Raw genomic sequence first — 115,343 nt, forward strand, 5'->3', positions numbered from 1 at the left:
AAGGGTATCCAGCCAGGCTCTGATAGGTTTGAGGATTACGTAGGAAATTCTGAAAAACAAACATGGCAAATGCTGGTGCCTGATAATGAAATTCAACGGAACCTGCTCCATAAAGAATATCTTCAGTACAAAAAACAAAATGACATCGATTTTTCTAAAGCGCTGCGGAGCACTGTGCCGCAAGTACTAAGCACCTTAGACGAAGCCGATATCATGATGGGGCTGGCCTCCTCGTCGCCTAGAAAAGAGATTGATCAGATGTTATCGGATTGCCGCTTAGCGAAGCATTTTTCCTTTACCATCAGCGGTGAAGAAGTAAGGGAAAGCAAGCCGAATCCAGAAATATATTTGATCAGTCGAGCAGCGTTGACATGTGAAGATTACTTGGCTGTAGAGGATTCTACATTAGGAATTGCCGCCGCAAAAGCAGCAGGGATATACACTGTAGCGTTGAAGCAAGAGTTCTTTATGGATCAGAAGGCTGCAGACGTTATCATCACTGATCTGAACGAGCTGCTAACATTACCGAGATTAACTAAATAATAAGTCCAAAACTCTTCAATCAATATTTTTGAAGAGTTTTTTGTAATTCTTAGTTGCAAATAATTAGTATTTGTATTAGTATTACGTCAATCAATAAATATGCGTTGAAGAGAAGAGTAATTGATCGTGAAACGATTAAAGAGACCCTCGGCAGGTGAAAAGAGGGATCGTAGAAAATCAATGAAGATGAACTCTGAGCCTTTAGCTTGTTCACGCAAGCTGGACGGGAAGCGACCGTTATATCGCCGGGTATGTCTGTACCGTTGAGGTATTATCTGTGAAGATAATACGAATAAGGGTGGTAACGCGAAAATATTCGTCCCTTTATTTATCAGTGATCTGGTGGATAAAGGGATGGATATTTTTTTTATTTGTCAAAAAAATTTGGGAGTGTGTCTATTATGAAAAAAATCGGATTAGCAATATTAATTATAAGTTGTATTACATTTTTGGCTGCGTGTGGTTCGGGATCGGCTGAAAAAACGGATAAAATAAAAATTGGAGCATCCCCAACCCCGCATGCAGAAATTTTAGAGCACATAAAACCTGAGCTAAAAAAAAAGGGAATCGATTTGGAAATTGTTAAATTTGACGATTATGTTTTGCCGAATAAGGCGTTAGAAAATGGGGATATTGATGCAAATTACTTTTCTACTGTTCCATATTTCAATTTGCAAAAGAAAGAAAATAGGTACAAATTTTCAAATGTTGGAGCGATCCATCTTGAACCAATGGGTATCTATTCTCATAAAATAAAAAAAGTTAGCGACATACCCAATGGTGCTAAAGTCGTTGTTTCAAACGTACCTTCTGAATGGGGACGAGTGCTGAATATCTTTGTTAAAAACAATTTAATAAAAATTAAATCAGGTGTGCCCATCGATAAAGCTACCTTTGATGATATTACAGAAAATCCAAAAAATTTAGTATTTGATCATAGCGTCGATCCAACGCTGCTAACTTCGGCATACGAGAACAATGAAGGGGATCTTGTAGCAATCAACTCTAATTTCGCCTACGAAAAAGGTTTGAATCCTGTAAAAGATTCTTTAATGATCGAACAAAATGATTCGCCATATGTTAACATCGTGGCAACAAAAACAAGTAATAAGGATAACAAGGATATTAAGAAAATCGTTGAAGTACTACACGAATCAAAAGTTCAAAAATGGATTAAAGAAAAATGGGGCGGTTCAGTAGTGCCAGTTAATTAAAAAAATAGAAAGATAAGGTGGTAGCAATGGAACGAGCAATATTTGCAGGTGGTTGTTTTTGGTGTATGGTGAAACCATTTGATAGTCTACCTGGAATTGAATCAGTAATTTCTGGTTATACAGGCGGCGAAAAGGAAAATCCTACCTATTTAGAAGTAAAAAGTGGAACGACCGGACATACCGAAGCAGTTGAGATTATTTTTGATCCTGAGTTGATCTCTTATAGTGAGCTTGTAGAGATTTACTGGCAGCAAACAGATCCAACGGACGCATTTGGACAATTCGAAGATCGTGGAAGCAGTTATCGCCCGGTTATCTATTATTTTGATGAGCGACAAAAAGAAACTGCCGTAGATAGTCGAGCAGCTTTGCAAAATAGCGGACGCTTCGATCGGCCAATCGTCACTCAGATTGAATCCGCTGGAGTTTTCTATCCGGCTGAAGCGGAGCACCAAGAATATTATCAGAGAAACCCTGAAAATTATCAAAAAAATGCTGAAAAGAGAAAACAATTTATCACAGAGTTTTGGTAAGAAACTGCTGTGCAAAAGCTCTTAAATTTGTACAGGAGTTGAGAGGTCTATCTATAGGCATCCTTTATAATAGAAGAAAAGGGGATGTTCGATAATGACGACCACCCAAATTGAAGCGATATTTGACGTAGCAGTTGAACCAATCTGGGAAATTGTGACCTCGTTAAATGATGTAAAATGGCGCAGTGACCTTAGTAGAATTGAAGTACTTAAAGATCAGAACAATTTTATTGAGTACACAAAGCAAGGAATCGCAACACGTTTTACAATCACAGAGTTTAAACCATTAATGTTTTATGCATTTTCTATGGACAATGACAGTATAAGCGGAAAATGGACAGGAGAATTTTTCTCTTTAGGAAAATATAAGACTAGGATCATTTTTAAGGAAGAGGTTACTGAAAAAAAGATATACATGAAGCCCTTTGTAAAGGGGTACTTAATCAAACAGCAGAAGACTTATATTAGAGACCTGACAAATTATCTAAGTAGACTCTGATAATTCCCAATTTTTCATAACGTGATTGAATCAGAAAGAGTAGTGTTTGTATTGACAATTATCAAAATGTGACATATGTCCTAATTGCTTTTCTATTGTTTCACTAAACTGTGAATATAGGAGGTGGTAAGGATAAGGATGATGATCCTTATTTTATTCATTGTTTTTATTTCAGGGTTAGTGGTTTTTAAACAATAGAAGAACTATCAATCAAACTTAGCTTATTGGGAGCGAATCAATCAATATGAAGAACGGCGAAAAAAAGAAATTTTAACTATAGCTCTTAAAAATCAGCGGTTATGAAAAAGCAAATAGCCATTCGATTCCTTAATTTCTAGGAGTCGGATGGCTTCTTGCATTTCTGTTTAACAATAGTAAGCAGCTAAATATTTTTTTTAAAGTATTCGGCTTCAGAGGAACGCTTTTTAAGTTGATCTTTATTAAGTATTAGAAATTTTCTCTTTTCTCGTTTTAAAACATTATCCTCGCATAGTTTGTTTAATAATCGTAATAAATGTCGATAACTGACACCAATGGTTGCAGCTACATCAGTCAAATTATCGAAAAAATAATCCTTATATGAACCTTGTAGGATATAGGCACAAAGGCGCTGTTCACCTGAGTAAAGGGCATTGGATGTATAATTGTGAGAGCTATTAATTAGATTTTCTGATAGACCTTTGGCTAAAGTAGTCATAAAAGTAATGTTTTTGAAAATCGAATCATGATCATTTATAAAAGGGACAACGATGCATTCAAATGGAGAGAGTGTGATAACTGATGCTGTAGCGTAGCTAGTATTAGACATCAATTCTACATCACCAATCAAACCACTGGAAAGATAGTAGGCCAAAACTAAGTCTTTACCACTTGGAGCGCTGGTACAAACTTTAGCCTTACCTGAAACAACGATCATAATATATTTATATTCCGTACCTTGAGAGAAAATTGTTTCGCCAGATTTAAAACTTTTAATTTCACAAACATCTTGATGATCAAGTAACCCATACTTATCAAGTAGTTCAAGATGATAATCTTCAAAATTCTTATTCATAACTTCGCCTCGATTCCTTTTATCACAATATTCAAGTTATTCTTTTTATCCCCATTCTACTATTATTTGTTCTTTTTTTGGTGTGGAATAGTTCGATTAATCATAAAAAATTTATTGTTTCCGGCATTTTTTATTGAAATAGAAGTATGCTGTAACTTTAACAAGTTAATAATGAGAGGCTTTTATTAGTATATCTTGTTGTTTTTATCCCAATGTTATTTTTCAAATTAGCTTTTATGCAATATCGAAAGTTATTTTAAATGATTTGCATTTTCATAAAAGTCATTTGTGCAGTATGGTACAATAATAATTGTAATGTAAACGATTGCAAATAAAGGGAGGAAGATTGTATGACGAAGACAGTAATAGTAGGAACAAATCACGCGGGGATCGCAGCAGCAAACACACTTTTGGATAACTTTGATGATCAGGAGGTTGTAATGATTGATCGTAACAACAACCTAAGTTATCTGGGTTGTGGAACAGCCTTATGGGTAGGTCGTCAAATCGATTCATATGAAGGATTATTTTATACAAATCGTGAAGATTTCGAGGCCAAAGGGGCAAGAATTTCAATGGAAACGACGGTTGAACGAGTTGATTACGACAAAAAAGAAGTTCATTGCCTATCAAAAACCGGAGAAGCCTTCTTTGAAAACTATGACAAATTGATTTTGGCGACCGGATCAGTTCCCATCTCACCAAAGGTTCCTGGTCGTGATTTAGAAAACATCCATTTCTTGAAGCGTTTTCAGGATGGTCAAGCAGTTGATCAGATCCTAGGGTCCGAGAATATTGAAAATGTGGCAGTTATTGGTGCGGGCTATATTGGTGTAGAGATCGCTGAAGCAGCTAAAAGACGTGGAAAAAATGTGTTGTTGTTTGACGCTATGGAACGTTCACTGCCAAGTTATTATGACAAATGGTTTACAGATGATATGGATACTATTTTAAGTGAACATGGGATTGATCTACATTTTGGTGAATTAGCAAAGGAATACAAAGGTGATAAAAAGGTTGAATCGATCGTAACGGATAAAGGTGAATATAAAGTTGATCTAGTTATCAATGCAATTGGTTTCTTGCCAAATAATGAGTTAGGCAAGGAACATTTAGAATTATTCAAAAACGGCGCTTACTTAGTTGATCGTCACCAACAAACAAGTGACTCAAATGTTTATGCTGTTGGAGATTGTGCAACGATTTACTCAAATGCATTACAAGATACGACATATATTGCTTTAGCGACTAACGCTGTTCGGTCAGGAATAGTTGCGGGATACAATGTAGGTGGTGTTGCATTAGAATCTACTGGAGTACAGGGCTCTAACGGTATTTCAATTTTCGGTTTACACATGGTGTCAACTGGCTTATCTGTTGAAGCAGCGGCAAAAAATGGAATCGAAGTGAAATACACAGATTTTGAAGACTTACAGCGTCCTGGATTTATGAAACAAAATGCCAATGTTAAGATTCGGATCGTTTATGAAGAAAGCTCTCGCCGAGTAGTAGGAGCACAGTTATCATCAACGGAGGATATTTCTGGTGTGATCCATATGTTCTCACTAGCGATTGAAGAAAAAGTGACAATTGATAAACTGAAATTGCTGGATATCTTCTTTTTACCACATTTCAACCAGCCGTATAATTACATCACAATGGCTGCGTTAAGTGCAGAATAGTTAAATTGAATAGAAATCCCCCTAAAGAGTTGGACTTAATTCTAACTCTTTAGGGGGATTTAATTATCCAGAATAGAGATATCTAATCAGCATCTGCTAATATATCTAAAACCTTTTGATAATTTTGATTTTGATATATTTCGTAATTCAATTTTTTATATAGCTTAACTGCGTGGTGACTCCAAGTCTGAGTATTTAGATAAAGATCTTGATTTGGGTAATATTCGTGAAGCAATTCAGTAACACGGATTGTTAATGCTTTGGCCAATCCTTTTCTCTGTTCTTCGGGGATGACACCTAACCAATGAAGACGAGGAAAATTATCTTCTGTCCACCAAGCAGTAAAGGTTGCCACTTTTTCTCCTTGTTGATTCTCAACAAAAAGCATTCGCCGCTCTAATTCTTTCTTATAAGGTGCGAATGAACGCTGAAAGTAATCAGCTGCATCCTGCTCTGTATCAAATTCTAAAACAGCCGTTTCGATTCGGCACCAATCTTTTTCATCACCTGGTTGATAAAAGATCATACGATATCCTTCCGGTAATTGGAGTTTTGGCAATGAGGGTGCATTAGACGGGCGAAACATGGTGAAGGGAATAAACGGTACTGACTTATCCAACATAACAAGACCTCCAGTCCTTTTCTCAATAAAAGCGTATCATGTAGGAATGGTAAAAGCCAGCTAGTTTTTTGTAATTATAGAAATCAGCGAAACTCTTGTTCTCCATAAAAACTTCTATTATAAAGAAAATGGAGACATTGATATTGATAGGTATTATATAATGAAAAGAGAAATTGAATTGCAGATTTATTAGTAATTGTCAAGATGTTTATTTAGGATTTCATCGACAGTGGTAATCTGCTGCAGTTTCAATTTATGAGAAAAAGTTAGGAGGTAGTTCTTTAATGGCTAAGAGGGTTTTCTTTGGTTTTTATTATGAAAATGATCTATCGAGAGCGCTAGTTGTTAAAAATAATTGGGCTTTAAAGGAGAATGAAGAGTCTGGGTTTATCAACAAAGCGGAATTTGAACGAATGAAGCGAGACGGTGATGAAGCTATTGAGCGCTGGATTGACAAACAATTAGTTGGAACTTCAGTGACTGTCGTATTAATTGGCAATGAAACATTGGATTCAACATATGTTCAATATGGAATTAAAAAAAGCTATGAACAAGGCAACGCGATCATCGCGTTGAAAATTGGTAAAGTAAAAAATTTAAGTCAACAAACATCTATCAGCCAGTCGGTAGTAAAAATCGTTGGTAAAAAGGATGATGGCGAGTTGCTATGGTTTGATGAAATCATTGATGGGGAATATGATTATATCAAGAATGATGGCTATACAAATCTCGAAAAATGGATTGAAAACGTAGATAAAGTAAAAGAAAGATAATTCCAATATCTTTCATTTATCTTTGAAATTTTTTTTGAAAGGGAGCTCGCTGAATACTTTTTAAAAAGGGGACTATGAAAGCGAATGAAAAAAATAAAGGGGAAAAATGATACGGCAATGGTTAGAGAGAAAAATAGGACGAGAATTTGAACAGAAAAGTTCAATTCTCGTCCTTTTAATTATTTTGATAATGCTAATGCCAAGGCCTTTTGAACTGCCACAATATTTTTGTCTTTTCTAAATTGAATTGTTTCTGCTGGAAGTTCTGCACTTGAAATCCAAATCTTTAGTTCTGCATCTAAGTCAAAATGTCCGCTAGTTTCTACTGAAAAACGTGAAATTGAACGATAAGAGATTGATTTGTACTCAACCTTTTTTCCAGTCATTCCTTGCTTGTCAACTAAAATTAAACGGAAGTCAGTAAAAACAATTAAGTCACGAACCAGTTTAAAGGCTAGAGAGACTGTTTCTCCAATAACTAAGACGTCTTCTAATTTTTCTTCAACTGCTTTGTTATTGTGTTGACTGGCATTGCCCATTAAGCCATCAAAAATACTCATTTAAAAACCCTCTTTCTTTGATTGATTAAAATTATTTTAGCTGATAATTAGTAGAATAGCTACTTGACCACTACTTTTCTAAGGAGAAAAATTCAAAATAATAATCATACTTTCACAAAAAAAGTTTTTGTTCTTTTTAACAGAAATACTCTTGCTAAACGAATAGCGTTTCGATATACTCGGAAGGGAAAAGAGCCCGGTTAGAAAATTGGGAGGTAGGAGGTGTTCTCATGCTTAAAAACTATCAACGGTGACTGTGAAACCAATCATTACTTAGAGTTTCTAAGCTAGTAGAACAATCGACTTTCCTCCGACCAACTTTTTTTACGACCAGTTAAAAGGGCTATTAAGTACGTAAAAAAATGGATCAAAAGAGGGAGCATACTTAAGTAGTATGTTTTTTTGTTGTGCATAAAAAAGGTCTTTATCCCTACTGAAAACGTTTCAAGTGAACAAATAAACTTTAAAGGGAGTATTAAAATGAAAAAAATTTTTGCAGTAATCAGCTGTTTGTTGTTAACAGCGTTAGTAGTCTATTCAAAAACTGAAGAGGTTCACGCGGCCGACAAATCAAGTAAGGTTCAGCGCTTAGTAAAAAGTAAGGATATCAAGGACGAAGACTTCTTTGTAGATGCCAAATGGCTAAAAAAACAAATGAAGGATGACGATAAAACAGTTGTGATTGAGGCTTCATACGGCGAAGGAAAAGATTATAAGAAGGCTCACATCCCGGGTGCATTGCACATTGATACAATGGAGATTGAAACTGAAGAAAACAACTGGAATATCTTAAGTGCTGAAACCTGTAAAGAAGTATTCTTAAAACGCGGAGTGACTAAAACGACACCGGTAGTTGTTTACTCAAGCGATATCAATGCGGCGGCACGTGTTGCTTTTGTTGCTTATTGGCTAGGTGTTGATGAGGTTAAAATTCTAGATGGCGGCTTAAAAGCATGGGAAAAGGCTGACTATAAAGTTGAAAAAGGCAATGAAGAGGCTAAAGCTGCGACTGATTTTGGTGCAGATGTTCCCGGACGTCCTGAAAGCTTGATCTCAACTTCAGCAGACTTAGTAGCTGCAAAAGATAAAAATCCAGAGCTAGTTCTGGCAAGTATCCGTTCTTGGAAAGAGTTTACTGGTAAAACCAGTGGGTATGATTATATTGAAAATGCCGGCGAACCAGAAGGTGCAGTTTATGCAAAATTAAGTAAAACTAGCGCGGATGTAGCTCAATTGATGAATAATGATGGAACAGTGAAGGAACCGACTAAGATTTTTGCAGCTTGGAAAAAGTGGGGCATTACACCAGATAAGGAAGTAGCTTTCTATTGTGGAACTGGTTGGCGCGCAGCGACAGCATTCTTCATCACTAAACAAGAAGGCTGGAAAGATGTAAAATTATTTGATGGCGGCTGGTTTGATTGGGATAAAGCACATCAGAAGGACCCAAGTAAATATCCTGTTCAAATTGGGGATCCAAGAGATAAAGACAAAGTAGAAATCCTGAACTAATGAAAATTTTTCGTATTTTTTTACACTTCATTCAATTAGGCCTAGTCTACGTGATCTATTTAATGGATGATCTTTACAAGAACCATCTGGGCTTTATGCGAAATGTTTCTTATTATTCTCATAAAGTAGAAGCAAGTAAGTTCGGCAGCAAGTTGTTTTTGCTGCCGCTCTTGCTGGTAGTGTTCGCCATTATTTTAGTCGTGAGAAAGAGAACTGTCGAAAGTCTTATTTTGATTTTACTTGGTCTATTATTTTTGATTTGGCAAATGATCTTTTCGTTAGCCACTACACCAATTTATTACTTAGTGAGCGGTATACTATGCCTAGGGTTTCTACTACAAATGGTCATTGTTCTATTAAAAAGGGGTTAGCCGATTTGATGGATTACTCAAAAAAAACAATCGAAATGGCACAATTGATCGCAGAGACTTGTACAAGCTGCAAACGATGCATGAAGGATTGTCTCTTTTTGCAGCAATATTGTGAAGATCCGCAAAAATTATTTCAACAATTTTTGGAGGAAGGGCTTGATCCAATCGTTCCGTATTCTTGTATGTTGTGCGGTCATTGTACAGTAGTATGTCCTCTCCAGTTAAAATTGGACGAAGCATTTTTAGCGATGCGTCAAGATTTAATTAAGGATGGATTGCCATTAAAGCAACTGAAAAGTGTGGAAATGCACCAAAGGCTTTCAACGAGTAAATTTTTTTCGGCAGTGAATCGAGGGGATACAAAATGAAATACGGTTTTATGGCGGGATGTTCACTGAGTTCTAGCAGTCCGAAACAGGTCGCTCAAATGATCGACTATTTAAAAGGTTATTATCCAAATATGGCTGTTATCCAGGGTTGCTGTGGGAAACCCACTCGGATGATTGGCCAAGAACAATTGTTTCAAAAGCGTTTTGGTCAATTGACAGAGCAAGTTCAACAGGCGGAGATCGATGAATTGATCGTGGCCTGTCAAGGATGTATCAAAACGATGACGATTCAAAATCAATTTTCCACCTCATCTTTGTGGGTAAAAATGGCCGAACTGGGGTTGCCAAAAGAAGCGATAGGCAAAGGGAAAGATAGTGACGTTGTCTTTTCAATCCAGGATTCTTGTCCAACTAAAGAGGTTACCGAGATTCATCAGGCTGTTCGTTATTTGCTAGATCAATTAGGCTATCAGGTAAAACACAATCGTTTGTCAGGAGAAAATACGTTGTGTTGTGGGATGGGAGGAATGTGCGGTGTCTCCAATCCTAGTTTGGCTAAAACGTTTGCGGAAAAACGTGTTGAGGATTTTAAAACAGATCATATTGTTACTTATTGTGCCAGTTGTACTTCAGCGATGATCTTGGGAGGCGGAGACGCGTGGCATTTATTGGACTTGATATTTGGTGAGGTCATACATAAAGAAGACACGACGACAGCCCATCCTTTAGACAATCCAGTTCAAGCGTGGAAGAATAGGTACCAATCAAAAAAAATCGTAACAAAAGCATAGGAGAGAATAATGAAAAAATGGTTAATCAGTTTGTTGTCAGTAGGGATGCTTTTTTCCCTATCTGCTTGCAAAACCGATGATACGAAAGAAGCGAAGACAGAAGACTCGATCAGCAGTTTTTCTGACGCTGTAAAGCAGAGCAAAGGGGAGACCGTTACCTTTTATGGATTTGGCGGTGATGAAAAAGCCAATGCTTGGGTCGATGAAGTTGTGACACCAGCAATGAAGGAAAAATATGACATTACTGTAAAGCGCGTCCCAATGGATATTGATCAAATTTTGAATAAGCTGACGACTGAAAAGGAAGCGGGAACGAAAGCAGGAGACATTGATGTTATGTGGATCAATGGTGAAAACTTCTATACTGCAAAGCAGGCGAAGCTGCTTTATGGTCCGATTACTGAAAAGGTCGAAAGCTTTGAGAAATTAATGGACGTCGATGGGCATAACTCAAGATATGATTTTGGTGTTAAGATCGATGGTTACGAAGTTCCTTATGGAAGTGCCCAATTAGTGTTTGCTGGAGACAAGGAAAGATTTAAAGACGGATTTCCGACGGATACACAGGCTTTGTTAGAGTATGCTAAAGCAAATCCAGAGAAAATCACCTACACTGCTCCACCTGAATTTACTGGCAGCGCCTTTGTCCGCAATGTGATCTGTGACATTGTAGGTTACGATAAAGTTGAAGAAGCAAAAGCGAACAAAGAAGACTTGTATAAGGTGATCAAACCAGGTTTGGATTACTTAAATGAAATCAAGCCTTATTTATGGCAAGAAGGAAAAACATACCCAACGACCACTGCGGAGTTGGATCAAATGTTTTCAGCGGGACAAATCGATATGAGCTATAGCTATTCTCAGATGCATGTCGCGGAAAAACGCAGCGACAATGAGTTCAAAGCAACCACGGAGTCTTTCTTATTCGATAAAGGAACGATTGCGAATCAAAGTTATTTAGCTATTGCGAATACTTCGAAGGTCAAAGCTGGCGCATTGGTTTTGATCAATGAAATGACTAGTGAATCAGCTCAATTGAAAAAGGCAGAAGCCAAATACGGGTATAGCATTCCACCATTTGATTCTGAAAAATTATCGGATAAAACCAATCAAAAATTAACGGATCTATACAAAAATCAAGGTGTCCTTTCACTTGAAGAAATGCAGGGAAAACAAATTCCTGAGGTTCAGGCAGAAAAGATTCCGATGATCGAAGCATTATGGAAAGAGCATGTTTTACATGAATAAAAAAAAATTGTTCGCGGTCCCTTTTGTATTGATAAACAGCGTTGTGATTTTAGCAGCGCTGTTTAAAGGGCTGCAAATTAGTTTAGGCTACTATCCTTTGATTGGACTCAATCAACTTACTCTAGCAAATTATCGTCAAGTATTGAGTGATCCATATTTCCAAAAGTCGCTAGGTTACAGCTGCTACTTAGCACTGACCGCGACTTTTTTGTCGTTGCTTTTAGGAATCGGAATTGCTTTTCTTCTATTAAAAGTAAAAAGTTCTTGGTTACATAAAATAATTAGTCTGCCGATTTCTTTGCCGCATATTATTGTAGCATTAATGATCATGCAATTGATCGGTCAGTCTGGTATCATTTCACGAGTGTGTTTTCAGCTGGGCTTAATTAAAGAAATCGGTCATTTTCCTTTATTAATCCATGATTCTGGTGGATTTGGGATCATCATGGTTTTCCTTTACAAAGAGATACCCTATGTTGCTGTAACAACCCTTGCGATTTTGCAGCAGCTACAATTAGGATACATAGAGGTCGCTAAAAATTTAGGAGCTTCAACGCTTCGAATCTTTTTTACTGTGATTTTACCGATGTTCCAAAAAATACTGATCACCTTATTTATTATTTTGTTTTGCTTTACTTTTGCCTCATTTGAGGTCCCTTATTTATTAGGCAATCCGAGTAATCAGACGGTAGCTTTAACCGCCTATGATCTATTTACTCAAGCAGATTTGACTACGCGGCCCCAAGCTTTTGCTCTGAATCTCGTGATGTCAGGTATTTGCTTAGTAATAACTGTCGTCGCTCTGACGATTAGTCGGATCTTGCCGGGAGGGAGAAGAATATCATGAAATTTGCGTCAAAAAGAAACTATATTCTACTAATTATTGCAGCGCTGATGGTGCTCCTTCCATTAATTGTACTGATTTCATGGTCGGTCAGTACAGAGTGGATGTATCCGGCTATTTTTCCAAAGGCCTTAGCTACTAAAATATATAAGCAAATGCTTGCTGAACCGAATTTTTGGCCGGCAGTAATCAATAGCTTTGTGATTGCTTTTGCGACGACGATGGTAAGCATCGTAGCGGCGTTGCCTGTAGCGAGGTATTTTGCCTTTCAGAAAAATATGTCACAACGGTTTGTGGAGGTTTTGGTATATCTGCCATTAATTTTACCTGCTATAGCAATCATTACGTCGAGTCAGGTTTTATTCTTACAATTACGTTTGACAGGAACTTTTTTGGGGATCATCTTGATTCATACTTATTTCTGTCTGCCTTATGCCATGCAAATCTTATTGGAGAGCTATCGTCAGTTAGGTGAAGGATACAGTTTGACTGCTCAAAGTTTAGGAGCTAAACCGTGGTCCGTTTTTTGGCAGATTACTTGGCCGTTGTTGCGTCCAGGAATCATTGCTTCGGCGACGATGGTATTCATCGTATCATTCAGTCAATACCTGCCGACTTTTTTTATTGGCGGAGGAAAGATCGTTACTTTGCCACTGTTATTGCTTCCTTATGCAAATAATGGTCGGTTTGGTTTGGCATCTTCCTACAGTTTGCTTTTTTTAGGATGTACGATATTAGGCGTATTTATTTTGAAAACAGTTATTGGAGGAATTCAGCGTGGGACTAAGCGTTAAAAATCTGCAGCTGCATTATGGAAAAAATAAAATATTGAAGGATCTGTCATTTGATATTGGTGAAAGAGAGATCGTTGCGCTTTTTGGCCCGTCAGGAGTGGGCAAGACCAGTCTGCTTAAAATAATCGGAGGAATTCAACCGATAGATAAGGGTACGATTACATTTACTGAGGGATTTTCTCAAGCGGGAACAATTTTGGTTTTTCAGGATTTCTGGCTCTTTCCCCATATGACTGTGGTTGAAAATATCACCTTTGGGCTGAAGGCGCGAAAGTTTTCGAAAACCGTCATCACTCAGAAAGTCAGTAAGATTCTTGAAGTGTTTGATTTGGTCGGTTTGGAAAAGCACTTCCCAGATCAGCTGTCAGGGGGACAGAAACAACGAGTGGCTTTGGCTCGCGCAATTATTTTGGAGCCCAAATTATTATTGTTGGATGAGCCATTTGCCAACTTGGATAGTCATTTAAAGGATTCAATGCGGGAGTATTTACTCCGACTTCAAAAAGAGTACAGTTTTAGTGTTATTCTGGTTACGCATGACCGCGAGGAGGCTTTTCAGTTAGCTGATCGAATGATTATTTTGCTGAATGGTGAAATCCAACAAATCGGAGGTCCTAAGGAAATTTATTTCTATCCGGCAAATCAAAAGGTCGCTGAGGCAGTTGGAGAAAGCAATTTTATTCCCGGAATCGTCGAGAACAATTGCTTCCGAATCGCTGATACTGAACTGATGATTCAGAATCCAAAAAGACTTCAAGGGGAAGTCTTACTGTTTATTCCTTATGGGGCTGAAGCCGAAATCTGCGAGACAGGATTACCGGCATTAATTGAAGGCATTGAATGGTCGCCAAACGGGCAGCGAGCCTATGTGAAAATTGTCGAGACACATTGTACGTTGACCAATTTATCTCAAAAAATAGTAAATCAAGAACAACTTTTTTTGCAATTCAAGGAACCACTTCAGGTGATGTCTCGATGATTTCGATAATTATACCGGTATTAAATGAAGAAAAGACGATCGCTCGATTATTGCAACAGTTGAAGCAATTTGGTCATGAAATTCCATATGAGATTATTGTAGTAGATGGTGGGAGTAAGGACCAGACTGTTTCGATCGCTGAAAAATGGGCAATTGTTTATCAGTTGAAGAATGCGAATCGCGGAGCACAGCTAAACTATGGTGTCGAAAAAAGTTCAGGCGATTGTTTGTGGTTTTTGCACAGCGATAGCCGTTTAGGAGCTACAAAGAATCTTTTGGATGATATTCAAACAGTATTAGCTGACAAACGTTACAGCGCCGGCTTTTTTAAACTATCTTTTGATTCATCCGATTGTTTTTACCGCTATTTGGCAGAGACCTCAAATTTACGAGCACGTTATCTTGGATTGGTTTTTGGTGATCAGGGATTATTTACGACACGAAAATTCTATGATGAAGTTGGCGGTTTTGAATCCATCCCATTAATGGAGGATTGGCGTCTAAGCCGGAAATTACGAAAGCTAGGACGCTTCTATCAACTTCCAGTAGAGATTGTTACATCAAGTCGTCGTTTTCGGAAAGGCAAACTTCGTACCCATTTAAAAATGCACAAAATAAAATTGCTCTATTTAATGGGAATGTCGCCTGAAAAATTGGCACAACGATATTATAAATGAGAAGGAGTCATTCATGTTAGAAAAGATTCGAGAGTATTTGAAGGAACAACAGCTGGTAGAAAAATTACAGCTAAAGGAACCATTCACGATTGAATTTTTAGCACAAGGAGAATATAATCAAAATTTTCTGATTTCTGCTGGTCAAAAGAAATATGTTTTTCGCTTAAATTATGGAAGCCAGTTGAACCTAGAAAATCAGATTCGTTATGAATACCAAGCGTTGAAATGGTTAGAACGCACGAATCGAACGCCAAGAGTATTATATGTGGATGACAGTTGTCAGAAATTTTCTCAAGGGTTGCTGATCATGGAATTTTTAGCAGGTGAGCCTTTGAATTACCGAAACGACTTGAATGAAGCGGCAGTAATTTTTGGAGAAATCCATCAGCAACCGATTGACGAGGCAGCTGATACTCTCTTTGTTAAAGAAAAGGCGACCATTTTATCCGCTCGTGTCAATGAGTGTCAGCAATTGCTGGAACCAGTGTTGACCAGTGATTTCGTACCCATTTCGGCTCAAAAGCTGCTGGCAGCTGCGCTGGATCAATGTGCTAAAAATGTCAAACAGCAGCAGTTCTTCGTTGAGCTTGACCAATGGTGTGTCAACAATACAGAAGTGAATTCGCATAATTTTATCATTGGGAAAAAGGGCTTCTTGATTGATTGGGAAAAACCAGTAATCAGCCATCCCGTTCAGGATATATCACAATTTTTAGCCTCAACGACAACTCTTTGGCGCAGTAACTTAGTTTTGACTCAAACAGAAAAGCAGGCATTTTTCTCCAGTTATCTTCAGACAACTGGTTTTGATTCGCACAGTTTTTCTGAAGCGTTACGAATCTACCATCCTTACTTGATGCTGCGGGCTCTGTCTTGGTCGGCCATGGCGTATGATAGTTACCAAAAAAATACTAAAGAATTGAAAAACCAAGAAATCTTTGAAAAGGTTTCTAGTTATATGAATGAAGATTTTCTACGTCAGGCACTGAAGGAGGAAGTCTTTGAATAAACACGCATATATACTATTCACACGAGTTCCTATCCCTAATAAGGTTAAGACTCGCCTGCAAAGTTCACTAAGTGGAAAAGAGGCTTGCGAAGTCCAACTGCGGATGCTAAGAGACAGCTTTATAAAATTTGAGCAATTAAGCGAGCAGGGGATTGATCTTTATCTTGCATACTCAGATGAAGGAGATCCGACGCCACTTATCTCTGCTTTGCCTGAAAGCTTTAATTCGTTTTCACAAGAAGGACAAACGATTGGAGAACGTATGGATCATGCCATAAAACATGTGTTAGCTATTGGTTATGAAAAAGTCATACTGACTGGCAGCGACATCCCTAATTTAACTAATGAAATAATCCAAACAGCCTTTGAACAAATGCAGGAGATTGTACTTGGCCCCTCCTTGGATGGCGGATATTATTTAATTGGCTGCACTCGAGGGATCGATTTATCCGCGATATTTGAAACAAATATTTCATGGGGCAAAAGTGATGTATTGACAGCGACACTGAAGCGATTAACTGGTTTTGAGGTTTCTTTCGTTTCACCTTTGCAGGATATTGATTATCCTGTCGATTTAAAAAGGATTCATAACGAGTTAGTGGAGGGAAACTACTATTTATCGGATTGGTTAGAAAAGAATCGAGGGCTATTAGAATGAGAAAGGTTATTTTTGATTGCGACAATACATTTGGCTTGGGAAATAGAGACGTAGATGACGGATTAACCTTGTTCTATTTACTCGGTTCTCCGGTAATCGATTTGCTAGGTGTTACACTGACTTATGGAAATGATACGTTAGAAAAAGTTACTCAAATGACAAAAGAGCTTCAGCGGCGATTGGATTTATCCTTCAATTATTACGGGAACCATCAAGCAGAATTTCTGGCGGAACAAGTGAATTGCTATCCAAATGAAGTGACGATTTTAGCGACAGGTGCCTTGACAAATTTAGCAGAAGCAAAAAAGCTAGATCCACTTTTTTTTGAAAAGGTTAAAAAAATAATAGTGATGGGCGGTACAACCGAACCTTTAGTGGTTAATCATCATCCGGTCACAGAATTGAATTTTTCTTGTGATCCGTTAGCAGCCGAAACGGTTTTATTGAGTCAGGCGAAAGTTGTCATCATGAATGGGCATATGACATCAGAAGCATTTTTTTCGATAACCGAACTCGAACAGTTTCTTTCTCTAGCAAAAGAAGTCATTCCACAAGAAAGAGCCGAGTGGATCCGCAGCACGTTGGAAAAATGGATCGAATGGAATGAAGAGGTTTTTAATTTTAGTGGATTTTGCAATTGGGATATGACAACGGCTGTGTATTTAGAGCGGCCAGAGCTTTTCAGTAACGAGCGTTTTTATTTGGCAGAACAACAACCGACCATCGATAAAGGTCGGATTATCTTGACCGAAAAATCTATTTATTCGGTAAGAATGCCTAAAAAGCTTTTAACGGTCTCTGAGTTTAATCAACTGATCATCGATCGAATGGTTAAAGGCCTGCAATAAAGCAGTCGCGGAATTGATCAGAAAGATTATCACGATCTGAAAAATAGAAAGGAGAACGGGTGAAAAAAATAATTATATTTATTTTGTTATTACTGCTAGTAATTTTTATGGCTTATCAATTTGGGTTGGTTGGTTTTTTGACGGATATTAGCGGCCTAAGAGCCTATTTGGAAGGTCTTGGCTGGTGGGGATATGTAATCTTTATATTGCTTTCGGTGGTTGTAGCTGTTTTTCTTTTACCAGGACAATTCCTAGCAATCGTTGGCGGTCTTGCTTATGGCGGGTTTCTTGGCGGATTATTAACGATTATCGGCGCGTCTCTGGGTGCTAGTATTTCTTTTATCATTGGAAAATATGTAGCCAGAGAATATATTCTTACGCGCTTTGGCAGTGACCCAACTTTTCAAAAAATTGAAAGGGGAGTGAAGGAAAACGGCATTTCCTTTTTAGTTTTTACACGGTTAGTTCCGGTCTTTCCTTTCGCTATTCAAAGTTATGCCTATGCGATGACACCGATGAGCGTGAAAAAATTTAGTTTGATCTCCTTTTTGACTATGATGCCGGCTAGTTTTATTTACGCCTTTATGGCTTCTGAAATTGCTTCTAAGGGAGTATCAATGACGCTGTTAATAGAATTGACTATTGCTGGGATTTTGCTGGCACTTTTAGCTTATCTTCCCAAAAGGATCAGTAAAAAAATCAATCAATTGAATTCCGAATACAAAAAGGATTAATCGTTTTGAAAGATCAGAAAATATCTTCTGGTCTTTTTTTGTTGCGTGCAGGTTAACTTATTGACGCTAAAGTTAACAACAACTCCATTGTCTTCTGATATTAATCAATCTAAAATGATTATAAGGGGGATTAAACTATGGATATGAATATTGGACCTATTATCATGGAAAAACGCAAAGAAAAACAGGTAACGCAACAAGAACTGGCAAATTTTGTTGGAGTATCAAAAGCATCTGTATCTAAATGGGAGACCGGGCAGACTTATCCAGATATTACTTTGTTGCCTCTATTGGCCGCTTATTTTGATATTACCATTGATTCATTATTAACTTATGAGCCACAGTTAGACAATCATGAAATTCAACGAATTTATACTATGCTGAAGGAATCGTTGGAAACTAAATCAGCAGATGATGTCTTGGCGACCATCCGCAGTTTTGTTAGAAGGTATTATTCTTGCTATCCTTTTGTTTTACAGATGGGCATGTTTTTAGTAAATCATGCGGATATGCTGCCAGGAGAAGAGAAAATACAAACGTATAATAAAGAGGCTCAGGAGTTATTCATTCATGTTCGAACGCAAGCGAAAGATCCGGAGATGATTACTCAAGCTTTAAAGTATGAAGCCTATACATCCTTGACATTGCAAGATTTTGATCAAGTGTTGACGATTTTGGGAGATCAGGTGCCTGTATTGTTTCCAATAGAGAGTTTAATTGCAGCGGCGCAGCAGCAAAAAGGGGATGATCAAAGAGCAATCGGTACACTTCAGAGTGCGATCTACCAATATACAACCGTTTTTTTAAGTTTTTTCTCCAACTATTTACAGCTATTAATTCATGATCCTAAAAAATTCTCAGAAACTGTTTCACGAGGAAATGAATTTGCTGCTATTTTCAATTTTAAACAGTTGCATCCAGTAGCCTTAATGAATTTTCAATTATCTGCTGTTTTTGGCTATGCGCAAATGAACGATGAAGAGGGTGCATTGAGAGAGTTGAGTGCCTTTCTAACTATCATGAAACAAACTGATTTTCCCGTTGATCTCCATGGCGATGACTATTTTGATCAAGTAGAAGAGTGGTTGGAGCAATTAGAAATTGGGAATCAATTACCGAGAGATTCAAGAAAGGTCAAAGAAAGTCTCATTGATATCGTAGTAGATAACCCAACGTTCGTAAATTTCAAGAATCAAGAACAACTACAAATGATCTATATCGAATTGCGAACTGTTAGAGAAAGAGGTACGACAGAAAATGAATAATTTTGATTTTCTCAAAGAAAATATGCCAATCTTTTTACCATTGATTATTCTAGAACTCATTTTAATGCTCACAGCAGTCCGACATGTTTTAACGCATAAGAACTATCGCTTCGGAAATAGAGCGCTGTGGCTAGTAGTCGTAATTGTTATTCAAATCATTGGTCCGGTCATTTATTTTGTTTTTGGGAAGGCGGATGATTGATGACTATTTTAGAAGTAAAAAATGTGTCAAAAAAATTTGGCTCAAAAAATGTTATAGACAATTTAAATTTGACTGTCCCAACAGGATCTATATTTGGTTTTGTCGGGGAAAATGGCGCGGGTAAAACCACAACTATGAAGATGATTCTTGGTTTAGAAGAGAAAAATGGTGGAGAAATTTTGGTCAAGGGAAAACCAGTCATTTTTGGTGACAATCAAACCAATCATCTGACGGGCTATTTGCCTGATGTTCCAGAATTTTATGATTATATGTCTGGGCAAGAGTATTTAAAATTTTGCGGAGAAATTACAGGATTGACAAAAGAACAACTGGGGCACAAGATCCCTGAGATTTTATCACTTGTCGGTTTGAGTAAGGATAAAAAGAAAATCAAAGGATACTCAAGGGGAATGAAGCAACGTTTAGGGATTGCACAAGCGCTGCTAAATGACCCCGAACTATTGATTTGCGACGAACCGACATCTGCGTTGGATCCTAGTGGACGAAACGAATTTCTCAAGATGCTCTCAGCCTTAAAGGGGCGAACTACGATTTTATTTTCCACTCATATTTTGACGGATGTAGAACGAATTTGTGATTATGTCGGTGTGTTGGATCAGGGCAGATTAGTTATTAGCGGTTCATTGGATGAACTGAAACAAAAATATACCAAAGACCAAATGATGATTGAGTTTAATGAATCAACAGGACTTGCCCCCTTTACTAAAGCATTAGAAGGATTAGTGGCATCCAAAGTTATAAAGAGCTACTCTTTTGACTCACAAAAAAATACATTCATTGTAAAGTACACAGAGAATTATGAAAAAGTCGCGCCGTTGATTTTTCAATTATTTGAAACCTATCAGATCTATCCACGGATGATCAAAAAGAGCACTCCAACATTAGAATCGATTTTCTTGGAGGTGGTCCGATGAAAAATCTTTATTTTTTCACTAAAAAGGAGTTGTTTGAAGCTTGGCGAACCTCACGGGTTATGATCCTAATCATCATATTTTTGATTTTTGGTTTGATGAACCCATTATTGGCAAAGCTAACACCAGAAATAGTAAAAATGACGATTGGCGAAGCCTTAGCAAAAACAATTCCCGAACCAACCTCGTTAGATTCATGGACCCAATTTTATAAAAACCTGACACAAATGGGATTGATTGTTTTAGCGTTGATGTTCAGTGGAGTCGTCAGCAATGAGATCAGTAAAGGAACCTTGATCAATTTGGTTACGAAGGGACTTAGACGTTGGACGGTCATTGCAGGCAAGATGCTCAGCTTAGTTCTTCAATGGACGATGTGTTTGTTTCTGACTTTTTCAGTTACCTGGGTGTACACAGTCTATTATTTTCCAGATCATAAAAGTCCGCACCTTTTTCAGGCGGTTCTTCCTATGTGGATCTTTGGAATACTCTTGCTGGGATTAGTGATCTTTTCCTCGACGATTGCCCGAAATAATTATGAGGGACTACTCTTAACTGGCGGAGTGATTATTTTATTTGTGTTGGCAAATTTGTATGACAAGGCGAAGTACTACAATCCGATTTCATTAGTGACGCAGAACATGCGTTTTCTGCAAAAAGGATCGGTGCTTCAAGACTATTTCCCGGCAATCATTATCAGTACAGTTCTTTTTATACTTTTCATAGTTTTGAGCATACTCGTTTTTAATCGAAAAAAATTGTAATTCAACGAAGACCTAGCACACAGTGCAGGTCTTTTCTTATCTTCTTAATTCGAAATAGGCAGATAGCCAAATGTTGTATATAATTAACTAATAGAGAGTGAAAACGTACACATGTGGACTTGTAAGGAGAAGAGGGATGTAATATGAGAGTGCTTGTAATCGACGATGATGTCGAAATTTGTTCTTTGTTGAAAAAAGTGATCGAGGAAAATCAGTGGGAGTGCGAGCTTGCTTACAACGGCCTTGAGGGAATAGAAAAACTTCAGTCAACACCGTTTGACTTAGTTTTGTTAGATTTAAATCTGCCCTATCAAAGCGGAGATTCAGTTTTGATCAAGCTGAGAGCATTCTCAGACATCCCAGTAATCGTTATTTCTGCAAAAGGGCTGGTGACAACCAAAATTGATCTTTTAAAAATCGGTGCAGATGATTATGTCACAAAACCATTTGATATTGACGAAGTAATTGCCCGAAGCGAAGCTGTAATGCGCAGAAACGCTCATTTGACTAAAAATAGTTCAAATGAACTATGGCATAAAAATCTGCGTTTAAATTTGGATGAAAAGAGAGTTTTTATTGAAGAAAACGAGGTTCAACTAACCGGTACCGAGTTTAAAATTCTAGAATTACTGATCAAACATCCTAATAAGGTTTTTTCGAAGCAAAATATATTTGAAAGTGTATGGAAGGATGCTTACTATGATGACGGACATACGATCAACGTTCACGTGAGTTCTTTACGCGGAAAACTTTCGCAAATTAATTCAGAGGTAAATTATATCGAAACCGTATGGGGAATCGGATATCGTTTAGTAAAATCGAAATCTTGATAGATTCTTGATCTTTTCAATGGGGGTCTTGACACCTTCTTTTTAAACTTAAACGAGTGGCGGATCACTATAAAAAGGATGTGTTAAGAATGCGCGAAGTTGTTTTAAAGACTGTGAACCTGTCAAAAAACTTTAAAGATGTACAAGTTCTTAAGGATATTTCTATCGAACTGGAACGCGGAAAAATCTATGGGTTTATTGGCTTGAATGGAGCTGGAAAAACCACACTTATGAGAATTTTGATGGGACTTGTGAAGAGCGATTCGGGACAAATCTCATTATTTAATGAATCAAAGGAACAATTATTGAGTGGAAAACGTAAGCGAATCGGCAGCATGATTGAGACTCCTGCCTATTATCCAGGTATGAATGCTCGTGAAAATCTTGATATGGCTCGTTTTTCTCATGGATTGCCTAATAAAGGTTTAGTCGAAGAACTGCTTAAAATGGTTGGATTAGAGAATGACTGCAAGAAGAAAGTCAGAGATTTTTCTTTAGGAATGAAGCAGCGTTTGGGAATTGCTCAAGCCTTGCTATGCGAACCAGACATGTTGATTTTAGATGAACCTAATAATGGCTTAGATCCGTTCGGTGTTGTCGAAGTTAGAGAACTGCTGCTAAAAATGAATCGTGAGAAAAATGTAACGATGCTGATCAGCAGTCATACCTTACAAGAATTATATCAATTAGTCACTGACTACATCATTATTCATGAAGGGGTAATTATTGAAAGCATCAGCAAGAAAGAGTTGCAGGAGAAGTGTCAGCGGCACATTTACTTAAGGGTTAAATCTCCTTTTTTGGCGACGGCTACAATTGAGAAGTATTTAGATACAACGAATTATCAAGTGCTCCCTGATCAATCCATTAAACTGTATGATTATCTCGATGATTTAAACCGGGTGATCACGTGTTTAGTACAGCATGATATTGAGATACTCGCGGTGGCTATTGCTGAAGAAACCCTAGAAGATTATTTCGTCCAAAGTATAAGGGGGATGGGAAATGATTAATCTGATAAAAATCGAATGGCATCGTTTGGTCAAACTTCGTATTTTGCCCGTGCTCTTGTTATTGGCAGTCTATTTCTCTTACATTATTTTGGATAAATTATTCGGTAACAGTATCGACGCTGTAAAATTTTTATCAAGCGGGCAAGCTACATTTGCCAATAGTTTTTCAACGAACACGACGATTTTTGGACCAGTCATTTTAGCCGGTTATTTCCTTGGATCAGATTTTACTCAACGAACGCTGCAGCAGCAAGTGGCCAATGGACATACTCGAAAAACACTCGTTTTGGCTAAAGTTATTGTATTCAGTTTTATCTCATTGGTACTTATGATGATCACTCCAATTGTGACAACAGGGATAGTCACTTTGATAAAGGGCTGGGGAACAGATTTTACCATTGAGACGGTTTCATATATATTAAGAGTTTGCTTTTTGACTAGTTTATTGTCCATTTCGGCTGTCAGTGTCTATCTTTCAATTTCATTCGTCTGTAAAGACATTTTTAAGACAGTTCTCTTTTCAGCATTGTTCACTATTCTATTTATTGAACTAGGTGGAATACTAGTAAAAGACGGTACATTTTTTTGGGATTTTTACAATTTCTTTCCATTAAATCAAGTATCAGCGGCTTCTCAAGTGCATTTACCTATGAAGGATCTAGTTAAAATGCTCTTTTCATCAATCGTTACATGGGTGACAATGATAGGATTAACAATAATTATTTTTGAGAAACAAGACCTTAACTAACGCACAGAAAGGGCAAAGCTTATGAAACTTCTCGTGACTGCACTAGTTATAATTATCCTAATACTGGCCTTTCTGATTTTTTTATTGCGGCGAGAAATTTTGAAAATAAATGATCGCTTAAAACGACTAGATTTTGAAAGCAATCAGCTGTTGGAGGTTAACCTATTTGATCGTTCGGTCAATACGCTGACTGAAACATTAAACGAACAAATTATAGAGCAACGCGCCTATAGAATCGCTGTGATGAATCGTGAACAGGAACTCAAAGAGACGATCTCAAATATTTCCCATGATTTAAGAACGCCGTTAACAGCGATTATCGGCTATCTCCAACTGTTGGAGCGAGAGGAACTGTCAAAAGATCAAGCAGAGTCTATTAAAATTTTGTTAGAAAAGTCTTTGACGATGAAAAACCTGACCCAAGCCTTTTTCGAACTATCTTATTTTGATTCTCAACTAACCGAAACCGAGTTGGTCAGAATCAATTTGAGCAATCTGTTGATTGATGAACTTTTGAAAGAAAGTGTTAATTTTGATTCTTCTACAATTGAACCACAGTTAAAAATTCAGGAAGACTGTTTTGTTCTCACAGATAAAAAATTATTGACGCGCGTTTTGCAAAACTTGATTGTGAACGTTTTGCAGCATGGACAAGAGAAAGTAATTGTCGAATTAACACAAAAGGAAAAGACTGTTTTGAAGATCTCTAACAAATATAAAGCAGGTACTAAAATTGATACGCAAAGAATTTTTCAACGGTATTATGTGGCAGATAATAATGAAACAAATAGAAACAATGGTCTGGGGTTAGCCATTGTTGAGTTATTATGCCATAGACTTGGTATAAAAAATAAAGCAGTCGTTGACCCAGAGTATTTTACTATTTGTCTAGAAGTCCCTTCTACTAAATAAACTGAATCGTCAATTGCAAGAGCTATTTTTGGTTCTTTTTTTATGCTCTTCTTGATACTTTCTTGACAATCCCTTGATCATTGACTGATACGTTTTTTCTAGAATTGGATGTAGATAAACAATAATCGTACTAGGAGGGTTTATTATGATAAAAATGATCAGGAAAGTCATACTAATCATTTTATCTAGCTTCATTGTTTTGGCCTCGTTAATACTTGCTTATATCATATGGATTCAACCAATTGATAGTAGAACAGCGGATCATTCAATTGGGATTGCTCGCAAAACGGAGGCAGAATCCAAAGAAACTATCAAAGTAAAAAAAATGCCCAAGCCTAACAGCAATTATTCCAGTTCCCCTCAAAGTAATCTTCGTTCGAAAGATTTATCTCAATTGAATTTGACTAGTGAATTCAATGCTATCAAACGGGTTGTTTATGATACATCAACTAAATGGCCGCGACGACTGCCAAAAGGTTTTGATCCTGATAAATCGATGGAATTAGGAAAAAATCCGGGTTTGCATGTACAAGAGCTGCACAAAAAAGGGATTACAGGAAAAGGAGTTTCGGTCGGAATTATTGATCAAACCTTATATACCGAACACTCGGAATACAAGAAACGCTTAAAACATTACGAAGAAATCCATGCTTTATCAAAAGTTCCCGAAATGCATGGGGCAGGAGTAGCCTCATTAGCGGTCGGAGAAAATATTGGCGTAGCACCAGAATCAAATCTTTACTTCATTGCCTCATCATTTGCGGATAATCTATTAATTATGCTGAAAATGAAAGGACATGACTCGAAAGGAGATACATACACTAATGGAATTACTTATAAATATTACGCCCAATCTATTGAACGATTTCTTGAAATCAACAAGACGTTACCAGAAAAAGAAAAAATTCGAGCCATTTCAATATCTCGCGGATTCAATAAAAAGGACAACGATTACGATCTATTTAAAAAGGCTTTAGATAAAGCGAATGATCAAGGCATTTTAGTAGTAACGGCCACTTTAGAACAGGATTATGGAATAGGCATTGCCGGTCTAGGCAAGGAGATGATGTCAGATCCTGATGATCGGGCCTCTTATTCAGTTGGTTCTTGGCTGAAGGAGAATGCTGAGGACTATCAAAATTGCCTGTTTTTACCAATGGATTGTCGAACTTATGCGGGGATTACTGGAGAAAAGTCCTATGTGAACGATACAAGCGGAGGATTGAGTTGGGTAGTGCCATATTTAGCAGGGTTGTATGCTTTGGCATATCAAGTGAATAAATCAATAACGCCAGAAACTTTCATAGAGAAGGCGATTGAAACCTCAGATTCTCAAGTAGTCGAAAATGAAGGGAAGCCTTTTACGATCAAATATTTAATCAATCCAATTCGATTAATTGAAGAAATTCAAAGTGATACCTAGAGTGTCTTTTCTTTCATTGAGAAGTTATATCATTTTTTGATATAGCTTTTTTGGTTCAATGAATTTTTATTACGATCTTTTTTTCTAGAGCAGATGCTTCATTCTTACAATCAATTCCAGACAAAATAAAAACACCGATAAAGTATCGATGTCCTGAAACGTTAGATAAATAGATAAACAACAGAATAGATATAATAGGCTAATAATAATAAGGCTACAATGCAAGAAATTTTTGATAAAAAGCCGCCACGTGCAGGTTTTGATGCGCGGCGTGTCTGTCTGCGAGTCATTTCTACTTGCTCAGTTTGTTCAATACTGATTTTTTCAGTTTTTGAAGAGCGTAGAAGGACGACAGCTAGTAAATCAATAAATAGTAATCCTTGCAAAATGATGCTAACGATAAGAGTAATTTGATCTCCTCTAACCATTCTAAATAAAAACAGAATAATCATTAGAAGATCAAATAGTAGTGTCAGTAAAAGCGCCATAACAAAGCTCCTTTGAATAGGTTAGAATAAACAAGCTTTATTATAGCATACAACTAATAAAAAAAATTACGAATTATTTGTGAAGGATGCTGATAAAGGCATTATCCTTTGCGGTTCCAAAAGGAATAGACCAGCCAATAGAGCATGAAGGTGATGAGCGAAATCAACATCAACAATGCCAATGTCCAAGCACCTTCAACAGGTTGATAGTGGTGATAATTCATAAGTAAGTAGATGCATAAGAAAGTTGGGATCAAAGAGAAGTATAAATGAATCAGAATACGATCTTTTTTAAATAGAGAAAAATAGATAAAGGTCATCAAAAAAAAGATCAGATAAATAATTGCTGAAACTGCATCGCCAATATCCATAAAAACCCCTCCCCTGTATGCTATTATATCAGATTGAAAGACTTCAATAAATAACAGCAACATAAGAATTGAGTTATTTTGTTAATGAAAAAATGTCTTTCTTAAATTTAACAAGATGTACGTAGAAATAAATATGCTTTTATGATTGATTTTTTCTTTCTTTAATTTAATAAAATCAGAAAGAATTGAGAAACGCTTGTTACTCAAGGGTTTTTACTATTCAAATCAAAATAAAAAAAATTTACTTTATGATTAATTTTTGTTACTTTATATAGAGAGAGGTAGTGCAAAAACTATTAATTGTAATCGTTAGTTAATGGTTGGCAGAGGGGGATGACATGGATTATAAAAAACTATTGTGTAGTGTGATGTTGTTGGGGAGCTTGAGTACTTCAACATTGGTTGTCTATGGAGAAACGACAACGGATTCTACTAGCACACAGGAGAGCTCAGCAGTAAGAGAATCATCTAGTTCTTCAGATGATTTGGCAAAAAAACAAGAAAGCATGACACAAGAAACATCTGATTTGGCTGATAGCAAAGCAGAAACAACAGTTTCTAGTGATCAAACGGATGTAAATGATGAAACTGAAGCCGTGGACGAAGTGGAATATGATGCACAGGGAAATCTGCAATTTCATCATCCAATACCATTTGAAGAGTTTACAATCGAGCCGCCTGCATTTAGAGCCGCACGATCGGCGGTGAGTACACAACAAGCATTCATTAATCAAGTCGCTCCATCAGCAAAGACATTAGCGAGTGCCAATGATTTATATGCCTCCGTAATGATTGCGCAGGCAATCGTTGAAAGCGGTTGGGGCGGAAGTACTCTTTCAAAAGCACCAAACTATAACCTATTTGGAATTAAGGGCGATTATAACGGACAGTCAGTTACGATGAAAACACAAGAGTTCATTGATGGAAAGTACGTAACAGTTAATGCCAAGTTCAGAAAATATCCATCTTACAAAGAATCATTAGGCGACAATGTAACGGTTCTGAAGAAAACTTCTTTCTCTTCAGGTAATTATTATTATTCTGGTGCATGGAAAAGTAACACAAAATCATACAAAGACGCAACAGCGTACCTAACTGGAAGGTATGCGACAGCACCAAACTATGGAGCTACATTGAATAGCGTTATTGAGACATATAAGCTAACACAATATGATAGTTCAACACCAGCACCAGTCCAAACAAATGCGATGTATCGTCTGTATAATCCGAACAGTGGGGAACATTTTTACACAGCGAATACTGCTGAACGGGATAAAATTAAAAAAGCTGGCTGGCATTATGAAGGAATTGGTTGGCAAGCACCTAAAACGGGCACACCTGTTTATCGTCTCTATAACCCAAATGCGGGTGATCATCATTACACGCAAAATGCGAATGAAAAAAATCATTTAGTAAAAGTTGGTTGGCGTTATGAAGGAGTTAGTTGGTACTCAGGAGGAAGCAAACCGCTTTATCGCTTGTATAATCCAAATGCAAAAGCAGGAGCACATCACTACACATTACTTCAAAGTGAAAGAAATAACCTAATCAATAAGGGCTGGCGCAATGAAGGCATTGGCTGGTATGGGCAATAACAAAAAAGACCTCGATGAAATAAAATTTTCATCGAGGTCCTTTTTAGTCTACATCAGAAATTTCAGAAATAACGAAAAAGCTATGGAGACTATCTGATGGGTATTCATATTTTTTTCCTATCTCGCATAGAATCTGCTGGTTTGATTCCAAAACTAGTTCGTTCCCATCATACAAAGTGTCCGTTGGAAGGTCGATTTCGAAAGCTTTTTTGTTGTCTAATACCAAAGGTTTTTCAAAGAAATATCCAGCGATCTTTTTCATGAGAATTACTCCTTTTTCTATTATTTTGTTATATATTACATCAATGGTGCAAGTAAAACCAGAAATAAGCTCTATAACAGGTGTGATTTAAAGCAGCCGTAAGAGTGCGATTCCTAACACGCCTGTCAAGACAATTTTCATCAGATCTTTAGTGCGAATACCAACGATTAGAGCAGGAATACATGCCAGAACTTCTGGAATACGCAGTGTTGGAAAATGCCCTGTTTGAAAATTCAGCAAGCTTTGCATCAGCAAGGCAGTCAAAATCGTCATTGGAAGATAGCTTAAGAATTTTTCTAAAACAGGTGGCAATGTGATTGCTTTGGTAAGGACAAAGGGTAATACTCGTGGAATCCATGTCACTAAGGCGCAGCCAAAAAGTGTTAATAAGTAGTAATAGTTACTCATCTTTCATCAGCACCCCCGTAAAGCATCCAAGTAAGGTTGCTAAAATGACAGAAAATTCGGCTGAAACGAAACGCATTAAAAGAAAAAGACTGACAGTCGTCACAGCTAAAATGATCAGTGTTTTATGCTTTTGTCTTTTCAGCGGTAATTGTACTTGAAAGAGAAATAAACCAAGGAACATTGCCGTCAAAGCAAAATCGAATCCGAATACTGTAGGATCGGGAATAAAGTTTCCAAGTAATGCACCGATAACAGTTGCAAGGATCCAGACAAGATAAGCAGTTATATTCAATCCATGTACCCAATTGCTAGTAACCTTTTTCTCTTGCGCAAGAGTAGCCATCAACACACCATAGGATTCATCTGTTAGTAGTGTTCCGATAGCAATACCGTTTAGCAGGGAGTCTTCTTTGAAATAATGAGCAACAGAAAGACTCATCAGTAAATGTCGTAAGTTGACCAAGAAGACAGTAAAAACGATTGATAAAATCGGCGCGCTTAATAGTAGCAAACCGCATAAAATGAATTGGGCACTGCCCGCATAGACAAGAGTCGACATTAAAAATATTTGCCAAATAGCAAGATGGGCGGATTTCCCCACGATTCCCATCGCGATACCGATGCCTAAATAACCCATAATTGTAGGGAGACAGGCCTTAACGCCATCTGAAAAACTAGATGTCTGTGTTATACGATTATCCATCCATACACCCTCTCATTTTGTTTTAATTATATTAGACCAAAACTAATAAAAAACAAGAGGAGAAAGAATATAAAAAGGAGCAACAAGTCCAACGATAAGGATTTATCAGTCGGCGGGGAAATTGCTGCTCAATTTATTTTACCATAAAAATATTAGCAAAAAGACTAAGTTAGTTATTTTTTTTAGGGAAGTAACTAAAAAATATTCGTTATGAAGAGAGCAGGCTTTAGTTTTCTAGAAAGAAGTAGTTGATGTATAATGTAGATAAGGGAGGCGTTTCTAATGAAAGAAAGCTATAAAAAAATACTTGTTGCGGTGGATGGCTCGCCAGCCTCAACTGACGCATTTAATGAAGCTCTAAGTGTAGCTGAACGCAATGATGCAAAGCTTTTTATTTTGACTGTAGTCGATTACAAATTTTCGATTGGTGATCCGGCATTTATTAACGACTCACTAAAATTCCATCTTAATAATGCTGAAATTGAATTGGAACAATTAGTCGCAAATTCAAATGTAACACAATTCGACTATGAGACAAAAATTGATTCAGGAAATCCTAAACGCAAAATTATCGATTACGCACTAGAGAATCAAGTTGATCTCATTATGCTCGGGGCGACGGGAAGAGGCGCAGTGGAACAAGCGTTAGTTGGTTCGACAACAGCATATGTAGTAAACCACGCTCATTGCAATGTTATGGTGGTCAAATCTTAAAATGATTCATTTAAACCAAAAAAGGTTTTTGCTTTCTAGAAAGCAAAAACCTTTTTTATTGGGATAGCAGGGCTCGAACCTGCACTCTTCTGATTCAGAGTCAGACGCCTTACCAGTTTGGCCATATCCCAATTAAGAACAGAGAAAAGTATAACGCTAGCTTCACTATTCTTCAAATATAATGTCTCGCTTATTTTTTTCCAGCCTTTTTTAAGGCGGACAGAACTAAATTGCCATCAGCAAAACCAAGGTTGATATTGATGGTTTCAGAGTCGAAAACCAAGGATAATCGAATCCCGTTTAGCTTCTTTTTGCCACTGATTTCTTTACATTGATAGAGATTATACTTATATGCCTTTTGCTTGCTTAGCGCATAGAGAATGTTCCCAGAAATTCCATAAGCGGTAAGACCTTCTTGCTTTTTTACGCTTTCGTATTTGTGAAAACCTATAAAAGAAAAAGTAAAAGTAGTCTTGGGAAAGCTTTGCAAAAAGCTGTTGAACAAGAGAATCCCTTTTTCTTCATTGGTATTATAATTAATACCGTACTTTTTAGTAAATTGATAAAGTTCACTTGCTGTGTTCATAATAACCTCACTCTTTTTAATATATCCAGTATAAATGTTTCTTATAATAGAAACAATTCTTTACTGATTAAAGCGGCGTGTATTAATAAATTCTGAAACAGCCATAGTGATCAATAAAAACCCAAATATTTGAAAAAGAATCATTAAACTGCTAAAAGGATTAAATAATAGGAAAAAGCCGGCAATGATCATTAAAGCACTGTAGACAACTTGCCCGGTAACTGGAAAACCATTTCTTCGTGCAGACCAGCTCTGCAAAAATTGTCCAATGGCGAAAATCAGAATAATAAATCCTAAAAACATCGGTAAAATACTGATGATTCCTTTTGAAAAACCCAGTACAACAAAAGCAAAAATAATTCGCATGATGCCGCTAGTCGTCTCAAACCCGACATTTCCCGTATATTTCTTTGCTCTTAATCCACGAACGACCTGCAAAATACCAAAAATTAATAAATAGAAGAAAATGATGTACACAATTCCTTTAAAGACACTTCTTGGTGAAAACAGAATAGCGATTCCAAGGATCAGGTAACAAGCACTTCTCAAATATCCATACCGTTTGATTGAATCAAAAAAATTTGCCATAAAATATCACTCCTCTAAAGTAATTTTACCCGATTTGGCTTTTTTTTGCGACTGAAGTGAAAAATTCGATTGTAAACCATTCCATACTTAGGTATAATGCGAATAACATTGATCCAAAAGCTAGACGAACAAATGAATGTCGATACTGGAGGGCTTACTGTATGAATGAAGAAGAAATTGAACTAGGAAGAAGTTATCGTTGCCATCCAATTGGTTTCGAAGAATCTGTGGAAGGTGAAGTAATCTCAAAGATGACGAATTGTGCAGTCGTCCGCATCAACCAATGCGAAGAGATTGACCAAGAGCAACGGGATGACAAATCTAACATGGTCGTGGTAAAATATTCTAATTTCATTCCAAGTTAGAAGGCGGTTTTTTTGAATATATTTACATTGTTATTGGGAATTTTTACGGTTATTCTGTACATCTTTTTACTGATGGCACGTAAAGACATAGTTATTCCAGTCTTTAGGCGACGCAAACAATATCCGTTTTATCTTTTTTTAGCGCTGTTGATTTTGTGGATTGGCTTTAGTAGTTGGCAGGATTTGAATGGCCGTATACAGACAATTTTAGCTGCTTTAGTGATGGTAAGTTTTTTGTTAGATAAAAAGGGCTTCACTGAGGATAGTTTAATTCTTTTTAGTTTAGATAACCGTGGTATTCCACTGAAGGAAATAGAGCGGGTAGTATTGTTTCAAGAAGAAAGCGGATTAATAAAGCTTAATTATTTTCGTCGAGAACGTCGAGGACCGATTTTAACCTTCGACTATTCACTAACGGAATTTGTCGTTTTTCTTTCGACGCACCTTAATGAAGGCAGTACTTTAGAAATTCTGACTAAAGATGATCAAGATAAAGATGGGAAATAGGATGACGTTTTCGTCATCCTATTTTTGACTCATTAATTTGTTTGTACATAAAAAAGCAATGCTGAATTGAATCAGCATTGCTTGCGGATAATTTAAGCTATTAACGGAAAACGCGGAAACGTTCGTCATCTGCTAAGAATTCTTTTTCGTTTGCTTCGCCTTCTTTAGAACCAAAGACCAATTGAGAACGTAATTGCCAGTTAGCAGGAATGTTCCATTCTTTTGCCACGGCATCGTCAATAATTGGATTATAATGCTGCAGGTTCGCACCAAGACCAGCCGCTGTTAAAGCAGTCCAAGCATTCGCTGTTGCGATCCCGTTTGATTGCTCAGCCCAATCTGGGAAGTTATCAGCGTATAAAGTGAATTGTTCTTGCAAGTTTTTCACTGTATCGGTTTCTTTAAAGAACATTACAGTTCCTAAAGCATTTCTAAACCCAGCAACTTTTGCTTGTGTATTAGGAAAGACTTCTGCAGGCGTGACTGGTTTCAATGCTTCTTCAACAATATCCCATAATTTTTCATGAGCTTCGCCAAAAAGGATAACTGCACGTGGAGATTGTGCATTAAAAGCAGTTGGACTATTCTTAACTGCATCTTTGATTAATTCAGTGATTTCTTCTTCAGATAATTTTACGTCGTGTCCTAAAGCGTAAAAAGAGCGACGATCTTTTAGTGTTTCTAAAAATTGAGACATAATAATTCCACCTTTTCTTGTTTTGTTCTTGTTTACAAAATACACTTTAACATCTTACAAAAAGTAAGAAAAGAAATATGCTCGCGTAAAAGTAATTTTTTTCAAAAGGACGATAATTAACTTTCATAGCCAACTGAAGAATATGATAAACTAGGTTTATGAACGCGAATAATGGAGGTTCACTGATGAATATAAAAGAAGTAGGAAAATCAATTCTTTATTTTTTAGTTTTGGCAGCGATTCTAATCGGCTTGCGTCATTTTGTTTTTACGCCAGTGGTTGTTAAAGGGGATTCAATGGATCCCACATTAATTGATGGTGAACGTGTGATTGCATTGAAAAACACTAAGGTCAAGCGTTTTGATATCGTTACTTTTCCAGCGCCGGACGATCCTGGGAAAAACTATATCAAGCGAGTGATTGGCTTACCAGGAGATACTGTCGAATATAAGAATGATGAGCTTTATATCAATGGAAATAAATATGAAGAGGCCTATTTGGATGAATTTAAAGGGAAATTAACCGATGATCAACCATTGACTTATGATTTCAACTTGAGTGAACTATTTGGTTCGGAAAAGGTTCCGGAAGGCGAGCTCTTCGTTTTAGGGGATAATCGTCGGATATCTAAAGACAGCCGAATTATCGGTATGATCAAAGAGAAAGATATCATGGCAGATGTGAAATTTGTTTTCTGGCCAATAAATCGGTTTGGAACAGTGGACTAGCGTTTAGCTAGTCTTTTTTTTATGGTTTAATCATCGACTTCAATCATGCGCCGTTTTAATCGAACTGTTATAATAAACGAGAAACATATTTTGAAGAAATGAGGGGAAACGATGCCATTACAATTTTTGTTAGGTGCTGGACAGAATGACGCGACAAAACGAATGATTGAGACTGCGCAAGCTTGGCTGAAGCAGAATTCGAAGAAGCGCGTGTTTTTCTTAGTCCCCAATTATAATAAATTTGAGCAAGAGATTAATCTCTTGTCAGCCATGAAAACTGCGGGCAAAACAACTGAATTTAGTACAATTCGAACTCAAGTTTTTAGTTTTCAGCGATTAGCATGGTATTTTTTACAAAAAGATGGGCAAATTCCTGGGAATATTTTATCTGAGGCCGGAAATGCAATGATTTTACGTAAAATTTTGCATGAAAAACGGGAAGAATTGACAATTTTCCGTGGCGAGGTAAATAAAACAGGTTTTATTCAACAATTGGTCGGTTTTTATCAGGAGATGCAAATTGGAAACGTGACGGTTGATGACTTGGTAGAGAATGGTAATGATCAAGATCAAGTGCTAAAACTGCAAGACTTGCGAATGGTATTTGCGGCGTATGAAGAAGCGCTATTAGCCTATCAGGTTGCAAACGAAGATCCTTTGTTGCTATTGCAGGATTATTTGAGTCGAAAAGACCTGTCCAATGATCTTTTCATTGTCAGTGGTTTTACCCGCTTCAACGCGCGAGAATTAAGCGTTTTGAATACTTTAATGACTTCTGGTGAACTTTTAGTTTCTTTGGAGTTGGACCGACCTTATCCAAGTGAAGAACCCAATCCATTGGATCTTTTTGCAGACTCAGGAAAAACTTACTATCAATTGAAGTGTAGTGCTGACAGTCAACAGATTGCAGTACGACCGGATCAATTTTCTCGTGCAAATGAATCAATTTTTAATCAGGTCGGTGATTTTTGGTCAAAACAAAAAGCCTTTAATTTAGCTCAATCTGATCAGATTCAACTTATGAGATACGGAACTGTGGCTGAAGAAATCCGTAAGGTTGGCGAAGAAATTCGGCACTTAGTTAGAGATGAAGGGTATCGGTACAAGGATATTCAAATTTTGATGCGCAATCCGTTAGTTTACAATAGTACACTTCCTGATGTATTTCAAAAATTGGAAATTCCCTTTTACTTAGATGAAACGCAAGAGATGGCGGCACACCCCTTGATTGAGTTTTTACAGGCGTTATTTTTGGTTGATAAATATAACTACCGGATTAATGATATCTTTCGAATGCTTCGAACAGAATTATTTGCGCCCTTTGAATGGGAAAATGACACCTGGTTCCTAGAGCAGCAGAAATACCGAGAAAAGATTGATCAAACGGAAAACGTTTGTCTGGCCTATAATTTTCGAGGTAGTTTTTGGACGCGGGATACTGATTGGGAATTTGTCGATTACGATTTTGAAAAAGATGTATTTAATGACGCGAAACAATTAGAATCAACGGCAAATGAAGTTCGTCATTCTGTTCAGCAAATCCTACCACTATTTTTTAAGCAAATAAAAAAGGCGAAAAATGGTCTTGAAGGGGCCTCTCTTTTTTACCATTTCATGGAGAACAGTGGGGTGAAGCGTCAATTATTATTTTGGCGGGATCAGGAAGTTGCAAAAGGAAATTTAGACAAAGCCCGTAACCACGAACAAACGTGGCAGGCTTTACTCGATCTCTTAGATGAATATGTCTTGATTTATGGAACAGAAACTTTTGATTGGGATACCTTTCAGGAGATCTTTTTAGCCGGATTGATGAATTTAACCTATGGCAAAATTCCGACAGCGATCGATCAAGTGCGAGTGAACGATTTAGAATTGGCTCGCGTAGATCAAATGAAGGTTACCTTTGCAATTGGATTGAATAATAATGACTTTCCCGCCCGTTTTGATGATAAAGGATTATTATCAGCGGAAGAACGCACCCTTTTTAATCAAAATTTGCCGGAAGGAAAATTCTTGCCTGAAAGCAATAGTTCCAAGGTGAATCGCGAACCATTTCTAGCTTATTCCGTCTTTCTTTCTGCCAAAGAAAAACTTTATCTGAGTGTTGCGACCACCGTAGAAGGGGAAAAGAAATTAGAAATTTCTTCTTTTCTAAGACAATTGAGTCAAGGGTTAAATCTACCAATCAGAGATAATGAACCTTTAAGACTTTCTAGTGATCCCGAGGACCATCTTGGCACAACGCGGACACTATTATCAGACCTGATTGCTTTAAACCGTTTGGCACAGGATGAAAATCGGGCAATTTTACCAGCATGGCGAGAACTGCAAAAGTTTGTTCAAAATGGTTCTCTTGCCCCATTAGCACAGCGCGTTTTCAAGAGTCTGCAGGATCTTAATGTCCCGCGTGAATTGTTGCCAGAAACAGCAGAACGCTTGTACGGAAAAAATCTTTACGTATCTGTTTCGCGAATTGAAAACTTTTATAATTGTCAGTATAAATATTTTGCTAATTTTGGACTTGGCTTAAAAGAAAGGACTATCTATGGATTGACTCCAGCTGCAGCCGGTGATTTCTATCATGAAGCGTTGGATTATTTCTTTAGACTGTTAAATGAGCAAGGATTAAGATTGGCGGAGTTGAATGAAACTGAGCGGAACCAACTAGCTGATCAAGTATTGAAAGAAATTTTCGGTGAACTGAAATTTGCGATCTTATCTAGTTCAGCACGAATGAACTACATTCGCTATCAATTATCGCGAACAATTCAAAAAGTTAGCTGGGGTTTGGTACAGCAGGGGATGAGAACAAAATTCGAGCCACAGCAAACAGAAGTTATTTTTGGTTCGATTGGTGGACAAAAAGGGATTCCCGGAATCAACTTGCCTTTGTCAAACGGTGGTGAGGTCGCAATCCGAGGGAAAATCGATCGCCTGGATCAATTGCAAAGCGCTGAAAGTGATTGGTTAAGTGTGATTGATTATAAATCGAGTCCTCATACGTTTAATGTGGCAGATGCCTATTATGGTATTGCATTACAATTAATTACTTATTTAGATGTCGCTGTAACGGATTATAATCAAGTCAGTGACAAAGAGATTAGACCAGCAGGGGCCTATTATCTTCATGTTCATAATCCCGTACTGAAACAACCAAAGGATATTGAAAAAGATATGTTAAAGGCCTATCAATATGATGGTTTGTTCACAAAAGAACCAGAGCTTTATGATCAATTAGATCAAAGTCTACAGGAAAAAGAAAATTCTTTATTGTTTCCAATTAAAAAAGATAAAAATGGTCAGACGACAATAGTGACCCAATCCAAAGATAAGTTTTATGATTTATCTGAGATTGATTTATTGCGTAAATACAATCGCGAAAAAATACAAGAAGCGGGTAATCAAATAGTTTCTGGAGAAATTAAACTAAATCCGACCTATAAAGATAATCAAAGAATCGCTTGTCAATATTGTCCGTTTAGAAGTGTCTGCAAATTTGATGCGATGCTGAAAGAGAATAACTATCATCGCTTAGAAAAACTTTCTAAAGAAGAAGTCTTGAAACGAATGGAGGAAGAACTGCATGACAACTAATTTTTCTATCCCTCCAAAGGCGCCGAATGAAATGTACACTGACTCTCAGTGGCAGGCAATTTATGATCAAGGAACGAATCTTCTGGTTTCTGCCTCTGCTGGTTCAGGAAAAACGGCGGTACTGGTTCGACGAGTGATTGAGAAAATCAAACGCCAGCAATTGTCGGTTGAGCAACTATTAGTCGTGACTTTTACCGAAGCGGCAGCGAGTGAAATGAAAGAACGAATTCAAACGGCTTTACAAGAAGCCATTAATGTAGAAACAGATCAAGAAATGAAAAATCACTTTACGCGTCAGTTGACTATGTTGCCAATGGCTAATATTTCTACGCTGCATTCGTTTTGTTCAAAAGTGATTCAACGCTTTTTCTATTTGATCGATTTAGATCCTAGTTATCGCATGCTGACGGATGAAACAGAGACCATTTTATTAAAAGAAGATGTATGGGATGAATTGCGAGAGACATTCTATGAGGAAAATCAAGAAATCTTTTATCGACTTACTGAGAATTTTTCGAATGATCGCAGTGATAGTGGTTTGGAGGATTTGATTCTTGCAATGTACGAATTTGCTCGTGCTAATCCCAATCCATTTCACTGGTTGGATGGACTAGTTGAGAATTATCGGATGAATAACCTAGCCGATTCTGATTTATTTCACGACTTGATTCGTCCTGAAATTCTAAAAACGTTACAAGAGATAAATCAGACGTATCAATGGATGATCTCAGCCAGCCAAGGAATTGAAGAATTGCAGAAAATTACTGAGCTGGCTCAAAATGAACAGGGATTAATACAACAAATTAAACAAACCATAATGGAAAATAAGCTAGATGATGTTTTTACTATGTTCGAGAATATCAAATTTTCAACATATCCTTCACCACGAAAAAAAGAAGTCAAAGAACTTTATGGGGATGTGATTATCGAATGTAAAAACTATCGAGATCAGGCAAAGCAAGAGTTAACAAAAATAAGAGAAATGTATTTTAATGTTTCGCCAGAAGAACAAGTTGAGCGATTACAAGAAGCATTACCGATTGTTGAAGAGCTAGTTCGTGTCGAAAAACGGTTTATTGAAGAATACTCTGCAAAAAAACGAGAAAAAGGAATGTTGGACTTTAACGACCTAGAACATTTTACTTTACAGATTTTGCAGACCGAAGTTGACAGCATTAAGCCCGCTGAAAATTATTATCGCAATCGTTTTTCTGAAATAATGGTTGACGAATACCAAGATATCAATCAATTACAGGAAACAATTTTGCGCCAACTAAGTAGTGAAGAACCTGGTAATCTTTTCATGGTGGGGGATGTTAAGCAATCTATTTATGGATTCCGTCTGGCAGATCCAACGTTGTTTATCAAAAAATACCATGATTTTGCTGACGAAGATGGTGGACGACGGATCATTTTAGCGGAAAATTTCCGATCTCGAAAAGAAGTCTTGGATTTTACTAATTTAGTCTTTACGCAATTAATGGACCAAACTGTCGGGCAAATCGAATACGATCGGCAAGCTGAACTAGTCAATGGTTTCACAGCATTTCCTGAGACAGAAGCATTTGCACCAGAATTACTGATTTATCAAAAGAACGGTGAGGTTCCTGAATGGATTGAAGACAAATCAATGGGCGAAATATTTACAACCGCAACGAAAATACGCCAATTGATTGATCAGGGATTCGAAGTTTACGATAAAAAAGAAAAAGCAATGCGTTCTTTAAAATATGAGGACATTGTTTTGCTAACCCCAACTAGAAGTCACAACTTGACCATCTTAGAAGTGTTTAAGCAATTAGGGATACCGCTGGCAATCAATGATACACAAAACTATTTCCAATCAACTGAGTTAAGAGTCATGATTTCCTTAATGCAGATTATTGATAATCCTTACCAAGATATTCCACTTGCAGCGGTTTTACGTTCGCCGATTGTCGGACTGCAAGAAGAAGAATTGGCACAAATTCGTTTAGCTTTGCCGCAAAAGGAGTACTATCAAGCTGTAAAAAGTTATAGCCGATCCAATGATGATGGAATCGCAGAAAGATTGACGGCTTTCATGACACAATTAAATGATTGGCGAGAGTTTGCACGACGAGAATCCTTAGCAAATTTATTAGTGAGAATTTATAACGAAACTGCTTACTTGGATTATGTTTTAGGAATGCCAGCTGGTCAGCAACGGCATGCTAACTTGCTTGCTCTCATTGAGCGTGCAAAAGATTATGAACGGAGCAGTTTCCGAGGACTATATCAATTTGTTCGTTTTATTGAAAAAATGCAAGAAAAAGATAAAGACCTAGGGGAACCGCCGACAGAAGAAGTTAATGATGCTGTGCGAGTGATGACGATTCATGGAAGTAAAGGATTAGAATTTTCGGTAGTCTTTTTAATGGACATGAGTAAGAGCTTCAACGTGCAGGATACTCGTAGAAACTATGTGTTTGATGAGCAATTAGGTCTAGGTGTAAGATTATTGACTCAGGATACTCGAATCAGAAAAGACACGATATTGTTCCAAACAGTTAAACAGAAAAATCTCAACAAACTGCTTTCCGAGGAAATGCGAAAATTATATGTTGCTCTGACTCGCGCAGAACAAAAACTATTTTTGGTTGGTTCCTATGATGACGAAGTGGCGGCATACAAAACTTGGAGTAAAGGGGCTTTGAATGAGCATCTAGTTTTAGATGCGGGTTTGCGAAATGGTCAAAATGATAGTTTCTTTGATTGGGTAGGCAGAACATTGTTCAGACATCCAGTGATGGATCAGTATCAAACAGAATATCCTGTCAATCAGCCGGCAGTTTTGAAGCGGCATCCAGCAACATTCAAATTAGACTTTATTGATCCGCAAAAAATTGCCGAAATTGTGCAAGCTTATCTTCCAGAGATTAAAACATTGGAGATTCCGCAGGGTACTATTAATATTCAATCACTGAAGGATCAGTTGCTATTCAAATATCCTTATCCTGAAGCGACAAAAACAACAAGTTATCAATCAGTATCCGAATTGAAGCGTTTGTATGACGATCCAGATAACCGGGAAACACTAGAGCTTACTTCGACGCAAAATCAATACCGCTTCACAGAAAGTGATTTAGGGACTCCAAAATTTTTAACTGCGAAAAAAGAATTGTCAGCTGCTGAAATTGGGACTGCGACTCACTTAGTAATGCAGTTATTACCGCTGCAGGAAAATATTCAGCAAGAAATAGTTGAAACACTAATTGCTGATTTAGTTTCACGACAGACTTTGACTCCAGAGATTGCAGAAAAAATATCGATCGAAGGTATTATGCAGTTTCTTGATTCTGAGATTGGTCGCTTCCTAATTCAAAATGTTGATCACTTACACCGTGAAGAGCCTTTTGCGATGTTGCTGCCGGCGGATCAATTATTTAGTGAGTATCAGAACCAAGATGAGATTTTGATTCACGGGATCATTGATGGATATCTGGAATTTGATGATAAGATTTTCTTGTATGATTTGAAAACCGATCGTTATACGATTGAAAGAGAGCAACTACTGATTAATCGTTATCGTGGTCAATTAAATTTATACAAAGATGCGCTTGAAAAAGCGAAGCAAAAACCAGTTGAGGCCGCCTACTTAATATTCTTACAAGGAAATCAAGTGATTGATTTGTTAAAAACTCCTTAGGTATAGGCAAGATGTACTTATAAAAGGTAAGTGATATGCTATACTCTCTCTATCGAGGTGAGAATTATGGAACAAGTAGAAGTAATGGACTTTTCGCTCTGTCCAAAATTTGAGAAAGGATTTCAAATTTTAGGCAAAAAATGGAACGGTTTAATTATTGATGTATTGTTAGAAGGCGGACCTCAAAGATTTGTCGATATTGCTGCGATGATTCCAGATGTCAGCGATCGAGTTTTAACGGAGCGGCTAAAAGAATTAGAAGCAGAAGGTATTGTTGGTCGTGTGATTGCTTGCGGCAGCCAAAAACGGATGGATTATTGTCTGACGAATAAAGGCGAAGCTTTGAAAAATGTGATGAACGAGATCCACCAGTGGGGCGATACTTGGATCACAGATGCAGAATGTAGTTGATAATTTTTTTGATTTCTTGTAGTATTGGGATAGTCAATTGAATAGTTCAAAAAGCGTTGATAGAAAAGAGTAATCTTTTTAGATCTTAAAGGGAATGTCTGTCGTTGACTGGAAACAGACTAAGATAGGAAAAGATGAAGTTCACTTCTGGAGCTTGTCGAAAGACCGGCAAAGCCGTTAAAAAAGCGAGAGCGCCAATTTGATTGGCGAATTAGGATGGTAACGCGAGACCTCGTTCCTTTATGGAACGAGGTCTTTTTGTCGTTTTTTATTGTTTCAAGCAGGGTAGAAAAATGACAAGCGTACGAGAAAATTATTCACTACTTTTGAGCTGGTTGTGAATTTTAAGTCACATTTACATAGAGTTAGTGAAATCCTATGTAAATTGAAAGCATCCTAAGAACAAAAAATTCGATAGATCTTCCATTAGAAGTTTCTATCTTTTTAAAGCAATAGGGAAAGGAAGAAAACAATGAGTTTACAAGAGCAACTAGAAGAATTAAAAAGTCAGACGTTAGCAAAAATCGACGCAGCGGATGAATTGTCTACCGTTGAAACGATACGTGTAGAAACTTTGGGAAAAAAAGGACCAATCACAGAAGTATTACGCGGGATGCGCGATCTTTCAGCCGAAGAGCGTCCGAAAGTAGGTGCGTTTGCTAACGAGATTCGCGATCTTTTGACGAAGGCGGTCGAGGAACGCAAGGCAGCGCTAGCGGAATTAGCTCTGGAAAAACAACTAGCAGCGGAGTCTTTAGACGTAACATTACCCGGTAAAAAAGTCTCACACGGTACACGTCACGTGTTGACCCAAATTATGGAAGAAATCGAAGATACCTTTGTAGGTATGGGTTATCAAATTGTAGAAGGAACCGAAATTGAATCGGATCATTATAATTTTGAACGGATGAATTTGCCTAAAGATCATCCTGCTCGTGATATGCAAGATACCTTTTATATTTCTGATGATGTATTATTACGCACACATACATCGCCCGTTCAAGCCCGTACTATGGAGAAACACGATTTCTCAAAAGGTGCACTAAGAATGATCTCACCAGGGAAAGTATTCCGCCGTGATACAGACGATGCGACTCACAGTCATCAATTCCACCAAATCGAAGGATTAGTCGTGGATAAGGGAATTACGATGGGAGATTTGAAAGGAACCTTAGAGGTATTGCTGAAGGAACTTTTCGGAGCAGATCGTAAAATTCGTTTACGCCCAAGTTATTTCCCGTTTACTGAACCATCAGTAGAAGTTGATGTCAGTTGTTTTAAGTGTGGCGGCAAAGGCTGTAATGTCTGCAAACACACTGGCTGGATTGAAATACTTGGCGCCGGCATGGTTCATCCTGATGTACTAGAAATGTCAGGGATTGATCCAAAAGAATATTCTGGCTTTGCTTTTGGCTTAGGTCCAGATCGGATCGCCATGTTACGATATGGCGTTAATGATATTCGGAATTTCTATTTAAACGATGTTCGTTTCTTGGAACAATTCAAGGGGGAGTAAGAAGCAATGTTAGTTTCATATAAATGGTTAAATGAATATGTCGATGTAAAAGATGTCGCACCGAAAGACTTAGCGGATCGTCTTTCATTGACAGGGATCGAAGTTGAAGGGTTGGAATCACCAGAAGACGGTTTAAAAAAAATCGTTGTCGGTGATGTAAAAGAATGTATTCCACATCCTGACTCCGACCATCTGTCGATTTGTCAGGTAGACGTCGGTGAAGAAGAATTGTCTCAGATTGTTTGCGGAGCACCGAATATTAAAGCGGGCGTTAAGGTAATTGTTGCATTGCCTGGTTCTCGGATAGCCGGCAATGTAAAAATTAAAAAAGGTAAAATGCGTGGTCAAGTTTCGAACGGAATGATTTGTTCATTGCAAGAGCTTGGATACAGCGACTCAGTGATTCCAAAAGAATATTCTGAAGGAATTTACTATTTGCCAGAGGATGCCGTTGCAGGCGAACCTGTTTTTCAATATTTGGAAATGGATGATACGATCATTGATCTATCGATCACACCTAACCGAGCTGATGCATTAAGCATTCGCGGTGTTGCTCATGAAGTAGCAGCGATCTATAATAAAAAGGTTAATTTTCCGGCTGTTGAATTGAAAGAAGCAGATGAAAAAGCCAGTGACAAAATTACTGTATCTGTGACTGATGAAAATGATGCGCCGCATTATGAAATTCGAATCATCGAAAACGTTAAAATCGGACCAAGCCCACAATGGCTGCAAAATCGTTTAATGAACGAAGGTATTCGTCCAATCGGCAATGTAGTGGATGTAACGAACTACATTTTACTATTGTTTGGACAACCACTGCATGCGTTTGACTATGACAAATTAGGCAGCAAAGAAATCATGGTTCGTCGAGCTAAAGAAAACGAACCATTCACAACTTTAGATAGCGTTGAACGAACATTAAATCCTGAAAATATCGTGATCACGAATGGCGATATTCCTGTTGCACTAGCTGGTATTATGGGTGGATTGGATTCAGAAATTTCTGATGAAACGACAACAGTTGCTTTGGAAATGGCGATGTTTGATCATACATTGGTTCGTCGCACTTCGCAAAGCTACAACTTGCGAAGCGAAGCATCTATGCGTTTTGAAAAAGGTATAAATCAAGGGGATATCAGTTTAGCTGGTGAAGTGGCCGCTGCGATGATCGCGGAACTAGCTGATGGTAAAGTTTTACAAGGTGCGGTCAAAGGTAGCGAAGTACAACCTAAAAATATTGAAGTAAGTACGACTCTTGAAAATGTCAATCGTTTCTTAGGAACGGACTTATCACAAGAACAAATCAACGATATCTTCAAAGCACTTGGGTTTGCTTCAGAGGTCAGGGACGGTGTAACTACAGCTAGTGTACCGCCACGTCGTTGGGACATTACGATTGAAGCTGATTTGATGGAAGAAATCGCACGAATTTATGGCTACAATAACCTGCCTTCAACGTTACCGGAGGGGCAAACAGTTGCTGGATTTTTAACTGAAGCTCAAAAGGCGACAAGAAAAGTACGGAATCTTTTAGAGGGTGCCGGTTTATCAGAAGCTATTAGTTACGCACTAACAACAGAAGCGAAAGCACAACAATTTCTATTAAATGAAAGCAAGGTGACACGCGTCGCATGGCCGATGAGTGAGGATCGCTCAACGATGCGATTGAATCTAATCAGCGGTCTGTTAGAAGATTTATCTTATAACGTCGCCCGTAAAAATAATGATGTAGCGTTCTATGAAATTGGCCACGTCTTTTATCAAAACAATGATCCTAAAAAGGATTTGCCAATTGAACAGAATCATTTAGCAATCGCTGTGACAGGAAATGTTGTCGACAAATCTTGGGCAGGAAAAGCCAAAGCATGCGATTACTATACGATCAAAGGAATGGTCGAAGAGTTGATCGAAGGGTTAGGATTGACGGAGTCAATTTCTTATCAAGCGCTGCAAATGCCTGAAATGCATCCAGGACAAACGGCTGGTATTTATCTTGGAGAGGAACGAATCGGGTTTGTTGGTCAAGTACATCCGAAAATGGCAGGAAATTACGAATTGAAATCAGCTTATGTTGCTGAATTGAACTTAGAGGCATTAATTGGATCAGAAAAGGCACCGTTAGTATTTGAGGCTGTTTCAAAATATCCTGCGGTTAGTCGCGATATCGCCATGTTGGTAAACGAATCTAGTACTAATTCGGATATTACTGAGATAATTTCCGCAGCTGCTGGAAAATTCTTGACTAAGTTGCAAGTTTTTGATGTATACCAAGGCGCAAACATCGAGACGGGCAAGAAATCGATGGCCTACACTTTAACTTTTGTAAATCCTGAAGCGACTTTGACTGATGAAGAGATCAATCGTATTATGGATAAAGTTACTAAGAAGTTAGAAGAAAAATTAGAAGCGGTTATCCGCTAAATTATAAATGCCCCTCAAAAGATTTCTTTTGAGGGGCATTTTAATGCTTGGATTATTTAACTTGCTTGAACGTCACTTGTTGTAATAACATCGACACCAGTATCCAGAAGGTTTTTGATGGCAATGTCACCGATTTTTACCGGTGCCTTCAATTGAACGTTATTTATTTCCTTCATTGCCTCCAATACAGCAGCTTTTGGAATACCATCAGATGTTTTAACGGAACAGAGATGTTCATTGCCGGCATTAACGATAACCGTAGATGTCACGACTCGTACAGGGTTAGTAGCCTCCGCTTTGCCATATTTCACACCTTTGTTGCAGCTATGACCGCTCACTTGAAAATCATTATTCTCATCGACCGTTAAATGACAACCTTTTGGGCACATGATGCAGATAAATTTTTTCATGATTTTGCTACCTCCTCGACACAAATTTCCAACTCTCCATTCGTGACTTTATCCAAAACCTTTTTTGAGAGCTTCATTTTTTCCATTTCTCCAGGGACGATGTAGCTTTTTTTTTGTTTCGCTAAAACTTCTCCTTTGGATTTGATCAGTATCTGACTGTCATCAAAGACCTTATTGACCCGGAAAAAAAGCTCAGTTCGGCGATCGATATTATCAGCACGAATTTTTTGGGGAACAACATACGTAACGTGATCACCATTTTTGATAGTGAGATATTGGGTAGATTCTTTTTCTTGTTCTAAAATATAGGTGGCGGCCGAAGTACCGGCTTTTATGCTTTCAGCAGTTACAAAGTCTACTAAATCATGAACGTGGACAACGTTGCCGCAAGCAAAAATCCCCGGAACGGATGTCTCCATATTTTCATAAACAAATGGGCCGTTAGTTTTTGAATCCAAATCAAGATGAGCATCACGACTTAATTCGTTTTCCGGAATCAATCCAACGGATAACAAAATCGTATCACAATCAAACGTTTGCTCTGTACCAGAAATTGGCTGCCGTTTCTCATCAACTTTTGAAACAACAACTTGTTCCACTCGGTTTTTTCCGCGAATTTCGGTGATTGTATGAGATAAAAGAAGAGGGATGGCATAATCATCCAAACATTGAACAATATTTCGAGTTAGTCCGCCGGAATAGGGCATAACCTCGATGCACGCCAGAACATCAGCACCTTCAAGGGTCATTCTGCGGGCCATTATCAAACCAATATCACCTGATCCTAGAATTATTACCTTTTTCCCAACTATATAACCTTCCATGTTAACATATCTTTGCGCAGTACCAGCAGTAAAGACCCCGGCTGGGCGGCTGCCAGCAATACCAATAGCTCCGCGAGTCCTTTCACGACACCCCATAGCAAATACTAATGCCTTGGCTGTTAGTATCTGGTAACCTTGTTCTTTATTAACAATGTGTACTTCTTTATTTTCAGTTACCTCTAAGACCATCGTATCAAGTAAAACCTCAATATTCGCCTCCTGTACCATATTGATAAATCGAGCCGCATATTCAGGTCCAGTCAATTCTTCTTTAAAATAGTGCAGACCAAAACCGTTGTGAATACATTGATTCAAAATTCCGCCAAGTTTTTGATCACGTTCAATGATCAGAATATCTGTGATGCCTTTTTCATGCGCCGCTACAGCCGCTGCTAAGCCAGCCGGACCGCCACCAATTACGATTAATTCATGCATATCAACGACCTCCTTTTGTCGTGCCGACTAAAATACTACTGCCTGCACAATCTTGCAAAATATCTAATGGAGATTTATGCAGCTCCTCCGCCAAGATTTCGACGACTCTTGGCCCACAAAAACCTCCCTGACATCGTCCCATTCCGGCGTTACACCTGCGTTTGATCCCATCAACAGAAACGGGTGGAACAGGGGAGTGAGCCGCCGCTCGAATTTCTCCTTCAGTAATCGTTTCACAACGGCAAATAACTCTGCCATAGTTTTTATCGCTAGAAATCACTTCATTTTTTTCGTCAATACTAAGCTCATCAAAGACGATTTTATCCCGGGAATCAACATAGTTATTTTTTAATGAAAATTTTCTGTTAACTGACTTTTCCAACATTTCAATGCCATACAAGGCGATCGCTGGGGCAGAGGTGAGCCCAGGTGATTTTATCCCCGCTAGATCGATAAATCCAGGAGCTGCCTCCTGCAGGACGAAATCGCCAGTGCTGTTATTAGCTCGAACACCAGAGAAATTTCGAATTGATTGGCGTAAATTGAGCTCTGGGAGAGACTTTTTCGCCAGATCTGCAACGGCTTTTAAGCCCAGCGCAGTATTTCCGGTATCTTTACCGCTGTCTAGTTCATCTCGTAAAACTGCTTCTGAATTAGGTCCTACGACTAAATTTCCGTGGACAGTCGGACTGATTAAAACGCCTTTTCCAACACTCGAAGGACACTGGAAGATGACATGATTCACAACGTCTCCCTCTGATTTATCTAAAAGGTAGTATTCGCCGCGTTTGGGCGTAATTTCAAAATTGGGCTCGGCAATCAGGTTGTGAATATCGTCCGAATGAACCCCGGCGGCATTGAAGATATATTTTGTCTGATGGGTGGTTTGATTTGTCGTGACTAGATAACCATTTTCTGTCTTCTGAATTTTATTCACCCGATTATTTAGAGCAATTTCCACATCATTTCTCACGGCAGTTTCTGCTAAAGCAAGGCAAAATTCCCATGGATTTACGATTGCTGCTGTTGGAGCATGCAGGGCACCTAGACTTTTCTTCGAAAGATTAGGCTCCATTTGATGAAGCGCATTTTGATCTAATAACGCTAAATCTTTTACACCATTTTTCACACCACGCTCATAAAGAACTTGAATTAAGTCAAGCTCTTCAGATGAAAAAGCAACGACAAGGGAACCAATCTGATCATAGTGAACGGACAGTTTTTGACAAAGTTCTTTTGCACGTTCTGCGCCTTCAACGTTGAGTTTGGCCATCAGACTGCCAGGTTCAGGGTCAAACCCTGCGTGTAAGATGGCACTGTTCGCCCTAGTAGCACCGAGACTAACGTCATTTTCAGCCTCTACGACTAGGGTCTTTAGTTGATATTTGCTTAGTTCATAGGCAGTAGCGGAACCAACAATTCCGCAACCGATTACAATTACATCATACATGAACAATTCCTCCCGTTTTTCTAAATGCTGACTCCCTTAGTGTTTGCAATTGAACGCAGCAAAAAAAGAGTACAGTTAACAGACGCCAATGTTTGTTGACGTTTGTCGCTATACTCTTTTTATCTCTAGCCGATATTTAATTACCTGTATTATAACACCTTTATGAAAGTGCAACAATCTCTAAATTGACCAAATCGAACTTTCTGTCGTTGACACAGCAAGACTCCCAGCACCTAAAGCGCCCATGATGTCTTCTTTGTCACGGATCAGACCGCCGACGATCAGTGGTCTTTTAGAATGATGGACCAGTTCTTTGATAATTTTTGGCGAGACGCTAGGAAGAACCTCGACTAAATCAGCCTCTGTATATTTTAGTTGGCGGTTGACATTTTCTAAAGCGGAAGAATCCAAAAGAAAGAAACGTTGGATTGCTAGCAAGCCATGTTTTTTTGCATGGCGAATAATTGCTGGCTTGGTGGAAATGATTCCGTCAAAAGTAGTAGATTGTTTAATAAAATCAACGGCCATTTCATCTGACGATAACCCCTTAACCAAATCGATATGCAAAATTGCTGCTTTGTTACTTGATCTGATTTTTTTAGATAGCTCTGCAAGTTCCATCAGATGTGATTGGAGCACAAAGATGACTTCACTTTCCGATTTTATGGCGGCATCGAGCTCTGCTTCGTTTTTTGACGCAGCGATTACCGGAGAGAGTTCCAATTTCTTATATAGTTCATGAGTATTCATTCATCATTACTCCTTATGCGTTTTCATGTTCATTCTAACATGTTAAAAATGGAAGATGAAGAACTGTCTCTAACAATTGAGTATAAAAACAAAATAATAATAAAAAGAACCTAAGTATACGAAATTTTTGTCGCATCTCGTATGCTTAGGGTCTTTTTTGATATTCTAATAGGAACGTTCTAGTAGTTGCGTAGCCACTTTTTTGAGAATCTCCTTACTTTTTCCTTCAGGTAATTCTTGTATTTCAGTCAAAGCCTTCTGCGTTAAATTCTCTGCAAACTTCAGTGCACCAGCAATTCCCCCAAATTTATCAACATAGAGTGCTAATTGAATTAATTCTTGCTGAGATAAAGTTTCAGGTTTTTCTAGGTAAGGTCGAATAATTACTGGTTGCTCATCGCGTGCAATCAGTAAAGGCAGAGTGAAAATTCCTTGTTGTACATCAGTTAGGATTGGCTTTTGTTCATTTCCCAGTTCTAAAGAGAAATTCAAAATATCATCATATACTTGAAAAGCTAATCCGATGGCAGAACCGATTCGTTTTGCCCGGGATTGCAATTTCTCATCTGCTCCACCAAAATAGGCTCCTTCATGACAACTGAGTCGAATCAATTCCGCTGTTTTACCATTAATGTTTCGCAGATAGTCCTTGATTGTCTGATCAGGATTAAAGGTACCGGCCATTTGAGTTAGTTCACCTTGTAAGACTTTTTTCATTGACTGTGCATTTTTTAATAGGAAAGGGGTTTGGCTCATGCATTCTGCTAATAGTTCAAAATAGCTAGTATACATAAAATCTCCTGTGTAAACCGCGACGTCTTTACCAAAACGAGATTGGATTGAGGGCATACCACGTCTGGTAGGAGAATCGTCAATGATATCATCATGAACCAATGTAGCCGAATGCAGCAATTCAAGAGAAGCTGCGATTTTTACCAGTTGTTCTTGATCTTTTTTATTCCCAAAATCAGCAAAAAGAAAAAAGAGTGCCGGACGAATCATTTTTCCTCCTGTGGAAGAAAATTTTGTGATGGCCTCTTCAATCGATTTATTATTAATAACAAGTCTTTGTGAGATCAATTTCTTAACTTGAATTAGATTTTCTTGAATTTTTGGGTATTCATTCCAATAGTCTAACATAGGTGCTCCTTCTAACAATGTTTTCAATCTTATTCTATCCTATGACTATCAGAAAAACTACCAGAATGCTCGAATGATGAAATGGAGAAGTTTACACAGAAAAGGCAAGCAGATCTTTTGAACAAAAGGATTAAAAATAGCATAATGAATACGAAAAAGAAAATTGAGAAAGTTGGGTGAGATGAATTTAACCGTTTTCTTGGAGCTCGTGGAATTTAAAGCGAAAACCGCGAGTGTCCTGCCTTTTTTTATTGGGATTTGTTTTAGCCTGTATAATTTTCACAAACTTCATTTAGGTTTAGTCCTGTTGTACTTTATCGCGATGTTCATTTTCAATATGGCGGTAGATATTTTAGACAATTACAACGACTACCACCATGCGACGGAAATTCACGACTATCGAGAGAAAACCAATATCATTGGACGAGAGAACTTGGATTTGAAACTAGTTTTTCAAATGATGATGGGAATGATCATTGTTTCGGCATTGATCGGAATCGGTTTGTCTTTCGTAGTCGGGTGGCCTTTTTTATTGATGGGGTTATTTTGCTATGGTGTGGGAATTTTTTATTCATCTGGTCCAAAGCCATTATCTAGTCTTCCGTTGGGAGAAGTTTTTTCAGGATTAACAATGGGGTTTATGATTACATGTTTGTGTGTGTATTTGAATACGTATGAAGTTTTCCAATGGAGCTTTACTAATATAAGTGAAATTTTTTTGATCTCATTACCGAATACGTTATGGATCGCAAACTTGATGCTGGCGAACAATATTTGTGACTTAGAAGAAGACGAAAAGAATAATCGCTTTACATTGGTACATTATTTAGGAAAGCAGCGAGCAATTCGCTTATTTGTAGGGATGAACCTTGTCGCTTTCTTGGCAATCTTACTTTCGGTAGTCATCGGAATCGCTCCATGGTCAATGCTGGGGACGATTTTTGCGGTACCGTATATCTACAAACAAATTCAGATGTTTCTTACCAAACAAGTTAAACGAGAAACGTTTATTTGTGCGGTAAGAATCTTAGCAGTAGGGGCTGCCGTACAAGTGATCAGTTTTGCATTGGTGTTTCTATTTTAACGGATATCCGTTTCGTATTTTTGTAAAACACCAGTATTTATTTAGCAATATAATTGACGAGTTTTAATTTTTGATTTAAAAAAATCAATTATATAGTTACAAACTAGGAGGAATATAAAATGAAAGAAATCGTAATTTTAGGCGCAGGTTACGCAGGTTTGCGGGCTCTGCATGTATTACAAAAATCAGGGGCAGATATTCATATTACTTTAGTGGATCGTAATGATTATCACTATGAGTCTACTAGTTTGCACGAGGTTGCTGCTGGAACACAACCAGATGAAAAAATTTGTTATGACATTAAGGATGTCGTAAATCCGAAGAAAACTACGTTTATCAAGGATACGGTAGATAAGATTGATGCCGACCAAAAGGAAGTTTATTTGGAAAATCAAACACTTAAGTATGATTATTTGATCGTAGCATTAGGGTTTCAGTCAGAGTCATTTGGTATACCGGGTGTAAAAGAAAACTCATTAGAGATGGTAGATGTGAAGACGGCCGACCAAGTGCACAAACACATTATTGAACAAATGAAGCAATATAAAGAAACTAAGAATGAGGAATATTTGCGTATCGTTGTCTGCGGCGCTGGTTTTACAGGAATCGAGCTTGTAGGCGCGCTTGTTGAAGGAAGTAAGTCATTCGCAAATATCGCCGGCGTAAAACCTGAAGATATCCAAATTTATTGTGTTGAGGCTGTAGACAAAATTTTACCGATGTTCAGCGATAAACTCGGTCAATATTGTATCAAGTATTTGAACAAATGGGATGTCAAATTATTAACGGGCAAGCCAATTAAAAAAGTAGAACCAGGAGCAGTCATTTATCAAAATTCAAAAGATGATGAAAATGATTTAGTCGCACTCAAAGCAAAAACGATTGTTTGGACTACAGGTGTTAGTGGGAGCCAAGTGATCGGCGATTCTGGTTTTGAAGAACGTCGCGGACGCGTAATGGTGAAACCTAACTTGACTGACCCAAATCACGATGATGTTTACTTGTTAGGAGATGTTTCTGCAGTAATGGACCCTTCTAGCAATCGACCTTATCCAACAACCGCACAAATTGCATTGAAGATGGGATCTTATGCCGGTAAGGATATCTTGGATCAAATCAAGGGACAACCAAGCAAGGTATTTTCATTCAAGTCGCTTGGATCAGTTGCCTCAATCGGTAATACTCACGCGTTTGGTTTAGTAGGTAAAACAGAGGTAACGGCTTATCCAGCTTCATTTATCAAAAAAGCCATTATGGACCGCTCATTATTCGAAACGGGTGGGGTCAAAGAAGTGATGTCGAAAGGTCGCTTTGACTTCTACCATTAAGTCGAAACAGTCAAAAATTGACAATAAAGAAAAGCACTCGAAATTACTCGAGTGCTTTTTTGTTAATTAAAATAATTGATTCCCATTGATTGTTTTACTTCCGCCAAAGTCTCAGCGGCAGCAGCTTGAGCATTTTCGCTGCCTTCTTTCAACATTTGCATAATTGCCTCTGGATTCTTTGCATATTCCTCACGGCGAGCACGAATCGGTCCAAATGTTGCTTCCAATACTTCGATCAAATAACGCTTAATTTTTACATCCCCGAGTCCGCCATGGCGATAATGTTCCTTTAACTCAGCGATCTTTTCTTTATCTGTACCAAAAACATCTAGGTAAGTGAAAACCATATTTCCTTCAACTTGACCTGGATCTTCCACGTGAATGTGATTTGGATCAGTATACATGCTCATGACTTTCTTCGCCAAAACATCAGCAGAATCGGCTAGATAAATTCCGTTACCTAGTGATTTACTCATTTTTCCGTTGCCATCAATTCCAGGCAGACGGCCTTGTCCTTTTTCAGGAAAAACGCCTTTTGGCTCTACAAGTACTTCACCATAAGTATGGTTAAAACTTTGCACGATTTCTTGTGTTTGCTCCAGCATGGGTTTTTGATCTTCTCCCACAGGGACAAGATTTGCTTTGAATGCTGTAATGTCTGAGGCTTGAGAGACAGGGTAGATAAAGAACCCAGCAGGGACACTTTCACCAAATTTTTTCTGTTCAATTTCAGACTTCACTGTTGGGTTGCGACGAACGCGCCCCACACTAACTAGATTCAAATAGTACATGGTTAACTCAGCCAGTTCAGGAATCTGTGATTGGATAAAGAGAGTAGAACGTTTTGGATCCAAGCCAACAGCTAGGTAATCCAAAGCAACTTGTAGAACATTTGATGAAACCTTTTCCGGATTTTTTGCATTATCAGTCAGCGCCTGCATATCGGCAATCATAATAAACAATTTATTTTCAGGATCTTCCTGCATCAGAACGCGATTTTTCAAAGAGCCAACATAGTGCCCTAAATGTAACTGTCCAGTTGGACGATCACCAGTCAAAATGATATTTTTCATTAACTCACCTTTTCGTAAAAATTCTTTCAATAGTCTCTTCAAATACTACCTTTTTTTTTCAAACCTGACAACTCTTATCACCATTTTTATCGAATGAACAAACAACTTTGATGTTAAAAAATATCACATGCAAATAGAAGTTGTTGAAATATTTTTTTCTAACCATGAGTTTTTTTCTTTACAAAGTAAAAAAACTTAGCTTATAATTAGACTCACATTGGAAAAATTAGAAAACTCTAAGGGAAAATGAGGTGGTTAAACATGTCAATGATTGAATTCAAGCATGTGGAAAAATACTATGGGAAGTTTCATGCTTTGAAAAATATTAACTTGACCTTTGAAAAAGGCGAAGTCGTTGTGGTGATCGGACCATCTGGGTCAGGGAAAAGCACGATGCTACGCTGTATCAACGGACTTGAAGACATTTCTTCTGGCGAACTACTTGTAAATGAGAAGAATTTACATAGTAAAGAAGTTAAGCTAAAAGATATTCGAAAAAATATTGGAATGGTCTTTCAGCATTTTAATCTTTATCCAAACAAGACAGCGTTAGAAAATATCACGTTAGCTCCAATCAAGGTCTTAAAGCAGTCTTCGCAAGAAGCGACAAAGACAGCAGAGAAATTATTAGACCGAGTGGACATGTTGGACAAGAAGGATTCTCATCCTTCGATGTTATCTGGTGGACAGCAACAACGGATTGCCATCGCCCGTGGCTTAGCGATGAATCCTGAATTGCTGCTTTTTGATGAGCCCACGTCTGCACTTGATCCCGAAATGATTGGCGATGTTTTAAATGTCATGAAAAAAATTGCTCGTGATGGAATGTCGATGATTGTAGTAACACACGAGATGGGGTTTGCTAAAGAAGTTGCAGATCGAATCATCTTTATGGCGGATGGTGAGGTATTAGAAGATACACGAGATATTAAAGGGTTCTTTGAAAAGCCGCAAGATGAACGAGCACAACAATTTGTCAGCAAAGTAATCAATCATTAGGAGGCGGCTTATGTCAAAGATAAAAAAATTAGTCTCCTTTCTGTTCATTCCGCTGATGATCATGGTGGTCCTTTCAGGATGTAAAGGAGAAAGTGTTGCAAATGAAAATATTGCGAAACGAATCGAAAAAGAACCTACTATTACTTGGGGTGTGAAGTACGATACACGTTTATTTGGCATGATGGATATCAAAACCCGCAAGGTTGAAGGCTTTGATATAGATATTGCAAAAGCAATTACGAAAGAGATTCTTGGTAAAGATGGAAAAGCAGATTTCGTCGAAGTGACTTCAAAGACGCGTATTCCGCTGCTAAAAAACGGGAATATTGATGCAATTATTGCGACGATGACGATTACTGAAGATCGGAAAAAACAAGTCGATTTTTCTGATATCTATTTTGATGCAGGGCAGTCTTTATTAGTTAAGAAGGGAAGTCATATCAAGGATATCAAAGATTTGACTTCTGAAGATACAGTCCTGGCTGTTAAGGGATCGACCTCGACCATTAATATTCGTAAACATGCTCCTGACGCAAAAATTCTTGAACTGGAGAATTACGCGGAAGCATTCACGGCTTTGCAATCTGGTCAAGGTCAAGCAATGACGACCGATAATGCAATCCTCTTGGGAATGGCTTCGGAAAATGATGAGTATGAGTTAACTGGCGGTACCTTCACAAATGAGCCCTACGGAATTGCTATCAACAAAGGACAAGAAGACTTCTTGAAAGAAGTAAATACTGCGCTACATAAAATGCATGATAATGGAACCTATAATAAAATTTTTGAAAAATGGTTCCCTAAAGATGCAGATGGTCGAGCGAAGAAAGGGGCGCAGTTCTAATGGCACAATTATTTCAAACCTATTCGGCTGATTTTGTTAACGGCTTTAAGTTTACAATCTATGCAAGTTTATTAGCGTTAATTTTCAGTTTAATCATTGGAACATTAATGGCAATTTTACAATTGTCTCATAATCGAATTATTCGCAGCCTATCAAAGGCATACGTTGCCTTCTTTCGAAATATTCCGTTACTAATTATAGTAATGTTCTTTTATGTTATCGCACCAATGTATTTTTACAGCTTTGATGGTTTTCAAGCAGGAACTATAGGCTTAACAATTTATACTTCGGCGTTTATCGCAGAGACTGTTCGCTCAGGAATTCAAACAGTACCAAAAGGACAAATGGAAGCAGGGCTTTCTTCTGGTTTTTCTTATGCAGAGACACTGCGTTTCATTGTATTGCCCCAAGCCTTCAAAATTGTTGTGCCACCATTGGGTAATCAATTTATCAACTTGATTAAAAATTCTTCGATCTTAGCGATGGTTGCGGGTTTAGACCTGATGTATCAAGGTGATTTGATTGCTAGTAATACATTTAATACATTTGATACGTATATTATTGTCGGCTTGTTCTATTTGATTTTAACGCTGCCTTTGTCTTATCTGATGAATTATTTAGATAAACATTGGTCAAAGGCCTAGAAAGAAAGGAGTAAAATGAATATGAGTGATGCTTTTTCATGGATCAATTTGCGATTCCTTTTAGACGGGCTATGGGTGACGGTTCAAGTTTCGATCGTCTCGATTGTTTTCAGTATGATACTAGGAGGGATTGCGGGGACTGTTCGGTATAGTAATATTCCGATCCTTTCACGAATTGTTAGCATTATCGTGGATATCATCCGTAACCTACCATTATTATTGATCATTTTTTTCACCTATTTTGCCTTGCCGCAAATCGGCATCAAGTTAAATATCTTTTGGGCAGCGGTCGCTGCATTAACGATATTTGAATCAGCGATGTTGTCAGAAATTTTTCGTGCTGGGTTGAATGCTGTGCCAAAGGGACAAACAGAGGCGGGGATGTCTTCAGGTCTGACTTATGTCCAGACATTGATATTGATCGTTATGCCTCAAGCGTTTAAATCTATGTTACCGGCAATTTTGAGCCAATTAATCTCTTTGATTAAGGATACATCTTTGGCGGTAATCATCTCTTTGCCGGAGTTGACTCATAACGCCAAAATAATTTACGGACAAAATACTAATTATGTCATTCCAATGTTTATTGCAATGACTGCGATGTATTTTGTGGTGTGCTATTTACTTTCGCTTCTTTCAAGCTTTTTAGAGACTAGTAAATATAATTATTAAAAAAAGCGAAGTCTTGATCAAAATGATCAGACTTCGCTTTTTTAATATTTTTACTGTAATGACTCAAATTTATTACTAAGAAAGTTCAATACAAAAACTATTAATCGTTTTTTTCTTTTTCTGTTTTGTGCTCAGTTTCTTTCATGGCCGGATCTTCGTAGATAGCGCCTGCCTGCGTTTTACCAAGCTTTTCCAGCAAACCAGGTTCAGAGTCCTCTTTATGTTCTTTCTTCTGTTTCTCCGTTTCCTTTTCAGTTGCCTTGACTGCAGGGTCTTGATTACGATCGCCAGCAGAAACTTTTCCCAAGTTTTCGGTTAGCTCTTTTTTATCCATTTTATCCACCTCTCTCATAAATAGTGTAGCATTCATTGTTATTCATTCAAAAGAAAACGCTTTTCATTATACAGGGTTCTAGGGCTTGAAATATTTCTTCAAAAAGTGGAAAATAGGGTGATACTTGGAACTAGATAGGGTGAGCGTTTTGTCAAATGAAAGACCAATTGGATTTATTGACTCTGGCGTAGGTGGTTTAACTGTGGTTAAAGAAGCAATGCGCCAGCTACCAAATGAAGAAATTTTATATCTTGGAGATACGGCGCGCTGTCCGTATGGGCCTCGACCTGCTGAGCAAGTCATTGAGTTTACGTGGCAAATGACTCGTTTTTTATTGGAGAAAAATATCAAAATGCTTGTGATTGCTTGCAATACAGCAACCGCAGTGGCTTTAGAAGAGATTAAGAAGAACGTTGATATTCCTGTTATTGGTGTTATCCAACCAGGATCACGTGCTGCATTAAAAGCAAGTAAAAATAGTCGTGTAGGTATCATCGGAACACTAGGAACTGTTAAAAGTGGATCTTATAAACATGAGCTGCAAGAAAAAGCACCAGAAACGTATGTTGCTAGTCTGGCCTGCCCAAAATTTGTGCCAATCGTTGAAAGTAATCAGTTTAATAGTTCTGTAGCCAAAAAGATTGTTTCACAATCTCTGGCACCCTTAAAAAAGGAAAAATTAGATACGTTAATTTTGGGATGTACCCATTATCCATTATTGCGTCCGATTATCCAGAATGTGATTGGGCAAAACGTAACTTTGATTGACTCGGGAGCAGAAACAGTCAATGATGTCAGTACTTTGTTGGATTATTTCGATTTAAATAATTTTGAACAATCCGAAACTAAAGCAAGAACTTTCTATACGACAGGTTCGCCTAAAATGTTTAAAGATATCGCTGGTGAATGGTTGAATATTATAGATTTAAATGTTAAGCATATTAATTTAGGAGGAAGATAGTTTGCGACATGATGGAAGAGCGGTTCAACAATTAAGGCCGATTAAAATTGAGACGAATGTTTTTAAGCATCCTGAAGGGTCAGTCATTATCTCTTTTGGGGATACGAAGGTAATATGTTCAGCGACTTTAGAAGAATCAGTGCCACCATTTTTGCGTAACAGCGGAACAGGTTGGGTGACTGCTGAATACAGCATGTTGCCCAGAGCGACGAATACACGTAATCGCCGTGAAAGCGCCAAAGGAAAGCTAACTGGACGAACGATGGAAATTCAACGTTTGATTGGGCGTTCATTACGCGCTGTGATTGATTTAGAGAAGCTTGGTGAGCGTAGTATCATCGTTGACTGTGACGTAATTCAAGCCGATGGAGGAACTAGAACTGCTAGTATTACCGGAGGATTTGTTGCATTGCGTTTAGCGATCAATAAACTATTAGCAAATGGCGAACTAAAGAAAGACCCCATCAAGGAACATTTAGCAGCAATAAGTGTTGGTGTTTTACCAGAAGGTACTGTCGTGACTGATCTAGACTATCAAGAAGATTCTTCAGCCGCCGTCGACATGAACCTTGTGATGACTGAGTCTGGCCGATTTGTCGAGATCCAGGGAACGGGCGAGGAAGCGACATTTGATGATGATGAACTAAATGCTTTGATCTTGCACGGAAAAGCAGGGATCCAAGATTTGATTGCGTATCAAAAAGAAGCTCTTCTTACTGAAATTGCGACAGAAGAGAAAACGATCGTGATTGCAACTCGCAATCCAGGCAAAGCAAAGGAATTCGCAGCACTATTTGCAAAAGAGGGTTATCAAACCAAAACGCTATTAGATTATCCTAACTTGCCTGATGTTGAAGAAACTGGAACAACTTTTGAAGAAAATGCACGTTTGAAGGCAGAAACAATTGCACAGATCTTACAACAACCAGTTTTAGCTGATGACTCTGGCTTAGTTGTTGATGCCTTGAATGGCATGCCGGGAATTTTTTCTGCTCGTTTTGCTGGAGAAAGAAAAAGTGATGCAGCTAATAATGCGAAATTATTACATGAATTAACAGATGTTCCTGATGAAAAAAGGACAGCGCATTTCCATTGCACATTAGTTTTTGCTGCTCCCCAAAAAGAAAGTCTAGTAGTAGAAGCCGATTGGGATGGCCGAATCGGTCGAATTCCACAAGGGGATAACGGTTTTGGTTATGATCCATTATTCATTGTTCCAGAATATCGAAAAACTTCTGCTGAATTAACGAGCGAAGAAAAAAATCAAATAAGTCATCGCGGGATGGCTGTAAAGAAACTAGAAAAAGTCTGGAAGAGCTGGTTGGAGGAGAATAAATGAAATATTTAGTTGTCAGCGATAATCATGGTGATCGCAATATTTTAGTGGAAATCGTTAACCGCTACGTCGGAATGGTGGATCATATGTTTCACTGTGGGGACTCAGAATTGAAAGCCAATGACGAATTATGGGAGCATTTTACAGTCGTAACGGGAAACTGTGACTATGATCCTGGCTACAAAAAGGAGCGGGTTGTTTCGATTGGCAATGATGTCATTTATATGACCCATGGGCATTTATCAAACGTTCGATTTGGATTGACGATGCTCTCGTTACAGGCGCAGGAAGCCGGTGCGAATATTGCATTATTTGGGCACATTCATCAAGCGGTTGCTGAACTTGATAAAAATATTCTGTTCGTGAACCCCGGAAGTATTTCCCAACCTCGTGGTCCTGTTCAAATTCCTAGCTATGCGATTATTGACAGTGAAGCAAAGAATTATCATGTAGAATACTATAATCGAGCACACCAATCAATCGAAGAATTAGCGGCCGATTTTGAACGTTAGTTCCTAATTTTTATTAAATATTTGGGTAAACAGCGCTTTCTTTTTGCCTGTAAGGTAAAATAAGATGAAGCTATTAGAACGGAGGCGTCATATGATTAGTCCCGCGATTGAAAAATTAATGAAGGAACATGAAGAAGCCATGGTGATTCCAGCGGAAAATGTTGCTAACGTGATGAAGGAACATCCTTTGGAACATGCATTATTACTTTTATCGCAAGCTGGTTACTCAACCATTCCAGTATTAGATAAAGAGGATCATTTTGTCGGGTTATTAAGCTTAAATGATATTGTAAAAAAAATGTTGGGTATCAATGGTATTGATACATCCAATTTAGAAGAATTGACGGTTGCTGATGTTATGAAAACGGATGTGTCAGTAATGCGTCCAGATGCTGAACTGGAAGATGTACTGCATTTATTGGTAGATGCTTCTTTCTTGCCTGTTTTGGACGAAGAGGGGATATTCTGCGGAATAGTGACTCGTAGAGAGATTTTAAAAGCAGTGAATTACACCTTTCATGTGTTTGATCGTAAAAACGCAGAGACTAAGGTTATTTTTCACGCGAATTCACCAAGTTGATAACAAGAGATCCTGAAAAGGGTCTCTTTTTTTGACCATTTTTAGCAAGAATTGTAAATTAATAGCTTAAATAAATCGTATCTGATAACTACCGCGATTGTGGATGAGATAATTCGCTAAAGAATACAAATAAATTGATTTTAAAATAGAACCATGCTATTTTTTTGTAAGTGTTTAAACAGTAACTGTTACGGTTAAGCTCGATTCATTAATAAAGGAGGATCAGAATGGCAAAGAAATCCAAAGTCATTAAAATGCAAAAACAACAAGCATTGATCGAACAATATAAAGAACAACGATTAGCGTTAAAAGCTGCAGGAGACTATGAAGGATTAGCGAAATTACCGCGAGACTCAAATCCCAATCGGTTAAAGCATAGAGATCTTATTGATGGTCGCCCCAGAGGGTACATGCGGAAGTTTGGCATGTCTCGAATCAAGTTTCGTGAATTGGCTCATAAGGGTCAAATTCCTGGTGTAAAAAAAGCCAGTTGGTAAAAAAGAAATAAACTGTTAGAATCCGAAAGCTTTCCTTTTCCAACTTTGTTAAACTGAAGGTATTCAACAACGTGGAAGGGAGCGATAGCATGAAAACAGCATTATTCGTATTATTAGATCAATATGCGGATTGGGAAGGTGCCTATTTGTTAAGTTTGCTCAATCAACGAGATGATTGGCAAATAAAGACTGCTTCGAATGGACCGAAGGTGGAATCAATTGGTGGACTACAGACGATGATCGATGTAGATTTTTCTGAAATCGATCGAAATTTTGATTTATTAGTATTGATTGGCGGGAACTCCTGGAATATTCAGAATCAAGAGCTGCATGCTTTAATAGAGAGTCAATTAATCAACAGCCTACCAGTAGCTTCTATTTGTGGTGCCGTAGATTACATGGCTCAGCAGGGGCTGCTCGAGGGCTACAGGCATACGGGCAACGCTCGATTACTATGGCAGGATTTTCCAAACTATCAAACTCCAGAAAATTTTTATGAGAGACAAGCAGTTAGTGATCGAAATCTTGTAACGGCTAATGGGACTGCTACATTAGATTTTACCGAATTTACTTTGCAATTGATCGGAGACAGTCTTATCACGGCAAAGAAGGAAGTCGATTTGTATCGATTAGGATATTACGGCTATCGCGAAAAATATGGCAATCCTTTTGCTTAATAAAAAAAGTTCAATCCATGAACATTTTCATGGGTTGAACTTTTTATTTTCCAATTGAAATCGGATTGTTTGGAATAGTAAAACCGTTCTGATTTAGAACTTTTACATAAGTTGTTAAAAACTCTTCTTGAAGTTTGTATTGTTTTCCATTTGTCACATACATAATCGTCCGAATAGCATAGTTGCTATTGCCTAAATCAACCATCCCGAAAAGTGTTGGTCCATCAAATATTTCATCTTTGAAGTCTTCCGCTAGTTTTTGATTCGCTTGGTCAACTAAATGACTAATTTTTTCATATCCTTCATCTGGTTGAATTCGAACGTCTACTTTGACCTGCATGTGAGCCCGAGAAAGGTTGCTGATGGTTGTAATATTTCGGTTAGGAATAAAATGAACGGTTCCATCGGCTGATTTCATTTGAAGCATCCGAATACCGACAGAAGTCACGGTTCCTTCAATCTGTAAGTTAGTCAATCGAATATAGTCGCCTACATCGATTTGCTGCTCCATTATGATGAAGAATCCAGTGATAATGTCATTAGTGAAACCCTGTGCGCCCAAACCAATCGCGATACCAGCAATTCCAGCACCGGCTAAAAGAGAACCGACAGGAATTCCGAGTGTATCTAGTATGGAATAGAGGAAAAAGAAAAACAATGTATACGAAAAAATGTTTTTTGATAACGCGTGAATTGTTTCGATTCTGGTAGCATTATCAGTCATTTTTTTCTTTTGTCGCTCGAAAGACTGATCAATCAGAAAACTCCCGATCTTTCGAATCAAGTAAAATAAAATTAGCACTGCTAAAATCGTAATTCCTTTTTGAACTAGGATAGAAAATACGCGATCCCAATCAATCGATTGCCAATATTTCTGCCAAGCGGATAGTTGTTCGGTCGCCTGGTCTACCACATTGGTACCGCTGGAATCAACAGTTTGTGTAGTAAATAAAAACATAAGCCACTCCTATAGATTAATAACAATAGTCTAACAATCTTTCGCTTTTCTGTCGACTGAAGAAAAGGGAACCTAATTTTCTTTTAACTGAAAAAAATCATGACAACAGTGGAAGAAAGTGATAGACTATCATTTAAATAAGAAGGGGATGATAGAATGGTGAATATAAAATGGGAAGAGTTAGGCTTTGATTATATGAAAACACCTTTCCGCTATATTTCTCATTGGAAAAATGGTCAATGGGATGAGGGCGTATTAACTGAGGATAATACGATCACCATTAATGAAGGCTCAACTTGTCTCCATTACGGTCAAGAATGTTTTGAAGGATTAAAGGCATATCGTAGAAAAGACGGAAAAATCAATTTATTTCGTCCAGACGAAAACTCTAAACGTTTAAACAAAAGTGCTGAGCGATTACAAATGCCGGCAATTCCTGAAGATAAATTTATTGATGCTGTTAAGCAGGTAGTACAAGCTAATGAAGAATATGTTCCACCATATGGTACTGGAGCTACTTTGTATTTACGACCATATCTTATTGGTGTAGGCCCTAATATCGGGATCATACCTGCACCAGAATATCTATTTGGTGTATTTTGTATGCCGGTGGGACCTTATTTTAAAGGTGGATTGACGCCAAGCAATTTTATCGTTTCTGAGTATGATCGTGCGGCACCATTTGGTACAGGAGCGGCTAAGGTCGGCGGCAATTACGCGGCGAGCTTATTACCAGGTCAAATTGCCCATGATCGCAATTTCTCTGATTGTATTTACCTTGACCCAGCAACACACACGAAAATTGAAGAAGTTGGTTCAGCGAACTTCTTTGGAATTACTCATGATAACCAATTTATCACTCCGAAATCACCGTCGATTTTGCCGAGCATCACGAAGTACTCGCTGCTTTATTTAGCAAAGGAGCGTTTTGGTATGGAGGCTGTCGAAGGAGATGTTCGTTTAGATGAGTTAGACAAATTTGCAGAAGCAGGTGCATGCGGGACGGCCGCGATTATTGCACCGATTGCGGGCATACAAAATAACGATGATTTTCACGTGTTTTATAGCGAAACAGAAACCGGTCCAATGACGAAAAAGTTGTATGAAGAACTTGTCGGCATTCAAATTGGGGATGTTGAAGCACCAGAAGGATGGATCTTCGAAGTATAATGACTATTTTCTAAAGGCTGAAGATAGGTAGTAGTTTCTTAAGATTCGCTGTTTTGAAATAATGACCAAGTCTTATACACATTTGAGAAATGTAAATTTTTAAAAGCTAAAAAGCCACTCTTAATGAGTGGCTTTTTTTGTAGTATTTGTATTTGAGCTTTTTTATATAGTGAAGAATCAAATAAATGATAGTCATTTTATAAAAAAAACGCGTCCTTTTAATGACGCGTTTCGAAACCTATTAACTTAAGTGTACCCCTTTATCGACATAGATAATATCTCCGATAATTCCCGTTGCTAACGGACTTAGTAAGAAAGCACAAGAGTTTCCAACTTCATCAATTGTTACAGCAACTTTATCTGGTGTACGTTCTTCGGATAGGCTTAACAAGGATTGATAATCCTTTACCCCTGTTACGGCTAGGGTTTTGATTGCACCGGCAGAAATTGCATTCACTCGAATGTTTTTAGGAGCTAATTCTGTCGCTAAGTAGCGAACTTCTGCTTCTAAAGCGGCCTTTGCAATTCCCATCATATTGTAGTTAGGGATCGAGCGTTCAGACCCCATATAAGTCATTGTTACGATACTTCCTCCGTCAGTCATTAGTGGAGCAGCGTATTTTGAAACTGCTAATAATGAATAGGCACTGATATCTTGAGCCAGTTGGAAGCCATCTCGAGTGATTTCGGTAACATTGCCAGACAATTCCTCTTTGTTGGCAAAGGCGATTGAATGAACCAATCCATCAATTGAGCCGTATTCTTCTTTAATTGAATCGAAAGCGGCCGCAATCTTTTCGTCACTCGCAACATCAAGTTCAAACATATTTGCTTCTTCGCCAACTAACTTGACTAGATTTTTTTTCATACGTTCATTTTGGTAAGTATAAATGATTTCCGCACCTTGCTCGACAATTGCTTTCGCACATCCCCAAGCGATGCTTTTTTTATTGGCTACGCCAGTCACGATTATTTTCTTTCCAGATAAAATAGACATTAAATGACACACTCCTAAATAATATAAAAAATAATATGCTCTCATTATGTTGGAAAAAGCTTTGATTGTCAAACTATTTTTTTTAATATTTCAATACGTCTTGATTAAACCATTAGAATATGATAGTTTGATAATCAAATAAAATATTCATAGAGGTGTAAAATGGAAAAAATTATGAATGTCGAAGAAATCATGGCTGCGATTCCGAATCGCTTTCCCATTTATTATTTAGATGCAGTCACAGAGTTTGAGGATGAAAAACATATCACAGCAATGAAAAATTTAACGATGAACGAAGATTTTTTTCAAGGCTATTTTCCAGGTGAACCAATCATGCCCGGTACGTTGATCGTAGAAGCACTTGCTCAAGCCGGTTCATTATTGATTTTAAAATCAGCTGCGTTTGAAGGAAAGACTGCCTATATTGGTGGTATAAACCATGCAAAATTTTTAGAATTTGTACGTCCGGGAGATACCTTGTTCTTGAATTTTGATATTCAGAAAGTTAAGGGGCCTGTTGGAACAGCAAAAGCATGGGCAACGGTGGAAGAGAAGGTAGTAACTGAATGTGAATTCACCTTCATCGTAGGAGATAAGGATCAAAAAAAATAATTTACAAAAAAACCAAAATCCCAATAACTGAGATTTTGGTTTTTTATCTGGCTATTTTTTTGGTTCTTGCAATACTTTTACTTCAGTAACTTTAACTGGTTCAACGGGAGTTGATTTCTCACCAGAGCCGCCGTCTTTGACCTCACCACTGGCAATTTTATCAACGACATCCATGCCTTCAGTAACTTGTCCGAAGACTGTGTACTCGCCATCAAGCTGAGGGGCGCCACCATTTTTGTATTGTTCAATCATTTTTTTAGGGTAATATTGAACTGCTAATCCATCGCTTACATCGTCTTTGTTCGTCACGATGAAGAACTGACTACCGTTACTGCTGCGTGATTCCGAGCGAGCCATTGAAAGGGCGCCACGGATATTGTAAAGCTGCTTAGAGTCTTCGGTTTTGAAACCTTTTTTCCAGATACTTTCGCCGCCGGTACCATCTCCCTTAGGATCGCCGCCTTGAATCATGAAATCTTTGATAACACGATGGAAGGGAGTGTCTTTATAGTAGCCGTCTTTAGCATGTTTGACAAAATTTTCTACCGCTTTTGGAGCTTGTTTAGGAAAGAGCTTAATTTTGACATTGCCTTCAGTCGTGACTAGTTCTACTAAATATTCGTCGTCAGTGACCTTGTCATTTAGCTGAGGCAAACTCAGTTTATTTAAATCTACACTAGATTCTGTTGTTTTTGCGGAACTTTCTTTTGTATCTTTAGTGGAATTATTGCTGCCGCAAGCTGCGAATAATCCGATCGACAGCAATAAGCTTGCGCCGACTATCAATTTTTTGAGTTGCATAAAATTCTCCTTTTAAAATTATTATCAATCTTATGATAACAAACTTTTAGGGGAGTTCCTATGAAAAAACCATGATTTTTGTTTCAAAAAAATTATTAAAAATGCAATAAAAAAGGAGATCGAAATGATCTCCTTCAAAAATTATAGATTCTTATAAGTTAGCAAATTTTTCTAACAAACGAATCATTTGGCAAGTAAAGCCGTATTCATTGTCATACCAAGCAACTGTTTTAACTAATTGGTAATCGCCAGCTGAAGTGACTTCAGTTTGAGTTGGGTCAAAGATTGATCCTTGAGTTGTACCAATTACGTCGCCAGAAACGATTTCGCGATCGTCATAACCGAATGATGGATTATCAACGGTATGTTTCTTGATTGCTTCATTTACTTGGTCAGCAGTTACATTCTTTTTAAGAATTGAAACCAATTCAGTTAATGAGCCATCAACAACAGGAACACGTTGCGCATGACCTTGCAATTTACCATTCAATTCTGGGATTACTAAGCCGATAGCTTTAGCAGCACCAGTTGAATGTGGGATAGTATTGTCAGCAGCAGAACGTGCAGCACGTAAGTTGCCGCCTTTAACGGGTCCGTCTAACAACATTTGGGTCGAAGTATAGGCATGAACAGTTGTCATTGTACCTACTTCAATACCGAATTCTTCATTTAAGAAGTATGCCATAGGAGCTAAACAGTTTGTTGTACATGAACCGGCAGAGATAATTTTATCATTTGAATCTAAAGTATCATCATTTACGTTATAAACAATAGTTTTCATTTGTCCAGCAGGAGCTGAGATAACGACACGTTTTACACCAGCATCTAAGTGAGCTTGTGCTTTTTCTTCTGATGTATAGAAACCAGTACATTCAAGCACGATGTCAACACCGTTTTCTTTCGCCCAAGGAATTTTACTAGCATCTGGTTCAGCATATACACGTGTTTTTTCGCCGTCAACAACGATTGAATCTTCTGTCGCAGTAACTGTTCCAGGGTATGTGCCATGTGTTGAATCAAATTGTAATAATTGTGCCAACATTGTAGGACTTGTCAAATCGTTGATTGCTACTACTTCGATGTCGTCAGATACTTCTTTGATCCGACGGAAAGCCAAACGACCGATACGTCCAAATCCATTAATACCTACTTTTACTGTCATAACCAAAAGTTCCTCCTTTTTTATATCAAGCAAAGCTTGATGCCTTACATTTCCAATTGTGCAACGCATCATTTTTTTTGTCAAAAGATATTACCTGAGAGTGATTATCTGAGGTAAATGACTAAAAAAGAGTTAATACGGCAAATTTTTTTTAAGCTTCTATCAATAAGAATGGACTTTTTCGGCTAATCTAGCTACAATATACGAGACTTTGTTTAGTGTGGAGATTCAGCAGTCAAAAGAATAAAGAGATAAGGAGGACACCCAGATGTCCATGTTTTTAGATCAAGTAACAATCGATGTCAAAGCCGGTAAAGGCGGCGACGGGATGGTTGCATTTCGTCGTGAAAAGTATGTGCCAGACGGTGGACCGGCCGGAGGTGACGGCGGTCGCGGCGGCGATGTCATTTTAGTTGTTGATGAAGGATTACGTACGTTGATGGATTTCCGTTATAATCGTCATTTTAGAGCCACTCCAGGTGAGAATGGGATGAGTAAAGGGATGCACGGACGTGGAGCTGAGGATACCTATGTCAGCGTGCCGCCCGGAACTACAGTTCGGGATTCAGAGACTGGTGCTTTAATTGGTGATTTAATCGAAAATGGCCAAGAACTAGTTGTTGCCCATGGTGGTCGCGGAGGTCGCGGAAATACGCGCTTTGCTTCACCTAGAAATCCTGCGCCTGAATTAGCCGAAAACGGCGAGCCTGGTCAAGAGCGCAATATCGAATTAGAATTGAAGGTTTTAGCGGATGTTGGCTTAGTTGGCTTTCCATCTGTCGGAAAGTCAACGATCCTTTCAGTGATTTCATCGGCTCGACCTAAAATTGGTGCCTATCATTTTACGACCTTAGTTCCTAACCTAGGAATGGTGACGACAAGTGATGGTCGTAGTTTTGCAGCAGCCGATTTACCCGGCCTGATCGAAGGTGCATCACAAGGCGTTGGCTTAGGTACACAGTTTTTACGTCATATCGAACGCACACGAGTGATTCTTCACGTGATTGATATGAGCGGAATGGAAGGCCGTGAGCCTTACGAAGATTATTTAGCAATTAACAACGAGTTGAGCACACATAATCTGCGTTTGCTGGAGCGTCCACAAATTATTGTTGCCAATAAGATGGACATGCCCAATGCAGAAGAAAATTTGAAGAAATTTAAAAAGGCTTTGAAAAAAGATAAGGATGATGAGTTTGTAGATGATATTCCAATTTTTGCAATCTCAGCCATCACGAAACAGGGTCTGGATAATTTGCTGAATGCGACGGCAGACTTGTTGGAAGTAACACCGGAATTCCTATTATATGATGAAGAAGTTGAGGAAGACACCGTAAACTATGGTTTCCAATCAAGTGAACCAGAATTTACAATCACTCGTGAACCTGATGCTACTTGGGTGTTGAACGGCGAGAAATTAGAGAAACTCTTTAAGATGACAAATTTTGACCATGATGAAACAGTTATGCGATTTGCACGTCAACTACGAGCTATGGGCATTGATGAAGCTTTACGTGCCCGCGGAGCGAAAGATGGAGATCTTGTTCGCATTGATAAATTCGAATTTGAATTCGTCGACTAAGTTAAGAAGAAAAACTATATTTAATCAATAAAAGTACTGTAATTCATTTTGCAGTACTTTTTTGTGTTAAAAAAGCTAAATGAAAGTGTTTCTAATTATCAACAATCAGAGGTTTTATTCAAAAGAGAAGCAAAAGATACGTTCAATTATTAATTTATTTTTAAGAGAAAAATTTGACTGAAGAATTTTGAGTAAATTAAAGAACAAGGAGAAAGATTATCGAGACCGAAATGGTGTTATTTTTGTTATTATTGGCCGCTATTTTCTGATTGAATTAAATAGCAAATAATATCGATTATTCTTTTTGTTTGAAAAAAGTTGGATTGTAAGTTAAGCAAAAAAAGAATTCAATTTGTTAAGCAAAAAAACTGTTTTTTCAATGTTGGTAACGTTTTGTTTGAAAGAAAAGAATTTATTTTGTTAATAGAAGGATTTAAGGAGACACGAACGCTATATTTTCTAATTTTTCGTGAATGGATGAAAAAAGTGTTGTTTAAACATGATAATTGAATTATTTTATCTGAGAAAAGTTTTTTTAACCCAAAATTTTTATTAATAATTCTAATTGTGATTATGGAATTATAAGCTTTTTGGTGGCGCTAGAGCCATTGCCAGTGTAAACTTACATTGTAACAAGTAATAATTATATTGTTAATTAATAAAACTTTCCGAGTCAACTTGTTGGGAACTTATTTTTAATAATAAAAAAAGGGGAATAATGTGATGCAAGTATTAATTTTAACGCACAATATTTTAGTTGAGAGACCTTTAGTTGAGAAGCTGCAACGCTTAAACATTGAAGTTTTAAGCTCAGCGAAATTACTAACCATGCTTCAGGCTAAGCAAGTACCATTAGAAGTAATGAGCTTTTTTGATGTTTTAATTGTTAGTGAAACTATTTCTGACCAAGAGTTAACTATCATTCTTGAAGAGGTCGGTGATAAATTCACTATCATCCGAGAAACTGATCGGATGCCACAAAAAGAAGAACGATCTGATTGGGAAACACAAGGAATTGATGAATGGCTGCTTGAAGACGAAACACTTAGCGGGTTAAGAGAGAAGCTTGCTGAGAAAACGTTAAAAGAATCGGTTTATTCAATTGGTTTCGGTATAAAAACACAGCAAGAAGAAAGTGAGCATGAAAAACGTCCGATTCCTCTTTGGAACTTAACACGTTCAGAACGCGAGATGTTAAGTACCTTAATTTCAACAAAAGAGGCACCAATTAGTCGAAATGATTTGGCCATCAAAATTTGGGGTGACAGTGATTCTGCCAGTCATATGACACGCTTATCAACCATTATCAAGCACCTTAGAAACAAATTGAAAATTGATGGTGTTGAGTATGATGTCATTCGCACAAATTGGGGCGAAGGTTATCAATTGTCTAAAGTCTTTTTCGATCATTACATTGTTGATGATCGCATTATGGATGAAATAAAAACTGGGAATTAATTCCCAGTTTTTTATTTAGAATCATTTAGTTGACATAACTATTTTATGTTGTATAAACTCGTTCTATTTTCAAAATAATTCATTTATTGCTAAACTATAATTAAAAGTACGAAGGAGCGAAAGCAAATGGAAAAACGTGTGATAATTATGAATTTCGATGTAGAGTCAAAAGCCTACGAGGCCTTTTCAAAAGCAAAACGATTGCATATGAACAAGGCATTCAAAGGAGAACAAATGGCTGTTGTGCATCATTCCGATGACGGTGAACACAAGTTTGAGATTGAGGATTTCTTAGACTTCACTGGTAGCAATAAGAGTTCTACGGGTGGTTTGATAGGCATGATGGTCGGCATCCTTGGTGGACCGGTCGGCATTTTGCTAGGATGGTTTACTGGTGGAATGATTGGGGCAACACAAGATGCGAAAGAAGTTCGTGATGCGACAGGCGTCTTTGAGTTTTTAGTTGATAAAATCGGCGAAGGCGATACTGCTCTATTATTAATTGCAGAAGAGGAAGATAACCGTCCTTTGAATCAATTAATTATGATGGATTTAGGCGGAGAAATTACACGCCTTGATTACGAAGATGTTGAAGCGGATGTAAAGAAGACACAAGAGATGGCAAAAGCTTCCAAAGAAAAGGATTCTTCGGATACTGATTCAGAAAAATAATTATACCTGAGATAATATTTTTTTTATTTAGATTGCGCAAAGTAAGACTTTCTTCTAAAATAATAATAATTCGATAGAAAGTCAGGAGAATTATGGAATTAGAATTTTTAGGAACGGGTGCAGGTGTACCCGCAAAGCATCGGAATGTTAGCGGTCTTGCGTTGAAATTGTTAGATGAACGTAATGCAATCTGGCTATTTGATTGCGGAGAAGGAACTCAGATGCAGATTTTACGTACGAATATAAGACCACGTAAAATTGAGAAGATCTTTATTTCTCATCTGCATGGAGATCATATTTTTGGCTTACCAGGTTTATTGAGCAGTCGTTCATTTCAAGGTGGAGAAGAACCAATTGAGATTTATGGACCTGCTGGTTTGGAAAACTATGTTCGAACATCTTTGCAGGTAACGAAGACTCATTTAGCTTACCCTTTACATTTTATCGAGCTAAGTGAAGGCATTATCTTTAAAGACAAGGATTTCACCGTTGAATGTATGCTTTTAGATCACGGAATTGATAGTTATGGATTTCGTATCCAAGAATCAGACCATGATGGCATGCTTCAAGTAGAGAAATTAGCAGACTTAGGAATTCCTGCCGGACCGATTTATGGGAAATTGAAGCAAGGACAAAAAGTTACGTTAGCTGATGGTCGTATAATAGATGGTGCGGACTTTGTCGGGGAAAGTAAAAAAGGGCGGATCGTAACGATTTTTGGTGATACACGATTTACTGATAGGTCTAGTCAATTTGCTAAAAATAGTGATGTTATCGTTCATGAGAGTACCTTTAATAAGAACGAAGCAAAACTTGCGCAGGCTTATTTCCATTCTACAACGCATCAAGCAGCGACAATTGCTAAAGAAGCACATGCAAAAAAATTGATGCTGACTCACATTTCTGCGAGATACCTTGCTAAAGAGGCGAAGGAATTGGAAGAAGAGGCGCAAGATATTTTTCCCAATACACAAATAGCAAAAGATTTTGATAGTATTGATGTTCCGTTCTCATAAGAATGATTAACGGTATAAGAATTTTAAGAATATATTTTCCTGATAGAAAGAGGGGAATTCGATGGATTTAACAGATAAAGTGGTCGTAGTGACTGGCGGTTCTGCTGGTTTAGGAGAGCAAATTTGCTATGAGGCAGCCAAACGTGGGGCAATTGTTGTTACCTGTGCTCGCCGGATCAATTTAATTGGTCAAGTAAAAGAACATTGTAGTGATTTAAGCGGTAAAGAAGCTTATGCATTTCAACTAGATATTTCAGATCCAGATAGCGTTGAGTCAGTGATTGAAAAAATTGCTGATGAGGTCGGTGAAGTAGATGTGTTAGTCAATAATGCCGGTTTTGGACTGTTTGATAGTTTTGTAGATTTTGATTTGAACGTCGCTAAAAACATGTTTGAAGTAAATGTGTTGGGAATGATGTATTTCACACAAAAAATTGCAATCTCAATGGTAAAAAACAAGTCTGGGCATATTTTTAATGTTGCTTCTATGGCTGGAAAAATGGCGACACCAAAATCTACCGTTTATTCTGCTACAAAATTTGCGGTACTTGGTTTTTCAAATGCGCTGCGTTTAGAATTGCGGACAGAAAATGTATATGTAACAACTATTAATCCGGGACCAATTGCAACAGAGTTCTTTGACAAAGCCGATCCAAGCGGAAGTTATTTAGATAATTTAGGTGGAGTTGTCTTAGATCCGCATAAGTTGGCAAGAACAATCGTTAATAAAATGGGCAGACCGACTCGCGAGATTAATCGACCAATCATTATGGAGGGGGCCAGTCGGTTTTATGGACTGTTTCCTCACATTGGAGATTTTCTAGCAGGTGGTCTATTTAACAGGAAGTAGGAAGACGAAATGAAAAAACAATGGAAGGTTTTTTTGGGATTCCTCTTAGTTTTGCTGATCGTGATATTTGCCCTCTCTAACAGCCAGGAGGTTCCAGTAAATTTTTTGATCAAGAAAATTTATCTATCACTGGTACTGGTTATTATTGGTTCGGCCTTGATAGGAGCGTTAGTAGTTTTATTAACTTCTGGAGCAACACTTTTCCAGCAGCGTAAAGAAATTAAGCAGTTGAAGGAAACTATTCAAAGTTTTGAAACGAACAACGAGCAAAAGTTAGCAGAAGAAAAGGCCACCTTTCAACGAGAGCAAGAAAATGAAATTGCTGTGTTGAAGGCCAATTATGAAAGCCTGTTAAAAGAAAAGGATTTAGCTTTAGCTGAGTTGGAAAGTACAGAGCCAAGAAAAAAAGAAAATCAACCAATTGATTATTATGACTAATCAAGAAGACTTTAGTTGAAAAACTAAGGTCTTCTTCTCTTTCGTGTCTCATTATTTTTTGCTATACTAATACGGTTGGGAAGTGATAAAGTGAAAAAATCAAACTTCGATTGGCAGTTCAGGGAAGCGACACCAGTTGATTCAACGTTTAAAACTGAAATGTTAAATCAAGGATATAGCGAAGCCTTTCTTAAACTTTTATGGAATCGAAATATACATACATCAGAAGAATTTTCGCAGTTAATGAAAGCTGATATTGATGATTTACATGATCCATTTTTGATGCATGACATGGATAAGGCTGTAGAACGAATTCAAGCCGCTATCATGGATGGGCAGCCGATTTTAATTTATGGTGATTATGATGCAGATGGAATTACAAGTACATCTATTATGTTAGAAACTTTAGAAATGATTGGCGCAGATGTTCATTATGTTTTACCCAATCGTTTTATTCATGGATATGGTCCAAATAAGGAACTTTTTGCAGAAAAAATCACTGAGGGAATTCAATTAATTATTACAGTGGATAATGGTGTTGCGGGAAATGAAGCGATTGATTTCGCCAATTCTCAAGGAGTGGATGTGATTGTCACTGATCACCATGAGATGCCGCCAGTTTTACCAGATGCCTATTGTATCGTTCATCCTCGCCATCCGGAGGGTCATTATCCTTTTGGAGAGTTGGCTGGCGCCGGCGTGGCTTTCAAATTAGCTACGGCGTTATTAGAAGAAGTTCCACTAGAAATGTTAGATCTAGTAACGATCGGTACTGTTGCGGATCTAGTTTCCATGACTGGAGAAAATCGTAATCTTGTTAAATTAGGCTTACAGGCAATCAAACAAACGCAACGACTAGGCTTACTAGAATTGTTAAAAGTCAGCAGCGTTGAGCTGCAAAAAGTTGACGAGACAAGTATCGGTTTCAGTTTAGGCCCAAGGTTAAACGCGATTGGACGTCTAGGTGATCCAAATCCGGCCGTTGAATTGATGACAACTTTCGATGAAACTATTGCTCATAATTTAGCGGAAAAGCTGAATCAGATCAATGATGAACGAAAAAAAATTGTACAAGATACGACGACTGAAGCCTCCTCTTTAGTCAATCCAGCAGACGCAGTTCATCTGATTGCGGCGGAAGGGTGGAATCCCGGTGTCTTAGGGATCGTGGCTGGGAATATTTTAAAGCAAACTGGAAAACCAACTATCATTTTATCTATTGATGAAAATGGCGTTGCCAAAGGATCGGGTAGAAGTATTGAGGCATTGGATCTATTCAGTATGCTAAACACAATGCGATCGGAGTTTACACACTTCGGAGGACATGCAGCTGCTGTCGGACTAACCATGCCAGCTGAGAATATTGCTAACTTACGGCAAATGATGAACGATTATATTTCGGCAGAGCAGATTGATCTGACAAAAGGGTCCGGATTGTTGATTGATGAGGCACTGTCATTATCAGTAATTAACTTAAAATTTGTCGAAGAATTGAAAAAGCTCGCTCCGTTTGGAACAGATAATCCGGCTCCTCATTTTTTAGTAGATGGTGGAGTCAGCTTCTTCAAGCGTATCGGTAGTGATCAGCAGCATGTCAAATTCTCATTGAAAAATGATGAGGGGAAATTGGATGCAATCGGCTTTGGCTTTGGAGCAGAAGGAGAAGAGATTCAGCAACCGGATACTCAGTTTGTTGGAGATTTAGAAATCAACGAATGGAATGGCCAGAAAAAGGTTCAATTACGTTTAATTGATTTTGCTTCGGATGGAATGCAGGTGATCGATCGTCGGGCAAAATATACTTGGAATCAAAAAATCGAAAGTGGAAATGTGTTGTATTTAGCTTTTGAAGAAAAAAGTCAAAATCTATTTGCTAAGGAATTAGAGCAGCCAATTACTTTATATAATGAGGCTATCTCTTGGTCCGACTTTGACCAGTTAGTTGTCCTTGATTGCCCGGATCAAAAAGAACTGCTAAAGAATATTTCTATCTCGGGAAGGTTTGAACGAATCTATTTGTACCTATATAGTCCAGATGAAGCATATTTAAATGGTCTACCTAGTCGCGATCAATTTACCAAACTGTATCAATTTTTCCAAAAACAGCCACGAGTAGATATTCGGTTTAAACTAAAAAATGTTTCAAATTACTTAAGAATTCCAGAAAAATTATTAGTATTCATGATTCACGTGTTTTCTGAGCTGAAATTTGTTACAATAAACGACGGCGTTTTACAAATGGTCGAGTCTCCCGAGACACGGGCTTTTGAAGAGAGTAAGATTTATCAAAAACGCATGGCTCGAATTGATAGCGAAGAGTTTTTATTAATGAATGATATTGAAACTATTAGAAATTGGCTGAAAGGCTAGGAGGAACAACCAACATGAACTTGAAAGACTACATTGCTAGTATTCCAGATTATCCAAAGGAAGGGATCGTCTTTCGCGATATTTCGCCACTGATGGCTGATGGTGATGCATATCGTGAAGCGACAAAGCAAATTGTAAATTACGCAAAAGAAAAACAAATAGATATGGTCGTTGGACCAGAGGCTCGGGGCTTCATCGTAGGATGTCCAGTGGCATTTGAATTAGGGCTAGGTTTTGCACCTGTTCGTAAACCAGGTAAATTACCTCGTGAAGTAATTGAAGTCGAATACGAAAAAGAGTATGGAACAGATACATTAACAATTCATAGCGATGCTATTAATCCTGGTCAACGTGTACTGATTACCGATGATTTATTAGCTACCGGTGGAACGATCAAAGCGACGATCGAACTTGTTGAACAACTCGGCGGTATTGTTGTGGGGTGTGCGTTCTTGATCGAATTGGAAGAGTTGCACGGCCGTGACAAAATCCAAGGATATGATATTTTAACTTTAATGGATTATTAATCAGTGAGCTGGAGAAAAATCTCCAGCTTTTTTCTATGCACAAAAAAACTGCTAGAATGATATCTAGCAGTTCAGAGTAGTATTTTTAAGCAGACTTGTGATAATGATGATCATAAGTCACGTAATAGAAATCTTCGGCTGGTTCTTTATAGTAATGTTCTTCTTCAATATCTTCTTCGTATTCATGTTCAGCGTAATGCTGAGCATATTTACGTTCATCCCATAACATGAACCAAACAAGGAACAACCCAGAAAAAATGACGATCGTGGCTAGGGATCCCAACTTGCCAATCAATAAACCAAGCAACAAAACTGCGATAATTAAACCAAATCTTCTTACTGCTTTCATCAATAATCACTCCTAATAAATACGCGAACGTGTGTTTGTATACCCATTATACGAATGTTTGTTCGTTTTGTAAAGAAAAAAATAATCGGAAGTGAATTCCGATTAATAAATATGGTTACGGTACAATCCGACAACTTTCCCAAGAATGGATACATTATCAAATATCAAAGGTGCTAACTCATCATTTTCTGGCTGAAGACGGATATGATCGGCTTCACGATAGAATCTTTTACAAGTAGCCTCGTTTTCATCAGTCATCGCGATCACGATTTCGCCATTCGTAGCTGATGATTGTTTTCTAACAATGACGTGATCCCCATCATAAATGCCTGCGTTAATCATACTTTCTCCGCGAATCGTCAGCATAAACAGACTGCCTTCTTCACTGGAAAGATCCGGAGGAACCGGGAAAAAGTCTGAAGCCTCTTCGACTGCTAAAATCGGCTCACCAGCAGTAACGACTCCTAACATAGGAATAACTTGCGGAGTTGCTCCAATTTTTTCTAAACCAGTAATGGTCAATTCAATAGCTCTCGGCTTTGTTGGATCACGTAAAATCCAACCTTTTTTCTCTAATCTGGATAAATGGCCATGAACTGTGGAAGTAGATGAAAGATTCACAGCTTCTCCGATTTCTCTGACAGTGGGTGGGTAACCTTTATTTTCAACGCGTTCATGAATGAAACGTAAAACTTCTAATTGTTTTGTTTCCGTTCTTTTTGCCAATGCCCGCACCTTCTTTCGTTTTTTTTAGTGTAGCATAATCATTCAAACAAATCAAACAAGCGTTCGTATTTGTTTGTACTTTCAACTTACTAATTTTTATGTATAATTAGAAAGGGAAAAGAGGTGCTCAAGATGATTAACGATGAAACAATTGCACGAATCAACGAGTTGGCTAAAAAAAAGAAAACTGTTGGCTTAACAGACGCTGAAGCGCACGAGCAGAAAGTTTTGCGGGAAGAATATATCTCTTCATTCCGCAGCGGAATGCGTCATCATATCGAAGGGATGAAAGTCGTTGATCCTGAAGGCAATGATGTCACTCCAGAAAAATTGAAAAAAATCCAAAAGAAAAAAGGATTACATAATAGAAAGTAAATCTTTTGATGGTAAGTGATTGAAATGTCAAAATAAATCGGTTACAATGAATCTGTAATTAAAGTATTTATGACCAAAAAGGAGGAACTATTTTGTTCGACAAAATCGATCAACTAGGTGTAAACACAATCAGAACGTTAAGTATTGAGGCAATTCAAAAAGCAAACTCAGGTCATCCAGGTCTACCAATGGGTGCAGCTCCAATGGCATATGCTCTATGGACAAAGCATTTGAATATCAATCCAGCGACTTCATTAAACTGGCCAAACCGTGACCGTTTTATTCTATCTGCAGGACATGGTTCAGCAATGCTTTACAGCTTGTTGCATCTTGCAGGTTATCAAGTAACTATTGACGATTTAAAAAACTTCCGTCAATGGGAAAGTAAAACTCCAGGTCATCCCGAGTATCATCACACAGATGGTGTGGAAGCTACTTCAGGTCCTTTAGGTCAAGGTATTTCAACTTCAGTTGGGATGGCAATGGCTGAGGCGCATTTAGCAGCAACTTATAACCGGGACAGCTTTAACGTTATGGATCATTACACATATGCATTATGTGGCGATGGTGATTTAATGGAAGGTGTTTCTGGCGAAGCTAGTTCAATGGCTGGTCATATGAAATTGGGTAAATTAATCGTATTATACGATTCAAATGATATTTCATTAGACGGACCAACATCAAAAGCTTTCACTGAAAATGTTGGTGCTCGTTACGAGGCCTATGGCTGGCAACATATTTTGGTTAAAGATGGGAACGACTTAGAAGCGATCTCTAAGGCAATCGATGAGGCAAAAGCTGAGACAGATAAACCATCATTGATTGAAATTAAAACAGTTATTGGTTTCGGTTCACCCAAAGAAGGGACATCAGCAGTTCATGGGGCACCTCTAGGACAAGATGGAATTGATGTTGCTAAAACTGTATATGGTTGGGAATATCCTGACTTCACTGTTCCAGAAGAAGTTGCAAAACGTTTCAAAGAAGAAATTAATGATAAAGGTGCTAAAACAGAAACTGAATGGGATGCAATGTTTAAAAACTACGAAAATGCTCATCCTGATTTAGCTAAGCAATTTAAAATGGCCTTTGCTGGCGAGTTACCAGAAAATTGGGAAGAAGCATTACCTGTTTATGAAGATGGAACTGCACAAGCAAGCCGTGTATCAAGTAAAGATGCTATCCAGGAAATTGCTAAAGTTGTTCCAAACATCTGGGGCGGATCAGCCGATTTATCTGGCTCAAACAACACAACAATTGCTGACGAAGCAGAATTCCAACCTGGTTCTTATGAAGGACGTAACATTTGGTTCGGTGTTCGCGAGTTCGCAATGGCAAGTGCGATGAATGGGATTCATCTACATGGCGGTACACGCGTTTACGGTGGAACATTCTTTGTATTCACTGATTACTTGCGTCCTGCTGTTCGGATGTCTGCGATTCAAGGATTGCCAGTTGTCTATGTGTTAACACATGATTCTGTAGCTGTTGGGGAAGATGGACCAACTCATGAACCAATTGAACAATTGGCCAGCGTTCGCTGCATGCCGAATGTTCAAGTCATTCGGCCAGCCGATGGCAATGAAACTTCTGCTGCATGGATTCAAGCACTTGAAACAACAAACAAACCAACAATTTTAGTGTTAAGTCGTCAAAACTTACCAGTTTTACCAAACAGTAAAAACATGGCTAAAGATGGTGTTGCTAAGGGCGGATACGTAATTTCTAAAGCTGAATCTGATACACCAGAAGGTATTTTGATTGCGACTGGTTCTGAAGTGAACTTGGCTGTTCAAGCTCAAAAAGAATTGAAAGCCCAAGGTAAAGATGTTTCTGTAGTTTCGCTTCCAAGCTTCGATCTGTTTGAAGCTCAAGACGAAGCTTACAAAGAATCTGTTTTACCAAAAGCAGTGGCAAAACGTGTAGCAATCGAAGCTGCTTCACCATTCGGTTGGGAACGTTACATTGGATCAGAAGGCACGATGATCGGAATTGATCACTTCGGTGCATCAGCACCTGGCGATTATGTCTTAGAACAATTTGGTTTTACTGTTGAAAATGTAGTCAATAAATTTAACGAATTATAATCTTTATAAAGTTGAGAAGGGAGACCTTCTCAACTTTTTTTGTTACGGAGTTTACATAGAAGAATCAAGCAAATAGAGTATCAGGAAAATCAAACAGGTCACACAAAACGGTGATAAATACACTTCTAGCCTTCGTAATTGGCATAAACTTAGTCGATATAATTCAACAAATGAAGTATACATAACATGGAACTGTGAAACTAATTCTTAATCGCGCTTACAAATTATCGCTAAGAGAAATAAAAATGATTATCTGTGAGCAAATCAATTTGGACAGAATTTAAATTCTGTTATACTATCCTTGTGCAAAAGATTGCAAACAAAAAGACGTTTAAACGAAAGAGGGACAACCATGAAAGTAGTAGTAGTAGGATGTACACATGCCGGTACCGCAGCCGTTAAAAATATTTTAACAAACCACCCAGATGCAGAAGTAACAGTCTTTGAACGGAATGACAACGTTTCTTTCTTATCTTGTGGAATCGCTTTATATGTAGGAGGAGTCGTAAAAGATCCAGCAGGATTGTTTTATTCTAATCCTGAGGAACTAGCTTCTCTAGGTGCAAAAGTTAACATGGAACACGACGTTACAAACATTGATACAGAAGCCAAAGAAGTCACTGCAAAAGATCTAAAAACGAATGAAGAAAAAGTTGTTTCTTACGATAAATTAGTAGTGACAACAGGTTCTTGGCCGATTATTCCGCCAATTAAAGGAATCGAATCAAAAAATGTTTTATTATGCAAAAACTATAACCAAGCAAATGTAATTATTGAACAAGCGAAAGATGCGAAAAAAATCGTTGTTGTCGGTGGCGGCTACATCGGAATTGAATTGGTAGAAGCTTTTGCTGAAACAGGCAAACAAGTTACATTGATCGATGGGTTATCAAGAATTTTAAACAAATACTTAGACGAACCATTCACAAATCTATTAGAAAAAGAACTGGTAGATCACGGTGTTACGTTAGCATTAGGTGAAAATGTTAATGAATTTGTTGCTGATGAATCTGGAACTGTAACCAAAGTTGTCACTGCCAGTCAGGAATTTGATGCTGACATGGTCATTTTATGTGTTGGTTTCCGTCCAAACACAGATTTATTGAAGGGCAAAGTTGATATGCTGCCAAGCGGTGCTATCAAAGTGAATGATTACATGCAATCAAGTGATCCTGACATTTTCTCGGCAGGCGATTCTACAGTTGTTCATTACAACCCAACCGGTAAAGATCAATACATTCCATTAGCTACGAATGCTGTCCGTCAAGGAATGCTAGTTGGGCAAAACTTAGTTGAACAAAAAGTAAAATATCGAGGAACACAAGGAACATCAGGTCTTTACTTATTTGGCTGGACGATCGGATCAACTGGTTTGACAAAAGAAAGTGCAGCTCTGAATGACTTAGATGTAAATGTAACAGTGATTGAGGATAACTATCGTCCTGAATTCATGCCAACGACAGAAAAAGTTCTAATGGAAATCGTTTCAGAAAAAGGAACGAATAAAATTTTGGGTGCACAATTCTTATCAAAATACGATATCACTCAATCAGCGAACACTTTGTCGGTAGCCATTCAAAACGAAATGACTTTAGAAGATTTGGCATTGCAAGATTTCTTCTTCCAACCACACTTTGATCGTCCTTGGAATTACTTGAATATCTTGGCTCAAGCAGCATTAGCAGAAGCAGAATAAAGTTAAAACAGGAGGGATGACCTCCTGTTTTTTTGTTGCTTAATAACTATTTCGTAGTATTGGACTTCCTGTTTTTTTAGTGTAAACTAAAATGGGAACGGAGGATTTTGAATGATTTCACTAAAAGATTATCTAGCAGGCGGCGAGACCACGATCTCGAATCTGTTATTACAAAACTATACAAAACTTGGCTTGAACACAAATGAATTTATGTTGTGGCTTCAGCTTTATGCAGCTCATCAAGCAGGGGAGGATTTTCCAGATCTGACTTTGATTGCTAGAAATATGGGTAGCACGACGGAGAAAACATACGATTTACTGAACAATCTTGTTGAGAAGGATTTCGTTGCACTAGAAACGGCATTGGACGAACAGGGCAGACAGAGCGATCGCTACGATTTGCTTCCGGCATTTGAAAAATTGGCGATGTTAAAGGAGCAAGAGCGTTTTGAGGTAGAGGAAAAAAATGATTTAGCTGCGCAGAAAAAAATGCTGCGTTCATTGGAACAAGAATTCGGACGTCCATTATCACCGATTGAATATCAAAAAATCGGTTATTGGCTTAATGAGGATCATTACGCTCCCGCACTTATCGAATTAGCCTTGCAAGAGGCGGTCTTGAATCAAGCATATAACTTCAAATACATTGAGACGGTTCTGCAAAGTTGGGAAAAGAAGAATATCCGATCAAAGGCCCAAGTAGAAGAGGAACAGCGTCGTCGGAAACAAATTTTATTACAAAAAGAAGAGCAAAATCAATCTGAAGAACTTCCGAAGGTTTCTTTATATAACTGGTTAGAGAGGAAAGATTCCGATGCTTAATAAAGAAATGACGATTGAGGCCCTCAATCGAATGTATCAAATGTTTCCTGATGCTGTTGGCGAGTTGCATTCTGAATCTCCTTTTCAACTATTAATTGCAGTCATTTTGAGTGCACAAGCCACGGATGTATCGGTTAATAAAGCGACACCAGCACTTTTTGCAGTTTATCCGACACCAGAGGCAATGGCTCAAGCTCCGATGGAAGATCTTATCGCGAAAATCAAAACAATCGGTCTGTATCGTAATAAGGCTAAGAATATCAAAGCGTGTGCACAAATGCTGTTAGAAAATTATGGCGGGAGTGTTCCGACAACTCGAGAAGAGCTGATTAAACTGCCTGGTGTCGGACGTAAGACAGCAAATGTAGTACTTGGAGATGCTTTTGGGGTTCCCGCAATTGCGGTAGATACTCATGTTGAGCGCGTAACGAAACGTTTGCGAATCTGTAAATTAAGCGCATCAGTGACCGAGGTAGAGGCCACATTGATGCGAAAAATACCGAAAGAATTATGGGTCAAGAGTCATCATACGCTAATTTTCTTTGGTCGCTATCACTGTACAGCACGGGCGCCAAAGTGTGATATTTGCCCTTTGCTGGATATGTGCCAAGATGGAAAAGACAGATTAAAAGCCGCTCGAAAATAATTCGAGCGGCCTTTTTTCTAATTGTCTGATTTTGGTGCTTCATTTCGTTGCGCCGGCGTTTGATTAGGTGGATCTGCACTAGCCGACGGTTGAGAAGGCTGGGGCTCAGCAGATGATGAAGGCGTCGGAGTTGGTGCCGGTGCAGAACTAACCGGAGCCTCACTGCTGCTAGCCGGAGGTGCAATAGTTGACGATTCCGACACGCTTGATGCAGATTCAACACTGCTGGTTGAACTAGTCGTATTATTAAAATAGTTGTTGTTGTAATAAGAACTTTGAACTGAATAGCTAGGTTGGGCTGGAACAGAAGAAGCACCCTTAACATAAAGCTCATTTCCAATTCTAAGAACATCACTCGGCATTACCCAATCCTCGTTTGAGACATTTTCGGATGCATAACTCATCATTTCACGATAAACGTCCTGTGCAATATATTCAGATTGAGAAGTGATGGGAGTCATCCGATTGTCATACCCCGCCCAAATGGATAATGAGTAATGTGGTGTAAAACCAGTGAACATCACGTCAGGAGAAATCGAGCCATAATGCGGAATCTTTGCCAATTCATCATCCGTATAGTTAGACGTTCCCGTTTTACCGGCTTGGAAGAGATTTGGAATTTGTGCTTTGTATCCAGTTCCTTTAGAGATTACGTCCTTCAATACATCCGTAACCATATAAGCGGTATAAGGTTCCATCGCTTTTTTACCTTCATTCGAGAAGCTTTGTTCAGAGCCGTCTTGGTATTTGATCTTATTGATATACAGTGGTTCATTATAGGTTCCGCCGTTAGCGAAAGCGGCATAGGCAACGGCCATTTTCTCAGTAGAAATGCCGTACTTAGTTCCATCCTGAGTTTCAGTGTTGCTTGAAATTGCATTTGCTTGCTGAATATCTTTATATTGGATACCCAATTTTTTCAAAAATTTCGTTACATTTTCAGGACCGACTTCATTGAAGAGTTTTACCGCAGGGACATTTCGTGAATCGTATAAAGCTTGACGCAAGGAAATGTTTCCTTGATAGCTGTTGTCCCAGTTTTTAACTTCTGTTTTCGTACCTTGGTAGTTATAAGGGCGATCCTCGATTCGATCTCCAGTAGATTTTTGTAAATACTCAAAAGCCGGACCGTAATCAGTGATCGGTTTAACCGTTGAACCAAAGTCGCGATTTGTATTCACTGCTCGGTTCATTCCTAAGTAAACATCATCAGCAATATTTCGTCCGCCTATTTGAGCGGTGACTTTCCCGGTTTTGCTATCTACTAATGTCGCAGCAATCTGTAATTCTTCATCAGGATACTGTACATACTCATCCCCGTTAACAATCGCATACAAACGATTTTGTGCTTCTGTATCTAAGTTCGTATAGATATCTAAACCGTCAGTATAGACATTTTTCCCAGTTTTTGCCTCGACTTGAGTAATCACTTCTTTGACATAGTTGTCGGCAACTTTTCTTTCTTGGTTGTCTGATTCTAACGGCAGCAAACCCTGATCAACGGGTTCTTTTGTCGCTTTGTCGTACTCATCTTGAGAAATTTTCTTATTGTTCAGCATCGTGTAAAGTACAGTATCTCGACGATCTTTAGCTGCTTCCGGATGTTTGTATGGATCATACGAGTTAGGCGCCTGCGGCATTCCAGCAAGCAGAGCAGTTTGTGCGATCGACAGATGCTGCAACTCCTTGCCAAAATAAGTCTCGGCAGCTGTTTCCATTCCGTAAAGCCCGTTGGCCATATAAACCTTGTTGATGTAGTAGGTCAAAATCTCTTGCTTTGAATGTTTCTTTTCTAACTGAATAGCCAACCAAGCCTCTTGTGCTTTTCGCCGCAAGGTTTGATCAGAAGCCTTTGTTGAGAAGAAGGAAAGCTTAACGAGCTGTTGCGTCAAGGTACTTCCGCCTTGCAGTCCGCCTTTGTTCGTTATATTGTGCACCACTGAACCCATTATTCGAACAGGATCCACGCCATTATGTTTGAAAAAGCGTCGGTCTTCGACTGAGACAATTGCATCATCCAGTTCCTGTGGAATTTTGGTGGCACTAACTTTCTCACGCTTTTCTGCGCCTAGATCTTCAAAGATATTTCCATTGCTGTCATAAAGTTTTGAAGAAACTGTAGCATCTAATTTCTTCTCACTTAAGGCTGGTGCATCTTTTACATAGAAGAAAAAGATACCAATACCAGTAAGTAACGCTACACAGAGCAAACTGACGATTCCAATCGCTATTTTTAACCCAATGTGACGACTTTTCTTCGTTTTTGATTTAGGTTTCTTTCCTTGAGTAGTTCGCATTGATTTTTGCGAACGTGAGGGATTAGCCATTTGATAAACTCCTTTTTTCAAGATATTGTTCCACCGCTTTCAAGTAAGGGATTCTTGGGGCAATCTGCGGTGTGATCTCGATACCAACTGTTTCAATTAATGTGAGCGGTATTGATTTTTTGCCGTTTTCTTGTCTGCTCCAATAGTTTACCAGTTCTTCTGCAGAAAGAAAAAAGCAACGGTTTAAGCTTGAAAACCAAAGTAAAACAAAACAAATCGCATCTTGATTCAAGCATTGCTGCATGTGCGTAATTTGATGCTGATGGAAATTTTTAAGTGGGAAAGAGGTTTTGTTTTTTGTTTCCTTCGCTTCAAAATCCAAATAGTATCCACGATAAACGCCATTATAATCTGTGGTAGAAGGCTGTCTAAAATAAGCTTCCTTAATAACAGCTGCACTACGTTTGGGGTAGTCGACTTTAACAATTTGAAGCGGCGTTGGCTTTTTATGGACAACTGCCTTATCATGAGTTAAGTAGTATTCGTTGCTTTGATTGATTGCTTCTTCAAAGCGCATACCGCGATTAGCAAACGTCGTTTCTTTTTTTAATGCACGATCTCGAGGATTCTTTTGTGAAAATGATTGACCATTAGGGTAGTGAAAGGTCATTTTTTCATCACACTCCTGTTTGCTATTATAGCAAATTTTTCGAAAGATATTTTATTTTTAACTGAAAGTAAGGAAAATGCAATGAATGACATAATACAGCGGCTTTACGTAACAGGATATCAAAGCTATGAATTAGGAATTTTTAGTGAGCAGGACCCTAAGGTGAAAGTAATTAAGAATGTTTTAAAAAGGGAGCTTGTAGCTCTGATCGAAAATGGATTAGAGTGGGTGATGATTAGTGGAAGTCTTGGAACAGAGATTTGGACGGGACAGATAATCAATGAACTCAAAGAAAGCTATCCCGAAGTTAAATTAGCAATTATTTTTCCTTTTGAAGGATTCGGAAGTAACTGGAAAGAACACAATCAATTACTTTTAAGCGAGCTCGTACAAACAGCGGATTTCGTGGATGCAGTCAGTCATCAGCCGTATCAAAATCCCGGACAATTTAAAAATCATGTAAATTTCTTGTTACAGCATACCGATGCAGCTCTAGTAGTATATGATACTGAGTATCCTGGTAAAAGTAAGTTTTTCTTAGGAGACGTTGAAAAATATCTAGAGCAAAATCCCTATGAATTGCTTACAATCACTATGGATGATTTAGAAAATTCCTCGGACTTCGGGGATAGTGTTTGATTTCCTTTAATATATCAGCTAGAATATATAGGAAAGTAAATTAAGATTAGAGCTAATGAGGTGGAAAAATGGCGAATGTAATCTATACTCCGAACGATATTTTGGAGCAAGAATTTAAAACAAAGATGCGCGGTTACGATCCAATCGAAGTCGACGAATTTTTGGACAATGTAATCAAAGATTATGAAGCTTATAACAAAGAATTATTGACACTAAGAGAAGAAAACGATCGCTTGAAAGCAAAAGTTGAACAACTATCAAAAGCTCAGCCAGCTCCTTCACGTGTAAAAGAAGCGGCACCTAAGAGTTCAGCTGTTACGAACTTTGACATTTTGAAACGTTTATCAAATCTTGAGAGAGAAGTGTTCGGTAAAAAACTTGATCAACAAGCGTCAAGTCAAGCGACAACTTCTGATTTTGGTCAAAATTATACACAAGACGAAAGTGATATTGAAAAAACTCGTCAATTTTAAATTTGAATGATGCAATTTTTTGGTAATCGCGGTCTGCATTACGCAGGCTGAGGAAAGTCCATGCTCGCACAGACTGAGATGTCTGTAGTGTTCGTGCTTAGCGAAACCATAAGCTAAGGTACTCTTAATTGGGTAACGGCAGAAAAAAGGGCTAAGGAGTAATCTATGCCTGAGTATTCTTGAAAGTGCCACAGTGACGAAGCATTTTGAGAAATCAAAATGGTGGAACGCGGTAAACCCCTCGAGCGAGCAACCCAAACGATGGTAGGGGCGCTTTTTCTAAGGAAATGAACGATGAAAGAGACGGCATTTATGTCGGAGATAGATGATTACCACGACGGACAAACTCCCCTGAGTTGTTCGGCGTACAAAACATGGCTTACAGAAAATTGCAGCAATTCAGGGTGTGCCTTCCAACTTTGTGTTGTGAAGGTTTTTTTTCAGTCCGTTTTTTTCAACATTAAAAAAACGAGCTGAATTCAGACAAATAGAAAAAATTGATTATGCTGTTTAGCGCAAGGATTTGAGAGATAAGAATCGAGGAGATTCTTATCCTTTTGAAAATCTCTACTATGGAATCTGAGCAATAGACAAATGTCATTATTAAGATAACGAAACCCAAAAGGAGCTATCATGGAAAAACAATATAATTTAATTGCTACTGCCGCAGCAGGTATCGAAGCGTTAGTAGGCAAGGAACTGAGAGATTTAGGAATTGATTGCCAAGTTGAAAACGGACGTGCACGTTTTAAAGGCGATCTTGAAACGATCGCTACTGCGAATTTATGGTTAAGAACGGCTGATCGCGTAAAAATAATTGTCGGCGAGTTTGACGCTTTTACATTTGATGAATTATTTGAAAAAGTCAAAGCGATTCCATGGGAAGATTTCTTGCCAATGGATGCTGAATTCCCAGTTGCTGGTCGTTCAATCAAATCAAAACTGTACAGTGTACCCGATTGCCAATCAATTACAAAAAAGGCTATCGTTGAACGATTGCGTGAAGTCTACCATCGTCCTGCTCGGGTTCCATTGCCTGAAACAGGTGCGCTGTTCCAATTGGAAGTTGCGTTGTTAAAAGACCATGTTGTTCTGACTTTGGATACGACTGGCCCAAGTTTATTCAAACGGGGGTATCGATTAGAAAAGGGTGGCGCGCCCTTAAAAGAAAATATGGCGGCAGCATTGGTAATGCTGACCAATTGGAGGAAAGACCGTCCATTTTATGATCCTGTCTGTGGTTCAGGTACTTTATGTATTGAGGCGGCCTTGATTGGTCATAACATCGCTCCAGGATTCAATCGTGAATTTGCTTGTGAGGCATGGGATTGGTTCGACCCAGCTGTTTTAGACAAAGTTCGTGCTGCAGCAGATGAGGCGGCAGATTATGATATTGAATTGGATATCGCGGGTTCTGATATTAATGGCCGAATGATTGAGATTGCGCAAGCTAATGCTGAGGAAATTGGATTAGGTGGTTCGATTGACTTTAAGCAACGAGCGGTCAAAGATTTCAAAACAGAAAAAGATTATGGTGTGATCGTAGCCAATCCTCCTTATGGAGAACGTTTAGGTGAGGAAGAACAAGTTCGTGCATTGTACCGCGAGATGGGCGATGTTTTCCGTCCGTTGAAGACTTGGAGTAAATATATCTTGACGAGTGATCTAGCCTTCGAGGAGTTTTATGGCGCTAAGGCTACTAAGAAAAGAAAATTGTATAACGGTGCAATAAGAACTGACCTGTTCCAATACTGGGGTGAACGTCCGCCAAGAATGCCGAGAAACGATGCAAAATAATTTAGCGGCGATCCGCGGGTATGCAAAGGAAAAACTTGGCAGCGATCGCAGCGGCCATGATTTCTACCATGTTGAACGGGTAGCAAAAATTGCTGGAAAATTAGCTGAAGAAGAAGGCATTCAAGATATATTGTTAATCGAAGCCGCAAGTTATCTGCATGACGTGATAGATGACAAAGTCTTCGCAAATGTTGAAAGCGAAAAAGAAGCTCTTAAAAAGTTTTTAAAAGGACTTAGTTTTTCCGATGAAAGTATAAATGAAATTTTTGACATCATCGAAAATATTTCGTTTTCTAAAGAACTAGAATTGGGAAAGGCGGAGTTAACTTTAGCGGGACAAATTGTTCAAGATGCTGATCGTATAGATGCACTGGGTGCGATCGGTATTCTTCGAACCGCTTATTATGGAGGTCACACACAAAGTCCTTTATATGACCCCAATCTTTTACCGCAAGAGTTTAAAACTAAGCAGGAGTATCGACAGAAAAGTACCGTGATCAATCATTTTTATGAAAAATTGTTTAAATTGCCGGCGACGATGAACACAGAAGCAGGTAAGGCCGAGGCACAAAAAAGAATGGTATTTATGGAAGAGTTTTTAAAAAGATTTTATGAAGAGTGGAATTTATAATAAAATTGGAGCTTAAATAATCATAAAAAACTAAAAAAATCCCTTAGACAAGACATATTATTTCCAGTGAACTTATTTTTCTCCTATAATGTTCCTTGGTTAGGAGGAACTCTAAATGCTGCATCGTGAAATTTTGAGTCCCGAAGAAGTTTTGGGAAAAATGCCCAACTTGTCTGAGGGATTATTTGCTATTCGTTGCCAACTTACAAATAAGACCTATCAAATTATTTTATATAAATATCAAGAGGATTATTTCCTAGTAGAAAATCCGGCACTGATCAGTGTCTTGCTTGAAAAAGATCGAAGTTTTTTTGGTACATCAGAACAATTATTGAATGCGATTGAAATGTCTTTTGAGGATAACCATTATCAACCCACAACAAAAGAATGGGTCAATTTGGATTTAAACACCCTGAGCCTATTAGACAATGTGGAAATCAAATTCTTTGATTTGGAAGAATAGCAGGGTGTCCTGTTATTCTTTTTTTCTAAACTGACGAAAAAGATAATAGAAGTTAATGACAGATAAGACGGCCCCTAGAATTAACGGCACCACTAAGCGACCTTGACTGTAACCAAAGTTTTTTTGGAAACTCTCGGCCGAAGTAATTGCTATGACTGTTTGACTATAGTTATACACTTGATAACTAAAAGTTGTTAAGAAAACTGCAATTAGTGTTAAGACGAAACGACGATAGTCCGTGCTTCTTAATTTTTTTACAAAATAGAAAATCATGTAGATAACCATTAAAGCGGCGGGAACGCCAAAAGCAAAAAGCGGGTTAAGCATTTATTTTTACCTCCTTAAGAAATGTTCATTATTACGATGGATACGCATCTATTCTACCATAATACAGAAAAAGCCTTGCTGATTTGAAACAGGATCGGTAAAAAAAGTCTTAAAAACGAGGGAGTTTTATGAACAGTTATATTTTTCCAATCAAAGCGGCGGTACTCACTTTTCCTTTTTTGGCAATGGTAATTGCTGCCCCATTTCTAATTTATTATTATCGTAAATACGGACAGTTAGGAAAACTGAGAAGTGTTATTTTGTATTCTTTTGTTTTCTACTTATTATGTGCGTATTACTTAGTGATTCTGCCTTTGCCTAGTATCAGCAGTGTGGCTCAAATGACCGGGCCGCGTTACGAATTGCATTTGTTTCAATCATGGCATAATTTTATGAATCAGACTGTTCTACAATTGAACAATCCAAGCACGTATCTAGCAGCAATGAAGCAAAGCGTCTTTCTGGAACCGGTGTTTAATATTTTCTTGCTTTTTCCATTCGGTGTTTATTGCCGCTATTACTTCAAGTTTTCTCTTGGAAAGACAATCTTAGCAAGTTTCTGTTTATCTCTATTTTTTGAACTGACACAATTAAGTGGATTGTATTTTATTTATCCGCGGCCTTATCGTTTATTTGATGTAAATGATCTATTGCATAATACGATAGGCGGTCTTTTAGGTTTTGCTTGTGCACCGTTGTTTACCTTCTTTTTGCCAACTCGAAGTGAATTGGATTCTGAATCATTGGTTAAGGGTCAAACGGTTTCGCTGCTGCGTCGTTTTTTGGCGATGATGATTGACTGGTTTGTTATTGGCATTCTTAGTACATTATTAAGTTTTCTTTCAAGTTTTCTGCCGACGGCTGTTTACGATCTATTTAATTATTCTTTCGTAGGTTTTACACTTGAGGTTATCCTTTATTTTATGATCTTCATGTATCTATGGAATGGTCAAACTGTCGGAAAAAAAATAGTGCGGATACAAGTTGTAGAAAAGAATCGCGAACATATTCGTTTGTGGAGTCTCGTTAAACGATATAGTGCATTTTATTTGCTGATGTATGGGTTACTGCAAATTTTCCAATACACAATGAATCACTTGACCACTACAAATCATACTGTTTTTATCGCATATGTCACATTTGGTTTGATAAGTTTAGGAATTTTACTTTTATTTCTATTCAACTTATTGTATGCTCTCATAAGACGAAAACACCGCCTATTCCATGATAAAGCAAGTCACACGTTTACAATCAGCACACTTAAGAAAGAGGTATAACATGCGAACGTTTGAATCATTCAATTTCCAACCGTTTATCCTTGAAGCCATCAAGGATAAAGGTTTTACTGAACCAACAGCGGTTCAAGAAAAGCTGATCCCATTAATCAAAAAAGGGAAAAATGTCGTTGGTCAATCACAAACTGGGTCAGGAAAGACTCATACATTTTTACTACCATTAATGAATAATATCGATGCTGCAAAGGATGCAGTTCAAGTTGTAATCACAGCACCTAGTCGCGAGTTAGCTAGTCAAATTTATCAAGCAGCGGTTCAGATCGCTCAATTTTCACCCATCGAGATGCGAGTGACTAACTTTGTCGGCGGAACCGACAAACAGCGTCAGGTAGATAAATTGACGACTCATCAGCCCCATGTTGTCATTGGAACACCTGGACGAATTTTAGATATGATGAATGAACAGGCCTTAAAAGTTCATACGGCAGAATACTTTGTCGTTGATGAGGCGGACATGACTTTGGATATGGGCTTTTTAACAGAAGTCGATCAAATAGCCGGTCGTTTGCCAAAACATTTGCAAATGCTGGTGTTCTCAGCAACGATTCCAGAGAAATTACGTCCATTCCTATTAAAATATATGGAAAATCCAGTCATTGAAGAGATCAAATCGCATGCGGTGATCTCCGATACCATCGAGAACTGGTTGATTTCTACTAAAGGGCAAGACAAAAATCGTTTGCTCTATCAGTTACTAACGATCGGTCATCCTTATTTAGCAATCGTTTTTGCGAACACGAAGCAACATGTTGATGAAATCAGCGATTATTTGAAGAAACAAGGATTGAAGGTAGCGAAAATTCACGGCGGTATTTCTCCTCGTGAACGGAAACGTGTAATGCGCCAAGTCCAAAACTTGGATTATCAATATGTTGTGGCGACTGACTTAGCGGCTCGCGGGATTGATATCGAAGGAGTTTCCCACGTTATCAATGCGGAGATTCCACAGGATTTGGATTTCTTCATCCATCGTGTCGGAAGAACCGGTCGAAACGGGTTACCTGGAACAGCGATTACATTGTATAGTCCAAGTGATGAAAATGATGTTTCATTGATTGAAAATATGGGCGTGACCTTCCAGCCTAAAGAAATCAAAAATGATGAGATCGTGGATACGTATGATCGAAACCGCCGGAAAAAACGGGAAAAATCAAAGGATGAATTAGATCCAACCTTGATTGGACTTGTTAAAAAATCGAAGAAAAAAATCAAACCAGGTTATAAAAAGAAAATTGACCGAGCAATTGCCGATTCAAATAAACAAAAACGACGTCAAACGCGACGTCAAGAAGAACGCGGTGCTCGTAAGAACAAGAAACGTTCCAACTCTTAACAGCTAATAAAAGCACTTGCAGCCATCATTATTGATTGGCCGCAAGTGCTTTTTGCATTTTGACACAAGGAATTCCATCCTCGATAAAGACATCAGAAATCACATGATACCCCAAGTTTTCGTAAAATTGCTGCGCAGTGGTTTCTGCAGAAAGAATGGATCGCTTGCATTTTTCACTGATTGCCCGTTGTTCAATCGAAGTTAAGAGCTTTGCCCCTAAACCTTGTTGGCGATAATCAGGCAATACGCATAAACGGTCAGGATTAAGCGTTTGTTTGTCTAATTTTTGATAACGAATCGTTGCGATCGGTAGTTCATTATCAAAGAGCACATAATAGTGCCGATCAGCTGTGTCAAGGGCATCAAATTCATCCTCTGGTGAGATTTCTTGTTCTAAAATGAAAATTTGATAGCGTAAATAAAAGGCTGCAGCTCGTAGTTCTGGCGAAGCTCCAAAATATTCCTTCATCTTTTTCCTCATTTCTTGATGATAATGGTATAATTCTAGCATACGATTGTTGGAGGAGGCAGAAAGATTTATGAACTTATTAGATCAATTGGACTGGTCCTATTGGAAACGATTGAATCCAAGAGAAAAACGCACGTTGTTAAGCCAGCTTTTGCTTCATTTTGTAAATCCGTTAATGAAGATTTCGGATATTGAGTTAAAAGATTTTGATTTATTTGGTATTAAGTGCCAGACATTTCAATTAATGATAGACGAAGAGGAGTTTGTGTTCATTCCTGGCAATAAAGATGCCATTTTGGGCTGGAATTTGGGGACCAAAGGCTTGTCTTTATTAGAAACAGCACCTAGCGCACAGGAAATTACGATTCCGCAGGAGCTGCGGGGGCAATACAACTTTTTTGATGTAGATTCATTAGGGGAACTGATCAATGATAAAACGACCAGCTTACGGAAAGTTCAAATCCCACCTATGTTTGTCCAACGCCATGCTCTACCGGCAGGGACGAATTATTTAGGGGTCTATGATTCGGTAACGGGAAGCTTTTCGGGTGAGGCCGATCAATTTTCAACATATGAAGAAGAAATAAAAGAGGTACTATCGCCTAATCTTACACCTGAGGAAAGTATGACTTGGTCATTTCCTAAAAATGTGTTGAAGGAAGACCGCTGGTACATCGAAATGATTCCTCATTCGGATAGTTATTATGTCTTTAGTCATGAAAAGCATACTTATACCAGCTTGCGAAAAGCGATTCGCAAAAAGAATTTCGACTTATTGACAGAGGATCAATGGGAATATGTGAATGGTGCCGGCAGTCGACGCTTGTTCCGCTGGGGCAATGATTTGAACGTGATGGATCCTTATCGCGGGAAAAATGTCAGAAAAATGATGGAACAGGCCAATATGTTTGGTTTATTTTTTGAAACTTCGATGGAACGTTTTGAAATTACTGAAGATCCTGGCGTACTAAAATTGACGAACAAGAAAAACAATGTTGGTATTCCGATCGTTGATTTTCTTCCGTTAGCTAGTTATTACAGCAACAGCACGTCAATGCTTCATGAAGAAGTGCTGTCGCCGAGTGACTATTTGTATCGTAAAGCGATTTTAATCAAGATCTAGTTTGACTTTTGACAAACTTTTTTCTATACTCTTAAAAGGATATGGTTTATTCTTCACGCATCTACAGAAAGTGCACGATTGCTGAAAGCTGCACGTTGCGGATAATAAATTGCTCCCGACATTTTTGGTTGAAAAATCAACGCTGCTCAGCGTTAACGAGCTGAAGAGGTAATGATCAAACTATCATTGCAATCAAGGTGGTACCGCGAGTTTTCGTCCTTGACTGCAGTGGTAGTTTTTATTTTTTTAAGAAAAGGGGAATACAGATGAAAAAATTATCAAGCGCTGAAGTGCGCCAAATGTTTTTAGATTTCTTTAAAACCAAACAACACATGATCGAACCGAGTGCATCGTTAGTACCGGTCAATGATCCAACTTTGCTGTGGATCAACTCAGGTGTTGCAACGATGAAAAAATACTTTGACGGCAGTGTTGTCCCAGAAAATCCGCGGATTGCTAATGCTCAAAAATCCATTCGTACCAATGATATTGAAAACGTAGGTAAGACAGCTCGTCACCATACGATGTTTGAGATGCTGGGCAACTTTTCGATCGGTGATTATTTTAAAGTAGAAGCGATCGAATGGGCCTGGGAATTTTTAACGTCACCAGACTGGATTGGTTTCGATCCAGATAAGCTATACGTGACGGTTTATCCAGAAGATAAAGAAGCAAAACGTATCTGGTTGGAAGAAGTTAAGATTCCAGCAGATCACGTAGTTGAAATTGAAGACAATTTTTGGGATCTTGGCGCTGGTCCAAGCGGTCCTGACTCAGAAATTTTCTATGATCGCGGCGAATCGTTTAATGATTTAGCAGAAGACGATCCAGAAAATTATCCTGGTGGGGAAAATGAACGTTATCTTGAAATCTGGAATCTGGTATTCTCAGAGTTCAACCATACACCGCAGGGAACTTACGAACCATTGCCGCATCAAAACATTGATACCGGGATGGGACTTGAACGGATGGTTTCAATTATCCAAGATGCTCCGACTAACTTTGAGACCGACTTGTTCTTACCAATCATTGGTAAAGTGGAAGAATTGAGCGGGAAAAAATATGGTACTGACAATCAATTAGATATTTCTTTCAAAGTTATTTCTGACCATATTCGTTCTTTGGCTTTCGCGATCGGTGATGGTGCTCTTCCTTCAAACGAAGGTCGTGGTTATGTTTTACGTCGTCTATTGCGTCGTGCCGTTATGCATGGGAAAAAGCTGGGGATTGACCAAGCGTTCTTATATAAACTAGTTCCAGTTGTTGGCGAGATTATGGTGAGTTATTATCCAGAAGTCAAACAGCAAGAGGCGTTTATCGAAAAAGTTGTTCGTACGGAAGAAGAACGTTTCCACGAAACGATTAATGATGGCCTAACGATGCTCAACGATGTGTTGGCTGAATTGAAGGCGAATAATGAAACGACATTAGATGGTAAAATGATCTTCAAACTTTACGATACCTTCGGCTTTCCAGTGGAACTTACCGAAGAAGTTGCAGAGGACGAAGGTTTGAAAGTCGACCATGCTGGCTTCGATGTAGAAATGCAGGCACAAAAAGAGCGTGCTCGTGCTGCACGAACAACAGAAAAATCAATGGGTGTTCAAACAGCCTTATTAGGCGACATCAAAGTAACAAGCAAATTTGTCGGTTATGACCATTTAGAAAGAGAAAGTGAATTACTAGTCATTTTACAAGACAATGCACTGGTTTCATCAGTGAGTGAGGGTGAAGCACAAGTAATCTTTGCTGAAACACCGTTCTATGCTGAAATGGGGGGACAAATCGCCGATAAAGGGATTATTGTTGATCAAGACGGCAAAATTATCGCCAATGTGATAGATGTCCAAAAAGCGCCAAATGGGCAAGCGCTGCATACGGTAGAAATTCTTGCACCATTAAGCGAAGGTTCAACTTATTTCTTACAAGTTAATGCAGCTTATCGCAATAAAATTATCAAAAACCATACCGCGACGCATGTACTGCATAAAGCATTAAAAGAGGTTTTAGGAGATCACGCGAACCAAGCGGGTTCATTAGTGACAGATAAGCATTTACGTTTTGACTTTACGCATTTTGGTCAAGTGACTGCCGCAGAACTAAAAGAAATGGAAAAAATTGTCAACCAAAAAATTTGGGAAGCTATTCCAGTGGTTACGATTGAAACGGATATCGATACAGCGAAAAACATGGGTGCAATGGCACTATTTGGTGAAAAATATGGTCACGATGTACGGGTGGTAAATATCGGCGATTGGTCGATTGAACTATGCGGCGGGACACATGTTGCTAATACAGAAGATATCGGTGTATTCAAGATTGTTTCTGAATCAGGAATCGGTGCCGGCGTTCGTCGGATCGAAGCGCTGACCGGCAAAGAAGCTTATCAAGCGTTCCGCGAAGAAGAAGAACAATTGCTTCAAGTTGCACAGATCGTCAAATCACCACAAATCAAAGAAGTTGTCAGCAAGACAGAGCAGTTGCAACAGCAATTACGTGAGTTACAGAAAGAAAACGAACACTTAGCAACAAAATTGGCGAATCAACAAGCTGGGGATGTCTTCAAAGATGTGAAAGAAATCAACGGTACGACTGTGATCACAGCCCAAGTCAATGTGAAGGACATGAATCAGCTGCGTCAATTAGCTGATCAATGGAAACAAAAAGCCTTATCAGACGTTCTTGTTCTTGGAACTGTTCAAGGCGAGAAAGTCAATCTTCTAGCAGCTATGAGCCCTGCTGCGAATGAGAAGGGCCTAAAAGCTGGCGATTTAATCAAAGCAATCGCTCCAAAAGTAGGCGGCGGCGGTGGCGGTCGACCTGATATGGCGCAAGCCGGCGGAAAAAATCCAGCGGGATTATCAGCTGCACTAACAGAAGTTGAAAACTGGTTGGCATAGGAAATAGTTTTATGAGGCAGGACAAACATAGCGTCCTGCCTTTTTTGAATGAGAAAAATTCCATTATTGACGACGTGTTTCTTTTAAAGCTAAGCTTCTTTCGGTATAATTTGAATGAGAGATTTATTTTTTGAAAAGAGGGGACCACTTGGGAATTATTGAGCAAATTATTTTTCTTATTTTTATTGTCAATGCCGTCGGCGCGATCATTACTGTTTTTCGCAAACCGCGGAATATTACGACGATCTGGGCTTGGCTTCTGACCTTAATCTTTTTACCAGTCATCGGCTTTCTTATTTACGCTTTTTGCGGTCGTGGAATCGATGGGGAAACGATGTATCGTTTTGAACAGGAAGATGAAACGCGTGTAAAAGAAATTAATGGAATGATCCAAGAAGACAATCGCCATGTGGATTATAACGAACCGGATCAACTGTATCCGGCCGCAACGGCTTTAGTAAAGTATTTTAAAAATTTAGATGAGTCGCCACTAGCGATTCGAAATGAACTGGAATTCTTTTTAGATGGAACAGAAAAATTTGAACGTCTATTTGTGGATCTGCGGGAAGCACAAAGTACGATTCATGTTGAATATTATGCCTTCTTTAATGATCGAATCGGCAATCGTTTTATGCGTATCTTAGAGGAGAAGGCCGCTCAAGGCGTAGAAGTACGAATGATCTATGATCCGTGGGGGTCGCCTAAAACAAATAAGAAATTTTTTGAAACATTGATCAAGAATGGCGGGAAAGTCACACCATTCATCACATCAAAAAACATTTTAGCCAAAACACGTTTGAATTATCACTTGCATCGCAAGATCGTTGTAGTGGATGGTCAAATTGGTTGGACAGGCGGCTTTAATGTTGGGGATCAATATCTGGGAGAATCTGAACGATTCGGCAGATGGCGGGATACGCATGGTAGGATTGAAGGGACTGCAAGCTTCACCTTACAGGAGATCTTTATTCGTGATTGGAATGCTTCTGTAGCAGATAAAACGGAGCGTATGGGTTATCTGCCGGAGTATTTTGTTTTGCCGCAGAAGCAAATCGACAAAGGGGTACCGATGCAGATTGTTGCTGATGGCCCTGACTCAAGCGAACAGATTATTAAGGACGGCTTTGTTCGCTTGATTTTAGCCGCGGAAAAGAGCGTTTGGATTAAAAGTCCGTATCTTGTTCCAGACGAGACGATGATTTCAGCAATCTTAATTGCTGTGCGCTCTGGGATCGATGTCCGAATTATGATTCCAAATATGCCGGATCATCCGTTCATTTATCGCGCGACGCAGTACTACGCGAATTATTTGCATCAGCGCGGTGTTAAAATTTACCATTATGCAGATGGGTTCCTTCATTCTAAGACCATCGTGGTAGATGACGAGTTAGCGACTTTTGGTTCTACTAATCAGGATATCAGAAGCTATGAGCTGAATTTTGAAGTCAGCAGTTTTATCTATGATCCAGAGGTAGCGCGGTTATTCCGTAAAATATTTGAAGATGATATGAAGGAATGTATCTTATTAACTGATGAAATGATTGCCAATCAATCTCATTGGTTAAACTTCAAACAGCGTTTTTCTCGCTTGTTATCACCAGTTTTATAGTTTTTTTCGCAATCCTTGGCGGGCTAGATTGTCCGCCCCTTTATTTTTGCCCTCGGGGATCCATTGCAGGACAAGTAAGGGGAATTGCGGAGCCAATTCATTAAACTCTGATAAATATGGCTGGAAGAGCTTGTTTTTTGTTTGTCCTTGGTCTAAAATTTTTATTGCAGTTTTACTATCAGAATAGAGCAAAATCGTTTGATCATTCAACTGATGCTCAATTAAATAAGTTAGCGCATAGAGAATTACGGCCAATTCGGCTTGATGATTGTCGGTTTCGGGCAATGATATCGCAAGTTGTTTTTGCTTTTCAGCAATAATTAGAATGCCTCCGCCACTTTTTTCTGCATTCGTGGCAGCATCGGTATATACTTTTAACATAATGATCATCCTTTTTTAGAGTAGAGTAGGAGTAAATGCATGGAAAAAAAACGCTATTTTTGGCAACCAGAGCTTTCGATTAGCATAATTTATTGGTCGCTGACCTTTATTATTCTTTTTTATGGTCTAATTTTGACCTTGGAAAAAACCCATCCTTATTTAAGAGGGAACATTTTTATTGGGATCTTCCTTTTATTTTCGCTGGTCGGGCTTCATCGCTATTTATTTCTTGAAGAATCTGGGATAAGAATCCGGTATGCCAGACTTTGGCGGCGCGAGACGATCCTTCGAGAGCATATCGATTATTTGGCTCTTTGTAAAGACGGGATTATTATCCAGCGCAAGGGACTTAGCGGCGCGAATTTCCATCTTGCCATGCGGAAAAAACGAAAAGAAGCTTTTATCAAAGATTTTGCCGCATTTTATCCTGAAATTGAAATTAAAAAAACAAACGAAAAGATCAGTCGTGACTGATCTTTTCGTTTATTTCTTTTTCACATGAGCCGCCTGCATACCGCGTGCGCCTTCGACAATTACAAATTCTACTTCGTCACCAGAATCCAAAGTTTTGAACCCGTCTTCCTCAATAGCGGTAAAGTGAACAAATACCTCTTGATTCTCTTCATAGTCAATAAAACCATAGCCTTTTTCTTCATCGAACCATTTAACAATGCCACTATTCATCACGCAACACCCCTTTGCAATTGCTGTTTTTATTATACGTGATGGAAACAAAAATTGCGAATCAATAAGATTGCCGATTCTAGGTGCTGTTTTTCTCAGAAAAATTCGTTATAATAAAAATGAACGAATAAAAAAGTGTGTTTTTCTGAATAACGTTCGGGAAAGGGAGTTTTTATGAAGACTGACATTGAAATATCTCAAGCAACGACTCTAGCACCAATTACAGAAGTTGCAGAAAAAATTAATTTATCTTTTGATGATTTAGAATTGCATGGTAAATATAAAGCAAAAATTGAATTTGATGCTTTAGAAAAAATGAAAAAGAATCCTGAAGGAAAACTGATCCTAGTGACCTCGATCAATCCAACTCCAGCAGGTGAAGGTAAATCAACTGTTACAATCGGTTTAGGAGATGCCCTAAATAAAATTGGTAAAAAAACAGTGATTGCTTTGCGCGAACCTTCTTTAGGACCAGTAATGGGAATCAAAGGCGGAGCAACCGGCGGCGGCTATGCGCAAGTATTGCCAATGGAAGACATCAATCTGCATTTCACTGGTGACATGCACGCGATTACGACGGCTAACAATGCGCTATCTGCATTATTAGACAATCATATTCATCAAGGCAACGAATTAAACATCGACGCGCGGCGAGTAATTTGGAAACGAGTGGTAGATCTAAATGATCGCGAATTGCGTCATATCACTGTGGGACTTGGCGGACCAATCAACGGTGTTCCGCGGGAAGATGGATTCGACATTACAGTAGCCAGTGAAATCATGGCGATCCTATGCTTGGCGACAGGTCTGAAAGATTTGAAGCGTCGACTATCCAACATTGTTGTGGCTTACACATTTGATCGTGAACCAGTAACGGTTGGTGATTTAAGAGTTGAGGGTGCTTTGGCGCTGGTACTTAAGGATGCGATAAAACCAAATCTTGTTCAAACAATTTATCAAACACCAGCCTTTGTGCATGGCGGACCATTCGCGAATATCGCACACGGCTGCAACAGTATCTTAGCAACTAGAGCCGCATTGCATTGTGGTGATTATGCCGTTACGGAAGCCGGCTTCGGCGCGGATCTTGGCGGAGAAAAATTCTTGGATATCAAAGTACCAAGTTTAGGCAAAGCACCTGATGCTGTGGTGATCGTCGCGACCATTCGCGCATTGAAAATGCATGGCGGCGTTGCGAAAACAGATTTAAGCGCTGAAAACCTTGAGGCTTTGAAGGAAGGCTTTAGCAATCTTGCTAAGCATATTCGCAACATGCGTAAATATGGCTTGCCTGTCGTGGTAGCTATCAATGAGTTTATTAGTGATACGGAAAAAGAAATATCCTTATTAAAAAGTCTTTGCGAACAGGAAGATGTGAAGGTTGAGCTTGCCAGTGTTTGGGAAAAGGGGCCAGATGGCGGTATTGACTTAGCTAAAACAGTGGTTGATGTGATCGCAAATGAGGAAAACAATTTCCATTCGATCTTTAGCAGAGATCAGGATGACTTGAACGAAAAAGTCGAAACGATCGTTCGCGAGATTTACGGTGGAAATGAAGTTATCTATAGTAAGAAGGCGCAGCAGCAATTAGCCAGCTTTAAAAAATATGGCTGGGATCGCCTGCCGGTCTGTATGGCAAAAACGCAATATTCCTTATCTGATGATCCAAGTAAATTGGGTGCTCCGATTGACTTCGATGTGACGATTCGTGAATTTGTTCCAAAAATCGGCGCGGGCTTTGTGGTCGCTTTGACCGGTGATGTGATGACCATGCCTGGTTTGCCGAAAAAACCAGCAGCATTAAACATGGATGTTGATGAAGAAGGCAATGCAATCGGTCTATTCTAAACACATAATAGAAGATTAGAAAACGCAGAGATGAGTCGTCTCTGCGTTTTTTTGCATACTAAAAAGAATAAATGCATATTATTTTGAAAAAAGCCTGAATAAATTTATAAAAAACCATTGACTTGTATAAATACTAAACGTATAATCATCACAAATAGCAGGTTTCTAATCGTATTATTATACAATTCTTAGACAGTTCGAAAATGAAAGAATATACGAATGAAAACCAAAATTATTTTCCTCAAAGATGAGAAGGGAGTGGATCATATGAAAGTATCGATTATCGGAGTGACGGGTTATAGCGGGATCGAGTTGGTTCGTCTTTTATTGCAACATCCGAAAGTGGACATTGTTTCTATTCATAGCCATTCTCAGAATGGTAAAGATATCGATGAATATCTGCCGCATTTAAAACAATTACTCGATCTGCCATTGGAGCCGATTGATTCGACAAAAATAATGGAGCGAGCTGAGCTGGTATTTTTCGCAACGCCGTCAGGTATTTCCAAAGAAATCGCGACAGCCTTTGTCGAAGCAGATTTCCCAATCATCGACTTATCTGGTGATTTTCGTTTAAAGGCCGGTGGGCAGTATGAGAAGTGGTATAAAAATTCAAGTGCTCCTTTTGATTTTCTGCAAAATGCGCATTATGGTCTAGCGGACTTTTATCCTGAACCATCATCAAAATTAATCGCTAATCCTGGTTGTTATGCGACAGGCAGCTTATTATCACTGGCTCCTTTTGTAACACAGGAATTAATCGAGACAGAATCGATTATCGTTGATGCAAAATCGGGATTATCCGGTGCCGGAAAGAACTTATCTGAATCGAGTCATTTCGTTAATAGCAATGAAAATATGACCCTCTATAAAATGAATAGTCACCAACATATTCCAGAAATTATGCAGCAATTGCAAAGATGGGATAAAAAAATCCCGGCGATCCAGTTTTCTACTTCTTTGATTCCAGTGACACGAGGAATCTTTATTACTACATATGCTAGAAGTAAAGAAAAGATGACGCAAAGCCAATTATGGGATATTTACCAAGAGTTTTATCAAGAAAAACCGTTTATTCGGGTACAAAATCAAAATTGTTATCCCAACTTGCGACAAGTCATCGGATCAAACTTTTGTGATATCGGCGTTGCCTACAATGAGGTCACTAACATGATCACGGTAGTCACCGTATTGGATAATTTAGTGAAGGGCGCTGCCGGGCAGGCCGTTCATAATCTAAATCATCTAGCAGGCTGGCCAGAAACGACCGGTTTAGAGCTTGTCCCAATTTATCCTTAAAAAATTTCGGAGTGTGAAGAATATGCAAATTATAGACGGAACAATCGCCAGTCCTAAAGGTTTTTATGCAACTGGCTTACATGCAGGCTTAAAAAAAGAAAAGAAAGATTTAGGTGTGATCTATTCAGCGATCCCAGCTAATGCGGCCGCGGTTTACACCACGAATCAAGTCAAAGCGGCCCCGATTTTCGTTACTAAAGAAGCAATGGCTGATCAAAAAGTCCAAGCGGTAGTGGTCAACTCAGGTATCGCAAATGCCTGTACAGGAGATCTTGGATTGGAAAACGCAAAGGAGATGCAGTCCTTAGCAGCGTCTCAATTAAACGTCGCAAAAGAAAATGTCGCAGTTGCCTCAACAGGAGTGATTGGAAAACAATTGCCGATGGAGATTATTGAGTCTGGTATTAGTAAAATTGATTTGCAGCAGCAACAACCATATGCGTTTCACGAAGCCATTTTGACAACTGATACCAGCACAAAAGAAATCGTCGTAACCGAGGAAATCAATGGTCAGATGGTGACAATGGCTGGTGTCGCAAAGGGGTCTGGCATGATCCATCCTAATATGGCGACGATGCTGGCCTTTATTACAACCGATGCGCAAATCTCAAAAGATTTGCTGCAAGAAATGCTGGCTGACAAAACGGAGACGACCTTTAATCAAATCACGGTTGATGGCGACACATCAACGAATGATATGGTTTTAGTTCTTGCTAATGGTTTGGCAGAAAATCCAATCATTGAAAAAAATTCTGAAGCGCATGAAAAATTTATCGCGATGTTCCAGCTGGTCAGTGAAACGTTGGCCAAAATGATCGCCAAAGATGGCGAGGGTGCCACAAAACTGATTGAAGTACAAGTGGTGGGTGCACTTAGTGATACCGAGGCCCGTTTGGTCGCAAAAAAGGTCGTGGGCTCGAGTCTAGTGAAGACGGCCATGTTCGGTGAAGACCCAAACTGGGGCCGGATCATTTGTGCAGTTGGCTATGCGGGATCACAGACTGATCCGGAAAAAATCGATATGTGGATCGGCGATCAGCAATTATTGAACCACAGCCAGCCGCAGGAATTTGACGAACTAGTTATGAAAGAAACACTGGAAAAAGAAAAAATTTGTATCACGGTGGATCTGAATATTGGCGAACAAAGCGGAAAAGCTTGGGGCTGTGATCTGACTTATAAATATATCGAAGTAAATGCTTTGTATCACACATAAAACATCTCAATAGAAAAATGACTGACTGATCTGAAATAAGGAGCGAATGACCATGAGTAAAATTGTCGTAAAAATTGGCGGTGTAGCCAGTGATAACCTAACAAAGAAATTTTTCCAACAAATCGAACAGTGGCAAGCATGCGGCCATGAAATCATTATTGTCCATGGCGGCGGCTACTATATCACTGAAATGATGGAACGTTTAAACATTCCGGTAATGATAAAAGACGGGCTGCGGGTGACGACTGAGCAGGCGCTGAAGGTCACTCAAATGGTGCTGATCGGTCAAGTTCAACCGACGATCACGACGCTCTTCCAGCAGCACGGATTTGGGACGATCGGTCTCAATGCCTCTTGCGATAATTTGATCCAAGGAAAATTGATCGATCAGAAAAAGTTGGGTTACGTTGGTGAAATCACTGACGTTCATCCTGCGGCGATTGAAAGTGTTCTGCATAAAAACTACATTCCGATCATCGCTCCTTTAGGAATGACGAATACAGGACAATGGTTGAATGTGAATGCTGATGATACTGCCTGTAAAATCGCAGAGGCGGTTGATGCGGATACCTTGTATTTATTAACTGATGTTCCCGGGGTGAAGCAATCAGGCGAATGGCTTGAAAAGGTTTCAATCACTGAAGTGGAACAATTGAAAAAAGAAAAAGTCATCACCGGAGGCATGATTCCCAAATTGGAAAGTGCGATGGACGCTTTAGAAAACGGCGTTTCAGAAGTTCATATTACCAACTGCATTGAGAAATCCGGTACTGTGATAGTAAAGGAGGGGGTCTTTGCATGAGTCAACTTTTTCCCAACTATGCACGAGAAACGATTGATTTAGTCGATGGTTCAGGCAGCTATGTTTACGACCAAAACGGAACAAGCTATTTGGATTTTATGAGCGGGATCGCTGTGAGCAATCTAGGTCACAATCATCCTAAAGTGATACAGGCTCTGTCAGAGCAGGCCGACAAAATTTGGCACAGCTCGAATTTATACTCCAGCCATTTACAAGAACAGGTTGCTGAAAAATTGACGATGGGAAAAGAGTATTTAGCTTTTTTCTGTAATAGCGGGACCGAGGCCAATGAAGCGGCGATCAAGCTAGCTAGAAAAGCAACTGGCCGTTCGAAAATCTTAAGTTTTGAACAGTCTTTCCATGGCCGAACCTATGGTGCCTTGAGTGCGACTGGTCAACCTGCCTTGCAAGCCGGCTTTTTTCCGATTGTCGAAGGCTTCGAATATTTGCCTTACAATCAGCTTGAGCCGCTGAAGGAGCAATTAGATGAAACTGTGGCGGCGGTCATGTTGGAAGTGATTCAGGGGGAGGGCGGCATTATTCCCGCAGAGAAAGAATGGCTTCAGGCTGTCGCAAAATTATGTAAAGAGAATAATAGTTTATTGATTATTGATGAGATTCAAACCGGAATGGGAAGAACAGGAACCTTTTTCGCCTTTGAAGCTTATCAGATCGAACCAGATATCATCACAATCGCCAAAGCTTTGGCTAACGGGATACCCGTTGGTGCAATGTTAGGAAAAAAAGAATTAGCCGAAGCTTTTGGCCCTGGTTCTCACGGAACGACTTTTGGTGGGAACAATTTAGCGATGAAGGTTGCGGATACGGTGGTAGCAGAGATCAATCAGCCCGATTTTATGGCAGAAGTAACGGCTAAAGGCAATTACTTGATCGAAGAACTGAGCAAGCTTATCGCAGTTTCAGACAAAGTTCTTGATGTCCGTGGAAAAGGCCTGATGGTTGGTGTAGAACTGGACTCAGCAGAAACGCTGCAGCAAACGATCCAAGATTTGAAGGCGCAAAAATTATTGGCAATCAAAGCTGGAAAAAATGTACTTAGACTACTGCCGCCGTTGACGATCAGTCAAGAAGAATTAGCAAATGGTGTCGAAATCATTCAATCGGTACTGAAATAACAGCTATTTCCGCATTTGAACGGAAACTGAAACGAATTTTTACTAGTATTATCCGAAAAACTCCTAAATATCAATCATTTTAGTGGGAATGTCCTCAGAAATTTTATGATTTCTGAGGATTTTTTGCATTTCAAAGGTGATGTTAAGTACAAAATAGCGATATTTTTCATTATTTGAAAACGCCGGAAGCCTTGGTAAATCAGGTATTCTATTTTGAAAATCATTATGTTTAAATAATAATTAAATTTTGGAGTGCAAAGGCCGTAGGAATAGGTGTACATTGTCCTTGTAAATAACTCGATCAAGGAAAAGATTCATTTTTGGATAAAATCAACTATTGAAGGAAAGGAGGATCACTCATGAAGCGAGAAATACTGTTGAATAGACGGCAATTATTTTCATTAACCCGCAAAACTTTAGAAAAGCGAATCAGAAAGAACTATTATCAAACGGGGAATGAACAGGACACAATCGAATTTTTGATAGCGCTTCAAGTTCGTGAAGAATTGGGTGAGGAAGATTTTTCTTTTGTATTAGAGGATTTAATTCGACAAATCTTTTTACAAAGCAAACCGACTCGGACTTTGCGCCGCTACTATGTTTTCTTCAAAGAATACTTTGCTCAGAAAGAATGGCGCATCTTATCCATCAGATTATTCCCAATCAAAACATTTATCGCTGAAAAAGCGAAGCAACTATATACGCAATTCATCAAAACACCTTTGAAAGGATTAGTCGGATCATGACGGATCGTTCAGGGAGAATAGACGGAGAAGGAGGGAAGAATAAATGCGAAGATTAGCCGCTACTTTTGAAAATAGTAATGGAAAGCGCCGCCGTTTGAGCGTGAAAGAGGCGAATCCTAATAAAACACCAGCTGAAATCAAAGCCTCATTAGAAAAATTGACGTTGTTAAATATTTTTGAAGAAGAGGGTGTCGTTCTGTTCAAAAAAGTGATCACGGCGAAATTTGTCGAAAAAACCGAAACGATAATTATTGATAAGAATGAGAAAAGACCGCTGGCTAAGCCTGCCGTGAAAGATGCGCCGACAGAAAGTTCCGTACAAAGTGTGACCGCTGTGCAAGAAAGATCGCAAGCAGCTTGCGCAGAACAAGGACCAGAGTCTATCCAAATTCCAGAAGATCTATGCATTTCGGAAGAAAAGCTGGCTTCGGATATTCTTGTCCAAACCGTCGAATTGCCTGAGGGAATCAATCCGCATAAGTTGACTGAGAGCCAAGCGCTGGCTCTTATCACGGCCTGTATGCCTCAAAATGCCTCATTGAAAGATATTCGAATCGAGGATCAGACGAATCCCGCTAAAATTATCTTGACGGAGCAACTCTCATTTGAACCGATCTTGACTACGCAATCCCCACCGGTCGAACCGAAGAAAAAAAGCGCGCGTTTGATTGATCGGATTAAAAAACGAAACAATTGATGATGGTTTGTCTTATCGAAAAACCAACGTTGGTATAAGATAAACGGGCTAATATAAAAATATTTAAAAGTGAATAACGATTTAAAGCCCACTGATTCAGAGGGCTATTTGTCGTGAGCAGGGTTTGATCAGCAGAATAATCAGGTTATCGAATTGGATTGGTTAAAAATAGTGTGACTCGTTTTTTCTTTTTTTCCTAAACCTCAGACTTTCCATCGCGCTTTTTTTCACTTATACTGGAGCTATCGGATTTTAGCAGGACACGGTGTAAAAGAATCTAAACATTAGGAGCGGCTGAATGGGAGAACGGGCGGATATTTTTTTAAGCACATTTAATCGGATCGAAAAGGAATTAAAACGTCAATTAGGCAATCCTGCAAACATGAGCTTCAGCGAAGCGGTTCGTCGGTTATCGAAACGGCGGGATAACTGGATCGGCGGAAGTGAAAATGATTTGCTGCAATTGGCACAATTACGCAATGCAATTGTACACGATCAAGTGGCGGATGATTTTGTGATCGCTGAGCCAAATGAATGGGCTGTTGAACGAATCCAGCAGATTGAAACGAGCCTGCTGCGTCCAGAAAAAGTTTTGCCGCGTTTCGGCAAGAAGGTGACCGGGTTTGAACGCGATCTGCCTTTAGTAGAAATCATGAAGATCATTACTGAAAAACGCTTCTCTCAGTTCCCAGTTTATGACTCAGGAAAGTTCATGGGACTGATCACCTTGCGTACGATTGGATTCTATTTTGCTCAGGAAAGTTTAACGGGTTCTGTGAGTCTCAAAGGCCGGGTGGCGGAAGATTTATTGATGGCTAATGGGAAACGAGTGAATTTCAAATTTGTTTCGGGGGACACCAAAGTTTCTGAGGTGGAGAAGATGTTCCAAACAGAAGGTGTCCTAGAGGCGATCTTGATTACAAAAGATGGAAACTCGGACGGTAATCTGTTAGGGATTATTCGGCCACGAGATATTTATACACAAGAAGGGAAGCAGTAAGCTTGTTAGTTATTTACTTATTATTAAGCGCGGGAATCATTGCGCTGGATCAGTGGTTCAAATGGTGGATCGTCAGCCAGTATAATTTTGGCGATAGTCAGACAATCATTCCCAATGTTTTATCATTGACACATATCCGCAATACCGGCGGCGCCTTCAGCTTATTCGAAGGCCAGCAGATCTTCTTCATTGTGATCACTGTCGTGGCGGTCGCAGCGGTGCTGTATTATTTGATCAAACATTTACATGAAAGCAAGTGGTTGACGGTTGGTTTGAGCTTCTTTTTAGCGGGAGCCATCGGCAATTTTATTGATCGTTTCCGGTTGGGATATGTCGTTGATATGTTTCGCTTGGATTTTATCAACTTTCCGATTTTCAATATCGCGGATATGGCTTTAGTTGCGGGAGTAGTCATGATATTTATTTATATTCTATTAGATGAGAGAGACAAGAAAAATGGATAATCAAATTGAAGTTATTATTAAAGAGGAAAAAGGGCGGATCGATAAGGTTTTAAATGATCGTCTACCGGAGTATTCTCGTTCACAGATCCAGCAATGGATCAAAAATCAACACGTTTCAATCGATGGGAAACCTATCAAAGCGAATTATAAGGTTAGTGCTGGCGATCAAATTTTGATCGAAATTCCGGAACCAGAGGAATTAGATTTAGTACCTGAAAATTTAAATCTGGAAATTGTTTACGAGGATGACGATGTCGTGATCGTCAATAAACCCCAAGGTATGGTGGTACATCCATCGGCTGGGCATCCGCAAGGGACCTTGGTCAACGGTTTGCTGTATCAAATCAAAACTCTTTCAACGATCAATGACGTGGTTCGTCCCGGAATCGTGCATCGAATTGATAAGGATACCTCAGGTTTGCTGATGGTGGCGAAAAATGACCGTGCTCATGAGGCATTGGCAAAGCAGTTAAAAGATAAAACTTCGCTGCGGAAATATGTTGCCTTAGTTCATGGCGAGATTCCTCACGAAAAAGGCCGGATCGAAGCCCCAATCGGCCGCTCAAAGGTGAATCGCAAGATGCAGGACGTGATCGAAGACGGGAAACCGGCTGTAACACACTTTGAAGTGTTGAAGCGCTATGAAGGGTATACGTTGATCGAATTGCAGCTGGAAACTGGCCGTACTCATCAAATCAGAGTTCACATGAAGTACATCGGTTATCCTGTCGCAGGCGATCCTTTGTATGGACTTAAGAAGACCTTGAAAGGCAACGGTCAATTTCTGCACGCAAAATTATTGGGCTTTGAACATCCGACAACAGGCGAGATGATGGTCTTTGAAGCACCGCTGCCAGAGCTTTTCAAAAAAACTTTGAAACAGTTAAAAGAAAAAGATTGATTTCTGAATTAAGGAATAGTATAGTGTTTTTAGTAAGAAATAAATAACTTAATAGTGATCCTTTAAGAGTAGTCCCGTGAGGCTAAGAAGGAAGTCGATAGTTGTTTGGACTAGGTGCGCCTAGGTGAACGCTGTCATTTTGACGAAGTCGATAACATTCCTCCTACCTAACTACGGGTAGGAGTTTTTTTATGGTCAAAAACAAGGAGGAGACAGGATGTTAAAAAAAGAGGTAGTAGATGAAGTAACAATGAAACGAGCGTTGACTCGAATCACCTACGAGATCATCGAGCGGAATAAAGGGGTTCAGGATATTGTCTTGATCGGGATCAAAACCCGCGGGATCTTTATCGCTCAACGAATCGCGGAACGCTTGAAACAATTAGAACATATCAATGTGCCTGTAGGAGAATTAGATATTACCTTGTATCGCGACGATGTGAAGGTACAGGAAGCTGAGCCGGAATTGCATTCTTCAGATATTCCTTTCTCAATCGAAGGCAAAGAAGTGATTTTAGTCGACGATGTCTTGTTCACCGGCAGAACGATTCGTGCAGCACTGGATGCTGTGATCGACTTAGGTCGTCCAAATCGAATTTCACTAGCAGTTTTAGTCGACCGCGGCCATCGTGAATTACCGATCCGCGCGGATTATGTTGGGAAAAACATTCCAACCGCGTTAACCGAAGAAATCATCGTGGAAATGGAAGAAAACGATGGACAAGATCGCATCATGATCCAAAAAGAAGACTAAAAAATAATGTATAGACACTAGAAAGAGGACATTCTCCATGCAAGAGTTTCACAATGATGACGTTGTTTTAGATATTCACGACCGCCCAAGTGCAGGACACTGGGTCGGATTAAGTATTCAACATTTATTCACGATGTTCGGCGCGACGGTCTTAGTACCGATCTTAGTCGGAATCAACCCAAGTATCGCACTAGTCAGCTCAGGATTAGGAACAATCGTTTACCTGACTGTAACTAAAGGAAAAATTCCTGCCTACTTAGGCAGCAGCTTCGCCTTTATCGCAGCGATGAAATTATTGATGAAGAGTGACGGCTATCCAGCAGTCGCGCAAGGCGCTTTGACCTGCGGATTGGTTTACTTGATCGTTTCCTTCATTATCCGCAAAATCGGCTCTGCTTGGCTGGATAAAATTTTACCGCCGATCGTTGTTGGACCAGTCGTAATGGTCATCGGCTTAGGCTTAGCCAGCAACGCCGCACAAAACGCGATGTATAACAACGGAGTTTACAGCTTCAAATACGTAATGGTTGCTTTGATCACATTGGGACTAACGATTTTCTTCAACATGTTCTTCACCGGCTTCCTAGGACTGATTCCGATCCTTTTAGGAATCGTCGGCGGCTATGTCACAGCAATGCTCTTCGGCATCATCGACTATCAACCGATCATCGATGCAAAATGGTTGGCGATGCCTGCTTTCAGTGTGCCTTTCGTCAGCTATCAGCCGAAACTTTATGTCAACGCGATAACGACCATGGCGCCGATCGCTTTTGTCACAATGACTGAACACATCGGACACTTGATGGTATTGAATAAATTGACGAAACGAAACTTCTTCGATGATCCTGGCTTGGATCGCACCTTGATGGGCGACGGCCTAGCGCAAATCGTCGCAGGCTTCGTCGGCGGACCTCCCGTAACAAGTTACGGTGAAAATATCGGGGTTCTGGCAATCACACGCGTTCACAGTGTATTCGTCATCGGCGGTGCAGCAGTCTTCGCAGTCTTGCTGGGCTTTGTCGGCAAGCTTAGCGCACTGATCTTAAGCATTCCTGGTCCAGTCATCTCAGGGATCAGCTTCATCCTCTTCGGTGTTATTGCCGCAAGCGGGTTGAAGATCTTAATCGAAAACAAGATCGACTTTGACCGTAAAAAGAACTTATTAATCGCTTCAACCATTCTGGTCATCGGTATCGGCGGCTTGGTTTTTGAAGCAGGAACCTTCACTTTATCTGCCATGGCTTTGGCGACCGTCTTGGGAATCCTTTTGAATCTCATCTTGCCGGAGCAAGCGCGCAGCGAAAATTAGACTAACACAACACTAATGGGTTAGTCGGATGGAATCGACGCAGGAACATTCTATTAAGCAGGAACATTCTATTAAATAGAAACGAGGAGGAAATTTCATGATCATTCAGTCTGAGGAAATTAGTCTGAAGCATTTATTGACGGTCGAAGCGTTGACCGATCAAGAGGTGATGGGACTGATTCGACGAGCGCAGCAATTCAAACAAGGTGCGCGCTGGACACCGCATAAGGACCAATACTTTGTCTCCAATCTTTTCTTTGAAAATAGTACCCGAACCCATAAAAGTTTTGAAGTTGCTGAGAAAAAACTCGGACTAGATGTGATTGATTTTGACGCCAAAACCAGTTCCGTTCAAAAAGGCGAGACCTTGTATGACACCGTCTTGACTATGTCGGCATTAGGCGTTGATGTGGCGGTCATTCGCCACGGCGATGAGAATTATTATGACGAATTGATCCAAAGCAAGACGATCCAATGTTCGATCGTTAACGGCGGCGACGGCAGCGGTCAGCATCCAACCCAATGTTTGCTGGATCTGATGACAATTTATCAAGAATTTGGCCGGTTCGCTGGTCTGAAGGTCGCGATTGCTGGGGACATTACCCACTCACGGGTAGCGAAATCCAACATGCAGATGCTGAAACGTCTAGGCGCGGAAGTATTTTTCTCAGGACCAGAAGAATGGTACGACGAAAGCTTTGATGTCTATGGCTCCTACCGTCCGCTGGATGAACTCGTACCGGAGGTTGATGTCATGATGCTTTTACGTGTCCAGCATGAACGCCATGACGGACAGGAAAGCTTTTCAAAGGAAGAATACCACGAAAGATACGGCTTAACGATCGAACGCGGCCAACAGTTGAAAGACCGTGCGATCATTATGCATCCGGCACCAGTCAATCGCGATGTGGAAATCGCCGACAGCTTAGTTGAAGGCTTGCAATCACGGATCGTTCCGCAAATGACGAACGGCGTGTACATTCGAATGGCAATTTTAGAAGCAGTACTTAGAGGAAAATCGTAAAGGGGCAGATAAAATGAAAACATTGATTAAAAATGGAAAGATCGTAACAAAAGACAATCAAACAATTACGTGTGACCTTTGGCTAGAAGACGGCATTATCGCCGGCATGGGAAAAGATTTTTCGGACATTACGTTTGATCAGGCGTACGACGCAAACAATCAGTTAATCACACCAGGCTTAGTTGATGTTCATGTTCATTTACGAGAACCAGGCTTTACTTATAAAGAAACCATCAAGGACGGTTCGAAAGCAGCGGCTCGCGGCGGCTATACAACAGTCTGCGCGATGCCTAACCTAGACCCAGTCCCTGACACTGTCGAAAAGTTCAATGCGATAAAAGACATTATTGAAAAAGACGCGGTAGTCAAAGTATTACAATACGCGCCGATCACGGAAGAATTGCGCAGCGAGATCTTGACGGACCAAAAAGGCTTGAAAGCCGCTGGGGCCTTCGCTTTCACTAATGACGGAGTCGGGGTGCAGACAGCCGGTACGATGTACTTAGCAATGAAGGAAGCAGCTGAAAACAATATGGCTTTAGTCGCTCATACGGAAGATGAATCCTTATTATTCGGCGGCGTCATGCATAAAGGCGAAGTTAGTGAAAAGCTGGATTTGCCAGGAATCCTAAGCGCCACGGAATCCTCACAGATCGCCAGAGATTTGATCTTAGCAGAGGAGACAGGTGTTCACTACCATGTGTGCCACGTGTCAACGAAGGAAAGTGTCCGGGTAATCCGCGACGCGAAGAAAGCCGGCGTGCATGTCACTGCTGAAGTATCACCGCATCACTTGATCCTGATCGATGAAAATATTCCTGAGGATCATGGCTACTGGAAGATGAACCCGCCATTACGCGGCGTAGGCGATCGCGAAGCATTGATCGAAGGCCTGCTTGACGGCACGATCGACTGTATCGCAACCGATCATGCTCCCCATGGTTTTGAAGAAAAGAACCAAAGCTTCTTGAAATCACCATTCGGAATCGTCGGCAGCGAAACAGCGTTCCAATTGATTTATACGCACTTTGTTGAAACAGGACAATTTACATTAGAACAAGTGATAGATTGGATGGCTGTCAAACCAGCGGAGATCTTCGGCTTAACCGCGGGTACATTAAATATCGGCCAACCGGCGGATATCGCGGTATTCGATCTGAATCACGAAGAAAAAATCGATGACAAAAAATTCGCATCACTAGGGGTGAACACACCTTTCACTGGGTGGCCAGTTA

Annotated in this window: 120 protein-coding genes, 1 tRNA gene, 1 other RNA gene and 2 other annotated features (2 of these 124 cut by a window edge); of the genes, 91 read left to right on the plus strand and 31 right to left on the minus strand. The window is 38.9% G+C overall.

Features of this window, described 5'->3' with window-relative positions; translation table 11 throughout:
• The 4 genes from PGP85_RS04170 to PGP85_RS04185 all read left to right on the plus strand — a co-directional run.
• Positions 1–543: the 3' portion of an HAD family hydrolase gene (locus PGP85_RS04170; protein WP_010739304.1), read on the plus strand. The gene continues 90 nt to the left of window position 1, outside the view; 543 of the gene's 633 nt are visible here — the last part of the coding sequence; its start codon lies beyond the left edge, outside the window; it ends in the stop codon at positions 541–543.
• A 95-nt stretch (positions 544–638) separates the two neighbouring features.
• Positions 639–870, plus strand: a binding site (T-box leader).
• Between the two features lie 74 nt (positions 871–944).
• Complete coding sequence (locus PGP85_RS04175; protein WP_270326291.1) at positions 945–1,757, plus strand: MetQ/NlpA family ABC transporter substrate-binding protein; 813 nt, start codon at positions 945–947, stop codon at positions 1,755–1,757.
• 26 nt (positions 1,758–1,783) lie between these two features.
• A complete protein-coding gene (gene msrA, locus PGP85_RS04180) occupies positions 1,784–2,290 on the plus strand; it encodes a peptide-methionine (S)-S-oxide reductase MsrA (RefSeq protein ID WP_010739302.1) in 507 nt (168 codons plus the stop codon).
• A 94-nt stretch (positions 2,291–2,384) separates the two neighbouring features.
• On the plus strand, positions 2,385–2,789 hold the full coding sequence (locus tag PGP85_RS04185; protein ID WP_270326293.1) for a polyketide cyclase: 405 nt from the start codon (positions 2,385–2,387) through the stop codon (positions 2,787–2,789).
• A gap of 382 nt (positions 2,790–3,171) precedes the next feature.
• Here the strand turns inward: PGP85_RS04185 and PGP85_RS04190 are convergent, their stop codons facing one another.
• Positions 3,172–3,843 (minus strand): Crp/Fnr family transcriptional regulator, encoded by a 672-nt coding sequence (locus PGP85_RS04190; RefSeq protein ID WP_270326294.1) that lies wholly within the window; start codon positions 3,841–3,843, stop codon positions 3,172–3,174.
• 350 nt (positions 3,844–4,193) lie between these two features.
• Here PGP85_RS04190 and nox point away from each other — a divergent pair, with 350 nt between their 5' ends.
• On the plus strand, positions 4,194–5,525 hold the full coding sequence (gene nox / locus PGP85_RS04195) for a H2O-forming NADH oxidase (protein ID WP_270326297.1): 1,332 nt from the start codon (positions 4,194–4,196) through the stop codon (positions 5,523–5,525).
• Between the two features lie 82 nt (positions 5,526–5,607).
• Here nox and PGP85_RS04200 read toward each other — a convergent pair whose 3' ends face one another.
• Positions 5,608–6,147: a GNAT family N-acetyltransferase gene (locus PGP85_RS04200; protein WP_270326299.1), complete on the minus strand. Its 540-nt coding sequence runs from the start codon at positions 6,145–6,147 to the stop codon at positions 5,608–5,610.
• Positions 6,148–6,431: 284 nt separating this feature from the next.
• Between PGP85_RS04200 and PGP85_RS04205 the strand changes: the two genes are divergently transcribed.
• Positions 6,432–6,920, plus strand: coding sequence for a TIR domain-containing protein (locus tag PGP85_RS04205; protein WP_010739296.1), 489 nt, complete (start codon positions 6,432–6,434; stop codon positions 6,918–6,920).
• Positions 6,921–7,099: 179 nt separating this feature from the next.
• Here the strand turns inward: PGP85_RS04205 and PGP85_RS04210 are convergent, their stop codons facing one another.
• A complete protein-coding gene (locus tag PGP85_RS04210) occupies positions 7,100–7,480 on the minus strand; it encodes a PH domain-containing protein (RefSeq protein ID WP_270326300.1) in 381 nt (126 codons plus the stop codon).
• Positions 7,481–7,960: 480 nt separating this feature from the next.
• Between PGP85_RS04210 and PGP85_RS04215 the strand changes: the two genes are divergently transcribed.
• From PGP85_RS04215 to PGP85_RS04320, 22 genes are all read left to right on the plus strand, one after another.
• Positions 7,961–8,992 carry a sulfurtransferase gene (locus PGP85_RS04215; protein ID WP_270326301.1) on the plus strand — a complete coding sequence of 344 codons (1,032 nt, stop codon included), beginning with the start codon at positions 7,961–7,963 and terminating at the stop codon, positions 8,990–8,992.
• Complete coding sequence (locus tag PGP85_RS04220; protein WP_010739293.1) at positions 8,992–9,363, plus strand: hypothetical protein; 372 nt, start codon at positions 8,992–8,994, stop codon at positions 9,361–9,363. The genes PGP85_RS04215 and PGP85_RS04220 overlap by 1 nt, the downstream gene beginning before the upstream one ends.
• Before the next feature lie 8 nt (positions 9,364–9,371).
• Complete coding sequence (locus tag PGP85_RS04225; protein WP_034708253.1) at positions 9,372–9,731, plus strand: 4Fe-4S dicluster domain-containing protein; 360 nt, start codon at positions 9,372–9,374, stop codon at positions 9,729–9,731.
• A complete protein-coding gene (locus tag PGP85_RS04230; protein WP_270326302.1) occupies positions 9,728–10,483 on the plus strand; it encodes a (Fe-S)-binding protein in 756 nt (251 codons plus the stop codon). Before PGP85_RS04225 ends, PGP85_RS04230 begins: the two co-directional genes overlap by 4 nt.
• Positions 10,484–10,492: 9 nt before the next feature.
• Positions 10,493–11,731 (plus strand): ABC transporter substrate-binding protein, encoded by a 1,239-nt coding sequence (locus PGP85_RS04235; RefSeq protein WP_270326304.1) that lies wholly within the window; start codon positions 10,493–10,495, stop codon positions 11,729–11,731.
• Entirely contained in the window at positions 11,724–12,578 is an 855-nt protein-coding gene (locus PGP85_RS04240) for an ABC transporter permease (RefSeq protein ID WP_270326306.1), read from the plus strand. Before PGP85_RS04235 ends, PGP85_RS04240 begins: the two co-directional genes overlap by 8 nt.
• Complete coding sequence (locus PGP85_RS04245; RefSeq protein ID WP_270326308.1) at positions 12,575–13,369, plus strand: ABC transporter permease; 795 nt, start codon at positions 12,575–12,577, stop codon at positions 13,367–13,369. The genes PGP85_RS04240 and PGP85_RS04245 overlap by 4 nt, the downstream gene beginning before the upstream one ends.
• Positions 13,353–14,348: an ABC transporter ATP-binding protein gene (locus tag PGP85_RS04250; RefSeq protein WP_270326310.1), complete on the plus strand. Its 996-nt coding sequence runs from the start codon at positions 13,353–13,355 to the stop codon at positions 14,346–14,348. The genes PGP85_RS04245 and PGP85_RS04250 overlap by 17 nt, the downstream gene beginning before the upstream one ends.
• On the plus strand, positions 14,345–15,025 hold the full coding sequence (locus tag PGP85_RS04255; protein WP_270326312.1) for a TIGR04283 family arsenosugar biosynthesis glycosyltransferase: 681 nt from the start codon (positions 14,345–14,347) through the stop codon (positions 15,023–15,025). Before PGP85_RS04250 ends, PGP85_RS04255 begins: the two co-directional genes overlap by 4 nt.
• 13 nt (positions 15,026–15,038) lie before the next feature.
• Positions 15,039–16,034: an aminoglycoside phosphotransferase family protein gene (locus PGP85_RS04260; protein ID WP_270326314.1), complete on the plus strand. Its 996-nt coding sequence runs from the start codon at positions 15,039–15,041 to the stop codon at positions 16,032–16,034.
• Positions 16,027–16,692, plus strand: a complete 666-nt coding sequence (locus tag PGP85_RS04265) for a TIGR04282 family arsenosugar biosynthesis glycosyltransferase (protein WP_090407746.1) — start codon at positions 16,027–16,029, stop codon at positions 16,690–16,692. The genes PGP85_RS04260 and PGP85_RS04265 overlap by 8 nt, the downstream gene beginning before the upstream one ends.
• Positions 16,689–17,540, plus strand: coding sequence for a nucleoside hydrolase (locus tag PGP85_RS04270; RefSeq protein ID WP_270326315.1), 852 nt, complete (start codon positions 16,689–16,691; stop codon positions 17,538–17,540). Before PGP85_RS04265 ends, PGP85_RS04270 begins: the two co-directional genes overlap by 4 nt.
• 59 nt (positions 17,541–17,599) lie before the next feature.
• On the plus strand, positions 17,600–18,274 hold the full coding sequence (locus tag PGP85_RS04275) for a TVP38/TMEM64 family protein (RefSeq protein ID WP_010739282.1): 675 nt from the start codon (positions 17,600–17,602) through the stop codon (positions 18,272–18,274).
• A 137-nt stretch (positions 18,275–18,411) separates the two neighbouring features.
• Positions 18,412–19,539 (plus strand): helix-turn-helix domain-containing protein, encoded by a 1,128-nt coding sequence (locus PGP85_RS04280; protein ID WP_010739281.1) that lies wholly within the window; start codon positions 18,412–18,414, stop codon positions 19,537–19,539.
• The gene (locus PGP85_RS04285; protein WP_010739280.1) at positions 19,532–19,741 is read left to right on the plus strand and encodes a PLDc N-terminal domain-containing protein; all 210 of its coding nucleotides are present in this window, start codon (positions 19,532–19,534) and stop codon (positions 19,739–19,741) included. Before PGP85_RS04280 ends, PGP85_RS04285 begins: the two co-directional genes overlap by 8 nt.
• Positions 19,741–20,676, plus strand: a complete 936-nt coding sequence (locus PGP85_RS04290) for an ABC transporter ATP-binding protein (protein ID WP_010739279.1) — start codon at positions 19,741–19,743, stop codon at positions 20,674–20,676. Before PGP85_RS04285 ends, PGP85_RS04290 begins: the two co-directional genes overlap by 1 nt.
• Complete coding sequence (locus tag PGP85_RS04295; RefSeq protein WP_010739278.1) at positions 20,673–21,437, plus strand: ABC transporter permease; 765 nt, start codon at positions 20,673–20,675, stop codon at positions 21,435–21,437. The genes PGP85_RS04290 and PGP85_RS04295 overlap by 4 nt, the downstream gene beginning before the upstream one ends.
• Before the next feature lie 143 nt (positions 21,438–21,580).
• A complete protein-coding gene (locus PGP85_RS04300) occupies positions 21,581–22,267 on the plus strand; it encodes a response regulator transcription factor (RefSeq protein WP_010739277.1) in 687 nt (228 codons plus the stop codon).
• An 89-nt stretch (positions 22,268–22,356) separates the two neighbouring features.
• Positions 22,357–23,280 (plus strand): ATP-binding cassette domain-containing protein, encoded by a 924-nt coding sequence (locus PGP85_RS04305; RefSeq protein WP_010739276.1) that lies wholly within the window; start codon positions 22,357–22,359, stop codon positions 23,278–23,280.
• Positions 23,273–24,028 carry an ABC transporter permease gene (locus PGP85_RS04310; protein ID WP_010739275.1) on the plus strand — a complete coding sequence of 252 codons (756 nt, stop codon included), beginning with the start codon at positions 23,273–23,275 and terminating at the stop codon, positions 24,026–24,028. Before PGP85_RS04305 ends, PGP85_RS04310 begins: the two co-directional genes overlap by 8 nt.
• 21 nt (positions 24,029–24,049) lie before the next feature.
• Positions 24,050–24,940: a sensor histidine kinase gene (locus PGP85_RS04315; protein ID WP_010739274.1), complete on the plus strand. Its 891-nt coding sequence runs from the start codon at positions 24,050–24,052 to the stop codon at positions 24,938–24,940.
• A 145-nt stretch (positions 24,941–25,085) separates the two neighbouring features.
• Positions 25,086–26,363: a S8 family serine peptidase gene (locus PGP85_RS04320; protein ID WP_270326316.1), complete on the plus strand. Its 1,278-nt coding sequence runs from the start codon at positions 25,086–25,088 to the stop codon at positions 26,361–26,363.
• A 161-nt stretch (positions 26,364–26,524) separates the two neighbouring features.
• On the opposite strand, the gene PGP85_RS04325 is transcribed toward PGP85_RS04320, so the two are convergent.
• Positions 26,525–26,851, minus strand: a complete 327-nt coding sequence (locus tag PGP85_RS04325; RefSeq protein ID WP_010739272.1) for a hypothetical protein — start codon at positions 26,849–26,851, stop codon at positions 26,525–26,527.
• A gap of 101 nt (positions 26,852–26,952) precedes the next feature.
• Complete coding sequence (locus tag PGP85_RS04330; protein WP_090407713.1) at positions 26,953–27,222, minus strand: hypothetical protein; 270 nt, start codon at positions 27,220–27,222, stop codon at positions 26,953–26,955.
• 338 nt (positions 27,223–27,560) lie between these two features.
• On the opposite strand from PGP85_RS04330, the gene PGP85_RS04335 reads away from it, so the two are divergent.
• The gene (locus tag PGP85_RS04335) at positions 27,561–28,817 is read left to right on the plus strand and encodes a glycoside hydrolase family 73 protein (protein ID WP_010739270.1); all 1,257 of its coding nucleotides are present in this window, start codon (positions 27,561–27,563) and stop codon (positions 28,815–28,817) included.
• Positions 28,818–28,860: 43 nt separating this feature from the next.
• Here PGP85_RS04335 and PGP85_RS04340 read toward each other — a convergent pair whose 3' ends face one another.
• From PGP85_RS04340 to PGP85_RS04350, 3 genes are all read right to left on the minus strand, one after another.
• Complete coding sequence (locus PGP85_RS04340; RefSeq protein ID WP_034708582.1) at positions 28,861–29,079, minus strand: hypothetical protein; 219 nt, start codon at positions 29,077–29,079, stop codon at positions 28,861–28,863.
• Positions 29,080–29,166: 87 nt separating this feature from the next.
• Positions 29,167–29,487 (minus strand): AzlD domain-containing protein, encoded by a 321-nt coding sequence (locus PGP85_RS04345; protein ID WP_010739267.1) that lies wholly within the window; start codon positions 29,485–29,487, stop codon positions 29,167–29,169.
• The gene (locus PGP85_RS04350) at positions 29,480–30,190 is read right to left on the minus strand and encodes an AzlC family ABC transporter permease (RefSeq protein ID WP_251868179.1); all 711 of its coding nucleotides are present in this window, start codon (positions 30,188–30,190) and stop codon (positions 29,480–29,482) included. The genes PGP85_RS04345 and PGP85_RS04350 overlap by 8 nt, the downstream gene beginning before the upstream one ends.
• A gap of 282 nt (positions 30,191–30,472) precedes the next feature.
• On the opposite strand from PGP85_RS04350, the gene PGP85_RS04355 reads away from it, so the two are divergent.
• Positions 30,473–30,904 carry a universal stress protein gene (locus tag PGP85_RS04355; RefSeq protein WP_010739265.1) on the plus strand — a complete coding sequence of 144 codons (432 nt, stop codon included), beginning with the start codon at positions 30,473–30,475 and terminating at the stop codon, positions 30,902–30,904.
• A 58-nt stretch (positions 30,905–30,962) separates the two neighbouring features.
• Here PGP85_RS04355 and PGP85_RS04360 read toward each other — a convergent pair.
• The 3 genes from PGP85_RS04360 to PGP85_RS04370 form a co-directional block, all read right to left on the minus strand.
• Positions 30,963–31,035, minus strand: a tRNA-Gln gene (locus PGP85_RS04360).
• Between the two features lie 59 nt (positions 31,036–31,094).
• Positions 31,095–31,490, minus strand: coding sequence for a hypothetical protein (locus PGP85_RS04365; RefSeq protein WP_010739264.1), 396 nt, complete (start codon positions 31,488–31,490; stop codon positions 31,095–31,097).
• A gap of 60 nt (positions 31,491–31,550) precedes the next feature.
• Positions 31,551–32,078, minus strand: coding sequence for an HdeD family acid-resistance protein (locus PGP85_RS04370; protein ID WP_010739263.1), 528 nt, complete (start codon positions 32,076–32,078; stop codon positions 31,551–31,553).
• A 161-nt stretch (positions 32,079–32,239) separates the two neighbouring features.
• Here PGP85_RS04370 and PGP85_RS04375 point away from each other — a divergent pair, with 161 nt between their 5' ends.
• Together PGP85_RS04375 and PGP85_RS04380 are read left to right on the plus strand one after the other, a co-directional pair.
• Positions 32,240–32,443, plus strand: a complete 204-nt coding sequence (locus PGP85_RS04375) for a hypothetical protein (protein ID WP_010739262.1) — start codon at positions 32,240–32,242, stop codon at positions 32,441–32,443.
• 12 nt (positions 32,444–32,455) lie between these two features.
• Positions 32,456–32,950 (plus strand): hypothetical protein, encoded by a 495-nt coding sequence (locus PGP85_RS04380; protein WP_010739261.1) that lies wholly within the window; start codon positions 32,456–32,458, stop codon positions 32,948–32,950.
• Positions 32,951–33,050: 100 nt separating this feature from the next.
• Here the strand turns inward: PGP85_RS04380 and PGP85_RS04385 are convergent, their stop codons facing one another.
• A complete protein-coding gene (locus PGP85_RS04385; protein ID WP_010739260.1) occupies positions 33,051–33,647 on the minus strand; it encodes a nitroreductase family protein in 597 nt (198 codons plus the stop codon).
• A gap of 185 nt (positions 33,648–33,832) precedes the next feature.
• On the opposite strand from PGP85_RS04385, the gene lepB reads away from it, so the two are divergent.
• The 6 genes from lepB (at position 33,833) to pheT (ending at position 45,987) form a co-directional block, all read left to right on the plus strand.
• Positions 33,833–34,375 (plus strand): signal peptidase I, encoded by a 543-nt coding sequence (lepB, locus tag PGP85_RS04390; protein WP_010739259.1) that lies wholly within the window; start codon positions 33,833–33,835, stop codon positions 34,373–34,375.
• A 111-nt stretch (positions 34,376–34,486) separates the two neighbouring features.
• Complete coding sequence (locus PGP85_RS04395; RefSeq protein WP_010739258.1) at positions 34,487–37,969, plus strand: PD-(D/E)XK nuclease family protein; 3,483 nt, start codon at positions 34,487–34,489, stop codon at positions 37,967–37,969.
• A complete protein-coding gene (gene addA, locus PGP85_RS04400; protein ID WP_270326325.1) occupies positions 37,959–41,636 on the plus strand; it encodes a helicase-exonuclease AddAB subunit AddA in 3,678 nt (1,225 codons plus the stop codon). Before PGP85_RS04395 ends, addA begins: the two co-directional genes overlap by 11 nt.
• Positions 41,637–41,702: 66 nt before the next feature.
• A complete protein-coding gene (locus tag PGP85_RS04405) occupies positions 41,703–42,047 on the plus strand; it encodes a winged helix-turn-helix transcriptional regulator (RefSeq protein WP_010739256.1) in 345 nt (114 codons plus the stop codon).
• A gap of 47 nt (positions 42,048–42,094) precedes the next feature.
• Positions 42,095–42,290 (plus strand) — a binding site (T-box leader).
• A 229-nt stretch (positions 42,291–42,519) separates the two neighbouring features.
• A complete protein-coding gene (gene pheS / locus PGP85_RS04410) occupies positions 42,520–43,563 on the plus strand; it encodes a phenylalanine--tRNA ligase subunit alpha (RefSeq protein WP_010739255.1) in 1,044 nt (347 codons plus the stop codon).
• 6 nt (positions 43,564–43,569) lie between these two features.
• The gene (gene pheT, locus PGP85_RS04415; RefSeq protein WP_270326328.1) at positions 43,570–45,987 is read left to right on the plus strand and encodes a phenylalanine--tRNA ligase subunit beta; all 2,418 of its coding nucleotides are present in this window, start codon (positions 43,570–43,572) and stop codon (positions 45,985–45,987) included.
• Positions 45,988–46,043: 56 nt separating this feature from the next.
• On the opposite strand, the gene PGP85_RS04420 is transcribed toward pheT, so the two are convergent.
• From PGP85_RS04420 to PGP85_RS04440, 5 genes are all read right to left on the minus strand, one after another.
• The gene (locus PGP85_RS04420; RefSeq protein WP_010739253.1) at positions 46,044–46,397 is read right to left on the minus strand and encodes a DUF1667 domain-containing protein; all 354 of its coding nucleotides are present in this window, start codon (positions 46,395–46,397) and stop codon (positions 46,044–46,046) included.
• Positions 46,394–47,656, minus strand: a complete 1,263-nt coding sequence (locus PGP85_RS04425; RefSeq protein ID WP_010739252.1) for an NAD(P)/FAD-dependent oxidoreductase — start codon at positions 47,654–47,656, stop codon at positions 46,394–46,396. Before PGP85_RS04425 ends, PGP85_RS04420 begins: the two co-directional genes overlap by 4 nt.
• Position 47,657: 1 nt before the next feature.
• A complete protein-coding gene (locus tag PGP85_RS04430; RefSeq protein ID WP_270326330.1) occupies positions 47,658–49,106 on the minus strand; it encodes an NAD(P)/FAD-dependent oxidoreductase in 1,449 nt (482 codons plus the stop codon).
• A gap of 180 nt (positions 49,107–49,286) precedes the next feature.
• Positions 49,287–49,856 (minus strand): glycerol-3-phosphate responsive antiterminator, encoded by a 570-nt coding sequence (locus tag PGP85_RS04435; protein WP_010739250.1) that lies wholly within the window; start codon positions 49,854–49,856, stop codon positions 49,287–49,289.
• Positions 49,857–50,021: 165 nt separating this feature from the next.
• Positions 50,022–50,996, minus strand: coding sequence for a polyprenyl synthetase family protein (locus PGP85_RS04440; protein WP_010739249.1), 975 nt, complete (start codon positions 50,994–50,996; stop codon positions 50,022–50,024).
• 181 nt (positions 50,997–51,177) lie between these two features.
• Here PGP85_RS04440 and PGP85_RS04445 point away from each other — a divergent pair, with 181 nt between their 5' ends.
• Entirely contained in the window at positions 51,178–52,080 is a 903-nt protein-coding gene (locus PGP85_RS04445; RefSeq protein WP_270326331.1) for a prenyltransferase, read from the plus strand.
• Positions 52,081–52,199: 119 nt separating this feature from the next.
• On the plus strand, positions 52,200–53,408 hold the full coding sequence (locus PGP85_RS04450) for an NAD(P)/FAD-dependent oxidoreductase (protein WP_010739247.1): 1,209 nt from the start codon (positions 52,200–52,202) through the stop codon (positions 53,406–53,408).
• 62 nt (positions 53,409–53,470) lie between these two features.
• Here the strand turns inward: PGP85_RS04450 and trpS are convergent, their stop codons facing one another.
• The gene (gene trpS / locus PGP85_RS04455; protein ID WP_010739246.1) at positions 53,471–54,481 is read right to left on the minus strand and encodes a tryptophan--tRNA ligase; all 1,011 of its coding nucleotides are present in this window, start codon (positions 54,479–54,481) and stop codon (positions 53,471–53,473) included.
• A 261-nt stretch (positions 54,482–54,742) separates the two neighbouring features.
• Here trpS and PGP85_RS04460 point away from each other — a divergent pair, with 261 nt between their 5' ends.
• From PGP85_RS04460 to PGP85_RS04475, 4 genes are read left to right on the plus strand one after another with little or no spacing between them, the layout of a single operon-like run.
• A complete protein-coding gene (locus PGP85_RS04460) occupies positions 54,743–55,480 on the plus strand; it encodes an amino acid ABC transporter ATP-binding protein (protein WP_010739245.1) in 738 nt (245 codons plus the stop codon).
• Between the two features lie 10 nt (positions 55,481–55,490).
• Positions 55,491–56,324, plus strand: coding sequence for a transporter substrate-binding domain-containing protein (locus PGP85_RS04465; RefSeq protein WP_010739244.1), 834 nt, complete (start codon positions 55,491–55,493; stop codon positions 56,322–56,324).
• Entirely contained in the window at positions 56,324–56,968 is a 645-nt protein-coding gene (locus tag PGP85_RS04470; RefSeq protein WP_010739243.1) for an amino acid ABC transporter permease, read from the plus strand. Before PGP85_RS04465 ends, PGP85_RS04470 begins: the two co-directional genes overlap by 1 nt.
• Before the next feature lie 15 nt (positions 56,969–56,983).
• Positions 56,984–57,640 carry an amino acid ABC transporter permease gene (locus PGP85_RS04475; RefSeq protein ID WP_090408949.1) on the plus strand — a complete coding sequence of 219 codons (657 nt, stop codon included), beginning with the start codon at positions 56,984–56,986 and terminating at the stop codon, positions 57,638–57,640.
• A 100-nt stretch (positions 57,641–57,740) separates the two neighbouring features.
• Here PGP85_RS04475 and PGP85_RS04480 read toward each other — a convergent pair whose 3' ends face one another.
• On the minus strand, positions 57,741–57,974 hold the full coding sequence (locus PGP85_RS04480; RefSeq protein WP_010739241.1) for a hypothetical protein: 234 nt from the start codon (positions 57,972–57,974) through the stop codon (positions 57,741–57,743).
• A gap of 148 nt (positions 57,975–58,122) precedes the next feature.
• On the opposite strand from PGP85_RS04480, the gene racE reads away from it, so the two are divergent.
• The 6 genes from racE (at position 58,123) to PGP85_RS04510 (ending at position 62,537) form a co-directional block, all read left to right on the plus strand.
• Positions 58,123–58,935, plus strand: coding sequence for a glutamate racemase (racE, locus tag PGP85_RS04485; RefSeq protein ID WP_034708248.1), 813 nt, complete (start codon positions 58,123–58,125; stop codon positions 58,933–58,935).
• 1 nt (position 58,936) lies between these two features.
• On the plus strand, positions 58,937–60,274 hold the full coding sequence (rph, locus tag PGP85_RS04490) for a ribonuclease PH (protein WP_010739239.1): 1,338 nt from the start codon (positions 58,937–58,939) through the stop codon (positions 60,272–60,274).
• Positions 60,271–60,783 carry a metallophosphoesterase gene (locus PGP85_RS04495; RefSeq protein WP_270326333.1) on the plus strand — a complete coding sequence of 171 codons (513 nt, stop codon included), beginning with the start codon at positions 60,271–60,273 and terminating at the stop codon, positions 60,781–60,783. Before rph ends, PGP85_RS04495 begins: the two co-directional genes overlap by 4 nt.
• A gap of 91 nt (positions 60,784–60,874) precedes the next feature.
• Positions 60,875–61,363 (plus strand): cyclic-di-AMP-binding protein CbpB, encoded by a 489-nt coding sequence (gene cbpB, locus PGP85_RS04500; RefSeq protein ID WP_010739237.1) that lies wholly within the window; start codon positions 60,875–60,877, stop codon positions 61,361–61,363.
• Between the two features lie 227 nt (positions 61,364–61,590).
• Positions 61,591–61,860 (plus strand): 30S ribosomal protein S14, encoded by a 270-nt coding sequence (gene rpsN / locus PGP85_RS04505; RefSeq protein ID WP_010739236.1) that lies wholly within the window; start codon positions 61,591–61,593, stop codon positions 61,858–61,860.
• An 89-nt stretch (positions 61,861–61,949) separates the two neighbouring features.
• Positions 61,950–62,537: a DJ-1/PfpI family protein gene (locus tag PGP85_RS04510; protein WP_270326336.1), complete on the plus strand. Its 588-nt coding sequence runs from the start codon at positions 61,950–61,952 to the stop codon at positions 62,535–62,537.
• A gap of 43 nt (positions 62,538–62,580) precedes the next feature.
• Here PGP85_RS04510 and PGP85_RS04515 read toward each other — a convergent pair whose 3' ends face one another.
• Positions 62,581–63,495 carry a mechanosensitive ion channel family protein gene (locus PGP85_RS04515; protein ID WP_010739234.1) on the minus strand — a complete coding sequence of 305 codons (915 nt, stop codon included), beginning with the start codon at positions 63,493–63,495 and terminating at the stop codon, positions 62,581–62,583.
• A gap of 156 nt (positions 63,496–63,651) precedes the next feature.
• On the opposite strand from PGP85_RS04515, the gene PGP85_RS04520 reads away from it, so the two are divergent.
• Positions 63,652–64,665 (plus strand): branched-chain amino acid aminotransferase, encoded by a 1,014-nt coding sequence (locus PGP85_RS04520; RefSeq protein WP_010739233.1) that lies wholly within the window; start codon positions 63,652–63,654, stop codon positions 64,663–64,665.
• Between the two features lie 241 nt (positions 64,666–64,906).
• Here PGP85_RS04520 and fabI read toward each other — a convergent pair whose 3' ends face one another.
• Complete coding sequence (gene fabI / locus PGP85_RS04525) at positions 64,907–65,662, minus strand: enoyl-ACP reductase FabI (RefSeq protein WP_010739232.1); 756 nt, start codon at positions 65,660–65,662, stop codon at positions 64,907–64,909.
• 162 nt (positions 65,663–65,824) lie between these two features.
• On the opposite strand from fabI, the gene fabZ reads away from it, so the two are divergent.
• Positions 65,825–66,274: a 3-hydroxyacyl-ACP dehydratase FabZ gene (gene fabZ / locus PGP85_RS04530; RefSeq protein WP_010739231.1), complete on the plus strand. Its 450-nt coding sequence runs from the start codon at positions 65,825–65,827 to the stop codon at positions 66,272–66,274.
• Positions 66,275–66,325: 51 nt separating this feature from the next.
• Here the strand turns inward: fabZ and PGP85_RS04535 are convergent, their stop codons facing one another.
• Together PGP85_RS04535 and gap are read right to left on the minus strand one after the other, a co-directional pair.
• Positions 66,326–67,075, minus strand: coding sequence for a peptidylprolyl isomerase (locus PGP85_RS04535; protein ID WP_010739230.1), 750 nt, complete (start codon positions 67,073–67,075; stop codon positions 66,326–66,328).
• 151 nt (positions 67,076–67,226) lie between these two features.
• The gene (gene gap / locus PGP85_RS04540) at positions 67,227–68,237 is read right to left on the minus strand and encodes a type I glyceraldehyde-3-phosphate dehydrogenase (protein ID WP_010739229.1); all 1,011 of its coding nucleotides are present in this window, start codon (positions 68,235–68,237) and stop codon (positions 67,227–67,229) included.
• 268 nt (positions 68,238–68,505) lie between these two features.
• Between gap and obgE the strand changes: the two genes are divergently transcribed.
• From obgE to PGP85_RS04580, 8 genes are all read left to right on the plus strand, one after another.
• Positions 68,506–69,819, plus strand: coding sequence for a GTPase ObgE (gene obgE / locus PGP85_RS04545; RefSeq protein ID WP_270326340.1), 1,314 nt, complete (start codon positions 68,506–68,508; stop codon positions 69,817–69,819).
• Between the two features lie 723 nt (positions 69,820–70,542).
• Positions 70,543–71,277 (plus strand): winged helix-turn-helix domain-containing protein, encoded by a 735-nt coding sequence (locus PGP85_RS04550; protein ID WP_010739227.1) that lies wholly within the window; start codon positions 70,543–70,545, stop codon positions 71,275–71,277.
• Between the two features lie 126 nt (positions 71,278–71,403).
• On the plus strand, positions 71,404–71,949 hold the full coding sequence (locus PGP85_RS04555; RefSeq protein ID WP_010739226.1) for a DUF456 domain-containing protein: 546 nt from the start codon (positions 71,404–71,406) through the stop codon (positions 71,947–71,949).
• A gap of 92 nt (positions 71,950–72,041) precedes the next feature.
• Entirely contained in the window at positions 72,042–72,965 is a 924-nt protein-coding gene (gene rnz / locus PGP85_RS04560; RefSeq protein ID WP_010739225.1) for a ribonuclease Z, read from the plus strand.
• Positions 72,966–73,026: 61 nt separating this feature from the next.
• Entirely contained in the window at positions 73,027–73,815 is a 789-nt protein-coding gene (locus PGP85_RS04565) for an SDR family NAD(P)-dependent oxidoreductase (protein WP_010739224.1), read from the plus strand.
• A gap of 9 nt (positions 73,816–73,824) precedes the next feature.
• Positions 73,825–74,253, plus strand: coding sequence for a LapA family protein (locus PGP85_RS04570; RefSeq protein ID WP_010739223.1), 429 nt, complete (start codon positions 73,825–73,827; stop codon positions 74,251–74,253).
• A gap of 90 nt (positions 74,254–74,343) precedes the next feature.
• Positions 74,344–76,623: a single-stranded-DNA-specific exonuclease RecJ gene (recJ, locus tag PGP85_RS04575; protein ID WP_010739222.1), complete on the plus strand. Its 2,280-nt coding sequence runs from the start codon at positions 74,344–74,346 to the stop codon at positions 76,621–76,623.
• Between the two features lie 14 nt (positions 76,624–76,637).
• On the plus strand, positions 76,638–77,150 hold the full coding sequence (locus PGP85_RS04580) for an adenine phosphoribosyltransferase (protein ID WP_010739221.1): 513 nt from the start codon (positions 76,638–76,640) through the stop codon (positions 77,148–77,150).
• Positions 77,151–77,235: 85 nt separating this feature from the next.
• Here the strand turns inward: PGP85_RS04580 and PGP85_RS04585 are convergent, their stop codons facing one another.
• Together PGP85_RS04585 and lexA are read right to left on the minus strand one after the other, a co-directional pair.
• The gene (locus PGP85_RS04585) at positions 77,236–77,499 is read right to left on the minus strand and encodes a hypothetical protein (RefSeq protein ID WP_010739220.1); all 264 of its coding nucleotides are present in this window, start codon (positions 77,497–77,499) and stop codon (positions 77,236–77,238) included.
• Positions 77,500–77,601: 102 nt separating this feature from the next.
• Complete coding sequence (lexA, locus tag PGP85_RS04590; RefSeq protein ID WP_010739219.1) at positions 77,602–78,225, minus strand: transcriptional repressor LexA; 624 nt, start codon at positions 78,223–78,225, stop codon at positions 77,602–77,604.
• Between the two features lie 132 nt (positions 78,226–78,357).
• On the opposite strand from lexA, the gene PGP85_RS04595 reads away from it, so the two are divergent.
• From PGP85_RS04595 to nth, 5 genes are all read left to right on the plus strand, one after another.
• A complete protein-coding gene (locus PGP85_RS04595; RefSeq protein WP_010739218.1) occupies positions 78,358–78,600 on the plus strand; it encodes a DUF896 family protein in 243 nt (80 codons plus the stop codon).
• A 92-nt stretch (positions 78,601–78,692) separates the two neighbouring features.
• Positions 78,693–80,687, plus strand: a complete 1,995-nt coding sequence (tkt, locus tag PGP85_RS04600; RefSeq protein WP_010739217.1) for a transketolase — start codon at positions 78,693–78,695, stop codon at positions 80,685–80,687.
• A gap of 352 nt (positions 80,688–81,039) precedes the next feature.
• The gene (locus PGP85_RS04605; protein ID WP_270326342.1) at positions 81,040–82,383 is read left to right on the plus strand and encodes an FAD-dependent oxidoreductase; all 1,344 of its coding nucleotides are present in this window, start codon (positions 81,040–81,042) and stop codon (positions 82,381–82,383) included.
• 111 nt (positions 82,384–82,494) lie between these two features.
• A complete protein-coding gene (locus tag PGP85_RS04610; protein ID WP_010739215.1) occupies positions 82,495–83,205 on the plus strand; it encodes a DnaD domain protein in 711 nt (236 codons plus the stop codon).
• Positions 83,198–83,851, plus strand: a complete 654-nt coding sequence (nth, locus tag PGP85_RS04615; RefSeq protein ID WP_270326345.1) for an endonuclease III — start codon at positions 83,198–83,200, stop codon at positions 83,849–83,851. The genes PGP85_RS04610 and nth overlap by 8 nt, the downstream gene beginning before the upstream one ends.
• A 17-nt stretch (positions 83,852–83,868) precedes the next feature.
• On the opposite strand, the gene PGP85_RS04620 is transcribed toward nth, so the two are convergent.
• Entirely contained in the window at positions 83,869–86,178 is a 2,310-nt protein-coding gene (locus PGP85_RS04620; protein ID WP_010739213.1) for a PBP1A family penicillin-binding protein, read from the minus strand.
• Positions 86,171–86,788, minus strand: coding sequence for a Holliday junction resolvase RecU (gene recU, locus PGP85_RS04625; RefSeq protein WP_010739212.1), 618 nt, complete (start codon positions 86,786–86,788; stop codon positions 86,171–86,173). The genes PGP85_RS04620 and recU overlap by 8 nt, the downstream gene beginning before the upstream one ends.
• 81 nt (positions 86,789–86,869) lie before the next feature.
• On the opposite strand from recU, the gene PGP85_RS04630 reads away from it, so the two are divergent.
• The 6 genes from PGP85_RS04630 (at position 86,870) to PGP85_RS04655 (ending at position 90,791) form a co-directional block, all read left to right on the plus strand.
• Positions 86,870–87,427 (plus strand): DUF1273 domain-containing protein, encoded by a 558-nt coding sequence (locus tag PGP85_RS04630; protein ID WP_010739211.1) that lies wholly within the window; start codon positions 86,870–86,872, stop codon positions 87,425–87,427.
• Positions 87,428–87,495: 68 nt separating this feature from the next.
• Positions 87,496–87,900 carry a cell division regulator GpsB gene (gene gpsB / locus PGP85_RS04635; RefSeq protein ID WP_010739210.1) on the plus strand — a complete coding sequence of 135 codons (405 nt, stop codon included), beginning with the start codon at positions 87,496–87,498 and terminating at the stop codon, positions 87,898–87,900.
• Positions 87,901–87,914: 14 nt separating this feature from the next.
• An RNA gene (rnpB, locus tag PGP85_RS04640) (RNase P RNA component class B) lies at positions 87,915–88,287 on the plus strand.
• Positions 88,288–88,533: 246 nt separating this feature from the next.
• Positions 88,534–89,697, plus strand: a complete 1,164-nt coding sequence (locus PGP85_RS04645; protein ID WP_010739209.1) for a THUMP domain-containing class I SAM-dependent RNA methyltransferase — start codon at positions 88,534–88,536, stop codon at positions 89,695–89,697.
• Positions 89,687–90,328, plus strand: coding sequence for an HD domain-containing protein (locus tag PGP85_RS04650; protein ID WP_010739208.1), 642 nt, complete (start codon positions 89,687–89,689; stop codon positions 90,326–90,328). Before PGP85_RS04645 ends, PGP85_RS04650 begins: the two co-directional genes overlap by 11 nt.
• Positions 90,329–90,443: 115 nt before the next feature.
• Positions 90,444–90,791 (plus strand): hypothetical protein, encoded by a 348-nt coding sequence (locus PGP85_RS04655; RefSeq protein WP_010739207.1) that lies wholly within the window; start codon positions 90,444–90,446, stop codon positions 90,789–90,791.
• 12 nt (positions 90,792–90,803) lie between these two features.
• On the opposite strand, the gene PGP85_RS04660 is transcribed toward PGP85_RS04655, so the two are convergent.
• Positions 90,804–91,118: a hypothetical protein gene (locus PGP85_RS04660; RefSeq protein WP_010739206.1), complete on the minus strand. Its 315-nt coding sequence runs from the start codon at positions 91,116–91,118 to the stop codon at positions 90,804–90,806.
• Between the two features lie 128 nt (positions 91,119–91,246).
• Between PGP85_RS04660 and PGP85_RS04665 the strand changes: the two genes are divergently transcribed.
• Together PGP85_RS04665 and PGP85_RS04670 are read left to right on the plus strand one after the other, a co-directional pair.
• Positions 91,247–92,395: a VanZ family protein gene (locus tag PGP85_RS04665; protein WP_010739205.1), complete on the plus strand. Its 1,149-nt coding sequence runs from the start codon at positions 91,247–91,249 to the stop codon at positions 92,393–92,395.
• Position 92,396: 1 nt separating this feature from the next.
• Positions 92,397–93,746 (plus strand): DEAD/DEAH box helicase, encoded by a 1,350-nt coding sequence (locus PGP85_RS04670; protein WP_010739204.1) that lies wholly within the window; start codon positions 92,397–92,399, stop codon positions 93,744–93,746.
• A 28-nt stretch (positions 93,747–93,774) separates the two neighbouring features.
• Here the strand turns inward: PGP85_RS04670 and PGP85_RS04675 are convergent, their stop codons facing one another.
• Complete coding sequence (locus tag PGP85_RS04675; RefSeq protein WP_010739203.1) at positions 93,775–94,215, minus strand: GNAT family N-acetyltransferase; 441 nt, start codon at positions 94,213–94,215, stop codon at positions 93,775–93,777.
• 70 nt (positions 94,216–94,285) lie between these two features.
• Here PGP85_RS04675 and PGP85_RS04680 point away from each other — a divergent pair, with 70 nt between their 5' ends.
• From PGP85_RS04680 to cls, 3 genes are all read left to right on the plus strand, one after another.
• Positions 94,286–95,338 carry a DUF7278 family profilin-like fold-containing protein gene (locus tag PGP85_RS04680; protein WP_270326346.1) on the plus strand — a complete coding sequence of 351 codons (1,053 nt, stop codon included), beginning with the start codon at positions 94,286–94,288 and terminating at the stop codon, positions 95,336–95,338.
• 266 nt (positions 95,339–95,604) lie between these two features.
• Entirely contained in the window at positions 95,605–98,238 is a 2,634-nt protein-coding gene (gene alaS, locus PGP85_RS04685) for an alanine--tRNA ligase (RefSeq protein ID WP_270326347.1), read from the plus strand.
• Positions 98,239–98,386: 148 nt separating this feature from the next.
• Complete coding sequence (gene cls / locus PGP85_RS04690) at positions 98,387–99,847, plus strand: cardiolipin synthase (RefSeq protein ID WP_270326350.1); 1,461 nt, start codon at positions 98,387–98,389, stop codon at positions 99,845–99,847.
• On the opposite strand, the gene PGP85_RS04695 is transcribed toward cls, so the two are convergent.
• Positions 99,842–100,228: a ribonuclease HI family protein gene (locus tag PGP85_RS04695; RefSeq protein ID WP_010739199.1), complete on the minus strand. Its 387-nt coding sequence runs from the start codon at positions 100,226–100,228 to the stop codon at positions 99,842–99,844. The genes cls and PGP85_RS04695 overlap by 6 nt on opposite strands.
• 39 nt (positions 100,229–100,267) lie before the next feature.
• Between PGP85_RS04695 and PGP85_RS04700 the strand changes: the two genes are divergently transcribed.
• Positions 100,268–100,702 carry an EbsA family protein gene (locus PGP85_RS04700; protein ID WP_010739198.1) on the plus strand — a complete coding sequence of 145 codons (435 nt, stop codon included), beginning with the start codon at positions 100,268–100,270 and terminating at the stop codon, positions 100,700–100,702.
• 9 nt (positions 100,703–100,711) lie between these two features.
• Here the strand turns inward: PGP85_RS04700 and PGP85_RS04705 are convergent, their stop codons facing one another.
• Positions 100,712–100,912 carry a cold-shock protein gene (locus PGP85_RS04705; RefSeq protein ID WP_270326352.1) on the minus strand — a complete coding sequence of 67 codons (201 nt, stop codon included), beginning with the start codon at positions 100,910–100,912 and terminating at the stop codon, positions 100,712–100,714.
• 174 nt (positions 100,913–101,086) lie between these two features.
• Here PGP85_RS04705 and PGP85_RS04710 point away from each other — a divergent pair, with 174 nt between their 5' ends.
• From PGP85_RS04710 to PGP85_RS04775, 14 genes are all read left to right on the plus strand, one after another.
• Positions 101,087–102,760, plus strand: coding sequence for a formate--tetrahydrofolate ligase (locus PGP85_RS04710; protein ID WP_270326354.1), 1,674 nt, complete (start codon positions 101,087–101,089; stop codon positions 102,758–102,760).
• 267 nt (positions 102,761–103,027) lie between these two features.
• Positions 103,028–104,059 carry an N-acetyl-gamma-glutamyl-phosphate reductase gene (argC, locus tag PGP85_RS04715; RefSeq protein WP_270326355.1) on the plus strand — a complete coding sequence of 344 codons (1,032 nt, stop codon included), beginning with the start codon at positions 103,028–103,030 and terminating at the stop codon, positions 104,057–104,059.
• Between the two features lie 22 nt (positions 104,060–104,081).
• Positions 104,082–105,275 (plus strand): bifunctional ornithine acetyltransferase/N-acetylglutamate synthase, encoded by a 1,194-nt coding sequence (gene argJ / locus PGP85_RS04720; protein WP_270326356.1) that lies wholly within the window; start codon positions 104,082–104,084, stop codon positions 105,273–105,275.
• Between the two features lie 52 nt (positions 105,276–105,327).
• On the plus strand, positions 105,328–106,077 hold the full coding sequence (gene argB / locus PGP85_RS04725) for an acetylglutamate kinase (protein WP_270326357.1): 750 nt from the start codon (positions 105,328–105,330) through the stop codon (positions 106,075–106,077).
• The gene (locus PGP85_RS04730) at positions 106,074–107,213 is read left to right on the plus strand and encodes an acetylornithine transaminase (protein ID WP_270326359.1); all 1,140 of its coding nucleotides are present in this window, start codon (positions 106,074–106,076) and stop codon (positions 107,211–107,213) included. The genes argB and PGP85_RS04730 overlap by 4 nt, the downstream gene beginning before the upstream one ends.
• A gap of 359 nt (positions 107,214–107,572) precedes the next feature.
• Complete coding sequence (locus tag PGP85_RS04735; protein ID WP_270326361.1) at positions 107,573–107,959, plus strand: hypothetical protein; 387 nt, start codon at positions 107,573–107,575, stop codon at positions 107,957–107,959.
• A gap of 43 nt (positions 107,960–108,002) precedes the next feature.
• Positions 108,003–108,656: a DUF2922 domain-containing protein gene (locus PGP85_RS04740; RefSeq protein WP_270326363.1), complete on the plus strand. Its 654-nt coding sequence runs from the start codon at positions 108,003–108,005 to the stop codon at positions 108,654–108,656.
• Between the two features lie 298 nt (positions 108,657–108,954).
• Positions 108,955–109,656 carry a CBS domain-containing protein gene (locus PGP85_RS04745; protein ID WP_010739189.1) on the plus strand — a complete coding sequence of 234 codons (702 nt, stop codon included), beginning with the start codon at positions 108,955–108,957 and terminating at the stop codon, positions 109,654–109,656.
• Between the two features lie 2 nt (positions 109,657–109,658).
• The gene (lspA, locus tag PGP85_RS04750; protein WP_270326365.1) at positions 109,659–110,120 is read left to right on the plus strand and encodes a signal peptidase II; all 462 of its coding nucleotides are present in this window, start codon (positions 109,659–109,661) and stop codon (positions 110,118–110,120) included.
• Positions 110,113–111,021, plus strand: coding sequence for an RluA family pseudouridine synthase (locus PGP85_RS04755; RefSeq protein WP_270326367.1), 909 nt, complete (start codon positions 110,113–110,115; stop codon positions 111,019–111,021). The genes lspA and PGP85_RS04755 overlap by 8 nt, the downstream gene beginning before the upstream one ends.
• 217 nt (positions 111,022–111,238) lie before the next feature.
• Entirely contained in the window at positions 111,239–111,775 is a 537-nt protein-coding gene (pyrR, locus tag PGP85_RS04760; protein WP_010739186.1) for a bifunctional pyr operon transcriptional regulator/uracil phosphoribosyltransferase PyrR, read from the plus strand.
• 37 nt (positions 111,776–111,812) lie between these two features.
• On the plus strand, positions 111,813–113,084 hold the full coding sequence (locus tag PGP85_RS04765) for a solute carrier family 23 protein (protein WP_010739185.1): 1,272 nt from the start codon (positions 111,813–111,815) through the stop codon (positions 113,082–113,084).
• A 97-nt stretch (positions 113,085–113,181) separates the two neighbouring features.
• Entirely contained in the window at positions 113,182–114,108 is a 927-nt protein-coding gene (locus PGP85_RS04770) for an aspartate carbamoyltransferase catalytic subunit (protein ID WP_010739184.1), read from the plus strand.
• A 13-nt stretch (positions 114,109–114,121) separates the two neighbouring features.
• Positions 114,122–115,343, plus strand: partial view of a dihydroorotase gene (locus PGP85_RS04775; RefSeq protein ID WP_010739183.1) — the 5' portion only. Its footprint extends 59 nt past the window's final position; 1,222 of the gene's 1,281 nt are visible here — the first part of the coding sequence; its start codon is at positions 114,122–114,124; the stop codon falls past the right edge of the window.

Origin of the sequence: Enterococcus malodoratus, from assembly GCF_027659535.1 — a bacterium.
Lineage (GTDB): Bacteria > Bacillota > Bacilli > Lactobacillales > Enterococcaceae > Enterococcus_A > Enterococcus_A malodoratus.

Coding starts and splice junctions, on each gene's coding strand:
- PGP85_RS04450 (WP_010739247.1), top strand. CDS start 52,200: ATGAAAGAAATCGTAATTTTAGGCGCAGGTTACGCAGGTTTGCGGGCT.
- PGP85_RS04315 (WP_010739274.1), top strand. CDS start 24,050: ATGAAACTTCTCGTGACTGCACTAGTTATAATTATCCTAATACTGGCC.
- PGP85_RS04680 (WP_270326346.1), top strand. CDS start 94,286: ATGAACTTATTAGATCAATTGGACTGGTCCTATTGGAAACGATTGAAT.
- PGP85_RS04385 (WP_010739260.1), bottom strand. CDS start 33,647: ATGTCTCAATTTTTAGAAACACTAAAAGATCGTCGCTCTTTTTACGCT.
- PGP85_RS04770 (WP_010739184.1), top strand. CDS start 113,182: ATGATCATTCAGTCTGAGGAAATTAGTCTGAAGCATTTATTGACGGTC.
- PGP85_RS04310 (WP_010739275.1), top strand. CDS start 23,273: ATGATTAATCTGATAAAAATCGAATGGCATCGTTTGGTCAAACTTCGT.
- PGP85_RS04550 (WP_010739227.1), top strand. CDS start 70,543: ATGCAAGTATTAATTTTAACGCACAATATTTTAGTTGAGAGACCTTTA.
- PGP85_RS04215 (WP_270326301.1), top strand. CDS start 7,961: ATGAAAAAAATTTTTGCAGTAATCAGCTGTTTGTTGTTAACAGCGTTA.
- cbpB (WP_010739237.1), top strand. CDS start 60,875: ATGATTAGTCCCGCGATTGAAAAATTAATGAAGGAACATGAAGAAGCC.
- PGP85_RS04420 (WP_010739253.1), bottom strand. CDS start 46,397: ATGAAAAAATTTATCTGCATCATGTGCCCAAAAGGTTGTCATTTAACG.
- nth (WP_270326345.1), top strand. CDS start 83,198: ATGCTTAATAAAGAAATGACGATTGAGGCCCTCAATCGAATGTATCAA.
- PGP85_RS04295 (WP_010739278.1), top strand. CDS start 20,673: ATGAAAAATCTTTATTTTTTCACTAAAAAGGAGTTGTTTGAAGCTTGG.
- PGP85_RS04270 (WP_270326315.1), top strand. CDS start 16,689: ATGAGAAAGGTTATTTTTGATTGCGACAATACATTTGGCTTGGGAAAT.
- rpsN (WP_010739236.1), top strand. CDS start 61,591: ATGGCAAAGAAATCCAAAGTCATTAAAATGCAAAAACAACAAGCATTG.
- PGP85_RS04405 (WP_010739256.1), top strand. CDS start 41,703: ATGGAACAAGTAGAAGTAATGGACTTTTCGCTCTGTCCAAAATTTGAG.
- PGP85_RS04570 (WP_010739223.1), top strand. CDS start 73,825: ATGAAAAAACAATGGAAGGTTTTTTTGGGATTCCTCTTAGTTTTGCTG.
- PGP85_RS04710 (WP_270326354.1), top strand. CDS start 101,087: ATGAAGACTGACATTGAAATATCTCAAGCAACGACTCTAGCACCAATT.
- alaS (WP_270326347.1), top strand. CDS start 95,605: ATGAAAAAATTATCAAGCGCTGAAGTGCGCCAAATGTTTTTAGATTTC.
- PGP85_RS04620 (WP_010739213.1), bottom strand. CDS start 86,178: ATGGCTAATCCCTCACGTTCGCAAAAATCAATGCGAACTACTCAAGGA.
- PGP85_RS04470 (WP_010739243.1), top strand. CDS start 56,324: ATGGCACAATTATTTCAAACCTATTCGGCTGATTTTGTTAACGGCTTT.
- PGP85_RS04735 (WP_270326361.1), top strand. CDS start 107,573: ATGAAGCGAGAAATACTGTTGAATAGACGGCAATTATTTTCATTAACC.
- argJ (WP_270326356.1), top strand. CDS start 104,082: ATGCAAATTATAGACGGAACAATCGCCAGTCCTAAAGGTTTTTATGCA.
- PGP85_RS04580 (WP_010739221.1), top strand. CDS start 76,638: ATGAACTTGAAAGACTACATTGCTAGTATTCCAGATTATCCAAAGGAA.
- PGP85_RS04335 (WP_010739270.1), top strand. CDS start 27,561: ATGGATTATAAAAAACTATTGTGTAGTGTGATGTTGTTGGGGAGCTTG.
- PGP85_RS04605 (WP_270326342.1), top strand. CDS start 81,040: ATGAAAGTAGTAGTAGTAGGATGTACACATGCCGGTACCGCAGCCGTT.
- PGP85_RS04705 (WP_270326352.1), bottom strand. CDS start 100,912: ATGAATAGTGGCATTGTTAAATGGTTCGATGAAGAAAAAGGCTATGGT.
- PGP85_RS04645 (WP_010739209.1), top strand. CDS start 88,534: ATGGAAAAACAATATAATTTAATTGCTACTGCCGCAGCAGGTATCGAA.
- PGP85_RS04290 (WP_010739279.1), top strand. CDS start 19,741: ATGACTATTTTAGAAGTAAAAAATGTGTCAAAAAAATTTGGCTCAAAA.
- argC (WP_270326355.1), top strand. CDS start 103,028: ATGAAAGTATCGATTATCGGAGTGACGGGTTATAGCGGGATCGAGTTG.
- PGP85_RS04210 (WP_270326300.1), bottom strand. CDS start 7,480: ATGAGTATTTTTGATGGCTTAATGGGCAATGCCAGTCAACACAATAAC.
- PGP85_RS04345 (WP_010739267.1), bottom strand. CDS start 29,487: ATGAGTAACTATTACTACTTATTAACACTTTTTGGCTGCGCCTTAGTG.
- PGP85_RS04520 (WP_010739233.1), top strand. CDS start 63,652: ATGGTGAATATAAAATGGGAAGAGTTAGGCTTTGATTATATGAAAACA.
- PGP85_RS04700 (WP_010739198.1), top strand. CDS start 100,268: ATGGAAAAAAAACGCTATTTTTGGCAACCAGAGCTTTCGATTAGCATA.
- addA (WP_270326325.1), top strand. CDS start 37,959: ATGACAACTAATTTTTCTATCCCTCCAAAGGCGCCGAATGAAATGTAC.
- pyrR (WP_010739186.1), top strand. CDS start 111,239: ATGTTAAAAAAAGAGGTAGTAGATGAAGTAACAATGAAACGAGCGTTG.
- PGP85_RS04480 (WP_010739241.1), bottom strand. CDS start 57,974: ATGGATAAAAAAGAGCTAACCGAAAACTTGGGAAAAGTTTCTGCTGGC.
- PGP85_RS04325 (WP_010739272.1), bottom strand. CDS start 26,851: ATGGCGCTTTTACTGACACTACTATTTGATCTTCTAATGATTATTCTG.
- PGP85_RS04225 (WP_034708253.1), top strand. CDS start 9,372: ATGGATTACTCAAAAAAAACAATCGAAATGGCACAATTGATCGCAGAG.
- PGP85_RS04745 (WP_010739189.1), top strand. CDS start 108,955: ATGGGAGAACGGGCGGATATTTTTTTAAGCACATTTAATCGGATCGAA.
- PGP85_RS04260 (WP_270326314.1), top strand. CDS start 15,039: ATGTTAGAAAAGATTCGAGAGTATTTGAAGGAACAACAGCTGGTAGAA.
- PGP85_RS04495 (WP_270326333.1), top strand. CDS start 60,271: ATGAAATATTTAGTTGTCAGCGATAATCATGGTGATCGCAATATTTTA.
- PGP85_RS04305 (WP_010739276.1), top strand. CDS start 22,357: ATGCGCGAAGTTGTTTTAAAGACTGTGAACCTGTCAAAAAACTTTAAA.
- obgE (WP_270326340.1), top strand. CDS start 68,506: ATGTCCATGTTTTTAGATCAAGTAACAATCGATGTCAAAGCCGGTAAA.
- PGP85_RS04765 (WP_010739185.1), top strand. CDS start 111,813: ATGCAAGAGTTTCACAATGATGACGTTGTTTTAGATATTCACGACCGC.
- PGP85_RS04285 (WP_010739280.1), top strand. CDS start 19,532: ATGAATAATTTTGATTTTCTCAAAGAAAATATGCCAATCTTTTTACCA.
- rnz (WP_010739225.1), top strand. CDS start 72,042: ATGGAATTAGAATTTTTAGGAACGGGTGCAGGTGTACCCGCAAAGCAT.
- PGP85_RS04190 (WP_270326294.1), bottom strand. CDS start 3,843: ATGAATAAGAATTTTGAAGATTATCATCTTGAACTACTTGATAAGTAT.
- gap (WP_010739229.1), bottom strand. CDS start 68,237: ATGACAGTAAAAGTAGGTATTAATGGATTTGGACGTATCGGTCGTTTG.
- PGP85_RS04245 (WP_270326308.1), top strand. CDS start 12,575: ATGAAATTTGCGTCAAAAAGAAACTATATTCTACTAATTATTGCAGCG.
- PGP85_RS04350 (WP_251868179.1), bottom strand. CDS start 30,190: ATGGATAATCGTATAACACAGACATCTAGTTTTTCAGATGGCGTTAAG.
- PGP85_RS04610 (WP_010739215.1), top strand. CDS start 82,495: ATGATTTCACTAAAAGATTATCTAGCAGGCGGCGAGACCACGATCTCG.
- PGP85_RS04175 (WP_270326291.1), top strand. CDS start 945: ATGAAAAAAATCGGATTAGCAATATTAATTATAAGTTGTATTACATTT.
- PGP85_RS04370 (WP_010739263.1), bottom strand. CDS start 32,078: ATGGCAAATTTTTTTGATTCAATCAAACGGTATGGATATTTGAGAAGT.
- PGP85_RS04320 (WP_270326316.1), top strand. CDS start 25,086: ATGATAAAAATGATCAGGAAAGTCATACTAATCATTTTATCTAGCTTC.
- PGP85_RS04375 (WP_010739262.1), top strand. CDS start 32,240: ATGAATGAAGAAGAAATTGAACTAGGAAGAAGTTATCGTTGCCATCCA.
- argB (WP_270326357.1), top strand. CDS start 105,328: ATGAGTAAAATTGTCGTAAAAATTGGCGGTGTAGCCAGTGATAACCTA.
- PGP85_RS04340 (WP_034708582.1), bottom strand. CDS start 29,079: ATGAAAAAGATCGCTGGATATTTCTTTGAAAAACCTTTGGTATTAGAC.
- PGP85_RS04430 (WP_270326330.1), bottom strand. CDS start 49,106: ATGTATGATGTAATTGTAATCGGTTGCGGAATTGTTGGTTCCGCTACT.
- PGP85_RS04235 (WP_270326304.1), top strand. CDS start 10,493: ATGAAAAAATGGTTAATCAGTTTGTTGTCAGTAGGGATGCTTTTTTCC.
- PGP85_RS04395 (WP_010739258.1), top strand. CDS start 34,487: ATGCCATTACAATTTTTGTTAGGTGCTGGACAGAATGACGCGACAAAA.
- PGP85_RS04425 (WP_010739252.1), bottom strand. CDS start 47,656: ATGCATGAATTAATCGTAATTGGTGGCGGTCCGGCTGGCTTAGCAGCG.
- PGP85_RS04695 (WP_010739199.1), bottom strand. CDS start 100,228: ATGTTAAAAGTATATACCGATGCTGCCACGAATGCAGAAAAAAGTGGC.
- PGP85_RS04220 (WP_010739293.1), top strand. CDS start 8,992: ATGAAAATTTTTCGTATTTTTTTACACTTCATTCAATTAGGCCTAGTC.
- PGP85_RS04200 (WP_270326299.1), bottom strand. CDS start 6,147: ATGTTGGATAAGTCAGTACCGTTTATTCCCTTCACCATGTTTCGCCCG.
- PGP85_RS04730 (WP_270326359.1), top strand. CDS start 106,074: ATGAGTCAACTTTTTCCCAACTATGCACGAGAAACGATTGATTTAGTC.
- pheS (WP_010739255.1), top strand. CDS start 42,520: ATGAGTTTACAAGAGCAACTAGAAGAATTAAAAAGTCAGACGTTAGCA.
- recU (WP_010739212.1), bottom strand. CDS start 86,788: ATGACCTTTCACTACCCTAATGGTCAATCATTTTCACAAAAGAATCCT.
- PGP85_RS04435 (WP_010739250.1), bottom strand. CDS start 49,856: ATGAATACTCATGAACTATATAAGAAATTGGAACTCTCTCCGGTAATC.
- PGP85_RS04355 (WP_010739265.1), top strand. CDS start 30,473: ATGAAAGAAAGCTATAAAAAAATACTTGTTGCGGTGGATGGCTCGCCA.
- pheT (WP_270326328.1), top strand. CDS start 43,570: ATGTTAGTTTCATATAAATGGTTAAATGAATATGTCGATGTAAAAGAT.
- PGP85_RS04185 (WP_270326293.1), top strand. CDS start 2,385: ATGACGACCACCCAAATTGAAGCGATATTTGACGTAGCAGTTGAACCA.
- PGP85_RS04675 (WP_010739203.1), bottom strand. CDS start 94,215: ATGAAGGAATATTTTGGAGCTTCGCCAGAACTACGAGCTGCAGCCTTT.
- PGP85_RS04460 (WP_010739245.1), top strand. CDS start 54,743: ATGTCAATGATTGAATTCAAGCATGTGGAAAAATACTATGGGAAGTTT.
- trpS (WP_010739246.1), bottom strand. CDS start 54,481: ATGAAAAATATCATTTTGACTGGTGATCGTCCAACTGGACAGTTACAT.
- PGP85_RS04510 (WP_270326336.1), top strand. CDS start 61,950: ATGAAAACAGCATTATTCGTATTATTAGATCAATATGCGGATTGGGAA.
- PGP85_RS04230 (WP_270326302.1), top strand. CDS start 9,728: ATGAAATACGGTTTTATGGCGGGATGTTCACTGAGTTCTAGCAGTCCG.
- gpsB (WP_010739210.1), top strand. CDS start 87,496: ATGGCGAATGTAATCTATACTCCGAACGATATTTTGGAGCAAGAATTT.
- PGP85_RS04565 (WP_010739224.1), top strand. CDS start 73,027: ATGGATTTAACAGATAAAGTGGTCGTAGTGACTGGCGGTTCTGCTGGT.
- PGP85_RS04280 (WP_010739281.1), top strand. CDS start 18,412: ATGGATATGAATATTGGACCTATTATCATGGAAAAACGCAAAGAAAAA.
- fabI (WP_010739232.1), bottom strand. CDS start 65,662: ATGTCTATTTTATCTGGAAAGAAAATAATCGTGACTGGCGTAGCCAAT.
- msrA (WP_010739302.1), top strand. CDS start 1,784: ATGGAACGAGCAATATTTGCAGGTGGTTGTTTTTGGTGTATGGTGAAA.
- PGP85_RS04535 (WP_010739230.1), bottom strand. CDS start 67,075: ATGCAACTCAAAAAATTGATAGTCGGCGCAAGCTTATTGCTGTCGATC.
- PGP85_RS04255 (WP_270326312.1), top strand. CDS start 14,345: ATGATTTCGATAATTATACCGGTATTAAATGAAGAAAAGACGATCGCT.
- PGP85_RS04365 (WP_010739264.1), bottom strand. CDS start 31,490: ATGAACACAGCAAGTGAACTTTATCAATTTACTAAAAAGTACGGTATT.
- fabZ (WP_010739231.1), top strand. CDS start 65,825: ATGGAAAAAATTATGAATGTCGAAGAAATCATGGCTGCGATTCCGAAT.
- PGP85_RS04665 (WP_010739205.1), top strand. CDS start 91,247: ATGAACAGTTATATTTTTCCAATCAAAGCGGCGGTACTCACTTTTCCT.
- PGP85_RS04330 (WP_090407713.1), bottom strand. CDS start 27,222: ATGGATATTGGCGATGCAGTTTCAGCAATTATTTATCTGATCTTTTTT.
- PGP85_RS04440 (WP_010739249.1), bottom strand. CDS start 50,996: ATGTTAGACTATTGGAATGAATACCCAAAAATTCAAGAAAATCTAATT.
- PGP85_RS04660 (WP_010739206.1), bottom strand. CDS start 91,118: ATGCTTAACCCGCTTTTTGCTTTTGGCGTTCCCGCCGCTTTAATGGTT.
- PGP85_RS04585 (WP_010739220.1), bottom strand. CDS start 77,499: ATGAAAGCAGTAAGAAGATTTGGTTTAATTATCGCAGTTTTGTTGCTT.
- PGP85_RS04670 (WP_010739204.1), top strand. CDS start 92,397: ATGCGAACGTTTGAATCATTCAATTTCCAACCGTTTATCCTTGAAGCC.
- PGP85_RS04240 (WP_270326306.1), top strand. CDS start 11,724: ATGAATAAAAAAAAATTGTTCGCGGTCCCTTTTGTATTGATAAACAGC.
- PGP85_RS04445 (WP_270326331.1), top strand. CDS start 51,178: ATGAATTTAACCGTTTTCTTGGAGCTCGTGGAATTTAAAGCGAAAACC.
- PGP85_RS04740 (WP_270326363.1), top strand. CDS start 108,003: ATGCGAAGATTAGCCGCTACTTTTGAAAATAGTAATGGAAAGCGCCGC.
- PGP85_RS04595 (WP_010739218.1), top strand. CDS start 78,358: ATGATTAACGATGAAACAATTGCACGAATCAACGAGTTGGCTAAAAAA.
- PGP85_RS04205 (WP_010739296.1), top strand. CDS start 6,432: ATGGCTAAGAGGGTTTTCTTTGGTTTTTATTATGAAAATGATCTATCG.
- lepB (WP_010739259.1), top strand. CDS start 33,833: ATGAATATAAAAGAAGTAGGAAAATCAATTCTTTATTTTTTAGTTTTG.
- PGP85_RS04465 (WP_010739244.1), top strand. CDS start 55,491: ATGTCAAAGATAAAAAAATTAGTCTCCTTTCTGTTCATTCCGCTGATG.
- PGP85_RS04650 (WP_010739208.1), top strand. CDS start 89,687: ATGCAAAATAATTTAGCGGCGATCCGCGGGTATGCAAAGGAAAAACTT.
- PGP85_RS04655 (WP_010739207.1), top strand. CDS start 90,444: ATGCTGCATCGTGAAATTTTGAGTCCCGAAGAAGTTTTGGGAAAAATG.
- PGP85_RS04300 (WP_010739277.1), top strand. CDS start 21,581: ATGAGAGTGCTTGTAATCGACGATGATGTCGAAATTTGTTCTTTGTTG.
- PGP85_RS04555 (WP_010739226.1), top strand. CDS start 71,404: ATGGAAAAACGTGTGATAATTATGAATTTCGATGTAGAGTCAAAAGCC.
- PGP85_RS04630 (WP_010739211.1), top strand. CDS start 86,870: ATGAATGACATAATACAGCGGCTTTACGTAACAGGATATCAAAGCTAT.
- nox (WP_270326297.1), top strand. CDS start 4,194: ATGACGAAGACAGTAATAGTAGGAACAAATCACGCGGGGATCGCAGCA.
- PGP85_RS04755 (WP_270326367.1), top strand. CDS start 110,113: ATGGATAATCAAATTGAAGTTATTATTAAAGAGGAAAAAGGGCGGATC.
- PGP85_RS04515 (WP_010739234.1), bottom strand. CDS start 63,495: ATGTTTTTATTTACTACACAAACTGTTGATTCCAGCGGTACCAATGTG.
- PGP85_RS04475 (WP_090408949.1), top strand. CDS start 56,984: ATGAATATGAGTGATGCTTTTTCATGGATCAATTTGCGATTCCTTTTA.